This window comes from Cryobacterium luteum, from assembly GCF_900110125.1.
Lineage (GTDB): Bacteria > Actinomycetota > Actinomycetes > Actinomycetales > Microbacteriaceae > Cryobacterium > Cryobacterium luteum.
Genome location: NZ_FOCN01000001.1, coordinates 333,381 through 443,745 on the forward strand (window position 1 = coordinate 333,381; position 110,365 = coordinate 443,745).

The following is a 110,365-nucleotide window of genomic DNA, read 5'->3' on the forward strand; positions in this document are numbered from 1 at the left end:
GCTGCGCGAGGATGTCACTCTTCGTGGGTTCGGAAACCGGGCGATTCCAGGGCATCCACGACAGAATTCGCCCCAGCGTGCAACTATTGGTGGCGGCCGACACCGTGAGACCGGCACCGATGATGCCGGCGAGAAGACGGAACTGCGGATGGATGAACCTTCCCGCCAGCACGCTCGCCAACACCAGGGATCCGGCCGTCATGCGTACCTGTCGATCCATGGCCCACGTGGAGCGACCGCTGGTGATATCGCCGCCGGCGGCGGCATAGCTCGCCACACCACCGGTCAACACGCGAGCACCGCTCAGGCCAGCTGCGTCAAGATTCTTTCGCGCTTCTTCCGCGCGTCGACCCGACTGGCACACCAGCACAACCCGGAGGGCCATCTGCGCCGCAAACTCTTCAGTGTGTTCTTTGAGCAGGTGAAGCGGCACGTGATACGAACCCGGGATATGCCGGGTTTCAAACTCCGAGCCGTCCCTCACATCGATGATCATCAGGTCGTCATGATGGAGAACCCACTGATGGAATTCGTCCGCCCCAATCCAAGGCGGAGTGCGGTTGACGGTGTGCGTGGTGTCAGAGATAGTGGATCCGTTTCAGTTTGGTACGGGAGCGTAGCAATGCCGGGCAGCCCTGAGGCCTGCCACTGAGGCAGGCCTCAGACGATCGTGTCTGCCGTGAAGCCAACGTTGGTTAGGTGTTCAGCGGCGGCGTCATCTCCATCAGGCTTTCACTGAATGTTGGGCAGCCCATGCGTTGTAGCCGCCGATGAGGTCGGTGACGTCCGAATGGCCAAGGCCCCGCAGTGCACTCGCGGCGACGCTCGAACGCCAGCCGCTGGCACAGTGGATGATCACGGGTCCGGCGGGCACTTCGGCGTGGCGCTGGCCCAGCTCGGCCAGAGGAATGCGCAGCGAGCCCGGGATCGCGCCCTGCTCGACCTCGCCGGGGTTGCGTACGTCGAGGATCGTTGCGGCGGTGTCCCGGCGCAGAGCCTCGAACTCCTCGAGCTCGACCCGCGCACCGACCTGCACCAGCGGGCCGAGGTCGGTGAACGCCTGCACCGGGTTTGTCAGATATCCGGCGACCCGGTCGAAGCCGATGCGGGCCAGCCGCATTCCGGCCTCGGCTTCGCGGCCGGAGTTGGCGATGATCACGATGCTGTCGTCGTGCTGGATGACCATTCCGGCCGTCTCGGAGAAGCGTCCGTCCAATCCCACGTTAATGGACCCGGCCAGGTGCCCGAGGGCGAAGTTCTCGGGGCTGCGGGTGTCGAGAACGCGGGCTCCGTTTTCAACGGATCTGCGAACATCCGTCAAGGTGAGCGGTGCCAGTTCACGGGTGGAACCGATGATTTCGTGCGCGCTGCGGTTGATCATCGCGTCGACGGCGAAATAGCCGGGGATTGCGGGCTGGCCGCTGCGGATCATTGTCACGAAATCGTCTTCACTCATCGGCTGCACGGACGCGTTCGTGAGGCGCTGGGTGCCGATGGTGGATTCGAGCTCGTCGGAGAGGTTCTTGCCACAGGCGGAACCGGCGCCGTGGGCGGGGAGAACACGCACCGCATCGGGCAAGGCGAGAAGGGTCGTGTGGATCGACGCGTACAGGGCGCGGGCCAGTTGGTCGGGATCGGCGCCGACGGATGCGGCCAGGTCGGGACGCCCCACGTCACCGATGAAGAGGGTATCGCCGGTGAGAACAGCATGGGGAACGGCGTCGCCGGCGTGTTCACGGACGACGATGCTGACGGACTCCCAGGTGTGCCCGGGGGTGTCGAGAATTTCCAGTTCCACTTCACCGAGCGAGATCTTCTCGCCATTGGCCAGGTGACGGATCTCGTACTCTGCCTCGGCGCGGGCGCCGTAGCCGATCCAGGCGCCAGTGGCTGCGGCCAGCTCGAGGTGACCGGCGACGAAGTCAGCGTGGAAATGCGTGTTGATCACGCCGACGATGGTCAGGTTGTTCGCTTGGGCGTCGGCGAGATAGTCGTCGATGTCGCGGCGGGGGTCCACGACAACGGCTTGACCGCTCGTCGGATCGCCGACGAGGTACGAACCATGGGACAGGCAGTTGAGGTAGTACTGGGTCAAAATCATCGTGGCCTCCAAAGATCGGGGCCCACCACGCCGACACGAGTTGGGCCGTGTAGTGGGTATGCGCCCCAGTCTCACACATACCCCGTATGGTATGCAAGATACCCCTAAGGGTATAGTCTATGTGTATGGCTACTACCGATCTCACCGAGACCACCTTCGACGCGACCATTGCCCAGAGTCCCATCGTGCTGGTTGATTTTTGGGCCGAGTGGTGCGGCCCGTGTCGCAGTTTCGCCCCGACATTCAGCGCGGCGTCTGAAAAACACCCCGCAATCACTTTCGGAAAAGTCGACACCGAAGCCGAACAAGGATTGGCCGCAGCCGCCGGCATCCGCTCCATCCCCACGCTGATGGCATTTCGGGACTCCGTGCTCGTCTTTTCCCAGCCAGGTGCCCTCAACGCGTCCAGCCTGGAAGAGCTCATTACCGGTGTCGAGAACCTCAACATGGACGACGTGCGCGCCAGCATCGCCGCCCGATAAACCTCGCGCTCTGTGAGAAACCGCATGACCGCTTCACAGCAGGGTCACATGAGCACGTCACTGCCCCCGCGTCAGTAGAATACTCCCTGGGGTATAATTCTTTTAGTAGTTCACCTTATTGAATGGAGATCTAGTATGTGTCGTTCCGTCACCTGCAAAGTGTGTCAAAAAACAACGTGGGCGGGCTGCGGTCAGCACGTTGATCAGGTCATGCGCGGTGTGCCACGCAACCAGCAATGCGCCGGGCACGTGAAAGAAAAACCGACTAGCTCCTTCTGGTCCCGGCTACTCGGACGCTAACGGCGGTACCCGCTCCTGCTGTCGAGGCTCGACAGCGCTGGCCAGACCGCCAACCGGACCACCGGCGCGGCTAACGGCTGACACGGCCGGGGGCGAGGACATCCTCGTTCCGCGGTCGGGTATATGCGCAGCCCTCATGTCAGAAAGAGCGCCGCCGCGCGCTGCTCTGCACAGAATCAGCGACACAGCCCTCACCGTGCTCTCGCGGGCCAGAGCGCGTATTAGTTGCTGCTGTTTTCTCCTTGGAGAGCGGCTAGCGCGGCGAGAAGACGTTCATTGGCTTGATTAGCAACGTTCTGTATCCCCGGGGAATTGCTGAGCTGGACCATGGTTTGTGGATTGATGGCTTGAACCGTGGTGGAAGTCGCTGACGGGCTTCGTCGGATCACGACGTTGCACGGAAGCAGCAAGCCCATGTCGGGCTCTGCAGTGAGTGCCTGTTCGGCGAGGGCGGGGTTGCAGGCGCCCAGGATCAGGTAGTCGCCCAGTGCCTGCGCGCTTTCGACGCCGAGTTTCGTTTCGAAGGTCGCGTGGACGTTGATTTCGGTAAGAACGCCGAATCCTTGGTTGGCAAGTTCTTCCCGCACCCTGGAGACGGCTTCTTCGTAGGGCAGCGAGACGGTGATGGTGTGCGCGTAGTCCATTGATTTCTCCTGATTCATTTTTTCGAATTGATGGTTGCGGCTACTGTCAGTTTGCGGTGACAACTCCCATCATTCCGCTGTCTTCGTGGTCAAGAATGTGGCAGTGGTACACGGTACGTCCGCTAAAGTCGTCAAACGCGATACGTACTAGCACGGTACTGCGTGCCGGGATGTTCACGACGTCCTGCCACATGATGGTTTCGACGGGCCGGCCTGACTGTTCAATGATCTGCATCGGCCACACGTGCAGGTGCACGGGGTGATCGAGCGGGCTGGTATTCGTCAGCAACCAGTCCTCCACACTGTCGAATTGCACGGTCGTGTCGACCCGGGTGGCATCGAATACCTGGCCGTTGATCGTGGCTGACATCATGCCCCGACCCACTCCTCCGCCCATGCCGCCATCCATGCCACTGCCCGTGTCCCCGCCCATGCCGCCGCCCATATCCCCGCCCATTCCCATCGCGAAGATCAACTCGCGTCGAGCGGTTACGGTAGCCGTGCGAAGGTCACGCGGAACGGGCTGACCAGGTATGGCGGCGACTGTCGCGACATCGTCACCGGTCACGATAAAGGAGGCCAGTGCGACGTCGGCGGCGGCAGTGGAGCCTCCGCCTCCCATCATCATTCCGCCGGACATACCTCGGTCATAGGTGTGGGCACGCAGCACGGAGGTGCCGGCTGTGCCAGTGACGAGAAGGTCGGCCCGGTTCCCCGGGGCCAGCACGACCTCGTCGACCTCGTGCGCGGCTTCGAACCGTCCGGAGTCGATTCCGAGAAGGGACAACTGCTGCCCGTCGAGGCGCAGCCGCAGATAGCGGGACACGCAGGCATTGACGATGCGCCATCGTTCCCGCTCACCAGGGCGGGAAGTCATGCTAGGGGTGAGTTGCCCGTTGACCAGAACGAGGTCTCCCTCGCGTCCGGACATTTTCTCCATCGCTGTGGCCGCTGAAATTGTTCCCGCGGAATCAAGGGTCATGTCGGAAATGACGAGCACTCGTTCCCGGCTGGCCGGGATAGGGTCGGGGTCTTCGACAATGATGGCGCCATAGAGCCCACCGAATACCTGATCGGCCACGAAACCATGGTGGTGCGGGTGATACCAGTACACGCCCGGCGGGTGATTGGCGGGCAATTCGTACTGGTAATCAAAGGAGTCGCCGGCTTCGACGGTGACGAACATGTTGTCGCCGTTGTTCTCCGGCGAAACGTGAAGGCCGTGCACGTGCAGGTTGCTCGGATCGGCCAGACCATTACGAAGGCTGACGCTGAGGGTGTCTCCCGCTCGAACGCGCAGTGTGGGGCCGGGCACGCCACCGTTGTAACTCAGCGCACGCACATCACGACCAGCAATGGTCACCTGTTGGGGGGAAGACTCGAGATCAACGGTGAGAGTGCCGCTGACGCTTCGTAGCTCCGGGGGTTCCACGAGGTCGCTCCCGGACGGTATAGCCCGTGACGTCGTCGAGGAGATCCGTTGGTTGACGAAGAAACCCGTTCCACCCACAGCTGTGCCTGCAATCCCCACCCCGCCGAGGATCAGGGCGCTACGGCGACTAAGGTCGGGCACTACCGGCCCTCCTCGAGCACCCGCAGCTGATCACGCAACTGCTCCGCAGTGAGCTCCCCCCGAGCGAAACGCTCCTCAAGAATCCGCCTGGCACTGGCGGAATCAGCTTGCCTCGGAGCGGATCGCGTGTCATCGCTTGCGGATTTGTTCGACAAAAAACGAACAATGACATAAATAAGCACGGCGACACCGGCAATAGCTAGCAGGCCGAACCCCCAGGACCATCCCATACTTCCGTTACCCCACATCATCTGAGTTACTTCCTTTCGTTTACTGATCCGCATCTCCACCATACCCCTAGAGGTATAAGTCGTGGCTGAGTAGATCGTCCACGCACGAGAAACGGCACGTAGCTCACACGCGACCCGCTGAAACTCACGCAATAAGAAGGCCAAAACGCGAGGCTTTGATGGCTTCGAACTAGGCCCAGGGGTCGCGGGATATAGCGTGAAGGCATGACCAACGGGTGGAATCGGAAGGCCATTGCTGGCGCCAAGCTCGTCACCATCTTGACCCCGATCGGGGGACGCCCGCCTGCCAAGCGATGACGCGCTCTGGCGATAGGTCACCGCCGAACCCTCAGCGGGAACGGCGATCAGCGAGCGCTAGAAAACCAGCACCTTGTCCGCGGCGATGGTCCAGTCGGCCAGGGCATCCATGGTGAATCGCGCGGCACCCTCGATGGGCATGGCATCGGTGATTCCGCGGGCATCCATGCACGTGCTGCAAGAGCGAACCTCACTACCTCGCCGGGTGATGGACAGGAGCCTCCGGTCCAGCTTGTAGTAACCTTCCGGTGTTTTTCTGCCCAGCCATCGCCGCCGTGACGCCGTCGCCCACCAGGAAGGCCTGTGTGGTGGCCTCGTCCCGTCTGGACAACGACTTCGCAAGTCGAACCGCGTTGTACGTGGCGTCCTGGCCGTAGGCGGCGCCGTTGATGATGAGGATGTTCATCAGGCGGCCGCCTCGGCGGACACCGGCAGGCTCGCCAGTCGCCATTCCAGCATCCCCTCGTGCAACCGGGTTGCCCGGTGGCCGCCCTGGCGCAGCACGCCGACGGCCTCGTAGGCAAGCACGCAATACGCGCCACGGCAGTAGGCGACAATCTCGCGGCCGAGCGGCAACTCACTGAGCCTGCCGCTGAGCTCCTCGAGCGGGATGGAGAGGGCTCCGGGGATATGCGCGGCCTGGTATTCCTGCCGCGGCCGGACATCCAGCACTGTGACGGTCCCCGCCGTGACGCGGGCGAGAAGTTCCTCCCGCGTGATCTCCTCCTGCGCGTCGTCGCCTGACCCAGGTTCATCGAGTCCGAGGTAGGCGATGCGCTTCGCTTCAACATCTGACAAGTAGGTCTGGGCGACCGCGCGAACTAGATCGTAGAGCCGGGCGACGTCATCCCCGGCAAGCTGGTAATGAATCCGGGTGCCCTCCCGGCGGGTGGTGACCAAACCGGCGCGCTTGAGGGTTTGCAGGTGAGCGGATGCGGTGGTCAGGCCTAGACCGGCCGCGTTCGCCAGCGATTCCACTGTGCGTTCGCCCTGAGCCAGCAGGTCGATCAGTTCGAGGCGCTTGCCGCTGCCGAGTGCCTTGCCAACGCGCGCGAACTGCTCGAACAGCGCGGACTTCTTCTCACGATCACCCATGCGCTTCCTCCCGGTTCCTTTCATACTAGTATCTTCTAGTAATCCATGGTTTTATGGAATATTGATCTTTCCCGTTTCTGGCGGGTCGTGCGACCTGAGGAGCGCCACATGGAAATGCTGCATCTTGTGCCCGTTATCGACGAGGGGCTGGGTAACTCCACTTACCTCCTGGACATTGGCCGGGGTAGGGCTCTGGTGGTGGACCCGGAACGGGACCTGCGCCAGGTACGTGCGGAGGCTCTGCGCCTGGGACTATCCATCGCGTACGCCGCGGAAACACACCTGCACGCGGACTTCATCTCCGGCGTGCGCGAACTGGAAGAAACCGAACGCGCCACGGTACTTGCACCAGACGTGGGTCCGCGCGGATTCGCCCACACCGTGCTCAACGACGGCGATAACCTGGACCTGGGTAATATCACCCTGCAGGCGCTGGCGACACCCGGCCACTCACCCGAACACCTCTCCTACCTGCTGCTCGACCACGGGCGCATCGCCGGCGTTTTCACCGGCGGGTCACTGATGGTCGGAACCGCCGGGCGCACAGACCTGGTCAGCCCGGAAATGACCGTTCCGCTGGCCCGAGCCCAGTACCACTCGCTGCACCGGCTGATGGAACTGCCCAACGACACCCCGGTCTGGCCCACCCACGGCGCCGGGTCGTTCTGCTCGGCCGCGGCCGGTGGCGAACGGATGACCACGATCGGCCGCGAACGGGCCACCAACCCGTTGCTCCAGGTCGCCGGTGAGGACGCCTTCGTTGATGCGCTGCTCGGTTCCCTCGGCACTTTCCCTGACTACTTCCTGCGCCTGGGCGAGGTCAACCGGCGGGGCCCAGTCGTTCTCGGAACCACTCCGCCGCTGCCGGCGCTGTCCGTCGACCGCGTGATGTCGTTGCGCGAGCAGGGCGCCCAGATCGTGGATGCTCGGCAGCCTGCGCACTTCGCGGCCGGGCACATCCCCGGTTCCCTGTCCATCGCGCTGCGCCCGGTGTTCGCGACCTGGCTCGGCTGGCTGGCCGAGCCAGACCGGCTGGTCATTATCGTGCGGAATCCGGATCAGGATCCCGCGGACATCGTCTGGGCGGCCGCGCAGGTCGGCTTCGACACCCTCGCCGGCGAACTCGACGGCGGATTCCCTGCGTGGAAGAACTCCGCAGCAGCGGCCACGGGATCGCTGATCGAAGCCCGGAGCATGGTCTCCGGCGCTGAAGCCTCAGCCACCGTGCTCGACGTCCGCCAGGCCTCGGAGTACGCGGCAGGTCACGTCGCCGCCGCCTGGAACATCGAACTGGGCGACCTCGCCGGGCGCCTCGGCGAGGTCCCCACCGGACCCCTCGTCGTCATGTGCGGCCACAGCGAACGCGCCATGAGCGCGGCGAGCATCCTCGAGCGCGGCGGTCGAACCGCCGTCGCCGTGCTCAACGGCGGCGCCGCGGACTGGGCCCGTGAAGCTGGTCGCTCGCTGGAGACCGGACGATGAGCCGGACGCCAGGCCGTGTGGACCAACGGAAGGGCGTCGGCCGCGTGATCACGCTGGGTCTGCGGCAGAACTTCCCCCAGTTCATGCTGCTCGTCGCCGTCAACGCCCTGGTCGGCGGCACCCTCGGCCAGGAGCGCACCGTGCTGCCCCTGCTGGCGGACGAGGTCTTCCACGTCGATCGGTACACGGGCGCGCTGACGTACATCCTGGCCTTCGGCCTGGCTAAGGCCGGCACCAACTACTTCGCCGGCACCCTCTCCGACCGCTACGGCCGAAAGCCCGTGCTAATCGCCGGCTGGCTGATCGCCATTCCTGTGCCGCTTATTCTGATCCTCGGCCCGACCTGGGGCTGGATTGTCGCGGCCAATGTGATCCTCGGCATCAGCCAGGGACTGACCTGGTCAACCACCGTGATGATGAAAATGGACCTCGTCGGCCCGAAGCAGCGCGGCCTGGCCATGGGCTTCAACGAGGCGGCCGGCTATCTCGGTGTCGCAGCCACGGCCCTGGCCACCGGATACATCGCCGCCGAGTACGGGCTGCGCCCCGGCCCGTTCCTGCTCGGGGCAGCCTTCATCGCCCTGGGGCTCGGACTCTCCGCGCTCTTCGTGCGCGAAACACATCACTACGCGAAGGCCGAAGCGGCCAACCATGTGTCCGAGCACGCCCATGCCGGCTCCCTCAGTGACCGGCAGGTCTTCACCCTCACGAGCTTCCGGGATCGCTCCCTGTCGTCGATCAGCCAGGCCGGGATGGTCAACAACCTCAACGACGGTCTGGCCTGGGGGCTGTTCCCCATCCTGTTCGCCGCCGCCGGACTCAGCATCGAACGCATCGGCATCCTGGCCGCCGTCTACCCGGCCGTCTGGGGAGCCGGTCAACTGATCACCGGGGGGCTCTCCGACCGGATCGGCCGCAAATGGCTGATCGTCGGCGGAATGATCGTGCAGGCGGTCGCCCTAGGCATGGTCGCCGTCGGGGACAGCTTCGGCCTCTGGCTGGCAGCCGCCGTGCTACTCGGGGCAGGCACCGCCATGGTCTACCCGACGCTGCTCGCAGCGATCGGCGACGTCGCCCACCCCGAATGGCGGGCCCGCTCGGTGGGCACCTACCGCCTGTGGCGTGACGGCGGCTTCGCGGTCGGCGCGCTGCTGTCCGGACTGATCGCGGACGCCTTCGGCATTCCGGCCGCCGTCGCCGTGGTCGCGGCCCTGACTGCCGCATCCGGACTCCTCGTGGCCGTGCGGATGCGCGGAGACGACCACCCCTGAATAGGCATCGCCTGCGCACGAGCGTGACGCTCACGTTCAGCGTGTATCACGTGGCCGAAATCGGATTCCGCTCACCACCAACTGGCCCGGCCCAAGGTGGCGCAAAGAGCGGACCTCTTGCGGGCACTCCCCCGGAATCTGGCGGGTCTGACCGTGCTGAATTGCGACGGTGCCCGTTTGTCTGTCCCGAGATTAAGCCCGATGACCGGGCGTCATACGCACGATGGCGAGTAGCCCTTCTTAGCACCGGTAGTCCGGACGAGCGCTACCTACAAGCGCTACTCGCCACAGTGGTATATGAAATACATGCCGCAAGACCTTATCCACGCCGTCGACCTGTACCGAAAGGACCGCAAGGCAGCCGACACCGGCGTGCCCGTCGACGAGGAGACGCGCGAAGACGGACGACATCCTCTTCAGCGACTCAAACCCCGTGCGTCAAGCCAAAGAACTGCGAGACCAGCGAATCGCCGAACGTGAAAAGTACCGCGCCAAGCCCAAGGGCAAGCGCCGGCCCGACGGCTCACGCCAATACCTCTACCCTGACCCTAAGAACTACGACGATTTGGCCTTCGACCACAAGACCGGTGAACTCATCGAGCCCATCCGCAAGAAGACCGTCGTGATACCCGCCGGGAAAGACCCCGCCAAGGACAAAGCCCTGAAGTACGGGCAGACCTACCCCCACAAAAGTCCAGTGTGGAAGGGTTTCTACGCCCTGCGCAACACCGTCGAATCGCAGAACGCATTCATCAAGGACTCCGCAACCGAAGACATCGCCTCCCCCATGAAACGGCGCGCCCGCGGCAACACCTTCGCATCGCTGGCCGTGACACTCGCACTCGTCTCAGCCAACATCCGAAAGATTTTGACGTTCATTCAGAGTGAGCTCGCCCGAGTCCCCCTCACCTCGAAGAACAAGTCCTTCGCGAGCACGTACTATTCCAGCGCTGAAATCACGGCGGCGACGCCACCCACCGACACGGTGCCGTCACCACCACCCAGCTAGCCGCCCGGTCGTCAACAATTCCGTTACCTGCATTAAAAGTCGCTTCGCCCTGCCAAAAACAGGGCGAAGCGGTGTTTAACCGCCGACCATGCGCCGATCACAGCGTTTCTTGGGGCTAGCACTCTCGAAATCGGCGCCTTAACGCAGAAAACCGGCGATGCGATCGCCGGTTTTTTGTTGCCGCAGGAATTTCGTAAACTAAACGCCGGAATTACGTAAACTCCTCACTGCGGAGACGGTGGGATTTGAACCCACGGTACCCCGTAAAGGGTACTCCACCTTAGCAGGGTGGTGCACTAAGCCGAACTATGCGACGTCTCCTTGGCGTTTGCTTGCGCAAACACACTGGTCCATCTTAGCCGTACTGTGGACATCCGCTCTGACCATGAAAACCACGGTTAGAAAAGCGGATGCCCGCGCCCGGCTACTGGTCCTCCAGGGTTCGGCCGGCCGTGCAGGTGTAATCGCCGGCGGTCTGGCCGGTCACCGACTCCGACAGGACGACTCCGGGGGCTTCCGTGGCCGGCGCCTCGGTCACGGCCGGAACATCGGTCGCGGCAGGATCCGTGGTCGCGGCAGGATCCGTGGTCGCGGCGGGCGCGGGCGCGGCTTCAACGGGAGCATTGGGGTCGGCGACCGTGCCGCGACCGGTTGTTCCGCTCAGGGACAGGGGTTGATCGGCAGCAACGGCCTCGAACAGGTTGTCGAAGGCGGGTTGAATGGCCTTCACGCCGCCGGCCGTGGTGCCGGTGGGCACCTGCGCGAACACGACCTGATTGAGGTCGATGTCTTTCAGAGCAATGGCGATCGACGCGAGGGTGGTCACGCTGTTGAGGCTGTCGGAGAGGCGCATGTTGGCCGTGACCGCCTTGGCCAGGGCGTACACCTTGGTCGGGTCCGAGAGGGTGTCGGCGCTCTTGATCGTGCGCACGAGCGAGGACATGAACAGCTGCTGGTTGTTGATGCGGGTCAAGTCACTGCCGTCTCCGACACCGTGGCGAGTGCGGAGGAACTGCAGTGCGTCATACCCGGAAAGCATGTGCTCCCCCGGGTCGAGGTTGACACCGGTGTATTCGTCTTCGATGCGCTCGGCGACACAGACCGGCACACCGCCGACGGCGGAGGACATCGCCATGACGCCGCTGAACTGCACCTCGGCCGCGAACGGAATGGAGAGACCGGTGAGCTTCTCAACCGTGAGCACGGTGCAGGCGAGCCCGCCGTAGGTGAGCGTGGTGTTGATCTTCTGGCTGCTCATGGCGGGGAACGAGCCACCGTCGGGGTCGGGGCAGGAGGGGATGGGGACGTACATGTCGCGGGGAAAGCTGATGACCGAGGCGTTGCTGTGGTCTTCCGAGATGTGCAGCAGCATCGTCACGTCATTGAGGTCGCCGGTGGAATCCTCCGGACCGAAGGCGGCGTCCTGGCCGACTCGGCTGTCGCTGCCGACGACGAGCATGTTCACGCCGCCGTCGATGGCACCGATCGAGGGGACCGGGCCGTTGGATTCATTGGCGAGGTGCACACTGGGCTGCACGCTCGCGGCGACGTCATAGGTGGCGATGGCACCGACGGAGAAACCGCTGACCAGAACGACGGCCACGCTGCCGGCAAGAAACTTCGCCACGGCGACGGCAGCGTTCGACTTCTTCAGTCGGCCATGCCGGGCAATGGTTTTGAGGTTCTTGGAACCGGCACTGCGGGGGCGAAGTTGGTCGCTCACTCATGTCCTCTCATCGGTTTGTCGGCCTGGTCGGCCTGAGGCGACAGTCATTGTGCGCCGGTGTTCTTCACTTGCACTGGTACTGCGGAGGGCGTGGGATTCGAACCCACGAGACATTTCTGCCCACCAGTTTTCAAGACTGGCTCCATCGGCCGCTCGGACAGCCCTCCCGGTTGCCCGTTCCCGCGCGGACATACGTCGCGGGAAGAATTGGGCGAACTGGCCCGATTCTAGCCGATGGCAGACCCCACAGGCTGACAGAGGGGCCTGATAAACGGCTGGATGCCGGTCAGAGCGTGCGCAGAACCGTGGCGAGGCCGTCGACTTCCACGGTGCCGGTGAGCTCCGATCCGGCGGCGAGAACGTCGTCGGGCGACTCTCCCATGGCCACACCGCGACCGAATTCGGCGGCCCATTGCAGCATGTCGATGTCGTTGCGCCCGTCACCGACGGCCATCACCCGCTCGCGCGGCACACCCATCGCCACGCGCACCCGCTCCATCGCGGTTGACTTGTTGACGCCCTCGGGGGCGATGTCGAGCCAGGCGGTCCACCCGATGGCGTAGCTCACCCGGTTCAGGCCCATGCGCTCGACGACCTGAAGGAAATCTTCCATATCGTGGTCGGGCGAGATGACGACCACCCGGGTGGCCTTGTGCTTGAGCAGTTCATCGAAGTCGACCCGCTCGCTGTCCATGCCGATCGTGGCGTCGGGGATCGGTTCGGTGTAGCGGTAGAAGCCGTGCTCGTCTTCGACGGCGAACCGAGCAGAGCCGAGGTGCGCGCGAATCGACGTGAGCACGTCGCTCGGGTCGAAGGTCTCGACCCATTCCCGGCGGTAGCCCATCGGCGCTGAGGCGTCGCGGTGCATGGTGATGGCCCCGTTGGAGCAGACCACGTAGCGCGGTGCGATACCGAGTCGGTCGAGAACCGGCAGGGCCGCTGCGGCCGAGCGGCCGGTGGCGAGCATGACCTCGTGGCCGGCGGCGGCGAGGCGGGCGACCTCATCGATCACGGCCTGGCTGATCGAGCCGTCTTCGTGCATAGTCGTGCCGTCGATATCGAGGGCAACAAGCCACGGCTCCGTTGTGACGACAGTCTTCACTTCGTTCCCTTCACCGGGAGCGGCGTCAACACCTCGAGGCCGCCGAGATAAGGCCGGAGGGCCTCGGGGACGCGCACCGAGCCATCCGCTTGCTGGTGTGTTTCGAGCATGGCGACGAGCCAGCGCGTGGTCGCGAGCGTGCCGTTGAGGGTGGCGACCGGCGCGGTCTTGCCCGATTCGATGCGGTAGCGGATGTCCAGCCGGCGCGCCTGGTAGGTAGTGCAGTTGCTCGTGCTGGTGAGCTCGCGGAAGGCGTTCTGGGTGGGCACCCAGGCCTCGATGTCGAACTTGCGGGCGGCGCTGGAGCCGAGGTCTCCGGCGGCGACGTCGATCACGCGGTAGCTGAGTCCGAGGGACTGCAGCATGCCCTCCTGCAGGGCCACGAGGCGGTCGTGCTCGGCCTCGGCGTTCTCGGGCAGCACGTAGGTGAACATCTCGAGCTTGTTGAACTGGTGCACGCGAATGATGCCGCGGGTGTCTTTTCCGCCCGAGCCGGCCTCGCGGCGGTAACAGGTGCTCCAGCCGGCATAGCGCAGGGGCTCCTCGGACAGGTCGAGGATCTCGTCTTTGTGGTACCCGGCGAGCGCAACCTCGCTCGTGCCGGTGAGGTAAAGGTCGTCGGCGGGCAGGTAGTAGACCTCGTCGTTGTGTTCGCCGAGAAAACCGGTGCCGTCCATGATCTCCGGACGCACCAGGGTGGGGGTGATCAGCGGCACGAAACCGGCATCGAGCGCTCGGTCGAGGGCCATGTTCATGAGGGCGATCTCGAGGCGGGCACCGATGCCCTTCAAAAAGTAGAAGCGGGTACCCGAGACCTTGGCGCCGCGGGCCATGTCGATGGCGCCGAGCAGTTCGCCGAGTTCGAGGTGATCGCGCGGCTCGAAGTCGAACACCGGCGCCTCGCCGTGGGTGCGTAGTGTGGCGAAGTTGGCCTCGTCGCCGGCGGGAACACCGTCGATGATCGGGTTGGCGATGGTCTTGACGATTTTGACGAAGCGTTCCTCCGCCTCGGCGGCCACGGCGCCGGCGGCCTTCACCTCGGCGGCGAGGCCGCGCGCTTCGGCAACGAGGGCCTTCTTCTGCTCGGCTGGGGCCTGGGCCACGGTCTTGCCGAACAGGTTCTGCGTGGCGCGCAGGTCTTCGAACGCCGTGATAGAAGCGCGTCGTGTCGCATCGGCGGCGAGCGCGGCATCCACCGCTTCAACGGAGTCGCCACGGGCCTCCTGCGAACGCTTGAAGAGGTCAGGGTTTTCGCGTAACAGCACCGGATCAATCACCCGGCCAGTCTACAAGCGCCTGCCGTGGGGCAATCGCGAGGGCAACCCAGTAGCCTAGGCCTCGTGACCGCCTCCGAAAGCCGTAACCAGCACGCCGCCGTCGTCTACAACCCGGTGAAGGTCGATCTCGCTAAGCTGCGGGCGAGCGTGGCTGCGGCCGCACAATCCGCCGGCTGGGCCGAAACGCACTGGTTCGAAACGAGCGTCGACGACGTCGGCCAGGCCGCCACCAGGCAGGCGCTTGATGCCGGCGCCTCGATGGTGCTGTCGGCCGGTGGCGATGGCACGGTTCGCGCCGTCGCTGAAGCCCTGCGTGACTCCGGCGTGCGCATGGCGATCGTGCCGTCGGGCACCGGCAACCTGCTGGCGCGCAACCTCGAACTGCCGCTCGGCAGCATCGATGCGGCGACCGCGATCGCGTTCAGCGGGGTCGACAAGCCCATCGATCTCGGTGTGGCGAGCGTCACCACCGAGGCCGGCGCGGTCGAGGAACACGTCTTCCTGGTCATGGCCGGTCTCGGCCTCGACGCGCAGATGATCGCCCACACCCGCGATGACCTGAAGAAGCAGGTGGGCTGGCTCGCCTACGTCGACGGGGTGGCGCGGGCGCTGCCGAAAGCCCGGCCATTTCGCATCCGCTACAGCGTTGAGGGGCGCGTCGACCGGCCAGCGCAGGTGAGCGCCATTCTGATCGCCAACTGCGGGCTGCTTCCGGGCAACCTGCAGTTTCTGCCCGACGCTCGCCTCGACGACGGCATTCTCGACATCGCCGTACTGCAGCCCAAGGGCGTGCTCGGCTGGCTGACCATCTGGCGGCGGGTGACCTGGGAGAACGGCGTGTTGCGTCGCTCAGCGGTGGGCCGGCGCATGATCCAGGCGACGGAATCGTCGAATGAACGGGTGATGACGACCCTGCGCGGCGCGGATATTCGCATTGTGCTCGAGCACGCCCAGGATTTCGAGCTCGACGGCGACGAATTCGGGCTGGTCCGCAAGGTGAAGTTGCACGCCGACGCTGGTGCGCTCATCGTGCGCGTACCGAACGAATAGGCCTATTCGGCCGGTTCCCCGCCGCTGTACCTACTCGGCCGGTTCCCCGCCGACCAGGCCACGCAACCAATCGCGAGCCTCGATGAAGATGCCGTCGTCGTAGCGTGAGGTGAATTCGATCGGGCGCTTGTCGGCCCGCGGATACGACCCGAGAAAGATCACCTTGGGGCTGAACCGGCGAAGTCCGAGCAGCGCATCGGCGACCCGCTCGTCAAGAATGTGCCCGTCGGCGTCGACGACGAAGCGGTACCGGCCGAGGGAATCGCCGATCGGACGGGACTGAATGAGACTGAGGTTCACCCCCCGGGTGGCGAACTGCTCGAGCATCTCGAGCAGGGCACCCGAGCGGTCACTCGGCAGTTCGATGATGAGGCTCGTCTTGTCGGCGCCGGTCGGAGCGGTGAGCTCGGCCGTGCGGCCGACCAGCACGAACCGGGTGACCGCGTTCGGGTTGTCGCCGATATTCGACGCGAGAACGACGAGGTCGTGATGCTTCTCGATGCCGGGCGGGGCGATCGCAGCATCCGCTTGCGTGGTGTCGAGCAGAGCGGATGCCGCGGCGACGTTGCTCGACGAGGGAAGGTGGCCGTGGCTCGGCAGGGTCTTCTCAAGCCAATTGCGGCACTGTCCGTAGGCGACCGGATGCGCGTTGACGACCCGCACATCGGCCAGGGTGGTGCCGGGGCGAGCGACGAGCACAAAGTTGACCGGCACCAGGTATTCGCCGATGATGCGCAGGTTGGGCACGCTCGCGAGGGCATCCTGGGTGGCGGTGACGCCGCCGTCGACCGAGTTTTCGATGGCGATCATCGCCGCGAAGCTGCGGCCGGAGATCACGTCGGCAAAGGCCTCACCCACATTGTTGACCGGCCGCCAGATCTGGCCACGTGCCTCAGCCACCTGGGCCAGAGCCGCTTCGGTAAAGGTGCCGGCCGGGCCGAGATAGCTGTAGGTCTGATTTTTGGGCGGATTCGGCGCGTCGGGCATGGCTCACAGCCTACCGGGGGTGCCAGACTGTGCTCATGAGCGAACGTGCGGGCACCCGAGCCCTGGAATCTGACCTTATCGACGTTGATGGGCTGATCAAGGCCTATTACGACTTGAAACCGGATGTCGCGGTGCCGGCCCAACGGGTCGTCTTCGGCACGTCCGGACATCGGGGCAGTTCGCTGAACACCGCGTTCAACGAGGATCACATCAGCGCCACGACCCAGGCGATCGTGGAATACCGAGCCGGCCAGGGCATCACCGGCCCGCTCTTCATCGGCACGGATCCGCACGCCCTGAGCGGCCCGGCCTACACGACCGCCCTCGAGGTGCTCGTCGCCAACGGTGTGCGCGTGCTCGTGGACGAATTCGATGACTACGTGCCCACCCCCTCGCTGTCGCACGCGATCCTGGCCTACAACCGCGCCGAGCACGGCGACCTGGCCGACGGCATCGTCGTCACGCCGAGCCACAACCCGCCGATGGACGGCGGCTTCAAGTACAACCCGCCCCACGGCGGCCCGGCCGACAGCGACGCGACCTCGTGGATCGCGAATCGCGCCAACGAGCTCATCGCCGGTGGCCTGGTCGGCGTGCTGATGAGCGAGCCGAGCGCCGTGGAAACCTACGACTTTCGCGGTAACTACGTGAACGACCTCGAGAACATCATCGACATGCAGGCCATCCGCACCAGCGGAATCCGGATCGGCGCCGACCCGCTCGGCGGCGCGAGCGTCGGCTACTGGGGCGCCATCCGCGACCGCTACGAAATCGACCTCGTCGTGGTCAACCCCAAGGTCGACCCGACCTGGCGATTCATGACCCTGGACTGGGACGAGAAGATCCGGATGGATCCGTCGAGTGCGTCGGTGATGGCATCCGTTCTCGCCCACAAAGACGAGTACGACATCCTCACCGGCAATGATGCCGATGCCGACCGGCACGGCATCATCACGCCCGACGGCGGCCTGATGAACCCCAACCATTTTCTGGCCGTCGCCATCGACTACCTCTACAGCCACCGCGAAGGCTGGAAGCCCGATGCCGCGGTCGGCAAGACGCTCGTGTCGTCGACGATGATCGACCGGGTCACCGGGTTTCTCGGCCGCGACCTCTGGGAAGTTCCAGTCGGCTTCAAATGGTTCGTGCCCGGCCTGATCGACGGCTCAGTCGCGTTCGGCGGCGAGGAGAGCGCCGGCGCGAGCTTCGTGCGCTTCGACGGCACCGTCTGGACCACCGACAAGGACGGCATTCTGCTCGCCCTGCTCGCCTCCGAAATTCTCGCCGTCACCGGCAAAACCCCTTCGCAGCGCTACGCCGAGCTCGCCGAGCACTTCGGCGCCCCTGCCTACGCCCGAGTGGATGCTGCGGCCACGCCAGCCCAGAAGGCCGCGCTGGCCAAACTCGACGGCTCGATGATCACCGCCACCGAACTCGCCGGCGAGAAGATCACCGGCGCCTTCAGTGTGGCCCCCGGCAACGGAGCGGCCATCGGCGGCGTCAAGGTAACGACCGAGAACGCCTGGTTCGCGGCCCGGCCGAGCGGCACCGAAGACGTCTACAAGATCTACGCCGAGTCTTTCCTCGGCCTCGAGCACCTGGCCCAGGTGCAGCGCGAAGCCAAGGCCATCGTCGACGCCGCGATCGCCTAGGGAACACTCCAGTAGTACGCCGTCGCGCCCGGGTGATCCACCGTGATCGCCGTGTCGACCGAGCGGTAGTCGGAGTCCAGGGTGTGCCCGGCGAAGGAGATGGCGATGGTGTCGCCGACCTTCTCCACCTTGGTGACGATGCCGGTGTGGTCGCGGTCGCCGGTGTTGTCCCAGTCGAACTGCGCAATGTCGCCGACCTTCACCTGGTCGCGCTGCTGATCGGTCAGGGCGGTGGCCTTTCCGGTTGATGCGATGTAGTTCATGAAGGCCGTCGAGCTGCGCCAGGCCGCCGAGGCATCGTAGGCGTTGCCGTTCTTCGGGCTCGACCACACGCCGTCCATGGTCCAGCCGCGGGCAATCATCGCCTGGCTCGCGAAGTTGACACAGTCGTTCTCGCCGAGCACACCCCACTCGGCAGAGTTGTAGTTGTCCAGCTGCCAGTGCGCGAGGAGGTAGTCCATCTGGGCGGTGACGGCTGCGCTCACCACGGGTGCCGCCTCGACCGGGGCGGCAGCGGCCGGGTCGGTGGGGGTGACGCGAGCCGGGTCATCCGTTTTCGCCGGTGTGGCGGCATCCGTTGCCAGGGCGGTCTTCGGCTGCCCGGTGTTCGTGGATTCAGCGGGGCCTTCGAGGGCCTGTACGACGAGCGCGGTCGCGCCAACCGCGAGCACGGCTCCGACGGCCGTGGTCAGGCCGAGTCGCTGCCACCGGGTCAACTGCACAATGTACTCACTTCGTTTGGAGGGACTGCCTAGGCGCTCATTGCGGCGCTGAGGTAGAGCGCGACCGCCGCGAGGGCAACGAGCCCTCCCACAATGAGGACGCCGATCAGAAACCGGCGGCGGAGGCGCCGCTGGTCGGCCTCCGTGGGTTCGTTGTTCTGCAGCATGATTCGAGCTTAGCCGCGACGAATATCAGAAGTACTGGATGCCACGTTCACAACTGCGGAGATCTCGGTCGAATCGGCAGGATTCACCCGATTTCGGGCCGGTTTCGGCTTGATCTCTGCGGTTCCGCACGCTGACTCCGGACGAAACTTTTCTCGCACTGGTCGAAGCCGGCGCCGCGGGGTACCGTCGTGTCATGTCGCAGACCGAACCCGCATCGTTCCCCTGGCCGCACAATTTTCTCTGGGGGTCGGCGACGGCCGCCGCGCAGATCGAGGGCGCCGGCCATGCCGGCGGCAAGGAAGACTCGATCTGGGACGCGTTCGCGCGAGTGCCGGGCGCGATCGCGGGAGGTGACGACCTCGAAACGGCCGTGGATCATTACCACCGGATGCCCGCCGATGTGCAGCTCATGGCCTCCCTCGGCCTCGACGCCTACCGCTTTTCCACCAGTTGGGCGCGGGTGCGCCCGGGCGACCGCGCCGTGAACCCGGAGGGGCTCGACTTTTACTCCCGGCTGGTCGACGAACTGCTCGCCGCCGGTATTCTGCCCTGGCTCACCCTGTACCACTGGGATCTGCCGCAGGCGCTCGAAGAGAAGGGCGGCTGGGCCAATCGCGACACCGCGTACCGTTTCGTCGACTACGCGAGCGACGTCTACGCCGCGCTCGGCGATCGGGTCAGCCACTGGACCACCTTCAACGAGCCCTTCTGCTCCTCGCTGCTGGGCTACGGATCGGGCGTGCACGCGCCGGGTCGGCAGGACGGCCGGGCGGCGGTGGCCGCCGTGCATCACCAGCACCTCGCGCACGGGCTCGCGGTGACCGCGCTGCGTTCGAATGGAGCCCCCAATCTGGGGATCACGCTCAACCTCACCAATGCTGTGCCGCGCGACGCCGCCGACCCGGTCGATATTGAGGCGGCCCGACGGCTCGACTCGCTCGCCAACCGTATTTTCCTCGACCCGCTGCTGCGCGGCGCCTACCCGGAGGACACCCTGCGCGACCTGGAGCCGTTCGGCCTGGCCGAGGTCATCCACGCAGACGACCTGTCGATCATCAGCGCCCCACTCGATTTTCTCGGCGTCAACCACTATCACGACGACCTCGTGAGCGGCCATGCGGATGCCTCGGCGAGCGACTCCCATGTCGGCGGCGCTGCGCGTTCTGTCGGATCCCCGTGGATCGGGTCTGAGTACATCACCTTTCCCAGCCGCGGCCTGCCGCGCACGGCGATGGACTGGGAGGTCAACCCCGACGGGCTGCGCCGGCTCCTCGTGCGGCTCGGCGAGGAGTACGACCGCCTCCCGCCGCTCTACGTCACCGAGAACGGCGCGGCCTACGACGACCGGGTGAGCGCCGACGGCGACGTGCACGACGCCCTGCGCACCGACTACATCGCCTCGCACATCGACAAGATCGGCGAGGCCATCGCGGCCGGCGCCGACGTGCGCGGGTACTTCGCCTGGTCCCTGCTCGACAACTTCGAGTGGTCGTACGGCTACGAGAAACGCTTCGGCATCGTGCGGGTCGACTACAAGACGCTCGAACGCACGGTCAAGGACAGCGGAAGGATGTACGCGGCGCACATTCGGGCCGCGCACGCGGCCTGAGCCGCCCGGGCCAAGCGGATGCCACCGCTTGGCAGCATCCGCTTCTCGCGGCACTCCTGAGCGATGGCGGTACTCCTACGTAGCGGTGCCGCCATCTTTATCGAGGGCCGCGAGCCCACCGCATTACTTCTCGGTCGATTCAAGAAATTCGACATCGGCAACCGGCTCGAAGCGGGCGCGCATGACGGCGAGCGCCTCAGGGTTCTGGTCGATGAGCACGAACCGGCGGCCGAGCGCGGCGGCAACCGCGCCGGTGGTTCCGCTGCCGGCGAAGAAGTCGAGCACCCAGTCGCCTTCGCGGCTCGACGCCTGAATGATGCGGCGCAGAATGCCGATCGGCTTCTGGGTGGGGTAGCCCGTTTTCTCCTTGCCGGTGGGCGAGACGATGGTGTGCCACCAGACATCTGTCGGCAGTTTGCCCTTGGCCACCTTTTCGGGCGTGACCAGGCCGGGAGCCATATACGGCTCGCGGTCGACGGTGGTCGAGTCGAAGTAGTACCGGGCGGGATTCTTGACGTAGACCAGGATCGTGTCGTGCTTGGTCGGCCACTTGTTCTTGGACTTGGCACCGTAGTCGTAGGCCCAGATGAGTTCGTTGAGAAAGCATTCCCGGCCGAACAGGGCGTCGAGCAGCACCTTGGCGTAGTGCGCTTCGCGGTAGTCGAGGTGCAGGTAGAGGGTGCCGTCGTCGGCGAGCAGACGCCAGGCCTCGATCAGGCGCGGCTCGAGAAAGGCCCAGTAATCTTCGAACTGGTCGTCGTAGCCGAGCAGGTCACCCTTGATGCGCTCATACCGCTGACCCTTGAACCCGGTGATCGTGCCGGCCGCGTGCGAGCCGTCGACGGCGACCGACCGCACCGCGGTGGTGCTCTGCCGTTTTTGCGACCGGCCGGTGTTGAACGGCGGGTCGAGGTAGATCAGCGTGAAGACGCCGTCGGGCAGGCCGGGCAGCACCTCGAGGTTGTCGGCGTGGATGACACGGCTCGGGCTGGTCGGTCTCCACGCGTTAGGCATTTGTCCATTCTTTCAGCCTGCACGGCGCCTCTGCGCTTAGTCTGTCGGGATGACTGCTGAATCGACGATCATCCACTCGCAGGATCTGGCCGATGCCGGTCTTCTCGAGGTGCGCCACGACCCCGAGCAGAGCCGCTACACGGTGCTGCTGGGCCAGGAACCGGTCGGCCTGGCCGATTACATCACGACCACGACCGCCGTGCATTTCACGCACACCGAGGTCGACCCGGCCCAGCGCGCCCACGGTCTGGCGAGCATTCTGGTCGAGCAGGCACTCGATGACGTTCGGGTGCGCACCACGAGAGCCGTGGTGCCGGACTGCTCCTACGTGGCCCGGTGGATCGACCGGCACGCCGAGTATCAGGACCTGCTGACGCGGGGCCGGTAGGCCGAGATGATGCCGGTGGCCCAGTCAGCCACATCCGCTTATCGTCTTTACGGAACCCGGGTCAGCCAGGCCTCGGTGCTGAACTTGTTCGCGACCAGTTCGGTGGCCTTGGCGTATTCCTCGGCCGTGACGTCACCCGCTTTGGCACCGTAGAGACCGGTGAAGGTGTCTTTCATGCGGTCGATGATGGCGGCGCGGCTCAGGCCGGTCTGGCTGCGCAGCGGGTCAACCCGTTTGGCGGCGCTCGTGATGCCCTTGTCGCTGAGCTTCTCCCGGCCGATGCGTAGCACCTGCACCATCTTCTCGCCGTCCATGTCATAGCTCATGGTGACGTGGTGCAGCACAGCGCCGCTGCCGAGGCGTTTCTGCGCGGCCCCGCCGATCTTGCCGGTCGGGCTCGTGATGTCGTTGAGCGGCTGGTAGTGCGCGTCGATGCCGAGAGACTTGAGCGCGGTGATGACCCACTCGTCGAGAAAGGCGTAGGAGTCGGCGAAGCTCATGCCCTGCACGAGGTCGGTCGGAGCGTAGATGGAATAAGTGATGACCGAGCCGGCCTCCATGAACATGGCGCCGCCGCCGCTGATGCGCCGCACCACGGTGAATCCGTACTTCGCGGCGTTCTCCGGGTCGACCTCGTTCTTCAGGGACTGAAAGCTGCCGATGACGACGGCCGGCTCGTTCCACTCCCAGATGCGCAGGGTGGGCTGCCGGCGCCCCTCGCCGACCTCGGTGGCGAGCACCTCGTCGAGGGCCATCTGCAGCACGGGCGCGACGGGCGTCTGCGAGTGGATGATCTGCCAGTCGTAGTCCCGCCAGGTGCTCGCCTGCGCGAGAGACCGGCGAATCGCCACGGCTACCGCCTCCGGGGAGAAACCGAGCAGAATGGCGCCTTGGGGCAGCGCATCGCGCACGGCGGCGGCGATCGTGGCGGCCGTACTGCCGGCGGGCAGACCGGTCACCGCCGCGTTGATGTCTTCGAGCGCGTCATCGGGTTCCAGAAAGAAGTCCCCGGCAAGCCGAAAGTCGGTGATGACATCGTCGACGACATCGAGATCGACGACGACAAGCTTGCCGCCCGGAACCTTATATTCACCATGCATGTAATCAGCCTACGGCGGTAAATCGTTCGTCGAGCCAGGCCACCAGATCGCCGATCACCTCGGAGCGGTTGGTCTCGTTGAAAACCTCGTGCCGCGCCCCCGGATACACGATCAGACGCACATCACGCAGCCCGGACCGCCGGACATAGGCGTTCACCAATTTGAGCGCGCTGCGTTCGCCGCCGACGGTGTCGTCGCCCCCGATCAGCACGAGCAGCGGCAGGTCCGTTGGCAGGTTCTTCGCCGGCCGGCCGAACAGGCGGGCGGCCTCACGCACGCCGAACAGCTTTGCGAGCGACGTTGCGGTGGTCAACGGGTCGGCCACGAAGGCCGCGGCTACGGCCGGATCACGGCTGAGCCACTCGACCCCCGTCGTGCCGAGCGTCTGATGCCTGCGGTTCAGGTCGCCGCCGTCGAGGGAGCCGGGCCAGCGATACGCGGTGCCCGAGAGCACGACGGCGTCGTACTCCCCGGCATGCTTGTTCACGATCATCTGAACCATGAAGGATCCCCAGCTGTGCCCGAGCAGCACGAGCGGCTGGGTCGGGTTTTCTAAGCGGATGATGCCGCTCAGCTGGTGCACGCCGGCCACGGCCGCCCGCAGCCCGCCCGCACCGAGCCGGCCGAGTTTCGTGTGATCGCCGCCGTGCTGGGCGAGCCCGGTTTGGCCGTGACCCAGGTGGTCATCGGCGTAGACCGTGTAGCCGGCCCGGTTGAGGTCGGCGGCGAGCACCGCATAGCGCCGGGCGTGTTCGCCGACGCCGTGCGCAAGTTGGATCACGGCACGCGGGGCGGCGACCGGCCAGACGTAGTAGGTGACGACCAGGCCAGAGGCATCCGTATATGTGGGCACGAGGCCAGTCTGCCGTGTTTGGGCCGAGTGGCCCGAAGCAATGTACTTAGCAAGGCTAATTTGCTATGCTAAGTATCTATGGAATCGCGAACACCCCCCAAAACGTCAGGGCTCGGAGTCATCAAGGCGCAGCCTCCGGTTGACGGCCAGCCCGCCGCAGCGACCAATACGGCTGAACTCAGCCACGAATTTCGACTCGCCAATGGCCGCCTGGCCCGTCGCCTGCGCCAGGAGAAAGCGGAGAACGAGTTGGGCAGCGGACAGTTCTCGGCGCTCGGCGTGCTGCACGTGCACGGTCCGCTCACCCTCACCGAGCTGAGCGAGTTCGAGCGGGTCACCCCGCCGTCCATGACCCGCACCGTGAAGTGCCTCGTTGATGCCGGGCTGGTCACCCGCACCGATTCCGCGCTCGACGGCCGCAAGATCGTGCTCAGCACGACGGATGCCGCGCGCGCGATGATGACCGAAACCCGCAAGCGTCGGGATGCCTGGCTGGTGCAGCGCGTCGCCCAGCTGAGCCCCGAACAACGCCGCACTCTCGCCGACGCAACCCTCATCATGAAGGAGCTTGCCGACAGTTGAGTGCCATGTTTCGCTCCTTGAGCGTCGTCAATTACCGCATCTGGTTCGCCGGGGCCCTGGTGTCGAACATCGGCACCTGGATGCAGCGCACCGCGCAGGACTGGATCGTACTGACCCAGCTCACCGACTACGACGCCACGGCGGTCGGCATCACCATGGCGCTGCAGCTCGGCCCGCAGCTCGTTCTGATGCCGTGGTCTGGTCTCATCGCTGACCGATTCAACCGGCGCAAACTGCTTATTCTGACCCAGACCCTGATGGGCCTGCTGGCGCTCGGCCTGGGCATTCTGACCGTGCTCGAAGTTGCCCAGCTCTGGCACGTCTACCTGTTCGCGCTTGGCCTCGGCGTGGTCGCGGCGATCGACGCCCCGGCCCGCCAGACCTTCGTCTCCGAGCTCGTCGCCGAAGACCAGCTGTCCAATGCGGTCGCGCTCAACTCGGCCTCGTTCCACGGCGCCCGTCTGATCGGACCGGCGGCGGCCGGGCTGCTCACGGTCGCCGTGGGCGCCGGCTGGGTCTTCATGATTAACGCGATCACCTTCGCTGCGACGGTCTTCGCGATGACCCTGCTGCGCACCCACCAGCTGCGCCGCCAGCCCAAGGCCTCGCGTGAGCGCGGGCAGCTCCTGGCCGGTTTTCGCTACGTGCGCGGGCGCAGCGACATCGTCGTCGTCATGATCGCGGTCTTTCTGATCGGCACGTTCGGATTGAACTTCGCCATCTTCACCTCGACTATGGCCACGATCGAGTTCGGCAAGGGGGCCGCAGAGTTCGGCCTGCTCAGTTCGATCATGGCGATCGGCGCCGTGGCCGGTGCACTCCTCGCCGCTCGACGCAGTCGTGCCCGGCTGCGGCTCGTGGTGCTCGGTGCCGGCCTGTTCGGCCTGGCCTGCGCGCTGTCCGCGATCATGCCGACGTATGCCAGTTTCGCCATATCTCTCACGCTGGTCGGTCTGTCGTCGCTCACCCTCATGACGACCGCAAACGCCTACGTGCAGACCACGACCCGGCCCGAGATGCGCGGACGCGTCATGGCACTGTACATGGCCATCTTCGTGGGCGGTACTCCCCTCGGTGCCCCGCTCGTCGGCTGGGTAGCGGATGTCTTCGGCCCCCGTTGGGCGCTCGGCCTCGCCGCAATCTCCGGCCTGTTGGCTGCACTGGTCGTGCTGTTCTGGATGGTGCGGTATCGCCGGCTACGGGTGCACGTGCATCCGTTCAGCGCCCCGCGGGTGCGCGTACGGCACGCCGGCGATGGGCACGAGGTCCCGCTTGCTCGGCCGAGTCGCCGCGCCCGCACCGTCGTGCGCGAGCGGGCGCGTTTCGAGGACGAGCCCGACGCGGAGCCGGACCTCGACCGCGAGCGCGCCGCCGAACGCCACCGCGAGACCGCCACGCGCGAAATCGCTATCGTCGAGGCCACCGCCCCGCGCTGATACCGCGGGCTCGCACAATCCGGCGCGCGGCGCGCGGTCTAGGGTCGAACCAGAGACCCTTATCCGAACAACAGGCAGGTTATGACCACTTTCACCACCGCGTTTCACGCCACATCGATACCCCCGCGCACATGAAGGCCACCGTCGCGCTCGTCGTGGCGACCCTGCTCTGGGCCGGCAACTACATCGTCGGCGGCATCGCCGTGCAGACCCTCTCCCCCGTTGAACTCACCTGGCTGCGCTGGCTGCTCGCCTGCGTTCCGTTGCTGATTCTCGCCCAGGTGGTCGAACGTCCGAACTGGGCTCGGGTGTTGCGTCACTGGCCGCGCCTGTTGCTGCTCGCCGCGCTCGGTGTCGGCGGATACAACCTATTGCTCTATACCGCTCTGCAGTACACGACGCCGCAGTCCGCGTCGCTCATCAACGCCGCAAATCCGGCCGTAATGGTGGTGCTCGCGGCTGTGCTGCTGCGCGAACGCATCGGCTGGCGGGGCCTCACCGGGCTCGCACTGGGGCTTGTGGGAGTGGTGCTGATCATCACGGACGGTGCGCTCGCATCCATTTTGACGCGCACACCGAACGCTGGTGACGTGCTCATGGTGGGCGCGATCGTGGTCTGGAGTCTGTACACGATCGTCGGTCGCGGGCTACCGGTGCCGCCGATCACCGCCACGGCCCTGCAAGGCACGTTCGTGGCCGTGCTGCTCGCGCCGGTCGCGCTCGCCAGCGGGGTGACCTGGCCAACGGATGCCGCCATCGGCTGGGCGGTGATCTTCATTGCGATCTTCCCCTCGATCGGCTCATATGTGCTGTGGAACGCGGCGCTGAAAAGCATTCAGCCCGGACGGGCTGGCCTGTTCCTGAACCTGATCACGGTGTTCACGGTGATCATCGCCGTCGTGCTCGGCGCCCAGCTGACCACGCCGCAGCTCGTGGGCGGCGTGATCGTGTTCGCCGGTGTTGCGCTGAGCACGCTGCGCCCGGCGCGCGCACTCGCTCCCCAGCCGGCGCGGCGCGACGGGGCGCGAGTACGCTAGGGCGTGCCTCCCAATGCCTTTGCCCAGATGATTATTGCCCGGAGGACGACTCCGCCGCGGTCCGTCAGCCGCCCGCCGCCGAGGCGTGGTACCCGCGGGCTCCCGAGCACCTCGGGGAACATGGGCGAGTCGCCGCCCTGACCCGGGACCAGGAGAAGAGCCAGCGGGCGCAGGTTCGCCTGTGCGGATCAGCCGGCTGGTCACAGCAGGCGCGCGGAGACTGCCGGATCGGCCAGAAGTGCTTCGGCGCGAGGGAAGCTCATGACCGGCCCATCAGGGCGTATCCCTAACGGTGTTAGATTCCGTCGTCTCACTTTCTGCTTGGGACTCAAAAAAGCCAGGGACCGGGAGCGAAAGCTCCCGACCCCTGGCCGGTTTCGGTGAGGCGGTTTTAGTTGTCGGCCTTGACTTCGCCGTCGACCTTCAGGTCGGTGTCGGTGTCGGTGTCGGCGCCCTCGGCTGAGGCAGTGGCGTCAGCCGTTCCCTCAGCGGAAGCCTTCGCGTCGAGGCTTGATTGGATCTGCTCGGTGACCTTCTGGACCTCCGGTCCGTAACCGCCCTCGAGCGCGGAGACCAGGAGGGCCTCGGCCGCAGCGGCCTGCTCGGCTGCGGGGAGTGCCTGCTGCTCGGCGAGGTCGGCCGTGAGCGCTTCGGGAAGCTGGGCGAGTAGGGCCGGGTTCTCGGAGATCGTGGTGGCAATCTTCTCGGCCGCACTCGCGGCATCCGTTCCCTGCTCGGCGTCAACGGCCAACAGGCCACGCAAGGCTGCGGCGAGCGGATGTGCCGGGTCCTTCTGGATCTCCTCGGCCAGCTTCTGGATGTCCACGCCGTAGCCGCCCTCGAGCGCGGTGATCTCGATCTTGTCGGCAGCGGCCGTCTGCGCGGCGGTCGCGGCGCTCTGGTCGGCGGTCGCGGCGTTGAGCGCGGTCAGGTCGGCCTGTAGGTTCGCCGGGAGGGTCTCGAAGAGGTCCGGGTGGCTCGCGAGCGTGTCAGAGACCTGCTTCGTGGTCTCTGCATTGCTGGCACCCTGGAGGTCGGCGCGCAGCTCCTTGGTCAGCGAGGCGAGCACGTCGTGGCCCGCGTGGGAGCTCGTGCTCGACGTGTTGTCCGCGGTCAGGGGGGTGGCGTTCGCTCCCGCGACGCCGAGACCGAGAAGTGAGCCGACGGTCATCACCGTGACCGCGCCGACGGCGATGCGCTTTCGGGCTGGAGAGCCGAAGGCCGTGGAGGTGTAGTTCGAAGTCATGTGGATCCTTTCGATTACTTGCGGCAGTCCGACGAATGCCGGACCAGCCACACTTGGGCACGGCCCGAGCCTAGGTTTCGGCCGTGCCGCGAAACTTAGTGGAGGCTGACCGGTGAGGGAATCAAGTGTTCCCGGTGCTTGGTTCGGTTCGGCGATATCGCTCTGATCAGCAAAATAAATGCTGAATCAGAAGTTTCTATCCGTCGGATAAGAGTCTTCCCCGAGACCGCTGGGCGCCCGGACGGTCGGTCGTGGCGCGGCGATGCCGTGGCATTTCGGGCCAGCCCCATCCTGGGAGAACCCTCGAGAAGCGGGAGCATGACTGATCTTGCTCCCACTTCTCGAGGGTGCTCACAGGGCGGGCAATAATCATTTCGGTACAGGCATATAGGAGACACGGCCTAGCCCCCGGCCCCGCGCCCGGGCCCGGCTACCGGGCAAGTAGGCTCGCAAGATGAGCTCTTTGCTGGTCAGCCTGCCCGACTCCGTACTGCGCGAGGCGGTCGGCGACCTGCCCGCCGGTGTCGAGGTGGTCGAGTGGGCGCTCGACGGGCCGGCTCCCCGGCCTCGATTCGACCTCGTCGTGACTCCCTACATGGGCAAAACCGATCGCCTCGCGCACCTCGCCGGTGTTGAGACCGGGCTGGTACAGAGCCAGTCCATCGGCTTCGACGGCGTCGACCAGGTACTACCCGCCGGGCACGTGTTCGCCAACGCGGCGAGCGTGCACGAGACTTCCACCGCCGAGCTCACCCTCGCACTCATCCTCGCCTCCCAGCGCGGCATTCCCGACTTCGTGCGCGCCGCCGACGCCGGCGCGTGGGCACCGGCCCACCACCCGAGCCTCGCCGACCGCACCGTGCTGCTGCTCGGTTACGGCGGTGTCGGCCGGGCCGTCGAGAGCCGGCTGCTCGCCTTCGAGACCACGGTGATCCGCGTGGCCAGCACGGCGCGCAGCGATGAGCGCGGCGTGGTCTACGGCTTCGACGCGCTGCACGAGCTGCTGCCCCTGGCCGACATCGTGGTCGTCGGGGTTCCGCTCACGGCCGAGACCACTCACCTGGTGGACGACACGTTCCTCGCCCGTATGCAGGACGGAAGCCTGCTCGTGAACATCGCCCGCGGCCCGGTCGCCGACACGCACGCCCTGCTCGCGCACGCGACCAGCGGCCGGATCAGGCTCGCGCTCGATGTGACCGATCCGGAACCGCTGCCGGCGGGGCATCCCCTGTTTGCGCTGCCGAACGTGCTCATCTCACCGCACGTCGGCGGTGCTTCGAGCGCCATGCTGCCGCGCATGGCTCGGCTGGTGCGCGAACAAGTCGAGCGGATGCTGCGCGGCGAGACCCCACTCAACGTCGTGTTGACGAGTTAGCCGGCCTTCCGCCACTCCTAGGCGCGACCGCTCAGCCGGCCATGGCCGCGTTCGCTGCGTCCTGCGCGGTGCGCAGCGCCTCATCGACCGGGATGCGGCCGAGGAACATCTCGGCGAAGGTCGGCTCGAAGGCGTCGGAGGCCTCGGCCCACTTCGCGCCCTGCGGCGCCTGCACGCTGCCGTTGGCGAGCACGTCGATGAAGGCGTCCACGTCGATGCCCTGCTTCTGCCAGGACGCGACATAGCTGGCCTGAGCACCGATCACGGCCGGTGACGCCGACCCGTCGGCGCCGATGGCCGCGCTGCCCTCCGCAGACCCAAGCCATTCCAGCAGTTTGCGAGTCTGTTCCGGGTGCGTAGAGTCGGCGTTGCCGGCGGCGACGACGCCGTTGGTGACGCTGATCGCGCCGGCCGGGCCGGACGGGATCGCGGCCACGCCCCAGTCGAAGCCGGCTCCCTCGTTCACATTGCTGAGGTTGTAGACCCCGCTCTGGAACAGGGCCATCTTGCCCTGCAGAAACTGGTCGAGCGCAAAATCGCCGTTGAGGTTGGTGTCGGCGGCCGACGGGGCAACGTGGTACTTGTTCATCAGGTCGATCACGTAAGAAAAGGCCGCGACGCCCTCAGCCGTGTCGAAGACGAACTCGTCGCCGTCTTGCAGGGCTGCGCCGTTCGAGCCGAGAAAGTTGAGGTAGATCGCGTTGAGATCGTTGGCTGCGTTGTAGCCGTACTGCACGATCTGCGACGGGTCGAAGGCGGCGCTGTCGGCGGTATTGCCGTTGACGTCGAGGGTGAGTTTCTGCAGCACGGGAAGCAGGGTGTCTTCGCCGGTGACCGGGTTCCATTGCAGATCGCCGACGGTGGCCGGGTCAACGCCTGCGGCCGCGAGAAGTTCTTCGTTGAAATACAGCCCGATTCCGGGGTCGGCGAGCTGGGGCACTCCCCAGAGCGCACCGTCGACGGTGTACTGGCTGACGACGCTGGGTTGCCAGTCGGTCTGCGCGGTAGCACCGAGCGCATCCGTGATATTCACGAGGTTGCCGTTGACCGCATAGTCGGCGAAGTTGCCCGCATTCACCCAGAACACGTCGTCGGCGGTCTCACCGGCAACGTCGACCCGCAGTTTGGTGAAGTAGTCAGCCCACGGCACGACGTTGACCGTGACCTGGATACCAGGGTTGGCCTGTTCGAACGCCGCGAACGATGTCTCGTAGGACTGCGCGACCTGCTCGTCCCAGACGCGCATGGTGAGCGTCGTGTCCGAGCCCGCCTGCGGGGTCAGAGCGAGCGCGGCAGCCACACCGCCGATCGCGACAACGGATGCGACGGTGACGATGGCAATGACGGTTGAGCGTTTGGTGATGGTGTCCCCTTGTTCCTGTTGGAGGTTACCAGTCGCCGGGTTGGGTGATCGCCGCGTCTACACCCGGACGTAACTAACATCCCGCAATACCGACAAAATCGTGTAGCCTGTGGTCAGACCACAGGAGGACCCATGACCGCGATCGCCCCGCGCGCCTGGCAGGTCGTGCTCGACGCCGTCGAACGCGACCTGCTCGACGGGCGTCTCAGCCCGGGCGATCATCTGCCGCCCGAACGCACCCTCGCCGCCGACCTCGGTGTCGGTCGATCGAGCGTGCGCGAAGCGCTGCGGGTGCTCGAGGTCTTGGGGCTCATCCGCACCGCCGTCGGTTCCGGGCCATCAGCCGGCGCGATCATCGTCGCCCGCCCCGGCGGCGGCATGTCGGCGCTCATGCGGCTGCAGGTTGCAGCGCAGGGCTTCGCCGTGGCCGACGTCGTCAAGACCCGCCTCGTGCTCGAAGGGGCGATCGCCGCCGAACTGGCTTCGCGCGCCGGCGTCATCGACCTGTCCGCGGCCGAACAGATCCTCACAGCCATGGAACGCCAGCCCCTCACCGAAGCCGAATTCCTCGCCCTCGACACCCAGTTCCATCTCTCGCTCGCCGAGGCGAGCGGCAACCAGGTCATCACCGCCACCATGGCCGGTCTCCGCAGTGCCATCGAGGGGTACGCGCGGGCGGGCGCGGCGGGTCTGGCGAGCTGGCCGGCGACATCCGCTCGTCTCATGCTCGAGCATCGCGGCATTCTCATCGCCATTCTGTGCGGTCAAGCGGATGCCGCCCGCCTCGCCGTGCACGCCCACATCTCGGGGTATTACGCCGAGACCCACCTCGCTTCCGTTTCATCCGCCACTGCCAGTTCCACGACCCGATAGGACGACCATGGTTCAACGACGCATCCCCAGGTTCAGAGATCTCGCCCCGCTGATGAAGTTCAAGACGCCGGAGCTCAATGCCAGGAAGCGCCGCCTCGACGGCGCCCTGACGATCGCCGACCTGCGCGCGATCGCCAAGAAGCGCACGCCGAAGGCCGCGTTCGACTACACCGAGGGCGCCGCCGAGGCGGAGATCTCGCTGGGCCGGGCCCGCCAGGCCTTCGAGGACATCGAGTTCCACCCGTCGATTCTGCGTGACGTATCGACCGTGTCGACCGGCTGGGACGTTCTCGGTGCGCCGGTGGCGCAGCCGTTCGGCATCGCGCCCACCGGCTTCACCCGCATGATGCAGACCGAGGGCGAGATCGCCGGGGCGCACGCTGCCGCCCGCGCCGGCATTCCCTTCGCGCTGTCAACCATGGGCACGACCTCGATCGAAGACGTCAAGGCCGCCAACCCGAACGGCCGCAATTGGTTCCAGCTGTACATGTGGAAGGATCGCGACCGTTCGATGGCCCTCGTCGACCGGGCCGCTAAGGCCGGGTACGACACCCTGCTGGTGACCGTGGACGTTCCCGTGGCCGGTGCCCGGCTGCGCGACAAGCGCAACGGATTCTCGATTCCGCCGGCGCTCACCCTCGGCACCGTCGTCAATGCGCTGCCGCGCCCGGAATGGTGGATCAACTTTCTGACCACGGAGCCGCTCTCGTTCGCGAGCCTCGACCGCTGGAGCGGAACCGTCGCGGACCTGCTCGACACCATGTTCGACCCGACGGTCGACTTCGAGGACCTCGCCTGGATCAAGGCGCAATGGCCGGGCAAGGTCGTGGTCAAGGGTGTGCAGAACCTCGACGATGCCAAGCGTCTCGTTGACCTCGGCGTGGACGGCATCACCCTGTCGAATCACGGCGGTCGCCAGCTCGACCGCGCACCGATTCCGTTCCACCTGCTGCCGCAGGTGGCCCGCGAGGTCGGCGCCCATACCGAGGTGCACCTCGACACGGGCATCATGAGCGGTGCCGACGTGGTGGCCGCGGTCGCCCTCGGCGCCCGTTTCACGATGATCGGTCGCGCCTACCTGTATGGCCTGATGGCCGGCGGCGAGGCCGGGGTCGATCGCACGATTGCGATCCTGTCGGAGCAGGTGGCTCGCACCATGCGCCTGCTCGGCGTGAACGCGCTCGAGGAGTTGAACCCCGGTCACGTGACCCAGCTGGCCCGGCTGCAGCCGGTCGCCGCGCCGCTGGTCGCCGCGGCCGAGGCGGTTCCGGCGCGGAAGGCTCCTGTACGCAAACCCGCTGCGCCGAAGCAGACGGTCAGCGCATCAATTGTCACTGGCACGCCCGCGAAGCGTGCGCCGCGAAAGACAACTTCGACGCAGTAGCCCGCGCCGCATGATCAGTCCTCCGCCGGTACGAGATGCTGGTGGAGGATCGCGGCGATCTCGTCGAGGTCTTTCTCGCTCTGTGCCACGGCCAGCACGAGCGAGAAGGCCTTGTCGGTGGGCATGACGACGCGAAAGCCGTTGAGACGGAGGAAGGCCAGGGTAAGAATCCAGGACAGGCGCTTGTTACCGTCGAACAAAGGATGGTTCTGGGCCAGCGAAGAGAAGAGTGCTGCCGCTTTATGCTCGAGAGTGGCGTAGGCGTCTTCACCGAGCATGCTGGCGGAGGGCCGGGCGAGCGCCGAGAACAGCAGCCCTGTGTCGCGAATATGCAGCCCGAGGTAGGCGACTGTTGCAACGGCCTGTTCGGGTTCGATGTATTCGGTCATGTCGAGTCGGTCTGGCTTATGTGTCTTCGAGTTTCTGCAGCAGCTCGGCGTAGTCGCGAGTGGTCTCGTCGACGCTCGCCAGCACGCGTTCAGTCTTTGATTCCTGGCGCACGAACCGGTCCGCAGCCTCGACGAGCGCGGCGTGTTTGGAGATGTGCCGCTGGCGCGCAATCGCTTCGAGTGCCGAATCGAGTTCTTGGGGCAGTCGCACTGTCATAGCCATGCGGGAATGGTATCACTTTAATACCACCATGCAAGGTGTTCTTTCGAACCGGCGCGAATCATCCGCTCGAACGCGCGGTCGAGCCCAAGTGCTCACGAACCGCAGGACGAGGGTGTCGTTCTCCGAGGCGCCACCGCGCCGGGTGTCGAAGGTGGTACAGAAATAATCAGCGGATGACCGCGCCAGCTACGGGCGCGGCCATGCGTTCGCCCCGGGTGCCAGCCGGTAGGGGGGCCTACTTCGCGCCGGCGAGGTCTTCGAGCACGAGACGCAACTGCTCCACGGCCCAGTCCACGTCGTCGGCCGAGACCACGATCGGCGGCGCGAGGCGGATCGTCGAGCCGTGGGTGTCCTTGGCAAGCACCCCGCGGGCCAGGAGCGCCTCACAGACCACCCGGCCGGGCGCGAGCGCGGGGTCGATGTCGATGCCGGCCCAGAGCCCAACACCGCGCACCTCGACTACGCCGTGTCCGACCAGCGCCGAGAGCCCGGCGTGCAGGCGGGCACCGAGCTCGGTCGCCCGCTGCTGGTATTCGCCGCTGGCCAGCATCTTCACGACGGCGAGGCCGACGGCCGCGGCGAGCGGGTTGCCGCCGAAGGTCGAGCCGTGCTCGCCCGGGTGCAGCACCCCGAGAATGTCCGCGTTGCCGACCACGGCCGACACGGGCACGATGCCGCCGCCGAGCGCCTTGCCGAGCAGGTACAGGTCGGGCACGACGCCCACGAGGTCGCAGGCGAAGGTCGAGCCGGTGCGGCCGAGCCCCGACTGAATCTCATCGGCGATGAACAGCACCCGGTGGCGTGTGGTGATCTCGCGCACGGCGGGCAGATACGCTGCCGGCGGCACGACGATGCCGGCCTCGCCCTGGATCGGTTCGAGCAACACGGCCACGGTGTTCTCGTCGATCGCGGCTTCGAGCGCTGCGGCATCGCCGTAGGGCACGGTGCGAAAACCGGGGGTGAACGGGCCGAAGTCGGCGCGGGCCGACTCGTCGTCGGAGAAGCTGATAATGGTGGTGGTGCGGCCGTGGAAGTTGCCAGCGGCGACGATGATGTTGGCCTGGTCGGGCGCCACGCCCTTGACCCGGTAACCCCAGGCGCGGGCCACCTTGATGCCGGATTCGACCGCTTCCGCGCCGGTGTTCATCGGCAGCACCATGTCTTTGCCGGCCAGTTCGGCCAGGGCAGTCACGAACGGGCCGAGCTGGTCGTTGTAGAAGGCCCGGCTGGTCAGCGTGATGCGACCCAGCTGCGCCCGGGCGGCGGCCAGCAGCACCGGGTTGGAGTGCCCGAAGTTGACGGCGGAGTAAGCGGCGAGGCAGTCCAGGTAGCGGCGACCCGCGACATCCGTTACCCAGGCACCGTCGCCGGTTGCGACGACAACCTCGAGCGGGTGGTAATTGTGTGCGGCGTGCGCGCTCTCCTGGGCGATGAGGGCGGCTGGAGAAACGGATGCGGGCGAAACGGATGCTGTGGGCGCGGCTTCGGCGGTCAGGTTCGTGGTCATGTCGTGCTCCTTCAGGGTCGGGTTCGCGGTCTCGGTAGTCATCGGCGCAGCTCGAGCGTGCAGCATTTCACGCCGCCGCCGCCGAGCAGCAGCTCGGACAGGTCGACGCCGATCGGGTTGTAGCCTCGCTCGCGCAGCTGGCGTTCGAAGTCCTTGGCGCGGGCCGCGATGACGACGTTGTAGCCGTCCGAGTAGGAGTTGAGGCCGAGGATGGCGGCATCCTCTTCGGTGACGATGACGGCGTCGGGGTAGCGTTCCTGCAGAATGGCGAGGCTCGGTGCGTCGAAGGCGCTGGGCAGGTACGCGATGGTCGTGTCATCGAGCACGGCGACGGCGGTGTCGAGGTGGTAAAAACTCGGGTTGACCAGGCGCAGGGTGATCACCGGACGGCCGGCGATGATCGAGAGTTCGGCGTGGCTGTTGGAGTCGCTGCGAAAGCCGGTGCCGGCCAGAATGACGTCGCCGACCAGCAGAAAGTCGCCCTCGCCCTCGTTGGTCTCTACCGGAACACGCACGTCGAAGCCGTTGGCGCCGAACCACTCCATGTAGGCGGGGCCCTCCGGCTGGCGCTGCACGTGGGTGAATTTGGCGCCGTAGGCCTGGTTGTCGATGACGAAGCCGCCGTTAGCCGCGTAGACCATGTCGGGCAGACCGTCGATCGGATCGATCAGCTGCACGTCGAAGCCGAGGCCGACGTAGGTGTCGTAGAGGGTCTGCCACTGCTTGACGGCGAGCGAGGTGTCGGTGGGCAGGGCCGGGTCCATCCACGGGTTGATGCGGTACACCACGGTGAAAAACTGCGGCTTACACATAAGCACGGTGCGCTTGGTGGCGGTACGCACGGGCACGGCGGTTGCTTCGGAGAGAACGGGGGCGTCGATCGACATGAGGCTCCTTCGGGGAGGCGAGGGCCTGCGGCCGACGCAACTCGGGGTGGATGGCGGACCAGGTCGCTCACGAGAGCCCGGCACGACCAACACTGATCGTTCCGGGACGCCATCCTCAGTCTCACACAGCATGATTCAACGTTTCACGCTGATCTGCGCAAGAAATCTTCGAGATCTCCGGTGCGAACGCAATTTTACGTAGCACTCCCCCCTAGACTCACCCCATGGACAACCTCGATCACAGCATTCTCGACCTGCTGCGCCAGAACGCGCGCGCCGGCTATGGTGACATCGGCTCGGTGGTGGGCCTGTCGGCATCCGCTGTGAAACGCCGCGTCGACCGGCTCGTGGCCGACAAGGTCATTCGCAGCTTCACCATTCAGGTTGACCCGGCCGTCGACGGCATGAGCACGGAGGCCTACGTCGAGCTGTTCTGCCGGGGCACCGTTGCCCCCGACGAATTACTGCGTATTCTCTCCGGCGTGCCGGAAGTCGTCGATGCGGGTACCGTCACCGGCAGCGCGGATGCCATGGTGCACATTCGTGCGCGGGACATCCCCGGGCTGGAGGCGGCGCTGGAAAAGGTGCGTCTGGCCCCCAACGTGGATCACACTCGCAGCGCGATCGTTTTGTCCCGGCTGATCCACCGCTCGATCGAATAGTGGCTAGGGAACCGGCTTCTGGGTCACCGGGGAAATCAGGTGCAGCAGGGTGACCGCGGCGATCGACCCCGCACAGAGGATGCCGGCGAGCACGACGATCTGAAACCGGCCGGCCTCGAGCGGCGAGGCTCCCCCGAAGATCGCTCCGACGAACGCCCCCGGCAGCGTCACCAGCCCGGTGGTCTTGGTCTGGTCGGTGGACGGAATCATGGCGAAGTAGACGGCCCGCCTGGCCAGATCGCGAGAGGACTGCCGCGGCGTGGCCCCGAGCGCGAGCCAGCCCTCGACTTCGTCCCAGTGGTCGCCGACCGCCTCGGAAAAGCGGCGCCCGCTGAGAGTGGCGATCGACATGGCATTGCCGATGATGATGCCGCCGATCGCGAGCACGTAGCGCGGCGAGAACTCGATCGCGCCGGTGGCAAAAACAATGCTGAGCGTCACGATCACGCCGAGCGCCATGGCCGAGGCCACGCGCACCAGGTGTGCTCGGCTGAAACCGATGCGACGGGTGACAGTGCCGACGGCCGCCGCGAACATGACGAGCAGGCCGACACCGACCCAGAGCGGGTCGTTGATAATTCCGCTGAGAATCAGGCTGATCGCGGCCAGTTGCAGGATTCCGCGCAGCAGCGCGAACGCCGGCGCGAACGGATGCTGCGTGCGATAGCCGCGCAGCACCGTCACGACCACCGCGAGCAGCAATACAACGCCGACCAGGGTTGGCAGCAGGCCGGCGAGCTCTGCGGGAAGGGTCATTGTTCGAGCCTACCCAGCCCGCGTCGGCCTTTACGCGCGAGCGGGCTATCGGCCGCTTCGCCGGCATCGACCGGCATCGCGGAGAGTACCGAAAGAACGTACCGTGAGTATGCTGTTGCAGCTTGTGTTGTAGCGAGGCAAAATTGCCCATAACGTTGAACGGAGGGTCCCGTGCCCGCTTCCTTTATTGCCATTGATCCCCGGTCGAGTACGCCGCCGTTCGAGCAGTTGCGCAGCCAGGTGGTTGCGGCCGTGCGCTCCGGCGAGTTGGCCCACGACACCCGCCTGCCGACCGTGCGGGCCCTCGCCGCCGAGCTGGGCCTGGCCACGAACACTGTCGCGCGCGCCTATCGCGAGCTGGAACGGGACAGCGTGATCGAAACGCGTGGCCGGTTCGGATCGTTCATCGCCCCCAACGGCGATGCGGCCGATCGCAATGCGCAGGCCGCGGCCGACGCTTTCGCTACGCGCATCGAGCAACTCGGCGTGAGCCCGGAGGCCGCCCTCGCCCTGGTCACGGACGCCCTCAGTCGCCGTTCCGAGGCCTGACCAGCGGCCTTGCGCCGCTCATTTTGTATTGCTACTCTGGTACAAAATAGACACAAAGGGAGGGTCTCGTGGATACGGTCGTACTGATCATGGCGGCGCTGGTACTGGCGGTTCTCGGCATCCGCTTGATCTATGACGCACGTGCCGAACCACGCAAGCGGATGCTGCAGGCCTACTCCCGGCAGGTCGGGCTCGCGCTGGTCCCCGAGATCGTTTCCGAGCTGTCCAGCCGGATCTATCGCCGCGAGCGCGCGGGGATCGTCGGGTCGATGGTGGGGCTCCTGTTGGGAGTGGCGGCGCTGCTGGTGACGGATGGGAGTCAGAGCCCGTGGAACGGGCTCCTGGTCGTGGTCGCGATGACGGTCGGATCAACGGTGGCGTTGAGCGGCAACGATTCCCGCTCGGCGTTCGCGCCGGTGGCCGATGCGCCGCGGCTGGCGCGCAGCGTCTCCCCCGGACTGGCCGACTACGTCACCCCGCTCGACCGCGCGTTCTCGCTGGGCCTGCTGGGCCTCGCCACCCTGGGCTATATTGCGGTGCTCGGCGTCATCGCGATCAACCCAGATCGGGTGTTCGACGACGTCTCGGTGCGCACCATTCTCTGGCCGGCCGGGCTGCTGCTGGCGATCGCGACCGCCGCGAGCCTGGTCACCTGGGCGGCGGCCAACGCTCTGCTCGGCCGCGGCCAACCCGCCGAAACCTACACTCAACTGGCCTGGAGCGATGCCTTTCGGAGCACCACGTTGCGCAGCCTGGTGGGGATTCCCGGGATCATCGCGGCCGTGAGCTCCTGCGTGCTGTTCCTCTCGTTGAGCGAGGCGATCGACCGGCCGACGCCCGGCTCGATCGGCGAGATTTTGATCGGCTCATTCACGATCATGGGCCCGGTGCTCGTCGTCGTGCTCACGAGCTGGAGCCTGACGAGCCTGCGAAATCGGAGTACGACACACTTTCTGCGCCGGCTGTGGCCCGAGACGGCCGTCGAACTCGACCGACGTCGAGCGCGCGGGGCCGCTGGTGATGATCAGCCCGGCGAGCGGCCGGATCAGGGCAGCCGAACGAAGACCCCGGCATGATCCTGATGATCGATCCGCGCTCGGCGACCCCACCCTACGAGCAGTTGCGGGTGCAGGTGCTCGCCGCGGTGCGTTCGGGCGAGCTGGCTCCCGGCGACAAGCTGCCGACCGTGCGCAAGCTCGCCGAAGATCTGGGGCTCGCCGCCAACACCGTTGCGCGTGCCTATCGCGAGCTCGAGCGTGACGAGGTCATCGAGACGCGGGGCCGCAACGGGTCCTTCATCGCCGCGAGTGGTACGGCCGCCCAGCAGCAGGTTCAGGTCGCCGCCGTGGCGTTCGCCGGCAAGGCGCGCCAGCTTGGCGTCGCACCCGGGGAGGCGCTCGCGTTCGCGCGCGCGGCCCTCGGCATCCGTTCGTAGCACTCGGCGCCACCCGGACGGGGCCCGGGCCCGGACCGTGGGCCCAGTTTATAGACTGGGCCCGGGGACGGGGCCCGGGCCCCGTCCGCAATAGCAGTGGGGGCGGGTGGCGCTAGGGGCGATAGTGGGCGGCCAGGCGGCGGAAGCCCTCGTCGAGGGAGACTGACGGGGTCCAGCGAAGGTCGGCGCGGGTGCGCCGCTGGTCGAACCAGTGCGCGGTGGAGAGCTGCTCGGCCAGAAACCGGGTCATCGGCGGTTCGTCCGTGCCGGGGCGACGGCGCCAGATGGCCTCGATGACCGAACCGGCGGCGCGGGCAGCGGATGCCGGCACCCGCCAGTTCGGAGCGGTCACGCCGGCCGCACCACAGATACCGGCGAGCAGTTCCGCGACCGGTCGCGGTTCACCGTTGGTGATCACGTAGGACTGCCCGTGCACCCGGTCGCACGCATCGAGCGCCGCGTGGATCGCAGAGGCGGCGTTCTCGACGTAGGTGGTGTCGATGAGCGCCGCACCGTGCCCGAGCAGCGGCAACCGGCCACGGCGGGCGCGATCGACGACGCGGTCGATCAGCTGGGTGTCGCCGGGGCCCCAGACCAGGTGCGGCCGCACGGCCACCACGCTGAATCCGGGCGCGTCAGCGGCGAGCGCGAGCAGTTCGGCCCTGGCCTTGGTGCGGGCATAGTCGCCGCGGGCGTGCTCCGGCGAAGCCGGCAGAGCATCGGAGCCCATGATCGAGGCTCCGGCGTGGGCCACCGACGGCGAGGAGACGTAGACGAATCGAGAGACGCCGGCAGTGTGAGAGGCCTGCACCACGGTTCGGGTGCCGCCGACATTGACCGCCTCGAACTCGGCCGGGTCGCCGGTGAGCGAGACCTTGGCGGCGAGGTGCACGACCGCGTCCATGCCGCTCACGGCATAGGCGAGGCCGGCATAGGGGGTGTCGGCGGCGGTCATGATCGAGCCGTGCACGTCTTCGACGCCGGTCAGGCCCGACGGCCGCCGCTGAAAAGTGCGCACTTCGTGGCCCGCCGCACTGATATCGGCGGCGACGGCGCGGCCGAGAAAGCCGCTGGCTCCCGTCACGAGTACTCTCACGGCGCGCCCCTCATGGCTGAGTCCAGCGCCCGCCAGAGAGGATGCCGGTGGCCCAGCGCGACAGACGGCTGCGGTCGATCTTGGAGTTGTGCCGAATATCGGTGGGCAGGCCCGGCACGACCAGAACGGCGGCGACCGGCGTGCCAACCCGTGCGCGCACGGCGGCGGCGAGCGGCTCGGGCGCCCGGTGCACCCGGCGGGCCGGCGGCACGGTTTCGACCACGGCAACCTGCTGCTGCGTGCCGACCGGACCGACACCGACGAAGGCGGCACGTGATACCTCGGCAAGCGATTCGATGCGCTGCTCCGGACCGACCGGGGTGACCACACCGTCGGCCGTCACGATGACGTGCGGCATTCGGCCCTCGACCCAGAGCCGGCCCGCGCTGTCGAGGTGGCCGACGTCGCCGGTGCGGTGCCAGCGTTCGCCTTCGACGGCACCGCGCCGCGAGGCCCGCTCGGTCAGCCACAGCCGGTCGTAATGATCCTTGACGTGCGGCGCCGACACCACGATCTCGCCGGTCACGTCGGGCTCGACCGACAGTTCCCCAACGGATGCCCCGCTCGCGTCGAGCGCGCTGATGCGGATGCGCGTGGTCGCGGTCGACCCCCCGACGCAGACGCCCCCGGCCGGGTTCAGGGCCGAGACCGACTCGCGTGCAGCCGGAGCGCTCGCGGCCGCAGCAGCGCTGCTGGTCGAGACCGCCGTCTGGAGCAGGGTGGCGGACTCGCCGTCGTGGGCTGCGGCATCCGCTGTGGGAACGTTGGCGATGCTCGCGGCTGCCTCGCGAATGCCGTCGAGGGTGATATCGGCCATGAGCAGGCCTTCGGTCATGCCGTACGGGGTGTGCGCGGTTGCGTGCGGCATGAGGGCGGCGGCCTGGGCGAGCAGGCTCTCGGAGATGGGCGCGCCGGCCGAGAGAAAACGCTGCACGCCGGCGAGGGCTGCATGGTCGGCTGGCTCGAGCGCGGCGGCGGTCGCGACGACGTTCACGAGGGCGGCGGGCGAGAGAAAGACGACCGTCGCGCCTCGAGTTTCACCAGCAGCCGCGGCGACGGCGGCCGCGACCGCGGTGGCGGTGAGGGTCTTGGGCGCAGTGACGTCCATGTCGGGGGTGACCGAACGAGCACCGAGGGCCGGGCCGAGCAGCGCGAACGGGGCGAAGCCGGCCACAAGGCCGGTGCCGACGCCCACGCCGTACTGCAGGAAGAGGGCGCGGCTCACCGCGGAGAGCTGCCCGTGCGTGTAGACGACGCCCTTGGCCGGGCCGGTCGACCCGGAGGTGAACAGCACGGCCGCCGGGTCGCTCGGCGCGGGCTCCGGCGGAAGATCGTCGCCGGCGCTGAGCCTGGCCTGTCCCAGGTCGATCAGCTCGGCCAGGGTGTGCTCCACGCCGAGCAGGCGGGCCATCGGGGCCGGAAAGCGGGCGACCGAGATTTTGCGTCCCGGCCAGCCGAGAGCGCGGGCGGCCATCAGGCCGGGAGCGGCCCCGATGACGAAGTCGGGGCGGGCGCCGCGCACGGCGCGGGTGAGGCCGGCCAGGCCGAGGCCGGCATCCGCTACGACGACGATCGCGCCGATGCGCACACAGGCGTAGAGCACTGCGGTGAGGTCGGCGCTTGGAGGCACGAGCAGTGAGACGCGGTCGCCGGGCTTGACGCCGATGTGAACGAGACCGGCGCCGATCTGCCGCACTCGGCGCGACAGCAGCCGCCAGCTGACCCTGCGCGGGGCTGGCAGCATGTCGACGAGGGCGGTGTCGTCGGAGTTCTGCAGTTCGTTGAGGTAATGCCAGAGCGGATGCGTCCCCGCGGCTTCCCACGCGGCCGCCGGTGCGCCCACGGCGGTCTCGACAGGCTCGGCCAACGGAGCTGGCGCGGCCGCGTCGCCGAGCCAGAGCAGCGCGGCAGCGGCGTAGTCCGCGTCTTCGGCGAGCAGATGCCCGGCCCCCTCAAACCGGTGCACGCGGGCGTGTGGCATCCGTTCGACCAGGTCGTCGAGGTAGCGGTCGCTGAAAATCGGGTCGCGCGGACCCCAGAGCAGCAGTGTCGGCACCGTGAGAGCGCGCGCGCCCTCGGCGATGCGGTCGAGTTCGGGCCGACTCTCGTGGGTGAGCGCGACGGGGATATCGGCGACGAAGCCGCCGATTCCGCCTCGACGATCGCTCGTGCGGTACGGCGCGCGGTAGCCGCGCTTGACCTCGGTCGACAGTGGCGGATGCGCGAGGTTCAGCGTCGTGGCGAGGAACGCCGGCGTCGCGACGGTCGCCGGGCCGAGAATGCCGCGCGCGAGGGCGAGCCGCAGCGGCGCCGGGACCTGGTCGCCGGCCGGCTGGTGCACCGCGGTGTTGAGCAGCATGACACCGGACAGTAAGTCGGAGTGGTCGACGGCCCAGCCGAGCGAGACCACGCCGCCCCAGTCGTGGCCGAGGGTGATCACCGGGCCGGTCAGGTCGAGCGCGTCGGTGAGATCGCCGAGGTCACGCACCCGGCGGGCGAGGGGACGAAAACCCCCGGTGCGGGCCGAGAAACCCATGTCGAGCTGGTCGACGGCGATCACGCGCCAAGCGGGCGCGCCGGACTGTGCTGCATCCGTTGCGGCCGAGAGCAGGCTGCGCCAGAGATAGGACCAGGTGGGGTTGCCGTGCACACACAGAATGGTTCCGACCGGAATCACGCCAAGCGCATCGAGCTCTGCGCCGTTGTCGAGCACATGCCAGCCGTGGGTGACGCCGGGCGCGCCGCTCTCGGCGACCTCGACCAGCCGCGACCACTCCGGCCGCAGCCCGGCCAGCCCGGTCGGTGGCAGGGTCGCCACGGCCGACACCATGCGCGGAAGTCGGGAAGCTGCGGTTGCGCGGATCTCGGTCACACTCCTCTTAGGCCCGAGAAGCCACTTTCGGCCCCTTGGTTTTTGTGAGATGCCATTCTCGGCCCCTTTTCACCGTTCCATGGAGCCGAAATTGGCATCTCGTGGGCGGTTGCGCGGTTCATGGAGCCGAAGTTGGCATCTCGCAGACGGCGAGACTGGGCCCGGGCACCGCCGATCACCAGACGAGTTCCATCATGGCGGTGTTGAGGCCAGAGCCGACCCCCATCAGCAGCACCCGGTTGCCCGGCTGCAGCTTCGACGCCTCCTGGGAAAGCGTGATCGGAATCGATGCCGGGCCCACATTGCCGAGCGTTGGATAGGTCAGCGGCACCTTGGTCTTGTCCATGCCGGTGGCCTTGACGATGGCATTGGTGTGCACGTCCGAGACCTGGTGCACGATGTAGCGGTCCATGTTCGACCAGCTCCAGTCGCGTTTGGCTTCGGTCCAGGCCGAGACGACCAGTTCCATCCCGCCCTTGAGCAGCGCCTTCGCGTCGGTGAACATGCCGTCGACACTGCCGACGCACAGCCCGTTGAACTGGGTGGCCGCGCGGGTGACGCCGCCGAGGATGCGGTGGCCGCCGGGGTGGGCATCCGCTGGGCCGAGCACGGCAGCGGCAGCGCCCGAGCCGAGGGTGAGGCTCGCGAACTCGCTCATGAAGTCTTTGCGCTTGATTCCCGGGCGGCCGAGGCGGTCGATGGTGTTGGTCTGGATCTCGTCGGCGTCTTCGCCGTCGATGATCACGGCGTATTTGATCTGCCCGCTGTCGATGAGCTGTGCGGCGAGGGTCATGCCGTTGACGAAGCCGAGGCAGGCGTTGGCGATGTCGAAGTTGATCGCCGACGACGGCAAGCCGAGTCCGTGGTGAATGCGCACGGCCACCGAGGGTTCGAGGTGCTTGCGAGTGACCGAGGTGTTGATGAGCAGGCCCACGTCGCTCGGCTTGATGCCGGCCTCTTTCAAGGCGATCTTGCCGGCCTTGACCGCGGCGTCGTCGAAAGTCTCGTTCGGTCCCCAGTTGCGGCGCTCGTACACGCCGGCCACACGCTGCAGCAGCCCGGTCGGCAGTTTGAGGCGCGCCAGAACCGGCTTCAGCCGAAGATCGATCTCTTCCGACGTCGTGATGAGGGGCGCCATCAGGCTGGCGACCGACAACAAAGCGACGTTTCGATGCGTCGTCGTCGCATTTCCGTTCAAGCGTGAACCCCTGTCGAATTGTGGACAGCGGTAATCATACGTCCCCTAGGAGTTTGCCCCACGAAACTGTATGTAAACCGCGCGTAGCCTGTGTGCCCGGTCGCGCCTGCCCGCGCAGACCTGCGGAGATTTCGCCTTCAGCCGCCCCAAATCAAGTGAGAATAACCGCAGTTACGAACCGGATCGGGCCTAGATCACGCCCTCGGAGAGGGTGCTCGGGTTGCCGAACCGGTGGGCGGTGATCGAGATGGCCTGTTCGCGCAGGAACGGCAGCACCTCGATGCGACCGGCTTGGGTGACCGCGTTCGAAAACACGGCAATGTCGGGGCTGCCGCTGAGGGCCTCGGCGAGAGCGGATGCCGCCTGGCGCGCTCCCAGCACCGGGTCGCCGCCGATGAGGCGCACGCGGCTGGTCGTGATACCGCCGGAGCGTGCTCTGGTCAGCCATTCCTCATCGCTTTCGACGACCACCGGAATCTCCCGCTCGGCGAGGATGTTGCGCACGGCGGGCGGCACCGGCACGGTGCTCGACACGTCGAAGCGCGACGTCGACAGGGTCGCGGCGGCGATCACGCGCAACAGCTGTGCGAGGGTGCCGGTTTCGGTCAGACGCACGGTGACCGGCAGCGCGCGGTAGCGGAACAGGTTGCGCTCCACGCCGAGGTCGGTCGCATCACGCACGACGTTGAACTCTTCACGCCAGGCTAGGGCGTCGCTCACGGCCGAGCGACGCAGCACGTCGAAGTCCGCGTAGTCGAGAAAGGGCTGGCTGGCCTCGATGATGTCGGTGACGCGCTGCTCGAGACCGCGCAGGTGCAGCGTCGAGCTATTGCGGCCGGGCTCGTTGACCCAGCTGCCGAGACCCAGCAGGTAGTTCGGGCCGCCGGCCTTGGTGCCAGCGCCCACGGCGGAGCGCTTCCAGCCACCGAACGGCTGGCGCTGCACGATGGCGCCGGTGATGCCGCGGTTCACGTAGAGGTTGCCAGCTTCCACTGTGTCGACCCAGAGAGCCAGCTCGTCGGCGTCGAGCGAGTGCAGGCCGGTGGTAAGCCCGAAGTCGACGGCATTCTGCAAGCGGATGGCCTCTTCCAGGTTGCGCGCGTGCATCACCCCGAGCACCGGTCCGAAGAACTCGGTGAGGTGAAAGTACGATCCGGGGGCGACGCCCGTGCGAATGCCCGGCGACCACAGCTTGCCGGTCTCATCGAGCTGTTTGGGCTCGACCAGCCACTTCTCTTCCGCGCCGAGGGTGGTCAGGGCGTGCAGCAGCTTATCGGCGGCCGGCATCATGATCGGGCCCATCTGGGTGACCGGGTCACTCGCCGGGCCGACCCTGATCGAGGTCGCAGCGTCCACCAGCTGTCCGAGGAACCGTTCGGACTTCGCGACCGATCCGACCAGAATCACCAGGCTCGCGGCCGAGCACTTCTGGCCGGCGTGCCCGAAGGCGCTCTTCACGACGTCGGCGGCGGCGAGGTCAAAGTCGGCCGAAGGGGTGACGATGATGGCATTCTTGCCGCTGGTCTCGGCGAGCAGGGGCAGGTCCTGGCGGAACGAACGGAACAGCTCGGCCGTCTCATAGCCGCCGGTGAGGATGACCCGATTCACCGCGGGGTGCGCGATGAGCTTGGCGCCGAGGTCGCGGTGGGGCAGGTTGACCAGCGCGAGCAGCTCGCGCGGAATTCCGGCTTCCCAGAGGGCTTCGACGACGACCGCGCCAGTGCGCTGGGCAACCGTGGCGGGCTTGACGACAACGCCCGCACCGGAGGCGAGGGCGGCGAGCATACCGCCGGCCGGAATGGCGGTCGGGAAGTTCCACGGCGGGGTGACCACGATGAGCTTGGACGGCACGAAGATGGCGCCCTGCACGCGGTCGAGGTCCTTGGCTCGTTCGGCGTAATAGTGGGCGAAGTCGACGGCCTCGCTCACCTCGGCGTCACCCTCGGCGATGGTCTTGCCGCACTCGCTCGCCATGACCTCGATCAGGCGGTCGCGGTTGGCGGCGAGCGCCAGGCCGGCGCGGTGCAGCACGGCGGCGCGTTCGGCGCCGGTCTTCTGGCCCCAGGCTGCGCCGGCTTCAAGGACGCCGTCGATGATGGTGCCCAGCGCTGCCTCGTCGGGAACGGCGGCGGCTTCGATGGTCGCGGTACCGAGAACGGAAGCGTCGGCGCGAGCCAGGATGCGGCGCCCCCAGGCCCGGTTGGCGGGCAGCGAAGGGTCGGTGTCGGGTTCGTTGTGGAAGCTCGACTGCAGGGGGACCGAGCCGCGGGTGATACCGAGAAGTGCACTGGTCAGTTGCGGGTCGACGTCGGAAGCGGTCTCGACGCCCTGACTGCGGGCATCCGTGTGGGCGGCGGCAAGCCGATCCAGGTCGTAGCTGCTCGAGCGATCCTGCACGCGGTTGGGGGTTGGAACTACGTCGTCGAGGGCGTCGAGGGAGGCTTGGAAGCGGGCCTTCTCGCGGTTGAACAGCTCGGGGTTGCTGGTCAGCTCGAACACGGCCGACATGAAGTTCTCCTGGCTGGCGTTCTCTTCAAGCCGGCGAATGAGGTAACTGATGGCCACGTCGAACTGGGCGGGGTCGACGACGGGCGTGTAGAGCAGCAGCTGGCCGACGTCCTTGCGCACGGCCTGGGCCTGGCCGGTAGCCATGCCCAGCAACATCTCGAACTCGACCCGATCGTCGACGCCGCGGGCGACGCTGAGCAGGTGCGCCCAAGCCACATCGAACAGGTTGTGCCCGGCAATGCCGAGCTTCACCGCGTCGGTATTCTGCGGGGTGAGCGCCCAGTTGAGCACCCGCTTGTAGTTGGTGTCGCTCTCCTGTTTACTCGAGAAGGTCGCGAGCGGCCAGTCGTGCACGGCGGCGTCGACGTGCTCCATGGCGAGGTTGGCACCCTTCACCAGGCGCACCTTGATCGGCGCACCGCCCGCGGCGCGGCGGTTCTGGGCCCAGTGGGTGAGGCCCTGGATGGCGCTGAGGGCGTCGGGCAGGTAGGCCTGCAGCACGATACCGGCCTCGAGCTGGGCAAGCTGGGGCTGGTCGAGCAGCCCCTCGAACACCGCGATGGTGAGGTCGAGGTCGCGGTATTCCTCCATGTCGAGGTTGATGAACTTCGGGGTAGCGGATGCCGCTGCGAACTCGAACAGCGGCGTCAGGCGTTCGATCACGCGGGCAACGGTCTCGTCGAAGGCCCACATCGACAGCTGGCTGGCGATGGACGACACCTTGATCGAGACGTAGTCCACGTCGGGGCGTTCGAGGATGCGCCTGGTGCCCTCGAGGCGTTCGAGCGCTTCTTTCTCGCCGAGCACGGACTCGCCGAGCAGGTTGATATTGAGGCGGTTGCCGCCCTCTTTCAGGTGCGCGAGCGCCGGGCCGAGCTTGTCGGGGGTCGCGTCAACGACGAGGTGACCGACCATCTGGCGCAGCACGGTGCGGGCGGCGGGAATGACGACCCAGGGCAGCACCGGTCCGAGAATCCCGCCGAGCCCGATGGCCGCCCGCATGGGCGGCGGCAGAAAGCCGGGTGCCTTCTTGGCCACCTTGGCCAGGCTGTAGCCGGCGACCATCTTGTCTTCGGGGCGCATGACGCCGTCAACGAAGCCCACCGTGAAGTCCAGGCCGTTCGGGTCCTTCAGCACGCCGGCGAGCCGCTCGGCCGCGGCATCCGCTGGGATGGTGGCGCTTTCGTCGAGCCATTTCTTGACGAGCGTGACGACCTCCGAACTGAAATCCTCGTTGGCGGGACGGGTGGAGGCGTTGGTCATGGTCACGAGACTAGTCTTTCGTTCGCGGATGGGTTGCTCTGGTGGTTCAAGTCTGGGGCCAGCCTATATTTAGCAAAAGCAATTGTTTATGCATAATATTCGTTAGAATTTCTAATGATTTGGTTTCCGGGACGGCGAACGGTGTAAGGGGCGACGCATGCTGGATGTCAGGCGCCTGCGGCTGCTGCGCGAACTGAAGATTCGCGGCACCCTCGCCGGGGTCGCTACGGCGCTCGCCTACAGCCCCTCGGCGGTGTCGCAGCAGCTTGCCCTGCTGGAAAAAGAGGCCGGCGTCGTGCTGCTCAAGAAGGTGGGCCGCCGGGTGCAGCTCACCCAGCAGGCCGAGATTCTGGTCGAGCACACCACCCACCTGCTGGAACGGCTCGAGCTCGCCGAAGCCGACCTGCGCGCGAGCACGACGACCGTGTCGGGCACCGTGCGGGTGGCCGTGTTTCAATCGGCGGCCCTCGCGGTGATTCCACGGGCGCTCACGCTGCTGGCCGAGGACTTTCCGGCGCTGCGGGTGGAGGTGACCGAGCGGGAGCCCGAGCGCGGTCTGTTCGAGGTCGCCGCGCGCGACTTCGACCTGGTGCTCGCCGAGCAGTACCCCGGCCACACCCGCGCGCACTGGCCCGACCTTGACCGGATCAACCTCGCGACGGATGCGCTGCGGCTCGCGGTGCCGCCGGCGGGCACCGAGCGGGTCACCGCGGCGACCCTCGAAGAGACCGCCGGGCTGCCGTGGGTGATGGAACCGGTCGGCACCGCGTCCCGGCAGTGGGCCACGCAGCTCTGCCGCTCGGCCGGGTTCGAACCCGACGTGCGGTTCGAGACCGCCGACCTGATCGCGCACATCCGCTTGATCGAATCGGGCAACGCCGTGGGAATCCTGCCCGACCTGGTCTGGGCCGGGCGCATGCCGGCCGTGCAGCTGCACGACCTTCCGGGCACCCCGCACCGCACGCTGTTCTCGGCCGCGCGGCGGTCGAGTGCAGAGCGTCCGGGGGTGGTCGCGGTGCGCGGCGCCCTCGACCGCGCGGTGAGCAAGGTCGCCAAGCCCACCGAGTCCGACCCGCTCGAGCCGCCGCGCCCATTCGAGCCCCTCGCGCCGGTCTAGCCGGGTCAGTTTGGGGCCGAGTTGGCACATTTTGCCGACTTTTCGGGCCCTGGCACCCGGTTGCCCCGCTCCCCCGGTGGCTAATTCAGGAAAATCACCAGCCGACGAGCCCCAAACTCCTGAACCAGTGCGGCAGCCCGGTGCGCGGTCGGCAGGATTTCCTGAATTAGCCACGGGGCGATGAGGAGACGCTCGCTAGGCTCTGGCCATGAGCGAACCTACACACGACGTCGTGATTCTCGGGGGCGGCCACAACGGCCTCGTCGCCGCCGCCTACCTGGCCCAGGCCGGGCGCAGCGTGGTGGTACTCGAGCGCGAGGCGCAGGTCGGCGGCGCCGCCATTTCAGCGGATGCCTTCCCCGGCACGGGTGCGCGCCTCTCGCGCTACTCCTACCTCGTCAGCCTGCTGCCCACGAGAATCATTCGCGAGCTGGGGCTCGACATCGAGCTGACGCGGCGTCGATACTCGTCGTATACGCCGGGGCGCTCGGCTGCCGGACTGCTCGTGGACCACGAAGACGCCGACGCGACCCGAGCCTCGTTCGCGCGCATGGGTGCCGCAGCCGATTTCAAGGCCTGGACCGCCTTCTACGACGACACCGCCCGCCTGGCCCGGGCGGTGTTTCCGACGGTGTGTGAACCGCTGCTCACCCGCTCGGAGGCCCGGCGGCTGGTCGGCGACGATGCACTCTGGAATTCTTTGATCGAGCGGCCGCTCGGCGAGGTAATCTCCGACCGGTTCGACAACGATCTGGTGCGCGGCGTCGTCGCCTCCGACGGCCTGATCGGCACGTTCACAAGCCTCACCAATCCGAGCCTCGACGCCAACCGTTGCTTTCTGTACCACGTGATCGGCAACGGCACCGGAGACTGGGACGTACCGATCGGGGGGATGGGCGCCGTGACCGGGGCGCTCGAACGGGCGGCGCACAGCGCCGGCGCTCGTCTCAACGTCGGCGCCGACGTCGAGTCCCTCACTGCCGACGGCGTGGTGACCTACCGGCAGCACGGGCGGCTGCAAACTGTGACCGGAGGCGTGGTGCTGGCGAACGTGGCGCCGTGGGTGCTGCAGGGTTTGCTGGCCGCGGGCGGGGCATCCGCTTCTTCGCCGGCCCAACCGAAGCCGGAAGGCGCGCAGGTAAAGGTCAACCTGCTGCTCACCCGGCTGCCGCGCTTGAAGGACGCGAGCGTGTCTCCCGAAGCGGCCTTCGGCGGCACCTTTCATATCAATGAGTCCTACGAGCAGCTGCAGACCGCGTTCGCGCAGGCTCTGGCCGGCGAGATTCCGAGCGTGCTGCCGTGCGAAATCTACTGCCATTCGCTGACGGATCCGAGCATTCTGCCGCCCGAGCTCGCCGCGACCGGGGCGCACACCCTCACCGTGTTCGCGCTGCACACCCCGAATCGGGCGCTTTCCGAGGGCAATAACACGTCGATGCGGGCCCAGCTGCAGGCCGCCGTGCTGACCTCGCTCAACTCGGTGCTCGCCGAACCGATCGAAGCACTGCTGATGACGGATGCCGACGGTCACCCCTGCATCGAAACCAAGACCACCCTCGATCTCGAGCATGCCCTCAACCTGCCCGGCGGCAACATCTTTCACGGGCCCCTCTCGTGGCCGTTCCTCGACGACGATGCGCCGCGCGACACGCCCGCCGAGCGCTGGGGAGTCGCCACCGAGCATGCTCGCATTCTGATCTGCGGGGCCGGAGCACGGCGCGGCGGCGGGGTCAGCGGGCTTGGCGGCCACAACGCCGCCATGGCCGTTTTGGAGGGGTCCTGACGTATAGCCGAGGGGCCCAATAGGGCCTAGCCTGAGTTAAGACTCGCGTTTCACTCACAGTGGAGGTCACCATGTCAGCCAAGCCCACCGGGCGCCTCGTTCACCGCGAAGACGGCCTGTATCTCATGCTGAATCGGTTGTTCAATGCGCCGATCGAACAGGTCTGGGCCAGCCTGACCCGGCCGGCCGAGCTCGAGAAGTGGATCGGCACCTATACCGGCTCGCCGGCGACCGGAGCGGTCAAATTCAAGATGACGGCGGAGCCGGACGCCAAATGGGAGTACGTGAGTATTCGCGAATGCCAGGCTCCGCATCGGTTCAACGGCGATTTCGGCGAGGGCGAGGACTCCTGGCGCGCGCTGTTCCACCTGGTCGAGGGCGACGGCATGACGAACCTCACGTTCGGGCAACGCTTACGCTCTGCGTCTGAGGCCGCCACGGTCGGGCCGGGCTGGGACTACTACCTCGATCGCCTGGTCGCCTCGCGGGCCGGTCTGTTACTGCCGGAGTGGGAGCACTACTACCCCGCGCACGCCCAGTTCTACAAGGACCTCATCGTTCCGGTGCGTACCGCCTGACCGGTCACTTCGTGCTGCGATAACTCTCGGCAGTGGTGATAAGCGCCTCGTGCCATGGCGTAGCGGTCACTCCGAGTTCACGCTGCGTCTCGGTGGAATCGATGACGAACGGCACGACGAACTGGTAACTCGAGGCCCACACCTCGTGCATGAGCGGGTTGACCACGCCGAGCGAGCGCAGCAGCCACTGCGGATACCCGGAGACCTTCGCCCGCGAGCCGTACTGGTGATTGAGCTGCCCGGCGATGTCTGAGCGGCTGACGCTTGCACTGGGAACGTGCCAGATTCGGCCCCAGTCACCGGTGTAATCCGCAGCGGCGATGAGGGTGGTCACGATGTCGGGCAGGTAGCTCCAACTGTGCGCGAGCTGTGGTTTGCCCACGACATGAGCTGTTTTCGAGCGCCGCACCGCGGTGAAGAAGGTCTCACCGAGGTGCGCGGTGCCGGTGGCTCCCGGCCCGAAGTAGTCGCTCGCCCGCACCTCGACGGCCTGAATGTGGCCGGCATCGTGGGCGGCGCGCAGCTTCGCCCACCCGGCCCGGCGAACGAGTCCCTTGGTCTCCGTCGTGGTTTCCGGGGAGTGTTCGGTCATGGCCCCGGTCGGGGACCCGTACGGATAGAGATTGCCCATGACTACGATGCGTGCGCCCGAAGCGGATGCCGCCGCGATCGCCGCGTCGTAGATGGGCGGCCACTGCGCCGCCCAATCGGTGTAGGGCGGATTCGTGCAGAGAAAGATGGTGGAGGCATGCGCTGCTGCGCGGGGAAAGTCAACCGGATCACTCGCGTCCAACACCCGAGTCGTGGCTCCGGCGACGGCGGAGCCGGACCGGGTCGCAATGGTCACAGTGTCGCCGCGCGCAACGAGGCGTTCAGCGAGCGGTCGGCCGATCAGGCCGGCTCCGACAACGAGGTGTGTGTTCATGGGGTCCATTCGCTTCGCCTGTCACAGTGGTCTGTTCTCGGCGAGTCTGACAGACAAGCGGTGCTCCGTACCGTCTTTTGCCACATGATCCATCAGGAATCGCCCGAGTGCGAAGTCATAGTTAATTCCGAATTTCTGTCAGTTTATTGCTGAGATTCTCTCGCGTTTAGGGGTGGTGTGCGGTAGAATTGTGGGTGAAGGAGGCACCGTCGCCATGACCCTCACCGCCCCGCCCGCCGCAGCCGGTCCCGTGCCGGAGGGTTCCCGGGTTGAGGCGGTCGCTCAGGCCGGTGCCCTTCTGGCGGCGGCGTTTGACGGTGTGACCTTTGGGTACTTCGACGATGCTGAGGCCATCGCGGTGCTGGCGGCACTCGAGGGTCTCGGTCGTAAGCTCGATGGGGCCAGACTACGTTCCACCACCGACCTCCAGGCAGGCCGCGGCGTCGGCTGGATCGACGGCATCGACGCGCCCATCTCGATGCGACGGGTCAAGGAAACCATCTGCACCGGCGGCTCCCAACACGTCATCTTCGGCGAGAACGGCGCCATGCTCTACCTCGGCGAGACGGTGCGCCGCTTCGCCCCCAAACAACGCGCCGCCATCGCCGCCCGCGACGGCGGCTGCATCATCCCCGGCTGCACCATCCCCGCCCGCTGGACCGAAGTGCACGACATCATCCCCGCCGGCAAGGGCGGACCAACCAACGTCGACACCGGAACAAATTTGTGCTGGTTTCATCACCACACCATCGACACCAACGGCTGGCAGATCCGCATGATCAACGGCCGACCCCAGGTACGCGGCCCACTGCTCTGGGACCCCACCCAAACCTGGCGGCCAGCCCACACCCACCGCGCCAACACCCCCAGCCCCGAACCACCCTGGCGCACCTAGAACTACTCGTTGCTCGGTGAGCGCTTCCCAATCAGCAGAGGTTAGTGCCAAATGCTGGGCGCGGGAGCTCGCGTGGCGGGGGCAGCGGCATTGCGACTCCACTCGAGCAGCCACTCGGGAACACTCACGCCGTCGGGGGCGACACCGATCGCCTCGAGCAGCTCGTCGATTGTCACGACGCCGCCGGTGCGCTTGAGAAAGCGGCCGCGGATGTAGCCGTGAGAATAGATTTCCAACACACCTTCGGCATCCGGTCGCACGAAGCGTTGCTCGACATAAACGGCCTTCTCGTCGAAACCGAGGATGCGCGACTCCACCGTGAACTTCTGGCCAAGCGTGAGCGACTTGCGAAAGCTGATGGTCTCGGAGACCACCACGGGATACCAGCCGCGCTGCTGGAAGATGGCCCAGACGCCGGTGCGGTGCAGCATGTCAAAACGAGCCACGTCCATGATCGACAGGTAGACGCCGTTGTTCATGTGCCGCAGGATGTCCAGGTCGGTGGGCATCGTCACGAAATTGGTGCGCACCACGTCGAAATGACCGAGGCGCGGCCCGAACTTCGAGAGCAGGGCGTGGAGGAGGGTTCGAAAGATCATATGCACACCCCGATGCTAACGAAGTCGACTCGCGCGGCGGCATCGGTTGTGGGTGAGCGCCAGCATCCGCTGCCTGAGCGGGACGCACGTGCACGATGTGCCACAGGTCTACCATTCAAGAATGGTTTCCCTGCCCACCCTGCTGACGTTCGCACTCGCATCGATCGCGCTCATCGTCATTCCCGGTCCGACCGTGCTGTTCGTGATCGGGCGATCGCTCGCCCTCGGCCGGCTAGGCGGGTTTCTCAGCGTGCTCGGCAATGCCCTCGGGCTGATTCCGGTGATCCTCGCGGTTTCGCTCGGGCTCGGTGCCATCGTGACCCAGTCGGTGCTGCTGTTCACGATCGTGAAGTTCGTCGGCGCGGCCTACATCATCTATCTGGGGGTACAGGCGATCCGCTCACGGCGCACGGCCGCCCAGCTGAGCGAGGCCCGCGTGACCGGCAAGACCAAGTGGCGGCTCGTGCTCGAGGGATTCGTCGTGGGGCTGAGCAACCCCAAATCGCTCGTGTTCTTCATTGCGGTGCTGCCGCAGTTCGTGAACTACCGGGCCGGGGATGTGCCGCTGCAGCTCGCGGTGCTCGGGCTGGTGTTCGTGGTGCTCGCCCTGCTCGGCGACAGCACCTGGGCCCTCGCGGCCGGCACCGCCCGGGCCTGGTTCGCCCAGTCGCCGAAGCGCATCGAGAACCTGTCGTCGGCCGGCGGCGTCATGATGATCGGCCTCGGCGGGGTGCTCGCCGCGACCGGCGCGCGGTCCTGACCGCCCCATTCACAACCGACCGATTCACACCGAGGCGGCAGCTACCGCCCGCGGCGCGACGGCACGCACGAAGGCGCCCAGGTGGCGGTAGACCTCCTGCGATTCCGGATGCGTGTCGTCCTGCTGCCAGGTGTGCTTGGTGTTGACGCTGCGCCGGCCGTAAATGAGGGTGTCAACCCGAATCTTGCGTGCCCGCAGCGCCTCGATGAAGTTGAGGTTGGCGCGGTAGAAGTAGTCCCGCTCTGAGGTCGTGACATACACCGGCGGAAATCCCCGGTCGAGCCACTCGATCGGGGACATGAACCGCGCCGCCGAGCGCAGGTGCTGTCCGCGGCCGCGCTCGGGCAGCAGCATCCGCACGAAGTTGAGGCTCAAAACGAAGCCGCGGTCGAACAATACCGAGAAGTCGGCGATGCTGCAGTGCTGCACCAGGCCGCGCAGGTTACGAGCGGCGACCGGCGGGCGAATGCCGTAGTGCTCGGCGAGCTCCGGAGCGTAGGCTGCAGCCGTGAGCAGCGCCGCAATGTGGCCACCGGCCGAGTCACCGCCGAGCACGATCCGGGTCGGGTCTCCCCCGTAGGCGGCGATATTGCGGGCGACCCAGTCGAGCACCGCGTTACCGTCCTGCATCATGTGCTTCAGTTGGAACCGTGTGGCCATGCGGTAGTTCGCGTTGACCACGATCATGCCCTCAGCGGCCTGAGTCGCGCAGTACTTGGTGAGCGGGTCCTTGTCGCCCGAGGTCCAGCCGCCGCCATGAAAGTACACGTAGACGGGGAGTGGCTGCGCGCTGCCTTCGCGTTTGGGCGACAACACGTCGAGTCGATGGATTTTCTCGCCATCGCCGACGTAATCGAGATCGAGATCGTACTCGACCGAATCGATCGGATTCAGGTTGAATTTGTGCACCGGGGTCTCCCGGCGCAGCATCAGCGCGCGCCACGCCCAGACGGGCAGCCGGCGGATACCCGTTTCCCGGTGCGCCGACCGGTCGACGGTCACTCCGTCGGCGTGCAACCGGATGTCGTGCAGCCAGGCCCTGGCCGTTGTGGCGGCCCTCCCCGTTGACGCGGAACGGTGCGAGGAGGTGGGGGTGGGACGAACGGTGCCGAACGCGGTGCTGGTGTGATTCACTGATTGAGGTTAAGTCGGTTTCCCCGAATCCCCGCTGGCAAGTACCCCATTTGGGGGTAATTCCAAGTTTCAGATGGGTGTCAGACCACGCAATCAGGCAGCGGATGCCCCGCCCGCGACCCCGGTCGCCTCCAGCACCGCACGCGCGAGCGTGTGAAAGTGCAGGTTGAAGCCGAGAACACCCGGAGTGGATTGCGGGTCGAGGTCAAGCGACGGCACATCGACGGCGTACACGATGAACTGGTAGCGGTGCGTGCCGGTTCCGGGCGGCGGCCCGGCACCGGCGAACGACGTGAGGCGCGTTTCGTTCGGCAGCACGAGCGCGCCAGCCGGCAGGGTACCGCCGGCCGGCAGGCTGGTCACCCCCACCGGCAGGTTCGCCACGGCCCAGTGCCAGAATCCGGAGCCGGTCGGAGCGTCGGGGTCGTACACGGTGAGGGCGAAACTTTGGGTCTCGGCGGGGAAACCCGACCAGGACAGCTGCGGGGAGACATCCGCTCCCCCGGCATCGGTGCCGTACTGGGCCGGGCGCAGCGGGCCGCCGTCGGTCATGTCCGTGCTCGTGAGTGAGAACTGGGGCACTTCGCCGAAGCGGGCGAGCGGGTCGATGGTCACGGGGCCTCCTGATTGCGCGAGTGGGACTGACAGCCTACGCCGCGGGTTCGTGCACGAGCTCGAGGATGCTGCTGTACAGCTGGCGAAACTCGGGCTCGGAGCTCATCGCGGCCAGGCGAGGCCGGGCCAGCGGCACCGTGAGATCGGCGCGGATTCGGCCGGGGCGACGGCTCATAACGAGCACCCGGTCGGAGGTGATGATGGCCTCCTCGATGTCGTGGGTGATCATGAGCACGGTGAGCTTGTGTTGTTCCCAGACCCGGGTGAGCAGGGTTTGCATCTCGCGCCGGGTGAGGGCATCGAGCGCGCCGAACGGTTCATCCATCAAGAGAATCTGCGGCTTGTAGCTGAGCGAACGAGCGATCGCCACGCGTTGCTGCATGCCGCCGGACAGTTCACGCGGGAACGCATTCTCGAACCCGGCCAAGCCGACCAGGGCCAGAAACTGCTGCGCCGTGCTGGCTCGTTCCGCCCGGCTCAACGGTTCGTCCTGCAGGGCGAACTGCACGTTCTGCTGCGCGGTCAGCCAGGGCAGCAGGGTAAAGCCCTGAAAGACCACGCCGCGGTCGCGGCCCGGGCCGGTAACCGGCACGCCGTCAACGGTGACCGAACCGGAGTCCTGCTCGGTCAGACCGGCGATGATCGAGAGCAGGGTGCTCTTGCCACAGCCCGAGGTACCGACCACAGAGACGAACTCGTTCGCGTGGAGGTCGAGGGAGACCCGGTCGAGGGCGTGCACGTCGCCGAAGCTCTTGCTGAGGTCTCGAATCGACACCTTGGGGGTCATCGGCTGCTCCTCTCGTAACGGAACATGCGTCGCCCCCACGCGCGCATGATCTGGTCGGTGACCAGGCCGAGCACTCCGAGAATGAGCACATAGGTGATGATCGTGTCGGTTTGAAAGTAGCGCTGCCCCAGCGTGATGCGATACCCGAGTCCGCTCGAAGCGGCAACCAGTTCGGCCACCACCAGCCAGGTCCAGGCCCAGCCGAGGGTGATGCGCAGGGCGTCCCAGATGCGCGGGGCCGAGGAACGTAAGACGATGCGGGTCAGAATCTGTCGATTATTCAGGCCCAGGGTCTCGCCGAGATCGATGAGGCCGCGGGGGGTCTGGCGCACGGCATCCGCTATCAGCAGCACCTGCTGAAAAAAGGTACCCATCCAGATGATCAGAAATTTCTGGCCGTCGTCGATGCCGGCCCACAGAATAGTCAGCGGCACGAACGCCACCACCGGCATGTAGCGCACGAAGTCGATGAGCGGTTCGAGGGCGGCCTCGACGCGGGCCGAAGTGCCGATCAGGATGCCGATCGGCACGGCCATGACGGTGGCCAGCAGAAATCCGGCGGCGATGCGGTACACGCTCGCCGAGGCATCCGTGGGCAGTTCACCGTTCTGCAGCTGCGTGACGAACCGCTCCCCGACCGCGACCGGCGAGGGCAGGAAGAGCGGCGACACCAGTCCGGTCAGGGTCGCGAGCGACCACAACACCACGAACCCGGCAAAGGTACTGACGGAGATCAGCAGGTACTGCCGCCGGCTGATTCTCTGGCCGAGGTGACGCCGGCGCCGCGTCGGCCGCCCCGCGAGAACGCTGATCAGTTCGCCACGAACTGCGGGTCGACCAGCGCGCTCAGGTCGACGTCACCGGTGAGGATGCCGGCGGACTGAGCGGCCTTCCGAACGAGCGGCATGGCTTCATTGAGAAAACTGCCACCGAGTTCATTGGCGTTCTGCGCGCCGTCATAGAAAATGACGCCGTCAAAAGCCGAGGAGAGCGCCGCCGCGTCTTCTCCCACCGCATCGGCGATAATCGCCCGGCCGGCGGGCTGGTCAGCGTTGTACGAATCGAGGGCGAGGCCCCAGGAGGAGACGAGCGCCTGGATGGTGTCGGGGTGTTCGGCGATGAAGTCGTCGCTGACCACGAGCACGTCGCTGATCAGGCCGGGGAGTTTATCGGCGCTGAACAGCACGCCGAGGTCGGCGTCTTCGGCGAGGGCTGTCTGAATGTACGGCTCGTACGTGACGGCGGCGTCAACTTTGCCGCCGATCAGGGCCACGCCGGCGTCGGCCGCGTTCATCGGCACGGCCACAATGTCATCGAGGGTCATGCCCGCGTCGTCGAGGGCGTAGTTGAGCAGCAGATCAGAGGTCGTGCCCTGCTCGTAGGCGACCTTCTTTCCGGCGAGGTCGGCGATCGACTCGATGCCGGCGGGCGCGATGATCGCGTCGGCGGTCGTGCTGACGTCCTCGATCAGCACGATCTTGATCGGCACACCGGCCTGCTGCATGAGCATGGCCGTGTGGGTGGCGACGTTGGCCACGTCGACGTTGCCGGAGATGAACGCGGCGTTGACCTCGGCGTCCCCCTCGAACTCGGTCTGCTCGACCGAGAGTCCGGCGTCGGCGAAGATGCCATCGGTCTCGGCGATGTACCACGGGCCGTAGCCGATCCACGGCATCGTCGCCATGCGCACGATTTGCGTTCCATCGGCGGCGGGCGTGGCGGCGGGTGTGCCGGCGCAACCGGCAAGCAGGGTGATGGCGGCGGCGGCGAGCGCGGCCACCATTCGAGTGCGTCCCATGGGGAGTCCATTTCCGGATTGCGTGTAACTTCCGAACGGATGCCACTGTTTACGACCCTAGCGAAGTGTGGGGCCTCCGCTGCGCCCCCAGCCAACGCGTGCCCGGCCAGCGCAAACCCGACAACGCGTGCTCCCGGACAGCGGGTGCCCTCGTAAAATGGGCCCATGGCCATTCCGAAGATTCTGCTCTATTACATCTTCACGCCGTTGGCTGACCCGGAGGCCATCCGGCTCTGGCAGCGCGACCTGTGCGCGGGGCTCGGCTTGCGCGGGCGCATCCTCATCTCGGCCGACGGCCTCAACGGCACGGTCGGCGGCGACCTGCCCGCCATCAAGAAGTACGTGCGCAAAACCCGCGACTATCCGGCGTTCAAAAACATCGATTTCAAGTGGAGCGAGGGCACCGGCCTCGACGCCAGCGGGCACAGCCTCGATTTTCCGAGGCTCGTGGTCAAGGTGCGCGAGGAGATCGTGAGCTTCGGCGCCCCCGGTGAGCTGCGCGTCGACGAAACCGGAGTCATCGGCGGCGGCACCAAACTGGCACCGGCCGCGCTCAATGCGCTCGTCGCCGCTCAAGGCGACGACGTCGTCTTCTTCGACGGGCGCAACAAATTCGAGGCCGAGATCGGCCGTTTCCGAAACGCGGTCGTGCCCGACGTGGCCAACACCCGCGAGTTCGTGGCGGAACTCGACAGCGGCAAATACGACCATCTCAAAAACAGGCCGGTGGTGACCTACTGCACCGGCGGCATCCGCTGTGAGGTGCTCAGCGGTCTCATGAAGGCTCGTGGTTTCGGTGAGGTGTACCAGCTCGACGGCGGCATCGTGCGCTACGGCGAGGCCTTTGGCAACGAGGGCCTGTGGTCGGGTTCGCTCTACGTCTTCGACCAGCGGATGTCGCTCGACTTCGCTCCCGATGCTGCCGTGCTCGGCGTCTGCCAGGTCTGCGCGGCGCCGACGACGAACATGCTCAACTGCCGACAGGCGTCGTGCCGGGAGCAGCTGGTGGTCTGCCCCGAGTGCGTCGCGCTGGCGGCGCCGGCCTGCGCCGCGCACGCCCACGCAGATAAACCCCGGTCGGCAGCCTAAAAAAGGCCCGCCGGGCCATAGGGTGGAAGCACACAGAGGGGAGTCGGATGCCTACCGGCGCTGTTATCGAATTCACCAACATCAGCAAACGCTTTGGCGGGGTCACCGCCGTCAACGACCTGTCGTTCACGGTGGAACCCGGCCGGGTCACCGGCTTTCTCGGTCCGAACGGTGCCGGAAAGACCACGTCGCTGCGCATCCTGCTCGGACTGGTCGCAGCCAGCAGCGGCGCGGCTACGTTCGGCGGCGTGCGGTACCGTGACCTGCCGCATCCGCTGAAGACGGTGGGCGCAGCCCTCGAAGCCGCGAGCTTTCACCCGGGACGCACCGCCCGAAGCCACCTCGGTGTCTATGCGATCGCTGCCGGACTGCCGCGCACCCGCGTCATGGAGGTGCTCACCCAGGTGGGCCTCGCCGCCCACGCCGCCCAGCGGGTCGGCGGTTACTCGCTCGGCATGCGCCAACGCCTCGGCCTGGCCTACGCCCTGCTCGGCGACCCGGGTGTGCTCGTGCTCGACGAGCCGATCAACGGACTCGACCCGGAGGGAATCCGCTGGATCCGCGGGTTTCTGCGCGACATGGCCGCCGAAGGACGCACCGTGCTGGTCAGCTCCCACCTGCTCTCCGAGGTGGCGCAGAGCGTCGACGACGTCGTCATCATCGCCCGCGGCGAACTCGTGCACCTCGGCCCACTTTCCAGCCTCGACACGGATGCCGCGCCCCAGACGATCGTCGATTCTCCCGACCGCGAGAACCTCGCCGCAGCCCTCACGTCAGCCGGCATCAGCTTTTCGATCGGCCGCACCGGCCTGCTCGCTGCCTCACCCGACCCGGCCGTGCTCGGTCACATCGCCTTTGCCGCCGGAGTCGAGCTGAGCGTGCTGCACAGGCAAAAGGCCGGCCTTGAAGACTCCTTTCTCGCCCTCGTCGGCGGAGGCCACACGCTATGACAATGTTTCTGCGGTCTGTTTCGGCCGAATTCGCCAAGATCTTCACCACCCGCCTGTGGTGGATCCTCGTCATCGTGCTGTTTTGCTACATTGGCCTGCTGGCCGGCGGCCTCGCGGCGTTGTTCGCCGGAATCCAAACCGGCGTGATCAGTCCGGATGCCGTGAACACCGGCGGCGGCCCCACTGATTTCGGCAGTCTCCCGCCGCTGATCTACAGCTTCGCTTCCTCGGTGGGCTATGTTTTTCCGGTGTTGCTCGGCGCCCTCGCGACGACCGGTGAATTTCGTCACCAGACCCTGACGCCGACGTTCCTGGCCACACCCCGCCGCGGTCTGGTGCTCGGCGCGAAAACGGCGACACTTATTTTGATCGGTGCGGGCTTCGGGGTCGTCGCGCTGGCGGCATCCGTTGGTATCGGTGGTGGGGTGCTGAGCGCGTTCGGAGTCGACGCTTTGCTGCTCGACTCGCAGACGTGGCTGCTGATCGCTCGCACCCTGCTCGCCATGGGCCTGTGGGCGGCCATCGGCGTTGGCCTCGGCGTGCTCGTGCCGAACCAGGTCGCCTCGATCGTGATCGTGCTGGCCTTCACCCAGTTCGTTGAACCGCTGCTGCGGCTGGCGGCCTCGTTCCTCGAGGTCACCGCGAAGATCGGCAACTTTCTTCCTGGCGCCGCGAGTGATGCCCTGGTCGGCGCGAGCGTCTTCACCATGGCGAGCCCTGCCGGTACCCCGCCGCTGGACTGGTGGCAGGGCGGCCTCGTGCTGCTCGGCTACGCCCTGGTCGCAACCGTGATCGGCTACGTCGTGAGCTGGAAGAAGGACGTCACCTAGCTGCTCGGTTCAGCCGGGGTCTGTTCGACCGGCAGCTTGAGGGAGTCGATCAGATCGGTCGCGTGCTGGCTCGTGAGAATGACACGGGCGAATTCCTCGTCGACGAGGTCGATCACCACGGCCGGACGGTGACGCTTGATCGAGACGAAGTCCTTGCCGCCGTGAAACTTCCAGGTTCCGGCCGCCACGATGAGCGGAATGATCGAGCCGAGGGCACGAATTCCACGCAACCAGATCCATGGATCTTCCGTGATGATCACCGAACGAATGTTGTCCCGCTGCACCACGATCGACTCCCGCCGCAGCGCGAGGGTTCTTTCCGCGCGCGTCAGGTGGATCTCGAGCCGGTCAGAATGCACGCTCAGGGAAGCCATTGTCTCAGTCTGCCCGGTCAGGGACGAAAACCCGTTGTCTTACGCAAACAAAACCAGAGACGCCCCAGCGCAGGATTTCAACAAGGCGAGCGGATGACCGCGGTCGGCCACGCTCATCCGCTCGCTGGGTCAGCCCTGTTCTCTCGTGATCACGCCGGCGGGGTGGCGGCGGCCGCAGCCTTCGCCGCCGCCGGCAGCGCCTCGAAGATGCGCCCGATGGCGCTCTGGTCATGCGCGTCGGAGACGAACCACGCCTCGAACACGCTCGGCGGCAGGGACACTCCGTGGTCGAGCATGGCGTGGAAGAACGGTGCGTAGCGAAAGGACTCCTGACGCTGCACATCGGCGTAGTTGCGCGGGGCCGAACCCTGCGCTTCTTCGCCGAAGACGAAGCTAAAGAGGTTGCCGGCGCGCTGCACCCGGTGGGCAACGCCCTCGGCCGCGAGCGAGGCGGAGACCGCCTCCGAGAGGATGGTGGCGGTCGCGTTGAGCCGGTCGTACACGCTCTCGTCGAGCAGGCTAAGGGTCGCGATGCCGGCCGCGACGGCGACCGGGTTGCCCGACAGCGTTCCGGCCTGGTAGACCGGGCCTGCCGGGGCGAGAAAGTCCATTACGTCGGCTCGACCGCCGAGAGCGGCGACGGGCAGGCCACCGCCGATGATCTTGCCGAAGGCGAGCAAGTCGGGCGTGTAGAACTCTTCGCCGGCCGACTCGAGGCTGCTGGTCTCGAGGCCCCAGAAGCCGGAGCGGCTCACCCGAAAACCGGTGAGCACCTCATCGAGGATGAGCAGCGCCCCGTTCGCGTGCGCGATCGACGACAGCGCCGCATTGAAGCCGGCGTCCGGGGCGACGACGCCCATGTTGGCGGCGGCCGCTTCGGTGATGATGGCGGCAATGCGCCCGGGGTGCGCTGCGAAGGCGGCCCGCACGGCATCAAGGTCGTTGTACGGCAGCACGAGCGTCTGCGCGGCGGTCGCGGCGGTGACGCCGGCCGAACCGGGCAGCGCGAGCGTCGCGAGGCCGGAGCCGGCCTGGGCGAGCAGACCATCAGAGTGGCCGTGGTAATGCCCGGCGAACTTGATCAGCAGGTCACGACCGGTGAAACCGCGGGCCAGACGAATGGCCGTCATGGTCGCTTCGGTGCCGGTGGACACCAGGCGCAGCTTTTGCACTGCGCCGACCCGCTCGGCGACGAGTTCAGCCAGTTCGGTCTCGGCCGGTGTCGACGCGCCGAACGACAAGCCGAGGGCGGCGGCGTCCTGCACGGCCTTGATGACCTCGGGGTGGGCGTGCCCGAGAATGGCCGGTCCCCACGAGTTAACCAGGTCAACGTATTCACGGCCGTCGGAGTCAGTGACGTAGGCTCCTGCAGCCTTCACCAGAAAGAGCGGGGTGCCACCGACCGAGCCGAAGGCTCGCACCGGCGAGTTGACGCCCCCGGGAATCACACGGCGGGCGCGGTCGAACAGTTCGCCATTGTGGGTGGCGGCGTGCTCCCCCGGCGTCGACATCGCTTCTGCACTGATCGTGTCGGTCATGCTTGCTCCTCCTTGAGCCAGGTGGCCAGTTCAACGGCCCAGTAGGTGAGTACGGCGTCGGCGCCGGCGCGTCGGATGCTCAGCACCGACTCTTCGACCGCGCGACGCCGGTCGATCCAACCCTGTGCGGCAGCCGCCTCGATCATGGCGTATTCACCGGAAACTTGATATGCCCAAACCGGAATATTACTCATGGCGGCTACCTCGGCGAGTACGTCGAGGTAGCTGCCGGCCGGCTTGACCATGACGATGTCCGCGCCCTCGTCGATGTCGAGCTGAGCTTCGCGCACGCCTTCGCGACGGTTGGCCGGGTCGAGCTGGTAGGTGCGGCGGTCGCCGACCAGGGTCGAGGCGACGGCTTCACGAAACGGGCCGTAGAAGGCCGAGGCGTACTTGGCCGAGTAGGCGAGTACAGCGGTGTCCTCAAAACCGTTGGCGTCGAGGGTCTCACGCACGGCGGCGACCTGGCCGTCCATCATTCCGGACAGGCCAAGCAGTGCTGAACCGGCCGAGGCCTGGGCCAGCGCCATGTCGCGATAGCGCTCAAGGGTCGCGTCATTGTCGACGTGGCCGTCGGTGGCGAGTACGCCGCAGTGGCCGTGATCGGTGAATTCATCGAGGCACAGGTCGGTCTGCACGACGAGCGCGTCGCCGATCTCGGAGGCGAGGGCGCGGGTGGCCAGGTTGAGTATGCCATTCGGGTCGGTCGCCCCGGTCCCGGTCGCGTCGCGCCGGGAGGGCACTCCGAAGAGCATGATGCCGCCGATGCCGGCTTCGGCCGCCTGCACCACGGCACGACGTGCACTGTCGATGCTGTGCTGCACAACGCCGGGCATCGAGCTGATCGGACGCTGCTCATCGCCTTCGCGCACGAATATGGGGAGCACAAGCTCGGCCGGGTGAACACGAATTTCGCTGGCCAGGCGACGAAGAGCACCGCTGGTGCGCAGTCGTCGCGGGCGGATTACAGGGTTGGTCACCCCTGTACCCTACGCCGCCCGGCTGGACGTTTCGTTATCTCGTCGTTACCTGCCCGGCTACAGTGCAGGTGCGGTTCCCGCGAGGGCGGCGTCGACGAGCGCCTCGATGAGAGACTCGGCACTGCGTTCAGAGGCGACAACATCGACGCGCAGTCCAAGTGCCCTGGCGTCCTTGGCGGTCTGCGGGCCGATGCAGGCCACGAGGGTGCGTTCGGGAATGTCGCCGAACTGTTCGCGCACCTGACGCGCGACGCTGCCGCTGGTGACCAGCACGGCGTGCACGAGGCCGGCTTTGACGTCGGCGACGACCTGGTCGCTGACCGGAACACCGATGGTGCGGTAGGCGACGACGGATTCCACGTCGTGGCCGACGCGGCGCAGTCCCTCGCTGAGCAGCGGCTTGGCGATCTCACTGCGCAGGGTCAGCACGCGCAGCGGGATGACCCCGGCGGTGGCGGTCTCCCATTCCTCCAGCAGACCGCGAGCTGAATTGTCTTCCGAGGGAACGATGTCCACGTGGTAGCCGGCCGCAACGAGTGCGGCTGCGGTGGTTTCACCGACCGCGGCAATGCGCGTTCCGGGCGCGACGACCGCACGGTGCGACGACAGAACGTCGACGGTCGTGGCACTCGTGATCGTCATCCAGTCGAAGTCACCGGCGGCGAGGCGGGTGAGCGCCGCGTTGAGGGCCGGGGCGTCGTCGGTCGCGGCGAAATTGATCATGGGAGCGACGATCGGATGCGCACCTTTGGCCCGCAGGTTGGCTGCCACCTGGTCGCCCCAGGGTCCGCCGCGCGGAACGAGAACTCGCCAGCCGGCGAGCGGCTTGGTCAGTTGATTGGTCACGTGGTCACTCAGTCACTTTCAGAGGAGCGAACTCGGCCGCGCCACCGGCCAGAAGATCTATGGAGACACGTTCGGCGACGTCGAGCGCGGCTTCGGTGAGATGGAGGGCGGAGTGGGAATCGGGCGTCGCCGCGTGCGAACTGGTGACCTTGCGGGAGCCATCCGGGCTGTACACGGTCGCGGTGAGAAAGAGCAGACCATCGTCGACGACCGCTGTTGCACCGATCGGTGCGGCGCAGCCGGCCTCGAGCCGGGCCAGCACGGTGCGTTCGGCGGTGGTCGTGGCCTGGGTGGAGGCATGGTTCATCGCGGCGAGTGCCACGCCGAGCAGGCGATCGGGCTTGCCGTCACGCACCTCGATCGCGAGCGCTCCCTGGCCGGGCGCGGTCGGCCAGGCCGACAGGTCGAGAAAGTCGGTGGCGACGGCATCGAGTCGGCCGAGGCGGCCGAGGCCGGCAGCGGCGAGCACGACGGCGTCGAGGTCGCCCTCGGCGACCCGCCCCACCCGGGTGTCGATGTTGCCCCGAATGTCCACGATCGTCAGGTCGGGGCGTCGCTCGAGCAGCTGGGCCACCCGGCGGGGCGAGCCCGTACCGACCCGGGCCCCCTCCGGCAGGGTGTCCAGGGTGTAGCCTGCGCGCGCACACAGCACGTCGCGGGCATCCGCTCGCTTGGGGGTCGCACCGATACGTAAGCCGGGGTGGGCCTCGGTCGGCAGGTCCTTGAAGGAGTGCACGATGACGTCACACTCGTCGTTCAGCAGGGCTTCGCGCAGGGCGCTCGCGAACACTCCGGTGCCGCCGAGGCTCGAGAGCGGTTCGGTCGAGGTGTCGCCGTGCGTGGTGACCCGCACGATTTCGACCTCGACGCCGGCGGAGGCCGCGATGCGGTTGACGATGGTCTGGGTCTGCGCGAGCGCGAGGGCACTTGCGCGGGTGCCCACGCGAATAACGGTCACGGTGCCATTCCCGCGACGGCCGGCTTGAAGCCGAGCCGCACGTTTTCGCAGCAGCCGGGGCGGCACACGTCGTACCAGGGGCCGAGCGCGGTCTTGGCCGGGCGGTCCTCGACGGGGGTGTCGTTCAGGCGTTCCTCGATCAGATCGACGAGGCCGCTCACGAAGTCGGGTGAGACTCCGGGCGTCGGAACCCGCACGGCGGTGATGCCGAACTTCTCGCTGGTCTCCAGCGCCTCGTTGTCGAGGTCCCAGAGAACTTCCATGTGGTCGCTGACGAAGCCGAGCGGCACGATGATCACCGCACGGATGCCGCGGGCCGGCAGCAGGGCGATCGCATCGTTGATGTCGGGTTCGAGCCACGGCATGCTGGGCGGGCCACTGCGGGACTGGTAGACGAGCTGCCACTGTGTTCGGAGTTTCGCCTCGTCATCTCCGGGTTCCACGAGGGAATCCATGATGACCTGGGCGACGGCGCGGTGCTGCGCCGCGTAGGCACCACCCTCACCGAAACCGCGTTCGGCCGGGCCGCTCTTGTTGGCGTCCGTCATGGGGATCGAGTGGGTCGAGAACAGAATCTCGACCTCGGTGTCCACATCGATGCCGGGGACGGCCAGGGCGACGTCTTTCAGACCCTGCGTCACACCGGTGATGAACGGGTCGACGAAGCCGGGGTGGTCGAAGAACTGGCGGATCTTGTCGATGTGCACGGTGCCGGTCAGGTTTTTGTCGGACAGTGCCGCGGCGAAGTCTTCGCGGTACTGGCGGCATCCGCTGTAGGAGCTGTAGGCACTCGTCGCGATCGCGAGCAGACGGTTTTGGCCGGCCTCGTGGGCTTCGGAAATGGTGTCGCGCAGGTACGGCGCCCAGTTGCGGTTGCCCCAGATCACGGGCAGGTCGATGCCGCGACGGCTCAGTTCAACCTGCAGGGCCGCCTTCAGCACGCGGTTCTGGTCGTTGATCGGGCTGATGCCGCCGTAGTGGCGGTAGTGCTTGGCGACGACCTCGAGGCGTTCCTCGGGAATGCCGCGGCCGCCGGTGACGTTCCGAAGGAACGGGATCACGTCGTCCTGGCCTTCCGGGCCGCCGAAACCGGCCAGCAGCACGGCGTCGTACTGGGCCATTACTGCAGAACCTCGACGAGCTCGGCGGTGGAGATGCGGCGGCCGGTGAAGAACGGAACCTCTTCGCGCACGTGGCGGCGGGCCTCGGTGTCGCGCAGGCCGCGCATCAGGTCGACGAGCTCGGTGAGTTCGTCGCTCTCGATCGGCAGGAGCCACTCATAGTCGCCGAGGGCGAAGGCCGAGACGGTGTTGGCGAGGGCTCCGCGGTAGGCGGCGCCCTTGCGGCCGTGGTCGGCGAGCATGCGGCTGCGGTCTTCGTCGGGCAGCAGGTACCACTCGAAGCTGCGCACGAAGGGGTAGATGGTGAGCCAGGCCTTGGGCTCGACTCCGCGCAGGAATGCGGGCACGTGGCTCTTGTTGAACTCGGCGTCGCGGTGCACGCCCATGGCATTCCAGGTGGGCAGCAGGCTCTTGAGAAGGCGGCTGCGGCGCAGCTCACGGTTAGCCCATTGCAGGGTCTCTGCGTTGTCGGCGTGGGTCCAGATCATGACGTCCGCGTCGGCCTTGAGGCCGGAAACATCGTAGAAACCGCGCACGGTGACGCCCTCGGCTTCGATGAGGGAGAGCACGTCGTCCAGCTCGTTCACGGCGTGCGGAACATCGCGGCCGTCGAGGTCGTCGGGGTTGTGCGGATCTTTTCGCAGAACGGTGAAAAGAGTGAAGCCCTGCGGCGAAGCCGCGGGAACTTCAGGATCGATGAGGGTGGTGGGCTGAACGCTGGGTACTGCCTCTCCGGCAGCCGGGTGAGTCATGGCTCTAGTCTGCTCCGTATTGGTCCCGGCACCAAAATGAGCGCCGCGGTTCCTGTGAAGCCACCGACAGCTAGCGGTTTTTAGCCACCGCGGACGCGCCGAACCAGACGATCACGCCCACCACGGTCGCCGCACCGAGCGCGATGCCCACGAGAGCGGCCGGACTGTCTTCGCCGAGCTGACGCAGGGCATGGGTCAGGCGACGTCGTTTGATGCGCAGCTGCTTGGGCAGGTTGAGCTTGTATTCGATCGCATCGAGCGTCGAGGCGAGTTCGGCGCGCGCGTGTCGCGCTTCGGCGCGCAGGTCGCCGATGCCGTGCTTCTGGGTCTCCGTGCTGCTATTTGTGGTCATATTCGCCAACTCCCTTGAATGCATCTGCGTCTGCACGGATGCTCGCGTGTACGCCTTCCGGGTCGGGCTTGGTGGCCGCCTTCACCCGGTTCACACCGATCAGCACGAGGATGACGGCCACGAGCACGAGTGCCACCGCCACGATGAGGGTGGCCAGCCAGAGCGGCAGCACCAAGGCCAGTGCGATGACAGCGAGGGCGACGAACACGCCGAGGGCGAAAAAGAGGATGGCGCCAGCCGCCACGAAGAGGGCGGCACCGACCCCGAAATTCTTGGCCTTTGCGGCGAACTCGGCTTTGAAGGCGTCAAGTTCGGCTTTGACCAGGGCACTGATCTGGCCGGGCAGCTCCCCGATCAGGGCGAGCAACGGGCGTTTGCTCTTCGGGTTGAATCCACTGCTAGTCACGGATTGCCTTCCCTACGTTCGGGTGTCGGTGTTTCAGGTGTCTGAATCTTCGGGGTTCTGTTCAGTGTGCGGTCGTGTCGCCGGAGTCCGCCGCCAACTTCGCAGCCGGCTTCGCCTTCGGCTTCGCGGCGGCCGTGTGGCTCGTGGTGGCGCTGGCCTGGGCGGCGGAGGTGGATGCTGCCGGGGTGGAGGCATCCGCTTTGCTGGTGGTCTGCTTCTTCTTCGCTGCAGCCTGGGAGACCGCCTTCTTGCCGGCCTTGAACAGGGTGGCGGGAACGTCACCGACCAGTTCGAGGGCGGCGTCGCGCACCTCGGTCACCCGGCGTTGCACCGGTTTGGCGTTCCAGAGATCATTGGCGGCGGCCGCAATCTGCTCGTAACGCTTGCGGCCGGCACGCGCACCGAGCACATAGCCGACGAGGCCGCCCGTGATGAACAGAAGTTTTCCGCGCATTGAGTCTCCACTCTCGTAAGGTCCCCCCAGAGTAACCCGGTTCGCCGTCTGCGTCGGGGGTGTCGCCTCGGCATGTCTGGGCGCGCCTGTATCGATACAGGAAGTGCACAGTTTCGAAGCGAGGGTTACCGGTCGGGCGCGGTAATGGTGAGGCCGAGGGCGGCGTGCCGAATGCGGTCGCCGGCTTCGAGGGCGTGCGGAATGACCGAGGCGAGGCCGGTTCCGGCCAGCCAGGCGCCGGTGACCTCGAGCGCTGGGGTCTGGGCGACGGCTTCGCGCACCTGCTGCGCACGTTCGGGCGCACCGAGCGTCGCCGGCGAGAGAGCATCGCGCCACTCCGTGCGGGCGAACGCGCGCAGGCTGCTGGCCGGCAGCGGCACTCCGAGCAGAACGGATGCATCGTGCAGCGCGAGCGTCTGCAGCTCGTCGTCGCTGAGGTCGTCGGTGGGATTGGGCGCTCCCGCGCGACCGTAGGAGAGCCGCACGACGTGGCGGCCGGGGCCGGCGGCCTTGGCGACCCACGCCCACTTCGCGGTGACGTGGGTGAGCGCCTTGGCGGTGACGTCGGGGGCGTCGATGGCCACGAGCACGCCGGTACCGCGCGGGTGCGCGTCGAGGGCGGGCGCGTCGAGCACGAGCGAGGTGAGGGTGACGGCGGTCGGAGCCGGCCAGTCGAGTTCGGCGAGTGCGTCGAACTGGGGGCCGAGCGGACTGACCAGTCCCAGTGCCTGCGCGCCCTGGGTCGCGATGATCACGTAGCGGGCTGTGAGGGTGTCGGCCTGGGCATCCCCTGGGCGGCTGAGGGTGACGTTCCAGGTGGGCGCGTCGTCGGTGCCGGAGCGGGCCAGAGTTTCAGCTGTGGTCGAGGTGCGGATGGTCACGTTGTGACGGTCGAGGGCGGCCACGAGGGCGGCGGGGAGGCTGGCCATGCCGCCGAGCAGCCCGGCAACATTGGAACCGGCCGGCGCGCCGGCGCGCAGGGCAGAGACGGCGCCGGAGAGCGAGCCGGCCGTGGTCAGGGCGCGGTTGAGTCCGGGGGCGACAACGTCGATTTCGAGGTCGACGGCGCTCGTCGTGTAGACGCCGGAGGCGACCGGTTCCACGAGGCGGTCGAGCACGCGCGCGCCCATGCGCTTTCTCACCAGTTCGCCGAGGCTGTGCTCGCGGCCGATGGTGAGCACGGGCATGAGGCGGTCGAGGTAGGCGCGCAGCGAACCGCTCCAGCCGATGACCCGGCGTACGTCGTCGGCGAGCGGCGATCCGGGGACGCCGAGAACGCCGGCCCTGGGCAGCGGAACGCTCACCGCGGCATCGGCTCCCGAACGCAGTGAACGGGACGGGAGGGCCGGCAGGTGCAGCCAGGCTCCGGCCACGTTGGGCGCAACGACCTGGCCGCTGAGGCCAAGATCCTCGATGAAAGCGGCCACCGTACCGCCGCGCACCGCGAAACTCTCGGCGCCGCTGTCGAGGCTGAGCCCGTCGAGAACGTGGCCGGCGACCGGGCCGCCCACGGCATCCGTTGCCTCGAGAATGGTGACGCTCAGCCCTACCTGGGCGCATTCGCGGGCGGCGACCATGCCGGCCACGCCCCCGCCAATGACGAGAACATCGATCGGTGTGGTCATGTTGCTGCTCCTACTCGGCCGCGCTCACGTCGTGCACAAGGCTGACCAGGCGGGTCAGCACATCAGGGTCGGTGTCGGGCGGAACGCCGTGACCGAGGTTGAGGACGTGGGCCGGTGCGGTGCGTCCGCGTTCGAGCACGTCGCGCACGTGGGCTTCGAGCACGGGCCACGGAGCCGCGAGCAGGGCCGGGTCGACGTTGCCCTGCACCGGAACGGCGCCGCCGAGCCGGCGGTTGGCCTCGTCGAGGGGCACCCGGTAGTCGACGCCCACGACGTCGGCTCCGACGTTGTGCATTTCCTTGAGCAGTTCGCCCGTTCCCACACCGAAGTGCACGATCGGCACGTTGCGGTCGATTTGTTCTTCGGCCGCGCCCGGCACGCTGTAGGTCAGGTCGCGCACGTGGGCGATCGCCGCGGCTGAGGCCGGGGCGACGGATGCCGCGTAGTCGGCCAGCGAGAGCGCTCCGGCCCAGGAGTCGAACAGTTGCGCGGCGCTCGCGCCGGCGAGCACCTGCGCACGCAGGAACCGGCCGGTGACGTCGGCCGTCCAGGCCATGAGTTTCGCCCAGGCGTCGGGCTGCGCGTGCATGAGCGTGCGGGCGTGAATGTGATCCTTCGACGGACCGCCCTCGACCAGGTACGCAGCGAGGGTGAACGGGGCACCGGCGAAGCCGATCAGTGGGGTCGATCCGAGCTGGGCGACCGCCAGTGACACGGCCGCACTGATCGGGACGAGGGTCTCATCGAGCAGGGCGGGGTCGAGGGAGGTGAGCTCGTCGACATCCGCCGTGCTGCGCACCGCCTTACCCAGAACGGGGCCCTTGCCGGCCACAATCGACACGTCGACACCGACGAGTTTGAGCGGAACGACGATGTCGCTGAAGAAGATTCCGGCGTCGACGTTGTGGCGACGCACCGGCTGCAGCGAGATTTCGCTGGCCAATTCGGGGTCGAGGCACACGTCGAGCATGCGTGTTCCCACCCGCAACTCCCGGTATTCGGGCAGTGAGCGACCGGCCTGCCGCATGAACCACACCGGCGTCACGGCGGGTCGGGTGCCCTGATAGGCCTGGATCAGGCGGGAATCGGCGGTGAGGCCGGAGGAGAGTGGATGCTGCGCGTCGAGGATCATCTCCTCCATTGTCTCAAACATCCCTGACAGCGGCGACGGAAGCGTACAGCAAGAAGTCGTAGAATCAACTAGTGCTCATTCTTTTGTCCGCCAGCCACAAAAACTCCACCTTCGATGTGCTGGAGAAATTGTCTGTGGGTGGGGGCTCATCGGCCACTCGCATGGTGGAGCAGCACGGGCCGCTCAGCGGCGCCGTCGTCGTCGCGACCTGCAACCGCTTCGAGGCTTACCTCGATCTGGACGAGCCGTACGGCGTGTCACCGCTGCCCGCCGTGTTCGCCGCCATTGAAGCCGTGAGTGCCTCGAGCGGTCTCGACGCCGAAGTTCTGCGCGACAACCTCACTCTTGTGCACGGCAACGGCGTGGCCGAGCACCTGTTCGCCGTGACCAGCGGGCTCGAATCCGTCGTTGTCGGTGAGGTTGAAATTGCCGGTCAGGTGCGCCGTGCGCTCGAGCAGGCTCGCGCCGACGGAACCACGAGCCCCGAACTCGAGCGCCTGTTTCAGCGGGCCTCCCAAACCTCGCGCGGCGTCAAGAACCGCACCGGCATCGGCTCGGCCGGCCGGTCGATCGTGCGCCTCGCCCTCGAATTGGCCGAAAGCCGGGTCAGCGACTGGTCCAGCGCCCGCGTCCTGCTGGTCGGCACCGGTCGCTACGCCGGCGCCTCGCTCGCCGCCCTGCGCGACCGTGGAGCTGAGAACGTGCGCGTTTACTCACCATCCGGCCGCGCCGTCGGATTCGCCGCGTCGCACAGCATCGACGCCGTTCCGACCGAGGATTTCGCCGCCGAGGTCGCCCGCGCCGACGTCGTCGTCACCTGCACCCTGCGCGACGACCACGTCATCGACGCCGCCCTGATCGAGCGCGGTCGGGCCGAGATCGGCACGGACCCGTTCGCCATCACCGGCGCCACCATCGACGCGCCGGCGCGTCTCTGCCCGGCCGACTCCGGCCCCGAAGCCCCGCCGCAGCTCATCATCGACCTCGGCTTGCCGCGCAACGTGGCGCCCGACGTGACCCTCGTTCCCGGTGTCGAACTGCTCGACCTTGAGACCATCAGCATCCACGCCCCGCTTGAAGAGCTCAACGCCACGACCGAGGCCCGCGAGATCGTAGGCAAAGCCGCCCGTAAATTTTCCGACGTGGCCGAAGAGCAGAGCCTCACCCCGGCCGTCGTGGCCCTGCGCAGCTACGTGTTCGAGCTGCGCGACGCCGAGATCGCCCGGGCGCGCAGCCGCGGCGACTCGAGCGAAGCCACCGAGTCGGCCCTGCGTCATCTGGCCGGCGTGCTGCTGCACACCCCCATGGTGCGGGCCCGCGACCTCGCCCGCGCCGGCGAACAAGACGCCTATCTCACCGGCCTCGACGCCCTGTTCGGCATCGACGTCACGCTGCCCGCCGCCGGCGCAGCGGATGCCGCCGGCTCGATCGCCTCTTAACCCGCAATCGGTCCCCCGTGCATCGGCCGACCGTCCTCTCGTCATGTGCGGCGGTCGCTCAGTGCGAGGTGCCACCTTTGGCCCCTGTGTTTTTTCGAGGTGCCAGTTTTAGCCCCTTGCCGCCGATTCATGGGGCCAAAGATGGCACCCCACGACGGAATCGGCGCGTTCATGGGGCCAAAGATGGCACCTCGCGACGGTCAAAGCAGCGAGTGCGGCCGACGTGACTGTCTGGATGCCGCGGGCCGGCCTGGGGCCGGCGCCGCAGCATCCGTTTGGAGTCGGTTAGGCGCCGCGGAGGCGCACGGCCAGATAAGCCTCGAGCTCGGCGAGCGGCACGCGCTCCTGCGCCATGGTGTCGCGATCGCGCACGGTGACGGCTTGGTCGTCGAGCGAGTCGAAGTCGACCGTGATGCAGAACGGGGTGCCGATCTCGTCCTGGCGGCGGTAACGGCGGCCGATGGCTCCGGCGTCGTCGAAGTCGACGTTCCAGAGCTGGCGCAGGGTCGCGGCGAGTTCGCGCGCCATCGGCGACAGCTTCTCGTTGCGCGACAGCGGCAGAATGGCGGCCTTCACCGGCGACAGGCGCGGGTCGAGCTTGAGCACGGTGCGTTTGTCGACGCCGCCCTTGGCGTTGGGAACCTCTTCTTCGACGTAGGCGTCGACCAGAAAGGCCATCAGTGAACGGGTCAGGCCGGCGGCGGGCTCGATCACCCACGGCGTCCAGCGCTCGTTTTTGGTCTGGTCGAAGTACGACAGGTCTTTACCGGAGGCCTTCGCGTGCGTCGACAGGTCGAAGTCGCCGCGGTTCGCCACGCCCTCGAGCTCGCCGAACTCGGTGCCGGTGAAACCGAAGCGGTACTCGATGTCGACGGTGCGCTTGGAATAGTGCGAGAGCTTCTCGGCCGGGTGCTCGAACAGGCGCAGGTTCTCGGGATTGATGCCGAGGTCGGTGTACCACTTCATGCGGGTGTCGATCCAGTACTGGTGCCAGGTCTCGTCGGTGCCCGGTTCAACGAAGAATTCCATCTCCATCTGCTCAAACTCGCGGGTGCGAAAGATGAAGTTTCCGGGGGTGATCTCGTTGCGAAAGCTCTTGCCGATCTGGCCGATGCCGAACGGCGGCTTGGAGCGCGACGCCTGCAGCACGTTGGCGAAGTTCACGAAGATGCCCTGCGCGGTTTCGGGACGCAGGTAGTGCATGCCGGCCTCGTCATCGACCGGGCCGAGGTAGGTCTTCAGCAGACCCGAGAAGGCGCGCGGCTCGGTCCAGATGTGACGGTTGCCGCAGTTCGGGCAGGGAATGTCGTCGAGGCCGTTTTCGGGCGGGCGGCCCTTCTTCTCCTCATACTGCTCTTCGAGGTGGTCGGCGCGAAAACGCTTGTGGCAGCTGGTGCACTCGATCAGCGGGTCGCTGAAAACCTCGACGTGACCGGATGCCTCCCAGACCTGGCGAGGCAGGATCACGCTCGAGTCCAGGCCGACGACGTCGTCGCGGCTGGTGACCATCGAGCGCCACCACTGCTTCTTGATGTTTTCCTTGAGCTCGACGCCGAGGGGTCCGTAGTCCCAGGCGGAACGGGAACCGCCGTAGATCTCGCCGGCCTGAAAGACAAACCCGCGGTGGCGGGCGAGGGCGATGACGGAATCAAGATGAGTGGGTGCGGCCACGGTGGCTCCAATGGTCGAAGGCGCAGAATGCGGGCGAATGCCCGAGGTTCCATTTTACGCGCTCGATGTCTCCCCGATTTGCGCCCTGGGTTTGAGCCATTCTCGCGTCGAGGTAACGTAGACAGGCAGATTCACAGCGTCTGCGTTGGCTCAAGGAGGAGATATGGGCGCCGCGTCCAGCACGTCAGAAGGCACGACACACGAACCGACCGCCCTGAAACGGGTGCCGCACGACCTTGCGGTCGCGCTGAATCCCGAGGAGCTTGACGCCCACGATCGCCAGTGGACACCCGTGAAAATCGCAATCTGGTCGGCCATTTCGCTGCTCGGTGGTCTCAGCTGGGTGATGCTCGCCGTCGTGCGCGGTGAAACCGTCAATGCCATCTGGTTCGTGTTCGCCGCCATCTGCACCTATCTCATCGGCTACCGCTTCTACTCGAAATTCATCGAGAAGCACATCGTGCGTCCCGACGACCGTCGGGCCACCCCGGCCGAGTACAAGGCCGACGGCAAGGACTTTGCCGCGACCGACCGCCGCGTTCTGTTCGGCCACCATTTCGCCGCCATCGCCGGTGCCGGCCCCCTCGTGGGCCCGGTGCTCGCCGCGCAAATGGGCTACCTGCCCGGCACCATCTGGATCATTGTCGGCGTTGTGCTCGCCGGTGCGGTGCAGGACTACCTGATTCTGCACTTCTCCATGCGCCGCGGTGGCCGTTCGCTCGGCCAGATGGCCCGTGATGAACTCGGTGTGATCGGCGGCACCGCTGCCCTCATCGCAACGCTCGTGATCATGGTCATCATCGTGGCCATCCTCGCCCTCGTCGTCACCAACGCCCTCGCCGAAAGCCCATGGGGCGTCTTCTCGGTCGGCATGACCATTCCGATCGCACTGTTCATGGGCTGCTACCTGCGGTTCTTCCGCCCGGGCAAGATCACCGAGATCTCCATCATCGGCTTCGTGCTGCTGATCGCCGCCATCGTCGGCGGCGGTATGGTCGCCGGCACCGACTGGGGCCAAACCTACCTGCTGCTCGACAAGGTCACCATCGCCTGGGGCATCATCATCTACGGTTTCATCGCCGCCATTTTGCCGGTCTGGCTGCTGCTCGCCCCGCGCGACTATTTGTCGACCTTCATGAAGATCGGCACGATCGGCATGCTCGCCGTGGCGATCGTCATCATCCGTCCCGAGATCAGCGTGCCGGCCGTGAGCGAATTCGCCGTGAGCGGCACCGGCCCGGTCGTGGCCGGAACCCTGTTCCCGTTCCTGTTCGTGACGATCGCCTGCGGCGCCCTCTCCGGGTTCCACGCGCTCATCGCCTCGGGCACCACGCCCAAGCTCATCCAGAAGGAACGCCAGACCCGCTTCATCGGTTACGGCGGCATGCTCATGGAATCGCTCGTGGCGATCATGGCCCTCGTCGCGGCCCTCTCGATCGACCGTGGCATCTACTTCGCCATGAACGCCTCGCCCGCCCTCACCGGCGGCACCGTACAGGGCGCTGTCGCCTTCGTGAACAGCCTCGGCCTGACCGGGGTCAACCTGACGCCGAGCATGCTCACCGACATGGCGACGAACGTCGGCGAGGAATCGATCGTTTCCCGCACCGGCGGCGCTCCAACGCTCGCCGTCGGGCTCTCGCACATCATGCAGCAGCTCGTCGGCGGCACGTCGATGATGAGCTTCTGGTACCACTTCGCCATCATGTTCGAGGCCCTGTTCATTCTCACCGCAGTGGATGCCGGCACCCGCGTTGCCCGGTTCATGCTGCAGGACAGCCTCGGCAACTTCTTCCCGAAGTTCAAGAACACCTCGTGGCGCCCCGGTGCCTGGGCCGCAACGGCCATCATGGTCGCCGCCTGGGGAGCTGTGCTGCTGATGGGGGTGACCGATCCGCTCGGCGGCATCAACACGCTGTTCCCACTGTTCGGCATCGCCAACCAATTGCTCGCGGCCATCGCCCTGGCCGTCTGCATGGCGATCGTCGCCAAGCGCGGCCTGTTCAAATACCTCTGGGTCGTGGCGCTGCCGCTCGGTTTCGCCGCCGTGGTCACCATCTCGGCGTCGTTCCTGAAGATTTTCTCGACCACCCCCGGCATCGGCTACTTTGCGCAGAACCGCGCGTTCTCCGACGCCCTCGCCGCGGGCGAGACGAGCTTCGGCACCGCGCCGAACGTTCTCGCCATGGAGGCCGTCGTGCGCAACACGATGGTGCAGGGCGTGCTGTCGATCGTCTTCGTGGTACTCGCCATCATCGTGATCCTCACGGCCATCCAGGCCACCGTGCGCGCGTATCGCAACCACTCCAGCGCCACGAGCGAGGATGACGCCGTGCAGTCGCAAATCTACGCGCCGGCCGGTTTCATCATGACGCCGCCCGAAAAGGTGCTGCAGGCCGAGTGGGATGCCCTTCCCGTTCAGAAGAAGATCAAAATCAAGGGCCACTGATGGCCCTTCTGGCGGGCGTCCGCAAGGGCGCTCGCAGTGTGGCCTGGTTCTTCAAGGGGGTCCTCGGTGAGGACGCCTACGAGAAGTATGTGGCGCACCACGAAGCGGATGCCGCGTGCGGCACCCGCGCGGAGCATCCGCTTATGACGGAGCGCGAATTCTGGCGCGACCAGACCGATCGCCAGGATGCGAACCCGCAGGGGCGCTGCTGTTAACAGGCCGCTGGTCTGGGGCGATGACGAACGGGGCGGAGCGCAGCACACCACCGCGCTCCGCCACAGTCTCGGCCGTCTGCCGCCGTGGAGCCGCGTTCTGATGACCTGGGTTTGTCGAGTCTGGGCGCGATCTGGCGGCTCTGGTTCATCGGGTACCCCTGAGCGCCGGGCGCAGGTTGGGTTCAGACCCCGTAGATGAGACCGCGCTGTTCGGCGTAGCGAGCGCGCACGTCGACGGCCCAGTCGCGGTTGTCCGCAGGGTCGACTCCGGTCGCGATCTCGCGCTTCCACTCGGCAAACTCTCCGTCGAGGGCCCAGGCGGCCTGCCGGGCAGCGCCGAGTGCCACGTATTCTCCCGGGGCTGGCAGCACGACAGGAACGCCGAAGACATCCGCTGCGATCTTCTGCACGGCGGGAGACTGCGACCCGCCGCCGATCAAGATCACCTGGCGCACCGGCACGCCCTGGCCGCGCAGCGAGTCGAGCGCGTCGGCAAGGCTGCAGACCAGCCCCAGAACGGATGCCTGCGCCAGGTTCTCCGGGCGCATGTTGGCTCGGCGCATGCCGGTGAGCGACCCGGTAGCATCCGGCAGGTTCGGGGTGCGTTCTCCGTCGAGGTAGGGAAGCATGAGCAGACCGTCGGCGTCAATCGGCGCGCCCAGGGCGAGGGCACCGAAGCGTTCGATATCCACGTCGAGCATGCGGGCTGTGGCCACGAGGGTGCGGGCGCCGTTGATGGTGGCGAGCAGGGGAAGCTGGCCGCCGGCGGCGTCGGCGAACCCGGCGACCGAGCCGGAGGCATCCGTGATGCTGGCGCTGGTGCTCGCGAAGACGGTGCCGCTCGTGCCGATCGAGACAACCACGTCGCCCTCAGCGACGCCGAGGCCGAGCGCGGCCGCGGCGTTGTCGCCGGCCCCGGCCGACACGATCACGCCGCCCTTGGTCACCCCGGCCCGGTCCGACGGGCCGAGGACCCGCGGCACCCGGGCCGCGTGGCCGAGGGCGGCCTCGAGCAGGTCCAGGCGGTACTCATTGTTGTGCACCGAGAAGTATCCGGTTCCCGAGGCGTCGCTGCGGTCGGTGGTGGCCTCCGGGGGCCGGCCGAGGATGTTCCAGGTGAGCCAGTCGTGTGGCAGCAGCACCTGCTCGACCCGGGCGGCGAGTTCTGGACGGTTCTCGTGCAGCCAGGCCAGTTTCGTGATGGTGAAGGACGCGACCGGCACGACGCCGACCTCCTCGGCCCACATCGACGCGCCGTACCGTTCGGTCAGCGCTTTCGCCTGCGGGGCGCTGCGCACATCGTTCCAGAGCAGGGCGTCGTGAACGGGTGTGCCGTGCGCGTCGAGGGCGACCATGCCGTGCTGCTGCGCGCTCACGCCGAGGGCCAGCACTCTGCCGTCGCCCGCAGCGGATGCGCTTCCTCCGGCCTGCTCGAAGGCCTCCCACCAGCGCTGGGGATCGACGCTCGTACCGTCGGGGTGGGGTGCGCTCTGCAGGTGCAACAGCTCACCCGTGTCGGCGTCGACGCTCACGACTTTGCAACTCTGGGTCGAGGAATCGACCCCGACGACCACACGACGATTAAGTGCCAACGGCATCTCCTTTGAAACCTCAGTTTGTCTGGCTAAGCCTAATCGAGCTGCTTCAGGAGCTTCTCGAGGGTGGCGCGGGCGCCGACCGTGTGCAGCAGGCCCAGCGCGTGATCGTAGGCCGCCACGAACGCGGCGTCGTCGATCAGGTCGCCGAACAGGTCGCGGTCGCGCAGGAAGGAGTGCGGGTCCCCCGCGTAGCCGGCGGCGTTCTGCATGACCGTGTCTTTGATGCGGTCGACGACGTCGATCGGGTCGCCCTGCTCGTCGGTCCCCTCGGCGTAGCGCGCCCAGCTCGCCACGATCGCGGACGAGAGGGCGAGTTCGCCGCCACGAGCCGACTGCTCGCGGATCACCGGCAGCAGCCACTTGGGAATGCGGTCACTGGATTCGGCGGCCAGGCGGGCGACGGTATCGCGCACGCCCGGGTTGCTGAAGCGTTCGATGAGCTGCGTCTTGTAGTCCTCGAGGTCGATGCCGGGTACCGGCTTGAGCGTGGGCGACCCCTCGCGGTCCATGTAGGCGCGCAGGAACCCGGCGATGAGCGGGTCGGCCGCGGCGTCGTGCACGAGGCGGTAGCCGCACAGGTGCGCGAAGTAAGCGAGCCCCTGGTGGCTCGCGTTGAGCAGGCGCAGCTTCATGAGCTCGTACGGTTCGACGTCGCTCACGAGCTGGGCGGCCGACTTCTCGTACGGCGGTCGACCGTCGGTGAAGGCGTCCTCGAGCACCCATTGCAGGAACGGCTCGCAGACGACGGGCCAGCTGTCGGCGAGCCCGAAGGTGGTCGCAATCTGGGCGCGGTCGTCGTCGGTCGTGACCGGAGTGATGCGGTCGACCATCGAGTTCGGAAAGCTCACCTCGGCATCGATCCAGGCACCGAGGTCGCCGTCCTTGGCCGTGGCAAAGGCCACGAAGGAGCGTCGGGCGACGCGACCGTTGTCCTGCAGGTTGTCGCAGGACATGACGGTGAACGGCACTATGGAGCGCTCACGTCGGCGTCGGAGGGCCTCGACGACAATGCCGAAGACCGTCGCGGGGGCGGCATCCGCTTGCAGGTCGGCGGCGACCTGGGGATTGCCGAGGTCGAACCGGCCACTGACCGGGTGGATGTTGTAGCCGCCCTCGGTGACGGTGAGGGAGACGATGCGCACCTCGGGGCTTGCGAGGCGCTCGATGACGGCCTCCACATCGTCGGGAGCGAACAGGTAGTCGATGATCGACCCGATTACGCGGGCGTCGAGCGTGCCGTCAGGGTGCTTCACGACGAGCGTGTACAGCCCGTCCTGCTCGAGCAGGGCGTCACGCATGCGCGCGTCGGAGGGCATGACGCCGACGCCGCAGATGGCATAGTCACGGGCGAGGCCCTGCTCGAGCAGATCGTCGATCATGAGGGCCTGGTGTGCGCGGTGAAAACCGCCAACGCCGAAGTGCACGATACCGGCCGTGAGACCGGTGCGGTCGTAGTTGGGAACCTGAACGGTCGCAGGCAGAGACGACAGTGTTGCGTTGCTGAGCTTGACCAGTGCGGGAGTCGTGGTGTCGGTCATGCGTTCCTCATTCAGTCGGTGATCAGTCATTCGGGGGTCGGCGTGCGGGACGGGTCGGCGCGCAGCTGCACCGAGTCGCCCAGGTGCAGCAGGGTGCCGTCAAAGCGGATGCCGACAAGGTCGGCCAACACGAGGGTCGCCTCGGTGTCGAGTCCGCGCACCCCGATACCGACGGTGAGCCCGATATGGGCGGCCTTGGCGGATGCCACACCGGCGTCGGCGTCTTCGAACACCACGGCTCGGCGCGGATCGACGCCCAGCCGTTCGGCGCCCAGGCGGTACGGGTCGGGCGCCGGCTTGCCGCGCGCCACATCGTCGAAGGTGACGAGGCCGGCCGGGCACGGAAGCCCGGCAGCCAGCAGCCTGGCACGGGCCACGACCGCCACGGCACTCGTCACGATGGTGAAGCGGCCGGTAGGCAGAGCCACCAGCAGCTCGCGGGCCCCGGCCAGGGCGCGCACGAGGGGCGCCGTTTCGACCTCTTTGAGCATGAGAGCGTGGTCGGCGCGGTGCACGTCGGCGGCCGGCACGAGTTCGGCGATGGTCTCCCTGGCCGGCCGGCCGTGCACGATGTCGCGATCGAAGTCGAAGCCGGGCGCGAACTCGACGGCCCACTCGTTCCAGGCCGCGGCCGCGGCTTCGTCGGAGTCGACGAGCACGCCGTCACAGTCGAAAAGCAGGCCGTCGACCGGATAACTGCCGATCTCCGCTGCCCGGCCAGCCGCCGTCACGGTGTGATTCCCGTTTTGACGGGGCTCGAGCGCAGCACGGGCACACCGGCTTCGGCGGCCAGCGCGAGGACCGCGTCGCCCACGCCGCCGTCGACGACGAGGTGGTCGACCTCGCCGAGCTGGGCGAATTTCACCAGGCCGTTGGCCTCCAGCTGGTCGTGGTCGGCGATGAGCACGACGGTGCTCGCGGCATCCATTGCGGCGCGCTTGATGCGGGCGGCTTTCGGGCTGGCGGCCAGCAGCTCGCCGTCCTGGGTGAGCCCGGTGACGCTGATGAACGCCAGGTCGACGCGAATGCGTTCGAGTGATTCGCGAGTCCACTGGCCGGATTGCGAGTCGTCAGCCGGGTCGACGGTGCCACCGAGGTTGTACACCGAGAGCTCGGCGTTGCGGCTCGCCACGAGCGCGACCGGAATCGACGTCGTGACCACCTGCAGGGCGGGAGAGTTCGGCACGCAGACCGCGAGGGCCTCGGCGATCGGACCGGCATCGAGAAAGAGGATGCCGCGCTCGGGCAGCAGGGTCGCCGCCAGCGTCGCGACGGGGTGAGCGACCGGTTCGGGAACGGTCAGCCGGTCGAGGTCGGCGACCGGGTCGGCGACGCTGATCGCTCCGCCGTGTGCCCGCCGCAGCAGTCCGTCGTCTTCGAGGGTGCGCAGGTCGCGACGGATGGTCTCCTCTGCGACGGCGAGCGACTCGGCGAGCTCGTTGACTTCGACCCGGCCGGCGCCGGCCAGCGCGGCCAGAATGCTGGCGCGACGGTCGTCGGCGCTGCGACTCGTTGGATCCGGTATCATCTGGGCTCCCCTGGTGTGGTCCACGACTACTTGATCGCGCCCATGGCCAGGCCGGTGACGAGGCGCTTCTGCGCCAGCCAGCCCGCCAGGACGACGGGCAGAACCGCAAGGGTCGATGCTGCCGAGAGTACCGCGAGAAACTGCCCGCGCCCGTCGACGAAGCTGCCGAGGAACGGCGGAGTGGTGCGCGCCATGGTGGAGGTGAGCAGGCTGGCCAGGAAGTATTCGTTCCAGGCGAAGATGAAACAGATCAGTGCGGCCGCGGCGATGCCGGGGGCGACGATGGGCAGCACCACGCGAACGAGTTCGGTGAAGAAGTTCGCGCCGTCAATCTGGGCGGCTTCGACGATCTCGAGCGGCACCTCGCTGAAGAATGAGCGCATCATCCAGACCGCGAGCGGCAGGTTCATCCCCACATAGAGCACGCTCAGTGCCGTGATGTTGTCGAGCATTCCGAGGCCCTGCAGCAGCAGGTAGATCGGGATGATCGCGGCGGCGATCGGCATGAACCGGGTGGAGATGAAGAAGAACAGGGCATCGGTCGACTTGATGATCGGGCGAATGGACAGGCCGTACGCCGCCGGAATGGCGAGCAGGAGCACGATGACGGTGCTCATCACGCTCGCGGTGAGCGAATTGAGCAGGTACACGCCGAACCCGCGGTCGAGAACCTCGGCGAAGCGGTCGAGGGAGAGCGCCGTGAAGATGGTCGGCGTTCTGGTCGCCGCTGCGGCCTCGGTCTTGAAGGCGGTGAAGACCATCCAGGCCACCGGAAAGAAGAATCCGAGAGTGACGATCCACGTGAAGATGGTGAGGGCCGTGCTGGTGGCGCGGTGGCGCATCCGCTTGGAACGGCGGCGCGGTGGGGTCGGGGTGCTCGGTCGGGGCGCGGTGCTGACCGGGGCGGCGGTAACGGTACTCACGACTTGGCTCCTTCGCTGGAAAAGATCTTGAAGAGCAGGCGCAGGGCGACGCTCGCCACGATGATGGTCAGCAGAACGGTGATGACGCCGTAGGCGGCCGCCTCACCGATTTCGAGACCCACGAAGGCACGTTCGTAGAGCAGGTACGACAGGGTCTTGGTGCCGCCGGTGCCGCGGGTCATGATGGCGATCGGGTCGAAAACCTGCAGCAGCATGATGCCGCCGAGCAGCACGGCCAGCTCAATGTACTGGCGCAGGTGCGGCAGCGTCATGTGCAGGAAGCTGCGAATGGGGCCGGCGCCGTCAACGGATGCCGCTTCCAGCGTCTCTTTGCTCTGGCTCTGCAGCCCGGCGAGCAGGATCAGCATCATGAACGGCGTGTACTGCCAGGTGAGCACCATGATCACGGTGAGCGCGGGAAAGTCGGTGTTCCACTGCACGGGGTCGACGCCGAGGGCCGAGAGGCCCCAGTTGACCATGCCGACGTTGGCATCGAGCATGGACCATTTGAAGATGAGGGCTGCCGCGGCCGGCATCATGAGGAACGGCGTGATGACGAGGGTGCGGGCCAGGCCCTGGCCGAAGAATTTGCGGTTGAGCAGCAGGGCGAGGCCCAGGCCGAAAAGCACGGAGAGCACGATCGACGAACCGGTGATGAACACGGTTGCGGACAGCGACTGCATGAACGCGCCGCCGGTGAAGACCGTCACGTAGTTGTCGAACCCGGCGAACCCGCGGGATCCCGGCCGCATCAGGTTCCAGTTCTGGAACGAGTAGTAGATGGTGACGAGGAAGGGAATCTGCGTCACGAGAACGGCGACGACGATGGCCGGCCAGACCAGGGTGCGAGCCAGGCGGAGTGCCTTTATCTGGCCACCGCTCAACTCCGGCTTCGGGGGGCGGCGGAGCGCGCGTGACGCGGCGGGGGCCGGGTCGTGCGCGGGCTCAGCCACGATCAAATCTGGCGCGGTCATCTCTGACTTCTTTCTCGTTCTCGGCGTTGAACTGACGAGGGTGCGGGCGGCGCCTGATTGACGCCGCCCGCCGGGGTGGTGCGTTATTTCTGGGCGTCTCCGGCTTGCTGGGCAAGCTCCTGGCCCTTGTCGAGAACGTTGCCGACGGTGTCGCGACCGGCGAACACGTCGGCGATGTCCTGCGAGACCTGGTTGCCGAGGTCCTGGAATTCCGGAACCGTCACGTACTGGATGCCGACCCATGGCTGCGGGTTCACACCGGGCTGCGTCGGGTTGACCCCGAGCATGATGTCCTTGGTGATCGGCGCGAAGGCGGAAGCCGCGGCGAGGTAGTCCGCGTTCTCGTAGGTTGAGGTGCGGGATCCCGGGGGGACGCGCTCCCAGCCGAGGGTGGTGCCGACGAGGTCGATGTACTCGGTGCTGGTGGCCCAGCTCACGAACTCCCATGCGGCATCCTGGTTGGTGCTGGTGTTCGGAATGGCGAGGTTCCAGGCCCAGAGCCAGCCGGATTCCTCGGTCTCCTTGACGGGGGCGTGCACGTAGCCGATCTTGCCGGCGACGGCGGAACCGTCAGCCTCGATGGGGCCGGCGGCGCTCGTGGCGTCGTACCACATGGCCGCGTTGCCCTGCGAGAACAGGTTGAGGCATTCGGTGAAGCCGGTCGAGACGGGGTCGGCTTCGCCGGCATCCTTCACGAGGTCGGTGTAGAACTGCACGGCTTCGGTGAACTCCGGCGAGTTGACCTGGGCGTTCCAGTCCTCGTCGAACCAGGTGCCACCGAAGGTCTGCACGACGGTGGTCAGCGGGGCGAACAACTCGCCCCAGCCGGGCTTGCCGCGCAGGCAGATGCCGGCGACGTCATCGGTCTTGAGGGTGCGGGCGAAGCCGGCGACCTCGTCCCAGGTGGGGTTGGTCGGCATTTCGAGGCCGGCCGCAGCGAACATGTCCTTGTTGTACATGAGAAAGGACGACTCGCCGTAGAACGGAACGGCGTAGAGGCTGTCGTCAACGGTCAGGGCCTCGCGCACGGGCGGCAGCAGGTCGTCGACGTTGTACGCGGTATCAGCTTCGGCGAGCGGGCCGAGGTCGACGAGCCAGTCGTTCTGGCCCCAGATCGGCACCTCGTAGCTGCCGACGGTGACGATGTCGTACTGGCCGCCTTGGGTGGCGACGTCCTTGGTGACGGCGTCACGCAGGTCGTTTTCTTCCATCGCGACGAAGTTCACCGTGATGTCGGGGTGGGAATCTTCGAAGGCGCCCTTGAGCTCCTCCATGTCCTTCATCTGCGGGTTGTTCACGGTAGCGAGGGTCAGGGTCACCGGGCCGTCGGCCTGCTGGGCGCCGCCTCCGGCTCCGCTGCATCCGGCCAAAAGAACACCCACCGAAGAGAAGGCGATTGCGCTGAGGGCAAGCCTTTTCTTCATGGAATAAGACTTCTTCATCTCAAACCTCTTCATCGTCGACACGTCCTTGTGGACTGGTATGTAGCTACTGTGACCCGAATGAGTGGAAAAAGCAACTCAATTTGTGGTTTTGTGATGTTTTTGTAACGCCTTGTTGCCCGAATATGCATTATTCGTGCCATGAAACCACAAAAACGGATGCCGCCGGCCGGCGTTCACCCGCCGGATTGCTAGTCTGGGGCTACTACGGCCACGTGCCGACGGCTGCGAGGAGGCAGGCATGTACCCAGCGGAACGACAGGCCGCCATCATTGCGCTCGCTCAGGGCGGCACCGGCGAGATCTCCGTGGCCGCGGCGAGCGTTGCGCTCGAGGTCACCGCTGAGACCATCCGCCGCGACCTCGTGGTGCTCGAACGTCAGGGCATCATCCGGCGCCAGCACGGCGGTGCCCGCCTGGTGCAGAGCACGCCGTTCGAGATTGCGCTGGCCCAGCGACGGCTGGAGAACGCGCCGCAGAAGCATCGCATCGCTCAGCGGGTGCTCGAGGAGCTGCCCGAGGATGGCGTCGTGCTGCTGGATTCCGGCGCACTCACGCTGGTGATCGCATCCGTTTTTCCGGAGGATCGTCGACTGATCGTCGTGACCAACAATCTGCCGGCGGTTCGGCTGCTCTCCCGTAAGCCCCTGCTCACGGTGCTCGCGTTGCCCGGCCGGGTGCGCAGCGTGTCGCAGGGCGCGGTCGACGAGTGGACTCGGGCACGCATCAGCCAACTCAACGTGGACGTCACATTCGTCGGCGGAAACGGTCTGACCGCGGAGGCCGGGCTCACCACGACCATTCCCGATGAGGCCGAGGTGAAGCGCGCCATGATGCTGTCCGGGCGGCGACGGGTGCTCGCGCTGACCTCGAACAAGATCGGCCAGAACTCCTTCTGCCACGTCGCCGACGCCAACGAGTTCGATCTCATCATCACCGACGACGGGATCGACCCGCGCCAGGCCCGCAAGCTCAGTGCCGCGGGGCCGGAACTCGCGATCGTCTGAGGCACCCACATCCGGCGAACCGGAAGGGTATCCTCGGCGGCATGAGTGACGAGACACCGCGTTTTCACCCGCACACCCGCGCCGACTGGCGGGCCTGGCTGCTGGCGAATCATGAGCGGGAGGCATCCGTTTGGCTGGTGTCGTGGAAGAAGGCCTCGGGCAAGTCCAGTCCGAGCTATGAGGATCAGGTGTGTGAGGCGCTGGCCTTCGGCTGGATCGACAGCAAGGGCGGAAAAATCGACAACGACCGCACCATGCTCTACTTTGCCCGCCGCAAGCCCGGCAGCGCCTGGAGCGGCCCCAACAAGGCCCGCGTCAAGCGGATGCGCGCGGCCGGGCTCATGCACACCGCCGGTGAGCAGGTCATCGCGCGCGCCGAAAGCGACGGCTCATGGACACTGCTCGACGACGTGGAGAAGCTGATCGTGCCGCCAGACCTGGCTGCGGAGTTCGAAGCCCAGGCCGGATCCCGCGAGCAGTGGGACGCCTTCCCGCGCTCTCCCCGGCGGGCCATTCTGGAGTGGATCATGCAGGCCAAGACCGCGCCGACGCGCCAGAAACGCATTCTGGAGACCGCGACCCTGGCGGCACGCGGCGAGCGCGCGAACCCGTGGCGGCCGAAAATTCCCCCGGAGCCGAGCGATGAGCTGTGACGGTCAGGACTCACGGCTCGGCGCAGGCCTCACGCCAGGGAGCCGTCGACCAGTTTCACGATCATGGAGCAGTCCTTGCCGCCCTGTCCCTGGTCGATCAGGCGCTGGAACAGCTGCTGCACGTGCTGCCCGATTTCGAGCGGCGTGTCGGTTGCCGCGGCGGCGGCCACCGCGAGGCCGATGTCTTTGTTGGCGAGCTCGGCCGTGAAGGTCGGCGCGAAATCACGGTTCACGGCCGCCGACGGCACGACCCCCTCGACGGGGTACCAGGTGCGCAACGCCCAGCTGTCGCCCGACGAAACGGATGCGATATTCCAGAACACCTGCGGGTCCAGTCCCAGCCGATCGGCCAAAACCGCTCCTTCGGAGGTGGCGGCGAGATTGATGAACAACATGAGATTGTTGCAGATCTTCGCGGCCTGGCCGGTCGTGGCGCCGCCGGTGGGAATGATATTCGCGGCCATCGGCTCGATGAACGCGGTCGCGTCGGTGACGGCATCCGTGTCTCCGCCGATCATGAAGGTGAGCGTTCCGGCTTCGGCGCCGGTGATTCCGCCCGAGACCGGAGCGTCGACGAAGCGAAAACCGGCTGCTGCGGCCGCATCGTGCAGCGCCTGGGCCGACTCGATGTCGATCGTCGAGGAGTCCACCAGCAGGGTCGTCGTTGCGGCGTGAGCCAGCACGCCCTCGTCGCCGAAGTACACCGCACGGGCGTGGTCGCCCTTGGGCAGCATGGTGAAGACCACGTCCGCGCCGGCGACGGCGTCCTTGATGCTTGTCGCGCGGGTGACGCCGGCTTCCACCGCAGCATCGAGAGCCGGGGTGCTCAGGTCGAAACCGCGCACGCTGTGCCCGGCCTTCACCAGGTTCGCCGTCATGGGGCCGCCCATGTGGCCCAGCCCAATCCATCCGATGACCGCCATGGCATAGCTCCTTCGCGTAGTTGGCGGGCCGCTATGCCCGACACCTCCACGATGGCACACATCGTCGATGGTCTGGTCCCGCACGCAAGAGATTCGGTGGCTGACCAGTCTTCGGGCCTCCTCTGTGACCCCGGGCCCAGTTTCTAAACTGGGACGGGGACGGGGCCCGAGCCCCGTCCGGCTCAGTGCACGTACTCCAGCAGGTCGGCCCCAACCGCGCGCATTCCGTCGAGCGCGGCGAGCCGGGTCATCAGCCGGGTATCGTCGAACAGCATGGCCACCGCGTAGGTCACGCCGGCACGCGGACCGCGCAGGATGCCCACCTCGGCGCGAACACCGACATCCGTTCCGGTCTTGTTGACCATGAGCAGCCCGTGATCCTTCTCCCGATGCGCGAGCGGATCGAGCCCGAAGGCACTCGCTACGAGCGACAGGTCGGAGTTGAGCGAGAGCCAGCCGATCACTCGGCCACTCGTCTCGGCGTCGACGATCTCGCCCCTGGCCAGGGCGGTGAACAGCCAGGTGAGCTCTTTGGCGCTGCCCACCGACAATTGCGGCGCGTCATCCGGACCGCGTTTGGTGCGCACGAGGTCGAGCAGGGCAGTGCGGCTGAGCCCGAGGCTCTCGGTGCGCGCCCGCACCGCGTGCAGTCCGACGGCGCGAATGAGCACGTTGGTCGCCAGGTTGTCGCTCGTGGCGCCCACGAGTGCGGCAAGGTCGGCCACGCTCAGCCGGGACACCTGCAGGTGCTGCCAGATTCCGGAATCGCCGACCGCATCGATACCCGAGCGTTCAAGCATCGTGGCCAGGCCGAACTCGGCATCTTTCAGCCGAGCAGCCACCTCGATCAGCAGCAGCACCTTGCCCACGCTCGCCGTGGGCATCGAGACGTGGTCGTCGACCGAGAACAGCACCCGCCCGGTCGAGAGGTCGGTCGCCCTGGCCGAAACCTGCACCCCGCCCAGGGCGAGTTCGCCGAGCGAAGCAAAGCCGCGCGCGAAATTCTGCGGAGCGTCACGGGTGCGATGTTTACCCTCGGGAGCCGCGGCGTGGCGGGAACGACCGGGGCTGGTGGCATCCGCTGGGCTGGCGCCGAGGTCGGCGCGGCGGCCGCCAGCATCTGCCGCAGCGCTGCCAGCCGCGTTACCGCGAGTCGGAAAGTCCATTGTCGGCCCCTTCCTTCCACGGCGCGGCCACGCGCCCCTGCTCGTTCCAGCAAGGCCCACACTAACCCAGGCGTGTTACCAGATGGTGACGCGCTTCTCGGGAGCGAGGTAGAGGGTATCCGCTTCGGTGACGTCGAAGGCCTCGTAGAACGCCGGAATGTTGCTGACGATCTGGTTGCAGCGAAACTCGTTCGGCGAGTGCGGGTCGATGGCCAGCAAGCGGATGGCCTCAGCGTCGCGCAGCTTCATCTGCCAGGCCTGGGCCCAGGAGAGGAAGAATCGTTCGGCACCGGTGAGCCCGTCGATGACCGGGCTCACCTGGCCGTTCAGCGAGAGCAGGTAGGCCTTCCAGGCAATAGAAAGACCGCCGAGGTCGCCGATGTTCTCGCCGATCGTGAGCGCACCGTTCACGGTGTGGCCGGGGATGGTTTTCGGTTCGAGCCCGTCGAACTGGGCGATCAGCGCGGTCGTGCGCGTTTCGAACGCGGCCTTGTCGTCGGCGGTCCACCAATCGATGAGGCGGCCGTCGCCGTCGTACTTGGAGCCCTGGTCGTCGAAGCCGTGGCCGATCTCGTGGCCGATGACCGCGCCGATCGCGCCATAGTTGGCGGCCGAGTCGCGGTCGTCGTCGAAGAACGGAAACTGCAAAATGGCGGCCGGAAAGACGATCTCATTGAACCCGGGGTTGTAATACGCATTGATGGTCTGCGGGGTCATGAACCATTCGTCGCGGTCGAGCGGCTTGCCGATCTTGCCGAGCTCGCGCTGAAACTCGAACTCACCGGCGGCCTTGACGTTGCTGATCAGGTCGTCGGCGGTGATCTGAAGGCTCGAATAGTCGCGCCACTTCACCGGATAGCCGATCTTCGGCGTGAACTTGCTGAGCTTCTCGAGGGCCCTCGTGCGGGTTTCCTCGGTCATCCAGTCGAGGGTGCTGATGCTGTTCTCGTAGGCGGCGACCAGGTTGGCCACGAGCACGTCCATGCTCGCCTTGGCGCTCGGCTTGAAGTGACGCTCCACGTAGATGCGGCCGACGGCCTCGCCGAGGGCGCCCTCCACGAGCGAGACGCCGCGCTTCCAGCGGTCGCGCAGCTGCGGGATGCCGCTCAGGGTGCGACCATAGAAGTCGAAGTTAGCCTCGACGAATTCGCCGGACAGGTACGCAGCACTCGAGCGGATGACCTGCCACCGCAGCCAGTCCTGCCACGATTCCAGGCGGTCATCGGTGAGGGTCGCAGCGAGCCCGGCGATGTAGCTGGGTTCGCGCACGACGACCTCGTCGAGGGCGCCGGCCGGGGCGTCGAGGCCCTCCAGCCAGAGATCCACGTCGGCGCCGGCGGCGAGCGCGGAGACCTGGCCCCAGGTGCGCAGGTTGTAGGTCTTCTCGCTGTCGCGGGTGGCCACTTTGTCCCAGTGGTGCGAGGCGAGTTCGGTTTCGAGGGCGAAGACGCGCGCTGCGCGGGGGGCGGCGTCGGCGAAACCGGTGAGGGTGAACATCCGCTCGAGAAAAACCTGGTACTTGGTGCGAATCTCGGCGAACTTTTCTTCGCGATAGTAGCTCTCGTCGGGCAGGCCGATGCCGCCCTGCGCGATGAAGACGAGGTAGCGTTCGGGGTTGCCCGGGTCGTTGTCGACGTAGAGGTGGAAGGCTCCGGCGACGCCGCCGCGCTCGAGGCGGCCGAGGGCCGCGAGCAACTCCGAGATGGTGGTGACCGCGTCGACCGCTGCGAGGTCTTTCTGCAGCGGGGTGGCGCCGAGCGCTTCGATGCGTTCTTCGTCGAGGAAGCTCGTGTAGAGGTCGCCGAACTTGCGCTCGAGGCTGCCGGTCGGGGCGGTCTGTGCTTCGATGATGATCTCGCGCACGGCCTTCTCGGCGTCTTCGGCGAGCATCATGAACGAGCCCCAGCGGGCCTTGTCGGCGGGGATCTCGCTGCGGGCGATCCACTTGCCGTTCACGTGCCGAAAGAGGTCGTCCTGCGGGCGCACCTCCGGGTCGAGTTCGTTCTGGTTGATTCCGGATGCAGTCGCCAGCTCAGTCATGGCCCCAGCCTATCCGGGGCCGGTGACAGGTGGCCGTGCAACGGGGACTCGGTTGAGCGTCCGAGGCGTCGCCGCGCAGCGCGGCGAAGTCGGCATATTGCCCAGGGGTGACGCCGGTCCTGATCGTGAGGGAGGCATCCGTGAGCATCTCCAGCCGGGACATGCCGCGCGGCCGGTGTAGATCACTCGCACGTGTCGCGAGTCGTCGACGAGCTGGAACAGGTCGCGGTCACCGGTGACGATGTCGACGGGGGTGGCGGCGTGCGAGGCCAGGGTGCCGATCACGTCGTCGGCCTCGTGCCGCGCGGCTCCGACGATGGGGATGCCGAGCGCGCCCAGCACCTCGCGGATGATCGGAACCTGGGGGCTGAGCAGGTCGGGCACGACTTCGAGGGCGGGGTCGGCATCCGCTGTCGTCGGTGTCGGCGCGGCGGCGACCCGGTGAGTCTTGTAGGTGGGGATGAGGTCGACCCGCCACTGCGGGCGCCAGTCATTATCCCAGCAGGCCACGATCTCGGTCGGCTCAAACTCCGTTGCGAGCCGGGCGATCATGTCGAGCAGCCCGCGCACGGCGTTCACCGGCTGGCCGTCCGGGCCGCGAACGGTGTCAGGCACGCCGTAGAACGCCCGAAAGTACAGGGCTGCGGTGTCGAGGAGCATGCGGCGCTCGGGTTGTGTGGTCACGGCGAGCAGTTTGCCACAGTGCGGCGGGTGGTCTGATGGGCCGAGGCCGTGCGCGTGATCAACGGGGGTCTAGCTCTGAACGTATAGATAGTGGAAGCCGGCTCCACGGCGCTGCTCTCGTGAAGGCTTGAGCACGCCCTGGTCCTCAAGGGCCGACAATACCGAGCCGACGTTCGTGGCGTGGGCTCCGACGAGGTCTCCTAATTCGGTCGTACTGATACGGCCACGTGCTGCGGCGTAGGACTGGGCGACATCCTCTCGTGTGGGCCATGAGCGTCGGATACTCCTATTTACTTCTAGAGCAGTCAGCGCAGTTCGTGCGTGCTCGCTGAGTGCCTTGGCGTGCGGCGTTCCGGGAGGCGTTCCTCTCACATCGATCAGGACGGGATGCCCGTCAGTGGTCAGGTCGGCGACGGTGGCGATCGCGTCGCTCGCCTCAGGTTCCGTGACTTGGAGATACGGCGCCAATACGCGGGCATCGAGCCAGCCGTGGGTGACCGCGAAATGTAGTGTCATCAGGAATCGAAGATCGGACCCGACCCGTGGGTCGCTGAGCCGGTTCAACCACTCGATCCAGGCCGCGTTCGGATGGTTGCCAATTAGTAGAGTCACGACGCTCGGTCCGTCAATTTGCGAGATGTCCGGAGCGCCGTAGCCGAGCCGCAGCATGTCACCGAACATGCGATCGATGCCGATCCCTTCCCGCTCTGCGACTCTTAGAGAAGCCAGGAGGTCAACAAGCGCCGTATTCCGGGATGCCGATGGATGGTTGATGATGTTCTCTGGGCTCACCCCCGACACGAATCCGCCGGGGCTGGTGACTCGAAGGAGCCCGCCGATATGTTCGACAACGGTCGGAGCGCTTATCGTCCACTCCCGATGGGCAACGCCGTTCACGATCGCTTCGCGAAGCGCACGTTCCGGGATCTGGCGTACCTGACCGTGGGCCAGCCCCTCATCGAGGTGCGTGGTCGGGTTGTATGCCCGAGAAGTCGTGAAGACTTCCTGCAACTCCTCCAACAACGACCGGTTCTCTCGTCGCACTCGGGCGATGCTGTCGCCACCAGCGTATTCCCGGCGCAGGTAGTCCAGGCCTGGTTCCCCCCGCCCAACGAACGTGAGCGCAGCAGCGTTCGTGAGCACTCCCGAACCGTCCACCGCATTGAGTCGTCGCAACAGGTCAGTGGTGGGCAAGTCGACAAGTTCTCGCGCAGACGAGTCTGCAGAATCGCGAAGAAAATCGCGAGCCACTTCGACAGCGCCCGCACGCACAGCGTCAACCGAGTAGGTGCTCCCTTGCGAAGACCAGTCCACCTGCAGGTATCGGTGCCGACGGTCATGCCAACTCGACGCGTCAATCTCAACGCATCGGTCACTGACCCGCCAATTGAGCCTGCTGTTGTAGCGGACCGGCTCGATGGCCTCGGGAATAATGATCACGAGTATGCGCGTGCCACGAATCTCGACCGGTCGCACGTCAACCGTGACACGACGCTCGAGTTTGTCGTAGAGTCGCGCTCGAAGCCATTCCGGGTCGAGCTGTGTGCCAATTAGCTCACTGTTATCCGCAACGCCGAGAAGCAGAGCTCCACCGCCGGGAGTATTGGCCATGCAGGCCACTTCTGGAGCAAGCTTGTCGACGGCACCCTCGTTTTTTGGCTCTGCCGGCAGGATCTGACCGACAGATGTGCGCCGCCCCGACTCCTCCTTCAGATCGAGAATCTGACGCTCAACCACCGGATACCCATTGTTGAGCGCCTCAAGCGCGCCCTGAACAGCCACCTGCACGGGAGAAAGCCCAAATATTGTCACCGCAGCACCTTTCGACGCAAATTTATAATTAATTTTAAGATTAATTATACTTCGAGAAGGATTATGCAGTCATTCATTATTAATGCCGGGTGAACGCTGGCCTCGCGGTCTTCGCTCGATAGCGCTTAGGTTGAGGTTTGGGCGAAGGTGAGCGTGCAGTCGGGGCCTGCTACAGCGCCTTGAGTTCCTCGGTCACCTGAGCGACCGATTTCTTGGCATCGCCGAAGAGCATGGTGGTGTTCTCACCGAAGAACAGGGGATTCTCGATGCCGGCGAACCCTGAACTCATCGAGCGTTTGAGCACGATGACCGACCGGGACTCGGTCACGTTGAGCACGGGCATGCCGAAGATGGGCGAGTTCGGGTCGCTGCGTGCGGCGGGGTTGGTGACGTCGTTGGCGCCGATGACGATGGTGACGTCGGTGCGCGAGAACTCGCCGTTGATGTCGTCCATCTCCTTCATCGCGTCGTAGGAGACGTCGGCTTCGGCGAGGAGCACGTTCATGTGCCCGGGCATGCGCCCGGCCACCGGGTGGATCGCAAACTTCACCTCGATGCCGCGCGCTTCGAGCACCTTGGCCATGTCCTTCACGGCGTGCTGGGCCTGGGCGACGGCGAGCCCGTAGCCGGGCACGATGATGACCTGGTTGGCGTAGGCGAGCTTGATGGCGGCATCCGCTGCGGAAGTGGATTTTGCGATCTGGTCGCCGCTGCTCGCTGCCGCAGCGCCCTTGGCTCCGCCGAATCCGCCGGCGACGATCGAGAGGATCGACCGGTTCATCGCCTTGGCCATGAGGTTGGTGAGGATGGTTCCCGACGCCCCGACGATCATGCCGGCGACGATCATCGCGATGTTGTTCAGCGCGAGCCCGGCCGCCGCCGCGGACAGACCGGTGAGCGCGTTGAGCAGCGAGATAACGACGGGCATGTCGGCGCCGCCGATTGGAAGCACGGTCGTGACCCCGAGGACGCCCGCCACAACGAGGATCGCGCCGAACCAGACCGGGTCAGCGCCGGTACCGACCGAGCCAATGCCGACGATGACGGCCGCAACGACCGAGCCGAGGAACAGGATCGCGTTCAGCGGCTGTTGCAACCGGCCGACCGACAACGGATGCCCGGGCAGAATCTGCTGCAGTTTCAGGAACGCCACGATCGAGCCCCAGAACGACAACGAACCGATGATCGCCGCGAACAGCGACGCGATCACGAGCGGCAGCACCGGGCCGGAGGCGGCGTGCAGGCCGGTGAAGCCGTCACTGTCAATGAATTCGCCCCAGGCGATGAGGGCGACGGTTCCGCCGCCGACCCCGTTGAACAGGGCGACCAGCTGCGGCACCGCCGTCATCTTCACCCTGCGGGCGGGCGGGATGCCGATGACCACGCCGACGATGAGGGCGATAATGATTATCAGCCAACTGCCAGTCTCGCGGATGTGGATCAGGGTCGCCACAAAGGCGACGGCCATGCCGGCCGCAGCGATCTTATTGCCGCGCACGGCCGACCGAGGGGCGGTGAGGCCGGACAATCCGAGGATGAACATCGCGAAGGCCACGATGTAGAGGGCGTAGACGAGAATATCCATGGTCAGTTTTTCCCGTCGGTCGACGCGGTCGGGCGGGTCTTGAACATCGCAAGCATGCGGTCGGTCACGACGAACCCGCCGATGACGTTCACGGTTCCGAAAACGATCGCCACGAACGAGATGATCTGCAGCGGCAGGCCCGGGTTCTCAGCCGTGCCGAGCACCACGAGGGCGCCGAGCACGACGATTCCGTGGATGGCGTTGGTGCCCGACATGAGCGGGGTGTGCAGGGTGTTGGGCACCTTGGAGATCACAGCGAAGCCGATGAAACCCGAAAGCACGAGGATGGCGATGTTCGCCAGAAAGCCGGTGTAGTCCATGGGTCAGATCCTGTTCGAGACGGAGTCGCGCGTAACGCAGGAGAGGGCAACCACGTCGTCGGAATAGTCGGGGTTGAGTCGGCCGTCCCGCACCAGCAGGTCCAGCAGGGCGGTGAGGTTCTTCGAGTAGAGCTCGCTCGCATGCTCGGGCATCGTCGAGGGCAGGTTCAGTGGGGACGCAATGGTGACGCCACCGATGACCACGGTCTCACCGGGCACGGTGAGCTCGCAGTTGCCGCCGGTCTCACCCGCCATGTCGATGACGACACTGCCCGGCTTCATACCGTGCACGGCCGCAGCGGTCACCAGCCGCGGCGCCGGGCGCCCCGGCACGAGAGCGGTCGTGATGACGACATCGAACGTGGAGATCGCCGTCTCGAGCGCGGCCTGCTGCGCGGCACGTTCCTGGTCGGTGAGTTCGCGGGCATAGCCGCCGTCGCCGGCCGCATCGATGCCCACCTCGAGCCACTGGGCTCCCACCGATCGCACCTGGTCGGCGACCTCCGGCCGCACGTCGTAGCCGGTTGCCCGGCCGCCGAGCCGCTTCGCGGTGGCCAGAGCCTGCAACCCCGCCACGCCCACGCCGAGCACGAGCACACTGGCCGGCTTCACGGTGCCGGCGGCGGTGGTCAACATCGGAAAGAACCGGGTCGACAGCGATGCGGCGAGGATGACCGACTTGTAGCCGGCGACGTTTGCCTGCGACGAGAGCGCGTCCATCACCTGGGCCCGGGAGATGCGTGGAATTGCTTCAACCGCATAGCCGACAACGCCGGCATTTTGTAGGGCGCCGATCTTGTTGTCCGCGTTTCGCGGCGCGAGGAATCCGATCAGGGTCGTGCCCGCCGCCAGTCGGGCGATCTCGGCGTCGGTGGGCGGGGCCACCTTGAGCACGATGTCAGCACTCCACGCGTCGCCGATGGTGGCGCCGGCGGCGAGATAGAGGTCGTCACCCATGAGGGCCCCCGCTCCCGCCCCAGACTCGACCACAACGTCGAGGCCCTTCGCGATGAGTGAGGCGACGGCGCGGGGCACGAGGGCAACGCGCCGCTCATCCGCCCCGCTCTCACGCACGACGCCGACGCGGGGTGCCTCGGGGGGGAGCTGGGGATCGGGCATGATAAAAGCCTTTCAAAGCAATGAGGAAGTCAACACGCTCGACGATGAGGCGGCAAACCTCCCTGTGGGAGGGGCACTCGAGGCTGGGGATGATGTCCCCCGCGCGGCAGAGTGTGCCCGGAGCAGCCACGGTCAGCAGCAGCTCCTGGGTCGAACATAGCTGGATGGGGCGGGAGATGCGCCCGTTTTTCGGGCATCGCTCGTGAAAGATTCGGCATTCTTAACATTTCCGACGGTTGGCGGGCTGACGTAAGCCGCTTTCGTAAATTGCGCGTGCCGTATCCGTTTACGAGCGGATGACCGCGCCCGTGCCGGGCAGCCGCTACGGTAATCGGCGTACCGCGCACCTCTGCAGGGCGCGGCAACGCCACCGCGGGGCTTGGGCGCGCCCGGTGCGGGTGGACGCGCCCACTCCGCCTGGCGCGGCAACCGACAGCTGGCGCGGCGAAGCAGAGGCCTGGGGCGGCCGCAGTGATCGACAGCGCCGCCGCCGTAGAGTCGAAGCATCAACATTTTGCGGGCCCAGCCCATCGACCGGGACATTCTGCGGCTCGCCGTGCCCGCGCTCGGCGCCCTCGTGGCCGAGCCGCTGTTCCTGCTGGCCGATTCGGCCATGGTCGGCCACCTCGGCACCACGCCGCTGGCCGGCCTCGGTCTGGCGAGCGCCGTGCTGCAGACCATCATCGGCCTCATGGTCTTTCTTGCCTACAGCACCACACCGACCGTGGCCCGCTGGCTCGGCGCCGGCGACAGCCGACGGGCGGTATCGGTCGGCATCGACGGGCTCTGGCTCGCTCTCGGCCTGGGCGTCGTGCTCGCGGCCGGCGGCCTGCTTGCCACCCCGACGCTCGTCGGCGCGTTCGGCGCCGAAACCGCCGTGACAGCGGATGCCGCCACCTACCTCGGCATCTCCATGTTCGGCCTGCCCGCCATGCTGCTGGTCTTCGCCGCAACCGGTCTGCTGCGCGGGCTGCAGGACACCCGCACTCCGCTGTACGTGGCCGGGATCGGTTTCACAGCGAACATCGCACTCAACTGTGTGTTCATCTACCTGCTCGGCTGGGGCATCGCCGGATCGGCTGTCGGCACCGTCGTGGCCCAGTGGGGCATGGTCGCCGTCTACCTCGTCATCATCGCCCGGCATGCCCGCCGCCACCACGCCCCGCGGCGCCCGCACCGGGCGGGGCTGCTGCTCGGCGCCCGGAGCGGCGGCTGGCTGTTCGTACGCACGCTGAGCCTGCGTGCCGCCATGCTGCTCGCGGTGTTTGTGGCTGCCCAGCTCGGCTCGCCCGAACTCGCCGCATTTCAGATCGCAATGACCCTGTTCGCGACGCTCGCCTTCGCCCTCGACGCCCTCGCGATCGCCGCCCAGGCCCTCGTCGGACGCGGCCTCGGCGCCGGGGACGTCACGCACGTGCGTGCCGTGCTGCGTCGCTGCCTGGAGTGGGGCGTGCTCGCCGGCCTCGTGCTCGCGGTCGTCGTCATCGGCACGAGCGGGGTGCTCGGGCACGCATTCACGAGCTCCGACGCGGTGACCCGGTTGCTGCCGCCGACCCTGGTCGTGTTGGGGGCATCCGTTCCCCTCGGCGCGGTCGTGTTCGTGCTCGACGGCGTGCTGATCGGAGCCGGCGACGCCCGCTACCTCGCCCTGACCGGGCTGGTCAACCTCGCCGTGTTCGTGCCGCTAGCCGTCGCCGTACTGGTCTGGGCGCCGACGGGAGCGCCCGGGCTCGCGCTCCTCATGGCCGCGTTCGCGCTCGGCTACCTCGGCGCCCGCGCCGTGACGCTGTCACTGCGCGCCCGCAGCATGGCCTGGATGGTCGTCGGCGCCCGCTGACCCGCCCGAAGCCCGCGCGCCGGTCAGCGGATGCGGCGGTGCACCGACTGCGGCACAAGATAGGCCTTGAGACCCTCCGGCCCGAACTCGGCGCCGAGGCCGGAATCGTGCCGACCGGCGAACGGCGCAGCGTGATTGGAGGCGAAGAAGCCGAGACCGACCGAGCCGGTGTCGAGGCGACCGGCGAGTGCGAACGCCCGGTCGGGGTCTTCGGAGAAGATCGTGCCGCCGAGCCCAAATGACGTGTTGTTGGCGAGCGCCACGCCCTCGTCCAGGGAGTTGTAGCGCAAAATCGACAGCACCGGGCCGAAGATCTCCTCCCTGGCGATGCGCATGCCGGGCGTCACGTCGGCGAAGACCGTGGGCTTCACGAAAAAGCCCTGGTCAAAGCCGGATGCCACGTCGCCGCCGGTCGTGGCCCGTGCGCCCTCGGCCACACCGCTCCTGATGTACTCGCGCACGGTCTGCTCCTGAGCGCGCGTAGCGGCAGGCCCGAACACGGTGTCGGGCTGCATCGGATCGCCCTGTTTGGCGGCCGCGATGGTGGCGGTGACCATGTCGACGAGTTCGGCGTAGCGCTCGACCGGCGCGAGAATGCGGGTCGAGATGTAGCAGGTCTGCCCGGTGTTGCGCAAGCAGGTGCGGATGAGAACCTTCGACAGGGAGTCGAGGTCGGCGTCAGGCAGCACGAGCGCCGACGACTTGCCGCCGAGTTCGAGCGTGACCGGTCGCAGCAGCTGACCGCAGGTGCCGGCGATTGATCGCCCGACCGGGGTCGACCCGGTGAAGGCCACCTTGTCGATACCGGGATGCCTGACCAGGGCGTCGCCGAACGAACCCGGTCCGGTGACGAGGTTGACCACCCCGGCGGGGAGGCCGGCGGCTCGGGCGGCATCGATGATGAGTCGCACCGAGAGCGGCGTCGGCGAGGCCGGCTTGATCACGACGGTGCAGCCGGCCATCAGGGCCGGCGCGAGCTTGGCAACGACGAGGTTGATCGGAAAGTTCCACGGCGCAATCAGCGCGCAGACCCCGATCGGGTCCTGCCGCACCACCGTCTCGCCCGAACCGTCAGGAAATGGCCGAATGTCGGCCGTCTCGAGCAGGCCGGCGAGCGAGGCGAAGTAGCGAAAAATCGAGGCGGCATTGCCCGCGGCCCGGCCGGACTCCGCGACCGGCGACCCGTTCTCCCAGGTGTTGGTGTGTGAGATGGCCTCGGCCCGCTTCTCAACCTCGTCGGCCAGCCGCAGCAGAAAGCCGGCGCGCGCCGTGGGAGCCAGGTCGCGCCATCCGCCGAACGCGCGTCGGGCGGCCGCGACCGCCTGGTCGAGGTCGGCGACGGATGCCTGCGGCACCGACCCCCAGACCTCCTCCGTTGCCGGGTTGGTCACCAGGGTGCGGCCGGTTCCCGTCGCGACCTGCCACTGCCCGTCGATGAACACATCGTCAATGTGGCGGTATGGCAGGTTCGCGGTCAGGGGAATCGACAGCAGGCTGGTCATGCGCCGCTGCCGTCGAGGGCGGGCGCGTCGATGCCAGTGGCAAGGACATCCGTTTGCAGCAGGGCCTCGGCGCGTTCGAGTTCGGCGAGCGCCATCTCGTGGGCGGCCGCGGTGATGAGCTCGGGAACGATGTCGGTGCGCAGACGCCGACAGTAGGCCGAGGGCTCCTGGCCGAACCAGCCGGAGGCGAGCGCGATGCCGGTGGTCGTGAAACGCCACAGGCGATCGGCGTCGCGCACGAGGGAGTCCTCGATCGAGTAACTCTCGGAGCGGGTGTCGTGCCCGTCGATGATGTCGGTGACCCGGCTGATGAATTCGTGGGTGTAGCCGAGGGCTGGCAGCACCTCGCGGGCGATTTCGCACCCCCGCACCTCGTGTTCGTAGCGGATGTCGGCCTGGCGCCAGTTGGCGCCGAAACCTTCCGAGATGATCTTGGTCTCGTCGACCCTGGCCCAGCCGGTGTCGTGCAGCAGAATGGCCACCCGCACCACGAGGGCGTCGGCCTCCGGATAGGCCTGGCAGAGCCGCTCGGCGAAAGCGAACGAGATAGGAATGTGGATGTCGTTGGAGCGCGAGCGCATCTCGAGTCGCACGGCCCGCCAGAGCGGGTTGAGGTCGATCGAGACGACGCCGGCCGCGATCGGTGAGGTGTCGACGAGTTCTTCGGTCTGCAGTGTCATGGTTACTTTCCGATCAAGACGGCAAGAGCGGCGGGCAGGGCGAGCTTCTTCAGTGGCACGGTCAGATCGGCGGCGCGGTCACTGGGCAGGTGCTGTCCCGAGTGCAGAATGGCGCGCACGGCAATGAAGTCGAGCGGGCGGTTCACGCAGTCGGCGGCGATGAGCTGCCCCGCGCGGTAGTAGAGCACCGAGAATTTCTCGGCCTCGGGGTCGCCGCGCAGCACGATCTGGTCGTGTCCTCCGCTGAGGCCGGCGATCTGCAGTTTGAGGTCAGCCTGGTCGCTCCAGAACCATGGAACCGTGGAGTATACGGCGGGCAGGCCGAGCAGGGTTGCGGCGGCGACCTTGGCCTGTTCGACCGCGTTCTGCACGCTTTCCAGGCGCAGCCGGTCGATACCGCCGGGTGTGAGCGAGGGGTTCGGCAGGTTGGCGCAGTCGCCAGCGGCGACGGTGAGCCCGTCGGAGCACAGTGCGCTCGCGTCGACGACGATGCCGTTGTCGACCATGAGGCCGAGCTGCTCGGCCAGTTCGGTGCGGGCGATCACACCGACGCCGATCAGAACGACGTCGGCCGGGATCACATCACCGCTGGCCAGTTGAACCCCGGTGACGCGGTCGTGCTGCCCGAGAAAGCGGGTGACCTGGGCGTTCAAGACCACCCGTGTTCCGCGACGGCGGTGCGCGGCCAGGTAAAACGCGCTCGTAGCTTCGGAGACGGCTCGACCGACCAATCGCGGCGCTGCTTCGAGCACGGTCACGGTCTTGCCCGCGGCGCGGGCTCCGGCGGCCACTTCCAGTCCGATGAACCCTCCGCCCACGACGACCACGTCGGTGGCGCTGGCCAGTCTCTGTTCCAGGAGGGCGGCATCCGTTGCGGTGCGCAGGTAGCTGACCCCCTCGAGTTCGCTGCCGTCGAACGGAATCTGGCGCGGAACGGCGCCGGTGGTGAGGGCGAGCCGGGCGAATTCGAAGCGCCGGCCGGATTCGGCGGTCGCCACGCCGCCGCTGGCATCGCGCTCGATCGAGACGATGCGCTCCCGGGTGACGAGCTCGATTCTGTGCTCGGAATAGAACTCGTGGGTGCGAAAGGTGAGCGAATCGGCCGTGGCCTCGCCCTTGAGGAACGCCTTCGACAGCGGCGGCCGCTGGTACGGAGCGTGCGGCTCTTCGCCGACCAGCACGATCGGCTCGGTGTCGCCGAGTTCGCGCAGGCTGCTGGCGAGCTGCACGCCGGCCTGGCAGGCGCCGATGATGACGGTTCCGGTTCGCATGGTTTACACCTGCGTTTCGGGTGTGGTCACGCGAATGTCGGCGTCGCTCAGCTTGAGCTGGCAGGACAGCCGGGAGTTGGCCTCGCGGTCGATCGCGGTGCCGTCGAGCATGTCGTCCTCGAGCTCTTGCATCGGGTCGAAGACGCTGTCGGCGCAGACGAAGACATGGCAGGTGGCGCAGGAGAGGCTGCCGCCGCACTCGGCGACGATACCGGGAACGCCGTTACGCACGGCGGTCTCCATGACGGAATCGCCGGCGAATCCCGCGACGGCCGTTTCACTGCCGGTGGCGGATATGTAGGTTACGTATGGCATGTGCATATCTCCTTACAGAAACTGTCGGCCACCGTCGACCACGAGGGTCTGGCCGGTGATGTAGCGGGAGCCGGGGCCGGCCAGAAACAGAGCAGCCCCGACGATGTCGTCGGGCTCGCTGGCCCGTTTGATCGAGCCGCGGTCCACGCCGTACTCGGCGGCACCCTCGATAAGGCCGTAGCTGGCCTCGGTGAGGGTGAAGCCGGGGGCGATCGCGTTCACGGTGATATTGCGGTCGCCGAGTTCCTTCGCCAGCACCCGGGTGAGGGCGATCACGCCGCCCTTCGAGGCCACGTAGTGTGCCCACTGGGCTGAGCCGCTGAGCACGGTCGCGCTCGACAGGTTGATCACCGCGGCATTGTTCGCGAGATAGGGCGAGCAGGCGCGGGTGACCAGCCAGGGACCCTTGAGGTTGACGGCCATCACACGGTCCCACTCGTCGACATCGATCTCCTCGAATGGCGACCGGGTGATGGTGGCGTAGATCGCCGCGTTGTTGATGATCACGTCGATCTTGCCGTCGTTAGCGAACGCCGCGGCATCCGCTGCCAGCTGGGTGACCGAATCGAGCTGGGTCACGTTGGCCGCGAGGGCGAGGGCCCTGCCGCCGGCCGCCCGGGCGAGCGCCACGGTCTGCTGCGCACCCTCGAGGTTGGTGTCGGCGACGACCACCCGGTCGCCCTGGGCCGCGAAACCCAGGGCGAAGGCACGGCCCAGCCCGCCGGCGGCGCCGGTGATCAGCACCGTCCTGCCCGTCGCAACAGCGACAGGGCTGACGGGCTGGTCCGTGCGCGGATCAGGCATGGCTGCCTTCGAGAACCGGGCCGTCAAGCGCCTGTTCCAGCTGGACAACGGCCTCGCCGGCCAGGCTGAGGTCGTGGGCGTGCCCCTCGACGATGGTTACCGTGCCGTTGTTGCCGTCGACGCGCAGCCACTGGCCCGTCACGATCTGCGACGAGGCGGTGCCGGTTCCGGTGACGGCCGGCATGCCGTACTCCCGGCAGACGATGGCCGCGTGGCTCATCATGCCGCCGATGTCGGTGACCGTGGCGCGGATCTTGCCGAAGATCGGTCCCCACGATGGCGCCGTCACGGGGGCGACGAGGATGTCACCCTCCCGCACCTCGGACAGCTGGTCCGAGCTGCTGATGACGCGGGCCGGTCCTTCGGCCACGCCACTCGACGCCGCCATACCGCGGAATTCTCCCTCCGGCGCATCGGAGTCGCCGAGCCAGTTCTTGATCTGGTCGCTCGTGATGCCCCAGAGCATGAGGGTGAACGGTTCCGTGATGACGGCCGGCGGCGTGTTGAGGGCGGGCTGCGGGCGCTGCTGCTGCAGGGCATCCACTATGACGCGACGGCGCTCGACCTCCTCCGGCCAGTACGACGGGCCGATCGCCGGAGCGCCGACCGCCCAGCCGGTGACGTAGTCGAACAGGGCCTCGCGCACCTCGTCGCGGCGCAGAAAAAACATGCCGTCGGCGTCGGGCCAGAAGCCCTGTTCCTGCAGCATCGCCGAGAGCTGGCGGGCTTTGCGCCAGAAGACGCCCATGGTCCAGTGCTCGATGTAGAAGTTGTGGTTCTCGACGTAGGGGTAGACCTGGCGGGCCAGGCCGAGCTTACCCTCGAAGGCGGCGAGCTGTTCGGGGCTGAGCAGTTCCGAGTACTCCTCGGTGATGCGGTCGCGTTCGACGACGAGTTCGGCGACCGGGCGGTCGATGGTCTGGCCGGCCTGGAGCCGCCCGATGTAGTCGCTGATGTAGCCGAGCGGCAGTTCGAGGTGGTCGAGCCAGTACTTGTCGTGGGCGTAGAAACCGTTGCCGACGGTGAAGTTGAACCACGGGTCCTTGGCGTCGTTGAAGGCGGCGATCCACTCGGCGCCGCCGGGGGCGGCCTCAATGCCGGCCAGGGTCTGCTCCGGGTTCGCGGTTTGGCCGAACAGGCCGGTCAGGCCCAGTTCGATGGCGAGCTTGGCGAGCTTCTTGAGCTCGTCATCGGGTCGGAACAGCTCCATGTCGACGCCCTGCACCATCTTGGCGACGGCCTGGTCGGGAATTCCCGGAAAGACCTCCTTGCAGAAGCTGAAGAAGTCGAGGTAAGCCACGTAGCCGAGGTTGAGAAATTCGAAGTGGTACTGCCACGCACGGTAGGTGAGCGCGATCAGCGCGTCGTACTGGGCGAGCAGATCGTTGTTCGGGCCGGTGCCCTTGCCGCTCGTGACGTCGTTGATATCGACCTTGTCGGGCAGTGCGTCGAAATTCAGTGCGCCCAGTTCGTCGATCGTGCCGCGAATCTTGCCCTGCCACTGCTCGAGCAGGGTCTCCCAGTTCTGAAAGTAGTGTCCGGCGCGCGCCATGAATTCGGGCACGCGGGGAGCGATCTCCGCTTCGGGCACGCCCACCGGCGACATGAAGACGTAGCCGTTGTGAATGCGGAACTCGATGCCATTGGCCGGCGGAATGAGCAGGTGCCGGGTGTTGTACTGACCGAGGCAACTGACTGCAAACTCGAAACCGATCGTCTCGAATGGCTTGGTCACCGTGGGCCAGTGCTGACTGTCGCAGAACCAGAACTTGCCCTCTTCGACCTCGCGGCGGTTCTGTTGAAAGACGAGGTTATAGGCGTACAGATCTTTCCAGCCCTCGGCGCCCGCGGCGGGAGCCTGGTCATAGGGGCTGGGAAATGACTTCTCTGTCATAAGAAAACCGTTCTCGAAGATGGTGCGCGGGTGGAATGACTGTCACAGCGGATGATGCGGGTCGGGTTTATGTCGTTGCCTTGCCGGCCTGCACCAAAAGTGATCGGGTGATGCTTTCGATGCCGAAGCCGGCGGTCGGGGTCGAATCGGCGGCATCCGTTTTCGTGCCGGACGAGTGCACGGTCTCGGGGCGGGACTGCAGCAGCAACAGGTTCAGGCCGTCTGGCAGGTCACGGTCCAGGGCCCACTCAATGTCCTGCGGACATTTGAAGTGCTTCTCGGCCTTCTTGGCGATGGTCGCGATGGCGGTGATCTCGGTCTCGCTGATCGAGAGCACGGCACGGCGTTGTGGTGAGACCTCGAGTTCGACCAGGCCGGCGTTGGCCGGGTCGGGAACCAGTTCGGCGTGTTTGTCACCGATCACCCGCTTGACCACCATGAGCATGATCTTGTCGACGGTGACGTTGTCGGGGGTGACGAGGCCGGAGACGACGAGCTCACCGAGGCCGTAGGAGGCCTCCATCACGATCTTGGAGCGGTCGCCGGTGGTGGGATCCATGGTGATGGCGACGCCGGCGGCTCGGGCATTGACCATCTTCTGCACGGCGACGGCCATGGAGAGGCCCTCGTTGGGGATGTTGTTCTTAAGCCGGTAGGTGATGGCGCGGGAGGTGAACAGCGAGGCCCAGCAGCGGCGGATGTGCTCGGTGACGTCGTCGATGCCGTTGAGCCAGAGGTAGGTATCCTGCTGGCCGGCGAAGCTCGCGTCGGGCAGGTCTTCGGCGGTCGCCGAGGAGCGCACGGCGACCGGGACCGGCTCGCTGAACCTGGCCTGCAGCGCGTGGTAAGCGGTCACGAAGTCGGCGCGCACGTCCGTGGGCACCGGGCGGCTCTCGATCTCGAAGCGCAGCTGGGCCGACACCCGGTCGACCTCGGCCACGTCGTCGGCATCGAGGTTGGCCAGCAGGGCGTGGATGTCCTGTTCGATCCCAGCGGCCGCGATGAAGGCGTCGTAGGAGGCGGTGGTGATGGCGAATCCGGGTGGCACCGGCATGCCGGCCTGAGTGAGAGCGACGAGCGAGGCGCACTTGCCGCCGAGCAGATCGTGGCGGGGCTGCTCGGTACCGTCGAAGAACTGAATGAAGGGTGCGGGGGTCATTTCGCTTCTCCCCAGGTAACGGGCACCGAGGTGGGCGCCCTGAATGACAGGTTGTCTCCGAATACGACCTTCTCCGCGTCGATCAGGCGCAGGCCGGGGGCCGCCTTCAGAGTCTCTTCGACGACGATTCTGTCTTGCATCTTGGCGAGCATGTTGCCGAGGCAGTAGTGGATGCCGAAGCCGAACGACAGGTGGTTGCGGGCGTTGACCCGGTTGATGTCGAAGGTTTCGGGTTGCTCGAAGGTGTCGCCGTCACGGTTGGCCGAGCCCATCAGCAGCAGAATGTTGGAGCCGGCCGGAATCTGCACTCCGCCGATCTCGGTGTCGACGAGTGCCTTGCGCCGCCAACCGACGATGCTCGGGGAGAAACGCAGGGTCTCATCGATCGCGGCCGGGATGCGGCTCGGATCCTCGATTAGTTTCTGCCATTCGGTCGGGTGGGCGAGCAGTTCGCGAATGGTGTTGGAGATGAGCGTGGTCGTGGTCTCGTGGCCGGCGAAGAGCAGGCTGTAGCAGACCGAGGCGATCTCGTGGTCGGAGATCTCGGAGCCGGTCGACTGCGCCTGCACCAGGTCGAAGACGAGGTTGTCGCCGTTCTCACCGTTAGCGAGTTGTTCGTGGGCGTTGGAGACCAGGCGCAGGCACTCAGTCCAGTACTCGACGAGGTTGTGCGCGTGCGGAATCTGCTCGTCGTCGCTTAGGTCGCCCCAGGTCATCGCGGCGCGGGAATCCGACCATTTCTTGTAGGTCGAGACCATGTCGGGGCCGACGCCGAGCAGGCCGAGGATGGTGATCGTGGGGATGTCCACCGCGACATCTTTCAGAAAGTCGCCGCGGGCATCCGGATGAGCCAACATCTGCTGCAGCAGCCGCACGGTGTTCTCCCGAATGGTGGGTTCAAGCTTCTTATAGCGGCGGGGCGTGAATTCCTTCTGCACGATGGCGCGCATGCGGGTGTGCTCAGGGGGAATGCGGGCGGAAAGACCAGAGTAGGCGGTGAAGCCGCCGTCGTTCATGATCTTCGTGGCGGCCGCGCCACGGGCTCGCACCGGGGCCTGGGCGTTCTCACTGCTGAAGACCTGCCAGTTGTCGAAGGCCGCCTTGACGTCGACGTAGCGGGAGACGACGAAGTAGCCGATCTCCTCATCGAACATGATCGGTTCGTTCTCGCGCAGGGCGGCGTAGGACGGGAACGGGTCGGTCATCGCGAAGGGGGCGTAGCCGTGGTGTGCGGTCGGCGCGGTCTCGGCGATTTTGGCGCTGACAGCGTGGGCGACCGGGCAGTGGCCGGTTGCGGCGGCCGGGCGGGCGAGGGCGGGTTGAGCGGTCACGATGGCTCCTTGGTCTGCAGTTCTCAACGTTGAGGTCGACGAGGTCAATCTAAGGCGCGTCGGTAGTCGAAGCTGCCGCGCTGTCCCACTGGATGGAAGTGGCTTCACGGCTGGGAGGGTTTCTCCCCGATGTTCGGCAGCCGCAGGGTGGCAGGCGGCAGGTGCGCGATTCCGGCCTGAATGCGCTGCGCCGTCCCCTGCAGCACGGGCAAGTAACGGCCCAGCTGGTGCGCGCGCGAGGTCGGCAGCACGATGCCGAGCGCGCCGAAGATCTGCCCCGACGCCTGGAACACCGGCACCGCGAGCGAACAGGAGCCCTGTCGCACCTCTTCGGAGGCGAGGGCGAACCCGAGTTCCTTGATCTTGCCGATCTCCCGGCGCAGCTCGGCCGGGTCGGTCTTGGTCAGCGGAGTGCGGCGCACGAGTTCACCGTCGAGCACCGCATTCTGCACCCACTCGTCTTCAAAGGCGAGAATGGCGCGGCCGACCGCGGTGGCGTGCAGCGGCAGGCGACCGCCAACCCGGCTGGCCTGCGGAACCCGCCGACTGCCGTAGACCCGGTCGATGTAGAGCACCTCGGCGCCGTCACGGATGGCCAGGTGCACGGTCTCCTGGGTGAGCCCGAACAGGTCCTGCAGGTAGGGTCGCGCCAGGTCGCGCAACTTGCGGCCGGCGTGCTGGCCGAGTTCCCAGAGGCGCAGCCCAATTTGGTAGCGACCCTGGGCGTCCCGCTGCACGGCGCCCCAGACCTCGAGCTCGCCGAGCAGCCGATGCGCGGTGCTTTGCGGCAGCCCGCTCTCCTGGCTGATCTCCGACAGCGACCGAGCGGATGCGCTGTGCTCGAACGCCGCCAGAATGCTCAGCACCCGGCTGGTCACCGACTGCCCCGGGGCGTTGGTGTGGCCGGCCATGCTGCCTCGTCTCGAGTTGTCGCCCGCCTGTCAGAGGGCAGGATCACTCTAGCCAGCGGCGGCCCGGCGGTGTGAGGGCCGAAGGTCCCCCGTTCGGGGCCGCGAGGAGACCACTGGGTTCGGCCCTGCGGATTGCTGCTCGCGCCCCCGGCCCTGCGTGCGCGTAAGGCAGGGATCTCCCGCCTCCGGGTTGACTTGGCTGCGTTGAGGCGGGGCGCTTTGAAGCGGGTGCGTTGATTCTGTGCCAGCACGCCGTGGGACTTATGTGTTCCAGTTGGGTGGTTCGGTTGGGGTGGCGGCGCGGTTCTGGCCGGCGGGGCGCCAGGTTTGGGTGGGGTCGAAGAGGAGGGGGCCGCGGATCCAGGGTCGGCCGTTTCGCATTTG

The 110,365-nt window shown here is 66.8% G+C and carries 102 protein-coding genes, 2 tRNA genes and 1 pseudogene (1 of these 105 running past the window's edge); 32 read left to right on the forward strand and 73 right to left on the reverse strand.

Annotated features, from left to right (window positions below; genetic code table 11):
- Nucleotides 1-496 carry the 5' portion of a rhodanese-like domain-containing protein gene (locus tag BMW72_RS01690; RefSeq protein ID WP_092106590.1) on the reverse strand. It extends 17 nt beyond the left edge of the window, so the window shows 496 of its 513 coding nt (coding positions 1-496); its start codon is at nt 494-496; its stop codon lies off the left edge, out of view.
- 228 nt (nt 497-724) lie between these two features.
- A complete protein-coding gene (locus BMW72_RS01695; protein ID WP_092106592.1) occupies nt 725-2,101 on the reverse strand; it encodes an MBL fold metallo-hydrolase in 1,377 nt (458 codons plus the stop codon).
- 125 nt (nt 2,102-2,226) lie between these two features.
- Here BMW72_RS01695 and BMW72_RS01700 point away from each other — a divergent pair, with 125 nt between their 5' ends.
- Nucleotides 2,227-2,583, forward strand: coding sequence for a thioredoxin family protein (locus BMW72_RS01700; protein ID WP_092106594.1), 357 nt, complete (start codon nt 2,227-2,229; stop codon nt 2,581-2,583).
- 521 nt (nt 2,584-3,104) lie between these two features.
- On the opposite strand, the gene BMW72_RS01710 is transcribed toward BMW72_RS01700, so the two are convergent.
- The 5 genes from BMW72_RS01710 to BMW72_RS01730 all read right to left on the reverse strand — a co-directional run bounded on the left by BMW72_RS01710 (nt 3,105) and on the right by BMW72_RS01730 (nt 6,743).
- A complete protein-coding gene (locus BMW72_RS01710; RefSeq protein ID WP_092106598.1) occupies nt 3,105-3,527 on the reverse strand; it encodes a DUF302 domain-containing protein in 423 nt (140 codons plus the stop codon).
- 46 nt (nt 3,528-3,573) lie between these two features.
- Complete coding sequence (locus tag BMW72_RS01715) at nt 3,574-5,100, reverse strand: multicopper oxidase family protein (RefSeq protein ID WP_092106600.1); 1,527 nt, start codon at nt 5,098-5,100, stop codon at nt 3,574-3,576.
- Between the two features lie 605 nt (nt 5,101-5,705).
- Complete coding sequence (locus BMW72_RS01725; RefSeq protein ID WP_241983995.1) at nt 5,706-5,912, reverse strand: DsrE family protein; 207 nt, start codon at nt 5,910-5,912, stop codon at nt 5,706-5,708.
- Nucleotides 5,842-6,054 (reverse strand): hypothetical protein, encoded by a 213-nt coding sequence (locus BMW72_RS19140; protein ID WP_241983997.1) that lies wholly within the window; start codon nt 6,052-6,054, stop codon nt 5,842-5,844. Before BMW72_RS19140 ends, BMW72_RS01725 begins: the two co-directional genes overlap by 71 nt.
- Nucleotides 6,054-6,743 carry an ArsR/SmtB family transcription factor gene (locus BMW72_RS01730; protein ID WP_092106602.1) on the reverse strand — a complete coding sequence of 230 codons (690 nt, stop codon included), beginning with the start codon at nt 6,741-6,743 and terminating at the stop codon, nt 6,054-6,056. The genes BMW72_RS19140 and BMW72_RS01730 overlap by 1 nt, the downstream gene beginning before the upstream one ends.
- Nucleotides 6,744-6,851: 108 nt before the next feature.
- Here BMW72_RS01730 and BMW72_RS01735 point away from each other — a divergent pair, with 108 nt between their 5' ends.
- The 3 genes from BMW72_RS01735 (at nt 6,852) to BMW72_RS01745 (ending at nt 10,505) form a co-directional block, all read left to right on the forward strand.
- A complete protein-coding gene (locus tag BMW72_RS01735) occupies nt 6,852-8,225 on the forward strand; it encodes an MBL fold metallo-hydrolase (RefSeq protein WP_092106604.1) in 1,374 nt (457 codons plus the stop codon).
- 83 nt (nt 8,226-8,308) lie between these two features.
- The gene (locus BMW72_RS01740; RefSeq protein WP_092106833.1) at nt 8,309-9,496 is read left to right on the forward strand and encodes an MFS transporter; all 1,188 of its coding nucleotides are present in this window, start codon (nt 8,309-8,311) and stop codon (nt 9,494-9,496) included.
- Between the two features lie 433 nt (nt 9,497-9,929).
- A complete protein-coding gene (locus BMW72_RS01745) occupies nt 9,930-10,505 on the forward strand; it encodes a hypothetical protein (protein ID WP_092106606.1) in 576 nt (191 codons plus the stop codon).
- A gap of 230 nt (nt 10,506-10,735) precedes the next feature.
- Here the strand turns inward: BMW72_RS01745 and BMW72_RS01750 are convergent.
- The 5 genes from BMW72_RS01750 to serS all read right to left on the reverse strand — a co-directional run bounded on the left by BMW72_RS01750 (nt 10,736) and on the right by serS (nt 14,610).
- Nucleotides 10,736-10,826: transfer RNA gene (locus tag BMW72_RS01750), tRNA-Ser, on the reverse strand.
- 103 nt (nt 10,827-10,929) lie between these two features.
- On the reverse strand, nt 10,930-12,228 hold the full coding sequence (locus BMW72_RS01755) for an LCP family protein (protein ID WP_092106608.1): 1,299 nt from the start codon (nt 12,226-12,228) through the stop codon (nt 10,930-10,932).
- Nucleotides 12,229-12,313: 85 nt separating this feature from the next.
- Nucleotides 12,314-12,398, reverse strand: a tRNA-Ser gene (locus BMW72_RS01760).
- Nucleotides 12,399-12,517: 119 nt separating this feature from the next.
- A complete protein-coding gene (locus tag BMW72_RS01765; RefSeq protein ID WP_198411006.1) occupies nt 12,518-13,333 on the reverse strand; it encodes an HAD family hydrolase in 816 nt (271 codons plus the stop codon).
- On the reverse strand, nt 13,330-14,610 hold the full coding sequence (serS, locus tag BMW72_RS01770; RefSeq protein ID WP_092106610.1) for a serine--tRNA ligase: 1,281 nt from the start codon (nt 14,608-14,610) through the stop codon (nt 13,330-13,332). Before serS ends, BMW72_RS01765 begins: the two co-directional genes overlap by 4 nt.
- A gap of 63 nt (nt 14,611-14,673) precedes the next feature.
- Between serS and BMW72_RS01775 the strand changes: the two genes are divergently transcribed.
- Nucleotides 14,674-15,660, forward strand: a complete 987-nt coding sequence (locus BMW72_RS01775) for a diacylglycerol/lipid kinase family protein (protein ID WP_092106612.1) — start codon at nt 14,674-14,676, stop codon at nt 15,658-15,660.
- 30 nt (nt 15,661-15,690) lie between these two features.
- Here the strand turns inward: BMW72_RS01775 and pheA are convergent, their stop codons facing one another.
- Nucleotides 15,691-16,647 carry a prephenate dehydratase gene (gene pheA, locus BMW72_RS01780; protein WP_092106614.1) on the reverse strand — a complete coding sequence of 319 codons (957 nt, stop codon included), beginning with the start codon at nt 16,645-16,647 and terminating at the stop codon, nt 15,691-15,693.
- 35 nt (nt 16,648-16,682) lie between these two features.
- On the opposite strand from pheA, the gene pgm reads away from it, so the two are divergent.
- Nucleotides 16,683-18,299, forward strand: a complete 1,617-nt coding sequence (gene pgm / locus BMW72_RS01785; protein WP_092106616.1) for a phosphoglucomutase (alpha-D-glucose-1,6-bisphosphate-dependent) — start codon at nt 16,683-16,685, stop codon at nt 18,297-18,299.
- On the opposite strand, the gene BMW72_RS01790 is transcribed toward pgm, so the two are convergent.
- The gene (locus BMW72_RS01790; protein ID WP_134450411.1) at nt 18,296-19,015 is read right to left on the reverse strand and encodes an amidase domain-containing protein; all 720 of its coding nucleotides are present in this window, start codon (nt 19,013-19,015) and stop codon (nt 18,296-18,298) included. The two genes, pgm and BMW72_RS01790, sit on opposite strands and share 4 nt — an antisense overlap.
- A 35-nt stretch (nt 19,016-19,050) precedes the next feature.
- Nucleotides 19,051-19,188 carry a hypothetical protein gene (locus BMW72_RS18605; RefSeq protein WP_166787774.1) on the reverse strand — a complete coding sequence of 46 codons (138 nt, stop codon included), beginning with the start codon at nt 19,186-19,188 and terminating at the stop codon, nt 19,051-19,053.
- A 194-nt stretch (nt 19,189-19,382) separates the two neighbouring features.
- Here BMW72_RS18605 and BMW72_RS01795 point away from each other — a divergent pair, with 194 nt between their 5' ends.
- Complete coding sequence (locus tag BMW72_RS01795; protein WP_092106620.1) at nt 19,383-20,798, forward strand: GH1 family beta-glucosidase; 1,416 nt, start codon at nt 19,383-19,385, stop codon at nt 20,796-20,798.
- Between the two features lie 123 nt (nt 20,799-20,921).
- On the opposite strand, the gene BMW72_RS01800 is transcribed toward BMW72_RS01795, so the two are convergent.
- Complete coding sequence (locus tag BMW72_RS01800; protein WP_092106622.1) at nt 20,922-21,812, reverse strand: DNA-methyltransferase; 891 nt, start codon at nt 21,810-21,812, stop codon at nt 20,922-20,924.
- Nucleotides 21,813-21,861: 49 nt separating this feature from the next.
- Between BMW72_RS01800 and BMW72_RS01805 the strand changes: the two genes are divergently transcribed.
- Nucleotides 21,862-22,200 carry a GNAT family N-acetyltransferase gene (locus tag BMW72_RS01805; protein WP_092106624.1) on the forward strand — a complete coding sequence of 113 codons (339 nt, stop codon included), beginning with the start codon at nt 21,862-21,864 and terminating at the stop codon, nt 22,198-22,200.
- A 47-nt stretch (nt 22,201-22,247) separates the two neighbouring features.
- On the opposite strand, the gene lplAB is transcribed toward BMW72_RS01805, so the two are convergent.
- Together lplAB and BMW72_RS01815 are read right to left on the reverse strand one after the other, a co-directional pair.
- Nucleotides 22,248-23,300: a lipoate-protein ligase LplAB gene (gene lplAB, locus BMW72_RS01810; RefSeq protein ID WP_092106626.1), complete on the reverse strand. Its 1,053-nt coding sequence runs from the start codon at nt 23,298-23,300 to the stop codon at nt 22,248-22,250.
- A 4-nt stretch (nt 23,301-23,304) separates the two neighbouring features.
- Nucleotides 23,305-24,153: an alpha/beta fold hydrolase gene (locus tag BMW72_RS01815; RefSeq protein WP_092106628.1), complete on the reverse strand. Its 849-nt coding sequence runs from the start codon at nt 24,151-24,153 to the stop codon at nt 23,305-23,307.
- Between the two features lie 78 nt (nt 24,154-24,231).
- Between BMW72_RS01815 and BMW72_RS01820 the strand changes: the two genes are divergently transcribed.
- The 3 genes from BMW72_RS01820 (at nt 24,232) to BMW72_RS01830 (ending at nt 27,208) form a co-directional block, all read left to right on the forward strand.
- A complete protein-coding gene (locus BMW72_RS01820; protein ID WP_092106630.1) occupies nt 24,232-24,735 on the forward strand; it encodes a MarR family winged helix-turn-helix transcriptional regulator in 504 nt (167 codons plus the stop codon).
- Between the two features lie 5 nt (nt 24,736-24,740).
- Nucleotides 24,741-26,171 carry an MFS transporter gene (locus BMW72_RS01825; RefSeq protein ID WP_092106632.1) on the forward strand — a complete coding sequence of 477 codons (1,431 nt, stop codon included), beginning with the start codon at nt 24,741-24,743 and terminating at the stop codon, nt 26,169-26,171.
- Nucleotides 26,172-26,302: 131 nt separating this feature from the next.
- A complete protein-coding gene (locus tag BMW72_RS01830) occupies nt 26,303-27,208 on the forward strand; it encodes a DMT family transporter (protein ID WP_092106634.1) in 906 nt (301 codons plus the stop codon).
- A 391-nt stretch (nt 27,209-27,599) separates the two neighbouring features.
- Here BMW72_RS01830 and BMW72_RS01835 read toward each other — a convergent pair whose 3' ends face one another.
- Nucleotides 27,600-28,454 (reverse strand): hypothetical protein, encoded by an 855-nt coding sequence (locus BMW72_RS01835; protein ID WP_092106636.1) that lies wholly within the window; start codon nt 28,452-28,454, stop codon nt 27,600-27,602.
- Nucleotides 28,455-28,908: 454 nt separating this feature from the next.
- Here BMW72_RS01835 and BMW72_RS01840 point away from each other — a divergent pair, with 454 nt between their 5' ends.
- Entirely contained in the window at nt 28,909-29,829 is a 921-nt protein-coding gene (locus BMW72_RS01840) for a 2-hydroxyacid dehydrogenase (protein ID WP_092106638.1), read from the forward strand.
- Nucleotides 29,830-29,860: 31 nt separating this feature from the next.
- On the opposite strand, the gene BMW72_RS01845 is transcribed toward BMW72_RS01840, so the two are convergent.
- On the reverse strand, nt 29,861-31,129 hold the full coding sequence (locus tag BMW72_RS01845; protein WP_241983979.1) for an ABC transporter substrate-binding protein: 1,269 nt from the start codon (nt 31,127-31,129) through the stop codon (nt 29,861-29,863).
- 195 nt (nt 31,130-31,324) lie between these two features.
- Here BMW72_RS01845 and BMW72_RS01850 point away from each other — a divergent pair, with 195 nt between their 5' ends.
- Together BMW72_RS01850 and BMW72_RS01855 are read left to right on the forward strand one after the other, a co-directional pair.
- Nucleotides 31,325-32,065 (forward strand): FadR/GntR family transcriptional regulator, encoded by a 741-nt coding sequence (locus tag BMW72_RS01850; RefSeq protein ID WP_092106639.1) that lies wholly within the window; start codon nt 31,325-31,327, stop codon nt 32,063-32,065.
- Between the two features lie 7 nt (nt 32,066-32,072).
- The gene (locus tag BMW72_RS01855) at nt 32,073-33,449 is read left to right on the forward strand and encodes an alpha-hydroxy acid oxidase (protein ID WP_092106641.1); all 1,377 of its coding nucleotides are present in this window, start codon (nt 32,073-32,075) and stop codon (nt 33,447-33,449) included.
- A 14-nt stretch (nt 33,450-33,463) separates the two neighbouring features.
- Here the strand turns inward: BMW72_RS01855 and BMW72_RS01860 are convergent, their stop codons facing one another.
- The 4 genes from BMW72_RS01860 to ddaH form a co-directional block, all read right to left on the reverse strand.
- On the reverse strand, nt 33,464-33,838 hold the full coding sequence (locus BMW72_RS01860) for a type II toxin-antitoxin system death-on-curing family toxin (RefSeq protein WP_092106643.1): 375 nt from the start codon (nt 33,836-33,838) through the stop codon (nt 33,464-33,466).
- Between the two features lie 16 nt (nt 33,839-33,854).
- On the reverse strand, nt 33,855-34,061 hold the full coding sequence (locus BMW72_RS01865; protein ID WP_092106645.1) for a ribbon-helix-helix protein, CopG family: 207 nt from the start codon (nt 34,059-34,061) through the stop codon (nt 33,855-33,857).
- Between the two features lie 235 nt (nt 34,062-34,296).
- Complete coding sequence (rocD, locus tag BMW72_RS01870) at nt 34,297-35,610, reverse strand: ornithine--oxo-acid transaminase (RefSeq protein WP_244151235.1); 1,314 nt, start codon at nt 35,608-35,610, stop codon at nt 34,297-34,299.
- The gene (gene ddaH, locus BMW72_RS01875) at nt 35,607-36,455 is read right to left on the reverse strand and encodes a dimethylargininase (protein ID WP_092106647.1); all 849 of its coding nucleotides are present in this window, start codon (nt 36,453-36,455) and stop codon (nt 35,607-35,609) included. Before ddaH ends, rocD begins: the two co-directional genes overlap by 4 nt.
- 224 nt (nt 36,456-36,679) lie before the next feature.
- Here ddaH and BMW72_RS01880 point away from each other — a divergent pair, with 224 nt between their 5' ends.
- Nucleotides 36,680-37,117: an Lrp/AsnC family transcriptional regulator gene (locus BMW72_RS01880; RefSeq protein ID WP_092106650.1), complete on the forward strand. Its 438-nt coding sequence runs from the start codon at nt 36,680-36,682 to the stop codon at nt 37,115-37,117.
- Nucleotides 37,118-37,120: 3 nt separating this feature from the next.
- Here the strand turns inward: BMW72_RS01880 and BMW72_RS01885 are convergent, their stop codons facing one another.
- Nucleotides 37,121-37,873 carry an ABC transporter permease gene (locus BMW72_RS01885; RefSeq protein WP_092106652.1) on the reverse strand — a complete coding sequence of 251 codons (753 nt, stop codon included), beginning with the start codon at nt 37,871-37,873 and terminating at the stop codon, nt 37,121-37,123.
- Between the two features lie 171 nt (nt 37,874-38,044).
- Between BMW72_RS01885 and BMW72_RS01890 the strand changes: the two genes are divergently transcribed.
- The 3 genes from BMW72_RS01890 (at nt 38,045) to BMW72_RS01900 (ending at nt 39,857) form a co-directional block, all read left to right on the forward strand.
- On the forward strand, nt 38,045-38,422 hold the full coding sequence (locus tag BMW72_RS01890) for a GntR family transcriptional regulator (RefSeq protein ID WP_206750224.1): 378 nt from the start codon (nt 38,045-38,047) through the stop codon (nt 38,420-38,422).
- A 68-nt stretch (nt 38,423-38,490) separates the two neighbouring features.
- Entirely contained in the window at nt 38,491-39,498 is a 1,008-nt protein-coding gene (locus tag BMW72_RS01895) for a hypothetical protein (protein WP_092106654.1), read from the forward strand.
- A complete protein-coding gene (locus BMW72_RS01900; protein WP_092106656.1) occupies nt 39,495-39,857 on the forward strand; it encodes a GntR family transcriptional regulator in 363 nt (120 codons plus the stop codon). The genes BMW72_RS01895 and BMW72_RS01900 overlap by 4 nt, the downstream gene beginning before the upstream one ends.
- 112 nt (nt 39,858-39,969) lie before the next feature.
- On the opposite strand, the gene BMW72_RS01905 is transcribed toward BMW72_RS01900, so the two are convergent.
- The 4 genes from BMW72_RS01905 to BMW72_RS01920 form a co-directional block, all read right to left on the reverse strand.
- The gene (locus BMW72_RS01905) at nt 39,970-40,953 is read right to left on the reverse strand and encodes an NAD-dependent epimerase/dehydratase family protein (RefSeq protein ID WP_092106658.1); all 984 of its coding nucleotides are present in this window, start codon (nt 40,951-40,953) and stop codon (nt 39,970-39,972) included.
- Nucleotides 40,954-40,963: 10 nt separating this feature from the next.
- On the reverse strand, nt 40,964-43,783 hold the full coding sequence (locus BMW72_RS01910; protein WP_092106843.1) for an alpha/beta fold hydrolase: 2,820 nt from the start codon (nt 43,781-43,783) through the stop codon (nt 40,964-40,966).
- Between the two features lie 217 nt (nt 43,784-44,000).
- On the reverse strand, nt 44,001-45,023 hold the full coding sequence (locus BMW72_RS01915) for a 3-oxoacyl-ACP synthase III (protein ID WP_092106660.1): 1,023 nt from the start codon (nt 45,021-45,023) through the stop codon (nt 44,001-44,003).
- Between the two features lie 189 nt (nt 45,024-45,212).
- Nucleotides 45,213-48,794 carry a proline dehydrogenase family protein gene (locus tag BMW72_RS01920; RefSeq protein WP_092106662.1) on the reverse strand — a complete coding sequence of 1,194 codons (3,582 nt, stop codon included), beginning with the start codon at nt 48,792-48,794 and terminating at the stop codon, nt 45,213-45,215.
- 157 nt (nt 48,795-48,951) lie between these two features.
- Here BMW72_RS01920 and BMW72_RS01925 point away from each other — a divergent pair, with 157 nt between their 5' ends.
- The 3 genes from BMW72_RS01925 to BMW72_RS01935 all read left to right on the forward strand — a co-directional run bounded on the left by BMW72_RS01925 (nt 48,952) and on the right by BMW72_RS01935 (nt 52,272).
- Nucleotides 48,952-49,911, forward strand: coding sequence for a LysR substrate-binding domain-containing protein (locus tag BMW72_RS01925; RefSeq protein ID WP_092106664.1), 960 nt, complete (start codon nt 48,952-48,954; stop codon nt 49,909-49,911).
- A gap of 208 nt (nt 49,912-50,119) precedes the next feature.
- Complete coding sequence (locus BMW72_RS01930; RefSeq protein WP_092106666.1) at nt 50,120-51,694, forward strand: phytoene desaturase family protein; 1,575 nt, start codon at nt 50,120-50,122, stop codon at nt 51,692-51,694.
- 71 nt (nt 51,695-51,765) lie between these two features.
- A complete protein-coding gene (locus BMW72_RS01935; RefSeq protein WP_092106668.1) occupies nt 51,766-52,272 on the forward strand; it encodes an SRPBCC domain-containing protein in 507 nt (168 codons plus the stop codon).
- A 4-nt stretch (nt 52,273-52,276) separates the two neighbouring features.
- Here BMW72_RS01935 and BMW72_RS01940 read toward each other — a convergent pair whose 3' ends face one another.
- The gene (locus BMW72_RS01940) at nt 52,277-53,197 is read right to left on the reverse strand and encodes an NAD-dependent epimerase/dehydratase family protein (RefSeq protein ID WP_166787775.1); all 921 of its coding nucleotides are present in this window, start codon (nt 53,195-53,197) and stop codon (nt 52,277-52,279) included.
- Nucleotides 53,198-53,411: 214 nt separating this feature from the next.
- Here BMW72_RS01940 and BMW72_RS18610 point away from each other — a divergent pair, with 214 nt between their 5' ends.
- Nucleotides 53,412-54,092, forward strand: coding sequence for an HNH endonuclease signature motif containing protein (locus BMW72_RS18610; protein ID WP_092106672.1), 681 nt, complete (start codon nt 53,412-53,414; stop codon nt 54,090-54,092).
- A gap of 41 nt (nt 54,093-54,133) precedes the next feature.
- On the opposite strand, the gene BMW72_RS01950 is transcribed toward BMW72_RS18610, so the two are convergent.
- A complete protein-coding gene (locus tag BMW72_RS01950; RefSeq protein ID WP_092106674.1) occupies nt 54,134-54,691 on the reverse strand; it encodes an acyl-CoA thioesterase in 558 nt (185 codons plus the stop codon).
- Between the two features lie 121 nt (nt 54,692-54,812).
- Here BMW72_RS01950 and BMW72_RS01955 point away from each other — a divergent pair, with 121 nt between their 5' ends.
- A complete protein-coding gene (locus BMW72_RS01955; protein ID WP_092106676.1) occupies nt 54,813-55,451 on the forward strand; it encodes a LysE family translocator in 639 nt (212 codons plus the stop codon).
- A gap of 24 nt (nt 55,452-55,475) precedes the next feature.
- Here BMW72_RS01955 and BMW72_RS01960 read toward each other — a convergent pair whose 3' ends face one another.
- The 5 genes from BMW72_RS01960 to BMW72_RS01980 form a co-directional block, all read right to left on the reverse strand.
- Nucleotides 55,476-56,585 carry an alpha/beta hydrolase gene (locus tag BMW72_RS01960; RefSeq protein WP_241983980.1) on the reverse strand — a complete coding sequence of 370 codons (1,110 nt, stop codon included), beginning with the start codon at nt 56,583-56,585 and terminating at the stop codon, nt 55,476-55,478.
- A 93-nt stretch (nt 56,586-56,678) separates the two neighbouring features.
- Complete coding sequence (locus BMW72_RS01965; protein ID WP_174843177.1) at nt 56,679-57,137, reverse strand: YbhB/YbcL family Raf kinase inhibitor-like protein; 459 nt, start codon at nt 57,135-57,137, stop codon at nt 56,679-56,681.
- 97 nt (nt 57,138-57,234) lie between these two features.
- Complete coding sequence (locus BMW72_RS01970; protein ID WP_092106680.1) at nt 57,235-57,987, reverse strand: ABC transporter ATP-binding protein; 753 nt, start codon at nt 57,985-57,987, stop codon at nt 57,235-57,237.
- Nucleotides 57,984-58,694 (reverse strand): ABC transporter permease, encoded by a 711-nt coding sequence (locus tag BMW72_RS01975; RefSeq protein WP_241983981.1) that lies wholly within the window; start codon nt 58,692-58,694, stop codon nt 57,984-57,986. Before BMW72_RS01975 ends, BMW72_RS01970 begins: the two co-directional genes overlap by 4 nt.
- A 104-nt stretch (nt 58,695-58,798) precedes the next feature.
- Nucleotides 58,799-59,785 carry an ABC transporter substrate-binding protein gene (locus BMW72_RS01980; protein ID WP_198416348.1) on the reverse strand — a complete coding sequence of 329 codons (987 nt, stop codon included), beginning with the start codon at nt 59,783-59,785 and terminating at the stop codon, nt 58,799-58,801.
- 165 nt (nt 59,786-59,950) lie between these two features.
- Here BMW72_RS01980 and trhO point away from each other — a divergent pair, with 165 nt between their 5' ends.
- From trhO to BMW72_RS01995, 3 genes are read left to right on the forward strand one after another with little or no spacing between them, the layout of a single operon-like run.
- Nucleotides 59,951-60,874 carry an oxygen-dependent tRNA uridine(34) hydroxylase TrhO gene (trhO, locus tag BMW72_RS01985; protein ID WP_092106686.1) on the forward strand — a complete coding sequence of 308 codons (924 nt, stop codon included), beginning with the start codon at nt 59,951-59,953 and terminating at the stop codon, nt 60,872-60,874.
- 47 nt (nt 60,875-60,921) lie between these two features.
- On the forward strand, nt 60,922-61,824 hold the full coding sequence (locus BMW72_RS01990; RefSeq protein WP_092106688.1) for an ATP-binding cassette domain-containing protein: 903 nt from the start codon (nt 60,922-60,924) through the stop codon (nt 61,822-61,824).
- 2 nt (nt 61,825-61,826) lie between these two features.
- Nucleotides 61,827-62,654 carry an ABC transporter permease gene (locus BMW72_RS01995; protein WP_092106690.1) on the forward strand — a complete coding sequence of 276 codons (828 nt, stop codon included), beginning with the start codon at nt 61,827-61,829 and terminating at the stop codon, nt 62,652-62,654.
- Here the strand turns inward: BMW72_RS01995 and BMW72_RS02000 are convergent.
- From BMW72_RS02000 to hemE, 12 genes are all read right to left on the reverse strand, one after another.
- The gene (locus tag BMW72_RS02000) at nt 62,651-63,028 is read right to left on the reverse strand and encodes a hypothetical protein (RefSeq protein WP_092106692.1); all 378 of its coding nucleotides are present in this window, start codon (nt 63,026-63,028) and stop codon (nt 62,651-62,653) included. The two genes, BMW72_RS01995 and BMW72_RS02000, sit on opposite strands and share 4 nt — an antisense overlap.
- 149 nt (nt 63,029-63,177) lie before the next feature.
- A complete protein-coding gene (gene hemL, locus BMW72_RS02005; protein WP_092106694.1) occupies nt 63,178-64,566 on the reverse strand; it encodes a glutamate-1-semialdehyde 2,1-aminomutase in 1,389 nt (462 codons plus the stop codon).
- Entirely contained in the window at nt 64,563-65,546 is a 984-nt protein-coding gene (gene hemB / locus BMW72_RS02010; protein ID WP_092106696.1) for a porphobilinogen synthase, read from the reverse strand. The genes hemL and hemB overlap by 4 nt, the downstream gene beginning before the upstream one ends.
- Before the next feature lie 57 nt (nt 65,547-65,603).
- Nucleotides 65,604-66,392, reverse strand: a complete 789-nt coding sequence (locus BMW72_RS02015) for a uroporphyrinogen-III synthase (protein ID WP_092106698.1) — start codon at nt 66,390-66,392, stop codon at nt 65,604-65,606.
- Between the two features lie 4 nt (nt 66,393-66,396).
- Complete coding sequence (gene hemC, locus BMW72_RS02020; protein ID WP_092106700.1) at nt 66,397-67,350, reverse strand: hydroxymethylbilane synthase; 954 nt, start codon at nt 67,348-67,350, stop codon at nt 66,397-66,399.
- Nucleotides 67,347-68,471, reverse strand: coding sequence for a ferrochelatase (locus tag BMW72_RS02025; protein WP_092106701.1), 1,125 nt, complete (start codon nt 68,469-68,471; stop codon nt 67,347-67,349). The genes hemC and BMW72_RS02025 overlap by 4 nt, the downstream gene beginning before the upstream one ends.
- Nucleotides 68,471-69,223, reverse strand: coding sequence for a hydrogen peroxide-dependent heme synthase (hemQ, locus tag BMW72_RS02030; RefSeq protein ID WP_092106703.1), 753 nt, complete (start codon nt 69,221-69,223; stop codon nt 68,471-68,473). Before hemQ ends, BMW72_RS02025 begins: the two co-directional genes overlap by 1 nt.
- Nucleotides 69,224-69,293: 70 nt before the next feature.
- Complete coding sequence (locus BMW72_RS02035; RefSeq protein ID WP_241983982.1) at nt 69,294-69,575, reverse strand: hypothetical protein; 282 nt, start codon at nt 69,573-69,575, stop codon at nt 69,294-69,296.
- The gene (locus BMW72_RS02040) at nt 69,562-69,981 is read right to left on the reverse strand and encodes a phage holin family protein (protein WP_092106705.1); all 420 of its coding nucleotides are present in this window, start codon (nt 69,979-69,981) and stop codon (nt 69,562-69,564) included. Before BMW72_RS02040 ends, BMW72_RS02035 begins: the two co-directional genes overlap by 14 nt.
- A gap of 61 nt (nt 69,982-70,042) precedes the next feature.
- Nucleotides 70,043-70,435, reverse strand: a complete 393-nt coding sequence (locus BMW72_RS02045) for a hypothetical protein (RefSeq protein ID WP_092106707.1) — start codon at nt 70,433-70,435, stop codon at nt 70,043-70,045.
- A gap of 125 nt (nt 70,436-70,560) precedes the next feature.
- Complete coding sequence (locus BMW72_RS02050) at nt 70,561-72,060, reverse strand: protoporphyrinogen/coproporphyrinogen oxidase (protein ID WP_092106709.1); 1,500 nt, start codon at nt 72,058-72,060, stop codon at nt 70,561-70,563.
- A 10-nt stretch (nt 72,061-72,070) separates the two neighbouring features.
- A complete protein-coding gene (hemE, locus tag BMW72_RS02055; RefSeq protein ID WP_241983983.1) occupies nt 72,071-73,213 on the reverse strand; it encodes a uroporphyrinogen decarboxylase in 1,143 nt (380 codons plus the stop codon).
- 50 nt (nt 73,214-73,263) lie between these two features.
- On the opposite strand from hemE, the gene BMW72_RS02060 reads away from it, so the two are divergent.
- Nucleotides 73,264-74,631 (forward strand): glutamyl-tRNA reductase, encoded by a 1,368-nt coding sequence (locus BMW72_RS02060; protein ID WP_092106713.1) that lies wholly within the window; start codon nt 73,264-73,266, stop codon nt 74,629-74,631.
- A gap of 285 nt (nt 74,632-74,916) precedes the next feature.
- Here BMW72_RS02060 and BMW72_RS02065 read toward each other — a convergent pair whose 3' ends face one another.
- Nucleotides 74,917-76,302 carry a glycine--tRNA ligase gene (locus BMW72_RS02065; protein ID WP_092106715.1) on the reverse strand — a complete coding sequence of 462 codons (1,386 nt, stop codon included), beginning with the start codon at nt 76,300-76,302 and terminating at the stop codon, nt 74,917-74,919.
- 163 nt (nt 76,303-76,465) lie between these two features.
- Here BMW72_RS02065 and BMW72_RS02070 point away from each other — a divergent pair, with 163 nt between their 5' ends.
- The gene (locus tag BMW72_RS02070; RefSeq protein ID WP_092106717.1) at nt 76,466-78,751 is read left to right on the forward strand and encodes a carbon starvation CstA family protein; all 2,286 of its coding nucleotides are present in this window, start codon (nt 76,466-76,468) and stop codon (nt 78,749-78,751) included.
- Entirely contained in the window at nt 78,751-78,966 is a 216-nt protein-coding gene (locus BMW72_RS02075; protein WP_092106719.1) for a YbdD/YjiX family protein, read from the forward strand. The genes BMW72_RS02070 and BMW72_RS02075 overlap by 1 nt, the downstream gene beginning before the upstream one ends.
- A gap of 182 nt (nt 78,967-79,148) precedes the next feature.
- Here BMW72_RS02075 and xylB read toward each other — a convergent pair whose 3' ends face one another.
- The 7 genes from xylB to BMW72_RS02110 all read right to left on the reverse strand — a co-directional run bounded on the left by xylB (nt 79,149) and on the right by BMW72_RS02110 (nt 86,951).
- Nucleotides 79,149-80,558 (reverse strand): xylulokinase, encoded by a 1,410-nt coding sequence (gene xylB, locus BMW72_RS02080; RefSeq protein WP_241983984.1) that lies wholly within the window; start codon nt 80,556-80,558, stop codon nt 79,149-79,151.
- Between the two features lie 38 nt (nt 80,559-80,596).
- Complete coding sequence (locus BMW72_RS02085) at nt 80,597-82,102, reverse strand: mannitol dehydrogenase family protein (protein ID WP_092106723.1); 1,506 nt, start codon at nt 82,100-82,102, stop codon at nt 80,597-80,599.
- Nucleotides 82,103-82,128: 26 nt separating this feature from the next.
- Entirely contained in the window at nt 82,129-82,833 is a 705-nt protein-coding gene (locus BMW72_RS02090; RefSeq protein WP_166787776.1) for an HAD-IA family hydrolase, read from the reverse strand.
- Nucleotides 82,830-83,630: a DeoR/GlpR family DNA-binding transcription regulator gene (locus tag BMW72_RS02095; protein ID WP_134361647.1), complete on the reverse strand. Its 801-nt coding sequence runs from the start codon at nt 83,628-83,630 to the stop codon at nt 82,830-82,832. Before BMW72_RS02095 ends, BMW72_RS02090 begins: the two co-directional genes overlap by 4 nt.
- Nucleotides 83,631-83,656: 26 nt before the next feature.
- Nucleotides 83,657-84,553, reverse strand: coding sequence for a carbohydrate ABC transporter permease (locus tag BMW72_RS02100; RefSeq protein WP_092106727.1), 897 nt, complete (start codon nt 84,551-84,553; stop codon nt 83,657-83,659).
- Entirely contained in the window at nt 84,550-85,527 is a 978-nt protein-coding gene (locus tag BMW72_RS02105) for a carbohydrate ABC transporter permease (protein ID WP_092106729.1), read from the reverse strand. Before BMW72_RS02105 ends, BMW72_RS02100 begins: the two co-directional genes overlap by 4 nt.
- A gap of 83 nt (nt 85,528-85,610) precedes the next feature.
- Entirely contained in the window at nt 85,611-86,951 is a 1,341-nt protein-coding gene (locus BMW72_RS02110) for an ABC transporter substrate-binding protein (protein ID WP_198411009.1), read from the reverse strand.
- 259 nt (nt 86,952-87,210) lie between these two features.
- Between BMW72_RS02110 and BMW72_RS02115 the strand changes: the two genes are divergently transcribed.
- Together BMW72_RS02115 and BMW72_RS02120 are read left to right on the forward strand one after the other, a co-directional pair.
- Complete coding sequence (locus BMW72_RS02115) at nt 87,211-87,975, forward strand: DeoR/GlpR family DNA-binding transcription regulator (RefSeq protein ID WP_092106733.1); 765 nt, start codon at nt 87,211-87,213, stop codon at nt 87,973-87,975.
- Between the two features lie 41 nt (nt 87,976-88,016).
- Nucleotides 88,017-88,628, forward strand: a complete 612-nt coding sequence (locus tag BMW72_RS02120; RefSeq protein ID WP_092106735.1) for a YdeI/OmpD-associated family protein — start codon at nt 88,017-88,019, stop codon at nt 88,626-88,628.
- Nucleotides 88,629-88,657: 29 nt separating this feature from the next.
- Here BMW72_RS02120 and mmsB read toward each other — a convergent pair whose 3' ends face one another.
- The 8 genes and pseudogenes from mmsB to BMW72_RS02160 all read right to left on the reverse strand — a co-directional run bounded on the left by mmsB (nt 88,658) and on the right by BMW72_RS02160 (nt 98,277).
- The gene (gene mmsB, locus BMW72_RS02125) at nt 88,658-89,551 is read right to left on the reverse strand and encodes a 3-hydroxyisobutyrate dehydrogenase (protein ID WP_092106737.1); all 894 of its coding nucleotides are present in this window, start codon (nt 89,549-89,551) and stop codon (nt 88,658-88,660) included.
- A gap of 182 nt (nt 89,552-89,733) precedes the next feature.
- Entirely contained in the window at nt 89,734-90,717 is a 984-nt protein-coding gene (locus BMW72_RS02130) for a serine hydrolase (RefSeq protein WP_092106739.1), read from the reverse strand.
- 75 nt (nt 90,718-90,792) lie between these two features.
- On the reverse strand, nt 90,793-92,757 hold the full coding sequence (locus BMW72_RS02135; protein WP_092106741.1) for a M13 family metallopeptidase: 1,965 nt from the start codon (nt 92,755-92,757) through the stop codon (nt 90,793-90,795).
- A 49-nt stretch (nt 92,758-92,806) separates the two neighbouring features.
- Nucleotides 92,807-93,417, reverse strand: a pseudogene (locus BMW72_RS02140) (5'-3' exonuclease); the annotation flags it as partial.
- 93 nt (nt 93,418-93,510) lie between these two features.
- Nucleotides 93,511-95,253 carry an RNA-binding domain-containing protein gene (locus tag BMW72_RS02145; protein ID WP_134361652.1) on the reverse strand — a complete coding sequence of 581 codons (1,743 nt, stop codon included), beginning with the start codon at nt 95,251-95,253 and terminating at the stop codon, nt 93,511-93,513.
- Nucleotides 95,254-95,422: 169 nt separating this feature from the next.
- The gene (locus BMW72_RS02150) at nt 95,423-96,838 is read right to left on the reverse strand and encodes an NAD(P)(+) transhydrogenase (Re/Si-specific) subunit beta (protein ID WP_092106745.1); all 1,416 of its coding nucleotides are present in this window, start codon (nt 96,836-96,838) and stop codon (nt 95,423-95,425) included.
- Between the two features lie 2 nt (nt 96,839-96,840).
- The gene (locus tag BMW72_RS02155; protein WP_092106747.1) at nt 96,841-97,158 is read right to left on the reverse strand and encodes an NAD(P) transhydrogenase subunit alpha part 2; all 318 of its coding nucleotides are present in this window, start codon (nt 97,156-97,158) and stop codon (nt 96,841-96,843) included.
- A gap of 3 nt (nt 97,159-97,161) precedes the next feature.
- Nucleotides 97,162-98,277: an NAD(P) transhydrogenase subunit alpha gene (locus BMW72_RS02160; protein ID WP_092106749.1), complete on the reverse strand. Its 1,116-nt coding sequence runs from the start codon at nt 98,275-98,277 to the stop codon at nt 97,162-97,164.
- Between the two features lie 514 nt (nt 98,278-98,791).
- On the opposite strand from BMW72_RS02160, the gene BMW72_RS02165 reads away from it, so the two are divergent.
- The gene (locus BMW72_RS02165) at nt 98,792-100,114 is read left to right on the forward strand and encodes an MATE family efflux transporter (protein ID WP_092106751.1); all 1,323 of its coding nucleotides are present in this window, start codon (nt 98,792-98,794) and stop codon (nt 100,112-100,114) included.
- A gap of 23 nt (nt 100,115-100,137) precedes the next feature.
- On the opposite strand, the gene BMW72_RS02170 is transcribed toward BMW72_RS02165, so the two are convergent.
- From BMW72_RS02170 to BMW72_RS02210, 9 genes are all read right to left on the reverse strand, one after another.
- On the reverse strand, nt 100,138-101,616 hold the full coding sequence (locus BMW72_RS02170) for an aldehyde dehydrogenase family protein (RefSeq protein WP_092106753.1): 1,479 nt from the start codon (nt 101,614-101,616) through the stop codon (nt 100,138-100,140).
- Nucleotides 101,613-102,296, reverse strand: a complete 684-nt coding sequence (locus tag BMW72_RS02175) for an HD domain-containing protein (protein ID WP_092106755.1) — start codon at nt 102,294-102,296, stop codon at nt 101,613-101,615. Before BMW72_RS02175 ends, BMW72_RS02170 begins: the two co-directional genes overlap by 4 nt.
- Before the next feature lie 2 nt (nt 102,297-102,298).
- Nucleotides 102,299-103,567 (reverse strand): NAD(P)/FAD-dependent oxidoreductase, encoded by a 1,269-nt coding sequence (locus tag BMW72_RS02180; protein WP_092106757.1) that lies wholly within the window; start codon nt 103,565-103,567, stop codon nt 102,299-102,301.
- A gap of 3 nt (nt 103,568-103,570) precedes the next feature.
- A complete protein-coding gene (locus BMW72_RS02185) occupies nt 103,571-103,882 on the reverse strand; it encodes a 2Fe-2S iron-sulfur cluster-binding protein (protein WP_092106851.1) in 312 nt (103 codons plus the stop codon).
- Nucleotides 103,883-103,894: 12 nt separating this feature from the next.
- Complete coding sequence (locus tag BMW72_RS02190) at nt 103,895-104,686, reverse strand: SDR family NAD(P)-dependent oxidoreductase (RefSeq protein WP_092106853.1); 792 nt, start codon at nt 104,684-104,686, stop codon at nt 103,895-103,897.
- Nucleotides 104,679-106,580, reverse strand: a complete 1,902-nt coding sequence (locus tag BMW72_RS02195) for a PEP-utilizing enzyme (RefSeq protein WP_092106759.1) — start codon at nt 106,578-106,580, stop codon at nt 104,679-104,681. The genes BMW72_RS02190 and BMW72_RS02195 overlap by 8 nt, the downstream gene beginning before the upstream one ends.
- 67 nt (nt 106,581-106,647) lie before the next feature.
- Nucleotides 106,648-107,739, reverse strand: coding sequence for a PEP/pyruvate-binding domain-containing protein (locus BMW72_RS02200; RefSeq protein ID WP_092106761.1), 1,092 nt, complete (start codon nt 107,737-107,739; stop codon nt 106,648-106,650).
- Nucleotides 107,736-109,070, reverse strand: coding sequence for a cytochrome P450 (locus BMW72_RS02205; protein ID WP_241983985.1), 1,335 nt, complete (start codon nt 109,068-109,070; stop codon nt 107,736-107,738). The genes BMW72_RS02200 and BMW72_RS02205 overlap by 4 nt, the downstream gene beginning before the upstream one ends.
- A gap of 104 nt (nt 109,071-109,174) precedes the next feature.
- A complete protein-coding gene (locus tag BMW72_RS02210; RefSeq protein ID WP_092106765.1) occupies nt 109,175-109,981 on the reverse strand; it encodes an IclR family transcriptional regulator in 807 nt (268 codons plus the stop codon).
- Nucleotides 109,982-110,365 lie beyond the last annotated feature (384 nt).

What these genes read in the sequence shown, in the direction of transcription:
- BMW72_RS01740 (WP_092106833.1), top strand. Translation starts at nt 8,309, where the DNA reads ATGCTGCTCGTCGCCGTCAACGCCCTGGTCGGCGGCACCCTCGGCCAG.
- BMW72_RS01935 (WP_092106668.1), top strand. Translation starts at nt 51,766, where the DNA reads ATGTCAGCCAAGCCCACCGGGCGCCTCGTTCACCGCGAAGACGGCCTG.
- trhO (WP_092106686.1), top strand. Translation starts at nt 59,951, where the DNA reads ATGGCCATTCCGAAGATTCTGCTCTATTACATCTTCACGCCGTTGGCT.
- BMW72_RS02050 (WP_092106709.1), bottom strand. Translation starts at nt 72,060, where the DNA reads ATGACCACACCGATCGATGTTCTCGTCATTGGCGGGGGCGTGGCCGGC.
- BMW72_RS01920 (WP_092106662.1), bottom strand. Translation starts at nt 48,794, where the DNA reads ATGACCAACGCCTCCACCCGTCCCGCCAACGAGGATTTCAGTTCGGAG.
- pgm (WP_092106616.1), top strand. Translation starts at nt 16,683, where the DNA reads ATGAGCGAACGTGCGGGCACCCGAGCCCTGGAATCTGACCTTATCGAC.
- BMW72_RS02195 (WP_092106759.1), bottom strand. Translation starts at nt 106,580, where the DNA reads ATGACAGAGAAGTCATTTCCCAGCCCCTATGACCAGGCTCCCGCCGCG.
- BMW72_RS01990 (WP_092106688.1), top strand. Translation starts at nt 60,922, where the DNA reads ATGCCTACCGGCGCTGTTATCGAATTCACCAACATCAGCAAACGCTTT.
- hemQ (WP_092106703.1), bottom strand. Translation starts at nt 69,223, where the DNA reads ATGACTCACCCGGCTGCCGGAGAGGCAGTACCCAGCGTTCAGCCCACC.
- BMW72_RS01840 (WP_092106638.1), top strand. Translation starts at nt 28,909, where the DNA reads ATGAGCTCTTTGCTGGTCAGCCTGCCCGACTCCGTACTGCGCGAGGCG.
- BMW72_RS02160 (WP_092106749.1), bottom strand. Translation starts at nt 98,277, where the DNA reads ATGCCCGATCCCCAGCTCCCCCCCGAGGCACCCCGCGTCGGCGTCGTG.
- rocD (WP_244151235.1), bottom strand. Translation starts at nt 35,610, where the DNA reads ATGACTACCGAGACCGCGAACCCGACCCTGAAGGAGCACGACATGACC.
- BMW72_RS02175 (WP_092106755.1), bottom strand. Translation starts at nt 102,296, where the DNA reads ATGACACTGCAGACCGAAGAACTCGTCGACACCTCACCGATCGCGGCC.
- ddaH (WP_092106647.1), bottom strand. Translation starts at nt 36,455, where the DNA reads ATGTCGATCGACGCCCCCGTTCTCTCCGAAGCAACCGCCGTGCCCGTG.
- BMW72_RS02025 (WP_092106701.1), bottom strand. Translation starts at nt 68,471, where the DNA reads ATGGCCCAGTACGACGCCGTGCTGCTGGCCGGTTTCGGCGGCCCGGAA.
- BMW72_RS01850 (WP_092106639.1), top strand. Translation starts at nt 31,325, where the DNA reads ATGACCGCGATCGCCCCGCGCGCCTGGCAGGTCGTGCTCGACGCCGTC.
- BMW72_RS02000 (WP_092106692.1), bottom strand. Translation starts at nt 63,028, where the DNA reads ATGGCTTCCCTGAGCGTGCATTCTGACCGGCTCGAGATCCACCTGACG.
- BMW72_RS18605 (WP_166787774.1), bottom strand. Translation starts at nt 19,188, where the DNA reads ATGCTGCAGAACAACGAACCCACGGAGGCCGACCAGCGGCGCCTCCGC.
- BMW72_RS01925 (WP_092106664.1), top strand. Translation starts at nt 48,952, where the DNA reads ATGCTGGATGTCAGGCGCCTGCGGCTGCTGCGCGAACTGAAGATTCGC.
- BMW72_RS01735 (WP_092106604.1), top strand. Translation starts at nt 6,852, where the DNA reads ATGGAAATGCTGCATCTTGTGCCCGTTATCGACGAGGGGCTGGGTAAC.
- BMW72_RS18610 (WP_092106672.1), top strand. Translation starts at nt 53,412, where the DNA reads ATGACCCTCACCGCCCCGCCCGCCGCAGCCGGTCCCGTGCCGGAGGGT.
- BMW72_RS01940 (WP_166787775.1), bottom strand. Translation starts at nt 53,197, where the DNA reads ATGAACACACACCTCGTTGTCGGAGCCGGCCTGATCGGCCGACCGCTC.
- BMW72_RS01835 (WP_092106636.1), bottom strand. Translation starts at nt 28,454, where the DNA reads ATGACTTCGAACTACACCTCCACGGCCTTCGGCTCTCCAGCCCGAAAG.
- lplAB (WP_092106626.1), bottom strand. Translation starts at nt 23,300, where the DNA reads ATGCATGGTGAATATAAGGTTCCGGGCGGCAAGCTTGTCGTCGTCGAT.
- BMW72_RS01860 (WP_092106643.1), bottom strand. Translation starts at nt 33,838, where the DNA reads ATGACCGAATACATCGAACCCGAACAGGCCGTTGCAACAGTCGCCTAC.
- BMW72_RS02075 (WP_092106719.1), top strand. Translation starts at nt 78,751, where the DNA reads ATGGCCCTTCTGGCGGGCGTCCGCAAGGGCGCTCGCAGTGTGGCCTGG.
- BMW72_RS01980 (WP_198416348.1), bottom strand. Translation starts at nt 59,785, where the DNA reads ATGGGACGCACTCGAATGGTGGCCGCGCTCGCCGCCGCCGCCATCACC.
- BMW72_RS02070 (WP_092106717.1), top strand. Translation starts at nt 76,466, where the DNA reads ATGGGCGCCGCGTCCAGCACGTCAGAAGGCACGACACACGAACCGACC.
- BMW72_RS02110 (WP_198411009.1), bottom strand. Translation starts at nt 86,951, where the DNA reads ATGAAGAAAAGGCTTGCCCTCAGCGCAATCGCCTTCTCTTCGGTGGGT.
- BMW72_RS02105 (WP_092106729.1), bottom strand. Translation starts at nt 85,527, where the DNA reads ATGACCGCGCCAGATTTGATCGTGGCTGAGCCCGCGCACGACCCGGCC.
- BMW72_RS02130 (WP_092106739.1), bottom strand. Translation starts at nt 90,717, where the DNA reads ATGGACTTTCCGACTCGCGGTAACGCGGCTGGCAGCGCTGCGGCAGAT.
- BMW72_RS01965 (WP_174843177.1), bottom strand. Translation starts at nt 57,137, where the DNA reads ATGACCGACGGCGGCCCGCTGCGCCCGGCCCAGTACGGCACCGATGCC.
- BMW72_RS01930 (WP_092106666.1), top strand. Translation starts at nt 50,120, where the DNA reads ATGAGCGAACCTACACACGACGTCGTGATTCTCGGGGGCGGCCACAAC.
- BMW72_RS01910 (WP_092106843.1), bottom strand. Translation starts at nt 43,783, where the DNA reads ATGGTGTCGGCCGTGGCGACCCTGCCACCGACCGGGCTGGCCGGGCTG.
- BMW72_RS02095 (WP_134361647.1), bottom strand. Translation starts at nt 83,630, where the DNA reads ATGATACCGGATCCAACGAGTCGCAGCGCCGACGACCGTCGCGCCAGC.
- BMW72_RS01730 (WP_092106602.1), bottom strand. Translation starts at nt 6,743, where the DNA reads ATGGGTGATCGTGAGAAGAAGTCCGCGCTGTTCGAGCAGTTCGCGCGC.
- BMW72_RS01855 (WP_092106641.1), top strand. Translation starts at nt 32,073, where the DNA reads ATGGTTCAACGACGCATCCCCAGGTTCAGAGATCTCGCCCCGCTGATG.
- BMW72_RS01795 (WP_092106620.1), top strand. Translation starts at nt 19,383, where the DNA reads ATGTCGCAGACCGAACCCGCATCGTTCCCCTGGCCGCACAATTTTCTC.
- BMW72_RS01970 (WP_092106680.1), bottom strand. Translation starts at nt 57,987, where the DNA reads ATGACCCCCAAGGTGTCGATTCGAGACCTCAGCAAGAGCTTCGGCGAC.
- BMW72_RS01710 (WP_092106598.1), bottom strand. Translation starts at nt 3,527, where the DNA reads ATGGACTACGCGCACACCATCACCGTCTCGCTGCCCTACGAAGAAGCC.
- BMW72_RS01880 (WP_092106650.1), top strand. Translation starts at nt 36,680, where the DNA reads ATGGACAACCTCGATCACAGCATTCTCGACCTGCTGCGCCAGAACGCG.
- BMW72_RS01900 (WP_092106656.1), top strand. Translation starts at nt 39,495, where the DNA reads ATGATCCTGATGATCGATCCGCGCTCGGCGACCCCACCCTACGAGCAG.
- BMW72_RS02115 (WP_092106733.1), top strand. Translation starts at nt 87,211, where the DNA reads ATGTACCCAGCGGAACGACAGGCCGCCATCATTGCGCTCGCTCAGGGC.
- BMW72_RS01830 (WP_092106634.1), top strand. Translation starts at nt 26,303, where the DNA reads ATGAAGGCCACCGTCGCGCTCGTCGTGGCGACCCTGCTCTGGGCCGGC.
- BMW72_RS02190 (WP_092106853.1), bottom strand. Translation starts at nt 104,686, where the DNA reads ATGCCTGATCCGCGCACGGACCAGCCCGTCAGCCCTGTCGCTGTTGCG.
- pheA (WP_092106614.1), bottom strand. Translation starts at nt 16,647, where the DNA reads ATGCCCGACGCGCCGAATCCGCCCAAAAATCAGACCTACAGCTATCTC.
- BMW72_RS02085 (WP_092106723.1), bottom strand. Translation starts at nt 82,102, where the DNA reads ATGACCGACACCACGACTCCCGCACTGGTCAAGCTCAGCAACGCAACA.
- BMW72_RS01955 (WP_092106676.1), top strand. Translation starts at nt 54,813, where the DNA reads ATGGTTTCCCTGCCCACCCTGCTGACGTTCGCACTCGCATCGATCGCG.
- BMW72_RS01995 (WP_092106690.1), top strand. Translation starts at nt 61,827, where the DNA reads ATGTTTCTGCGGTCTGTTTCGGCCGAATTCGCCAAGATCTTCACCACC.
- BMW72_RS02200 (WP_092106761.1), bottom strand. Translation starts at nt 107,739, where the DNA reads ATGACCCCCGCACCCTTCATTCAGTTCTTCGACGGTACCGAGCAGCCC.
- BMW72_RS02180 (WP_092106757.1), bottom strand. Translation starts at nt 103,567, where the DNA reads ATGCGAACCGGAACCGTCATCATCGGCGCCTGCCAGGCCGGCGTGCAG.
- BMW72_RS02170 (WP_092106753.1), bottom strand. Translation starts at nt 101,616, where the DNA reads ATGACCAGCCTGCTGTCGATTCCCCTGACCGCGAACCTGCCATACCGC.
- BMW72_RS02155 (WP_092106747.1), bottom strand. Translation starts at nt 97,158, where the DNA reads ATGGACTACACCGGCTTTCTGGCGAACATCGCCATCCTCGTGCTTTCG.
- BMW72_RS01800 (WP_092106622.1), bottom strand. Translation starts at nt 21,812, where the DNA reads ATGCCTAACGCGTGGAGACCGACCAGCCCGAGCCGTGTCATCCACGCC.
- mmsB (WP_092106737.1), bottom strand. Translation starts at nt 89,551, where the DNA reads ATGGCGGTCATCGGATGGATTGGGCTGGGCCACATGGGCGGCCCCATG.
- BMW72_RS01820 (WP_092106630.1), top strand. Translation starts at nt 24,232, where the DNA reads ATGGAATCGCGAACACCCCCCAAAACGTCAGGGCTCGGAGTCATCAAG.
- BMW72_RS01700 (WP_092106594.1), top strand. Translation starts at nt 2,227, where the DNA reads ATGGCTACTACCGATCTCACCGAGACCACCTTCGACGCGACCATTGCC.
- BMW72_RS01805 (WP_092106624.1), top strand. Translation starts at nt 21,862, where the DNA reads ATGACTGCTGAATCGACGATCATCCACTCGCAGGATCTGGCCGATGCC.
- hemE (WP_241983983.1), bottom strand. Translation starts at nt 73,213, where the DNA reads ATGTTTGAGACAATGGAGGAGATGATCCTCGACGCGCAGCATCCACTC.
- BMW72_RS01885 (WP_092106652.1), bottom strand. Translation starts at nt 37,873, where the DNA reads ATGACCCTTCCCGCAGAGCTCGCCGGCCTGCTGCCAACCCTGGTCGGC.
- BMW72_RS02185 (WP_092106851.1), bottom strand. Translation starts at nt 103,882, where the DNA reads ATGCCATACGTAACCTACATATCCGCCACCGGCAGTGAAACGGCCGTC.
- BMW72_RS01695 (WP_092106592.1), bottom strand. Translation starts at nt 2,101, where the DNA reads ATGATTTTGACCCAGTACTACCTCAACTGCCTGTCCCATGGTTCGTAC.
- BMW72_RS01950 (WP_092106674.1), bottom strand. Translation starts at nt 54,691, where the DNA reads ATGATCTTTCGAACCCTCCTCCACGCCCTGCTCTCGAAGTTCGGGCCG.
- BMW72_RS02045 (WP_092106707.1), bottom strand. Translation starts at nt 70,435, where the DNA reads ATGCGCGGAAAACTTCTGTTCATCACGGGCGGCCTCGTCGGCTATGTG.
- BMW72_RS02035 (WP_241983982.1), bottom strand. Translation starts at nt 69,575, where the DNA reads ATGACCACAAATAGCAGCACGGAGACCCAGAAGCACGGCATCGGCGAC.
- BMW72_RS02210 (WP_092106765.1), bottom strand. Translation starts at nt 109,981, where the DNA reads ATGGCCGGCCACACCAACGCCCCGGGGCAGTCGGTGACCAGCCGGGTG.
- BMW72_RS02135 (WP_092106741.1), bottom strand. Translation starts at nt 92,757, where the DNA reads ATGACTGAGCTGGCGACTGCATCCGGAATCAACCAGAACGAACTCGAC.
- hemL (WP_092106694.1), bottom strand. Translation starts at nt 64,566, where the DNA reads ATGACCGACACGATCAGTGCAGAAGCGATGTCGACGCCGGGGGAGCAC.
- BMW72_RS01825 (WP_092106632.1), top strand. Translation starts at nt 24,741, where the DNA reads ATGTTTCGCTCCTTGAGCGTCGTCAATTACCGCATCTGGTTCGCCGGG.
- BMW72_RS19140 (WP_241983997.1), bottom strand. Translation starts at nt 6,054, where the DNA reads ATGAACATCCTCATCATCAACGGCGCCGCCTACGGCCAGGACGCCACG.
- BMW72_RS02120 (WP_092106735.1), top strand. Translation starts at nt 88,017, where the DNA reads ATGAGTGACGAGACACCGCGTTTTCACCCGCACACCCGCGCCGACTGG.
- BMW72_RS01865 (WP_092106645.1), bottom strand. Translation starts at nt 34,061, where the DNA reads ATGGCTATGACAGTGCGACTGCCCCAAGAACTCGATTCGGCACTCGAA.
- BMW72_RS02150 (WP_092106745.1), bottom strand. Translation starts at nt 96,838, where the DNA reads ATGGATATTCTCGTCTACGCCCTCTACATCGTGGCCTTCGCGATGTTC.